Below are 114,433 nucleotides of genomic sequence, written 5' to 3'. Positions count from 1 at the left end.
CGCAGCGCCGACGGCGCGTACCGGGCGCTGCGCGAGATCCTGGCCCGGTGCGGCGAGGCCGGCGCCGAGCAGTGTGCGCTGGCTTCCACCGGCAACCCGCTGGCCGCGTACGACACGGTGGCGAAGCGGCTGCGCAAGAAGCCGGTGGTGATCGAGGACCCGGACTTCGGCTCGTTCACCGTCAGCTACGCCGACTTCGTCGGCGCCACGCTCGGTGCGCTCTACGACCCGTACGGCTGGCAGTCGGTCGTGGACCTGACCGTCCAGCTCCTGGCCCTGACCGACCCGGCCGCCGGCAAGGCCGCCACCGCCACGGCCCGCAAGGCACTCGCCGCCCGCGCCGCGCAGGCACGGCAACAGCGGGGGTACGACTTCCCGTACGACAACGGGCTGGAGACGTTCCTGACCGTCGACTGCACCGACGCGTACCACCCGAAGAGCGCCGACGCCTGGCCGGCGCTGTCGGCGAAGGAGGACAAGCGGGCGCCCTACTTCGGGCGGGCGTGGGCCTGGGGCACCTCGCCCTGTGCCCGCAACACCTGGACGGTGCGGGACGAGGACGCCTGGACCGGGCCGTTCAACCGGGTCACCGCCGCCCCGGTGCTGGTGGTCGGCAACTACTGGGATCCGGCGACCAACTACCAGGGCGCGGTCAGCTCGGCGAAGCTGCTGCCGAACAGCCGCCTGCTGAGCAGCGACAGCTGGGGCCACACCGCGTACGGCACCTCGGCGTGCGTGACCGGCCGGATCGACGCATACCTGCTCACCGGCAAGCTGCCGGCCAAGGGCACGCTCTGCGTCGGTGACGCGCAGCCGTTCCAGGAGGACGCGGCGGCCGGCCGGGCGGACGCGTCGAAGAGCGCGCTGGCCCGGGCGGGCGAGCCGAGCCGGGGCGAGCCGAAGCGGCTGCCGCCGGTGGCGACGCCGCGCCCGGCGGTCGGCACGCTGACCGTCCGCTGACGGACCCCCGGGGTACGGCGGGTGATCGGGCACCCGCCGTACCCCGGGCCCACCTCGGTCAGTAGGACTTGTCCTGGCCGAGGACGTGCTGGGCGACGAAGTTGAGGATCATCTCCCGGCTGACCGGGGCGATCCGGCCCGCCCGTACCGCGCCGAGCAGCGTCGCCACGCCGTACTCGGTGGTCATGCCGGCCCCGCCGAGCGCCTGGACGGCGGTGTCGACGGCGAGCGCGGCGGCCTCGCCGGCCGCGTACTTGGCCATGTTGCCGGAGATGCCGGCCTCCAGGTCGCGGCCCGCGTCGTAGAGCGTGGCCGCCTTGTGGATCATCAGCCGGGCCAGCTCGACCTGCACTGCGGCGTGCGCCAGCGGGTGCGAGACGCCCTGGTGGGAGCCGATCGAGCGTCCGCCCCACACCTTGCGGGTAGCTGTGTAGTCGCTTGCCCTCTCGATCGCGTACCGGCCGGTGCCGGCGCCCATCGCGGCAACAGTGATGCGCTCCGGGTTGAGCCCGGCGAACAGGGCGGGCAGCCCGGCGTCGAGCGATTCACCGACGAGCGCGTCGGCGGGGAGCCGGACGTCGTCGAGGAAGAGCAGGAACTGGTTCTCCGGCGACAGGATCTCCATGTCCAGCTTGGACTTCTCCAGGCCGGGCGCGTCGGTCGGCACGATGAACAGCGCCGGCTTCAACTTCCCGGTGGACGCGTCCTCGGTACGAGCGACCACGAGGACGTGCCCGGCCTCGTCCACCCCGGAGATGTAGATCTTCCGGCCGCTGAGCAGCCAGTCGTCGCCGTCGCGGCGGGCCACTGTGGCGAGGCGGTGGAAGTTCGATCCGGCGTCCGGCTCGGTGATCGCGAAGACGATCTTCTGGGAGCCGTCGGCGAGGCCGGGGAGGTGCTTCTTGCGCTGCTCCTCCGTACCGTGCTTGTTGATGATCGTGGCGGCGATGGCGGGGGAGACCACCAGGAGCAGCAGCGGGCAGCCGGTCGCGGCCAGCTCCTCGCACACCAGCGCCAGCTCGGTGATGCCGCCGCCCCCGCCGCCGTACTCGGTGGGGATGTTCACGCCCAGGTAGCCCAGCCGCCCGGCCTCGTGCCACAGCTCGGTGGTGTGCTCGCCGGACCTGGCCTTCTCGACGAAGTAGGAGTGGCCGTACTTGCGGCCCAACGCCCGTACGGCGTCGCGGAGCTGGTCCTGCTCGGGGGTCAGGTCGAAGTTCACTGCGGGTCCTCCTCGGGGTCCACCACGGCAAGTACGGCACCCGTCTCGACCTGGCCGCCGGCCGGCACCGGCAGCTCCGTCACCACGCCGTCGGCGGGGGCGAGCACGGGATGTTCGAGCTTCATCGCTTCCAGCGTCAGCAGCAGGTCACCGGCAGCAACCCGCTGACCGACCTCGACGTGTACCCGGGTCACCGCGCCGGGCAGCGGCGCGAGCAGCGACCCGGCCGCCAGCTCCGCGGTGGGCAGGGGCAGGCGGGGCAGTTCGGTGAGGCTCGCCGCCCCGTCCGGGCCGTCCACGAAGACCGACGACCCCGCCCGGTGTACACGGAAGGCCCGCCGCACCCCGTCCACGTCGAGCACCACCCGGCCCGGGGTGGCAGTCACCAGCTCGACCACCGGCAGCTCGGTGTTAACAAAGGACCCTTCCTCTACCGGATCCGTTAAGAGAGGGCCCTTCCTTCCCCACTCGGCGAGGCCGCCGGTGCGGTCGAGCCGGTAGCGCACCTCGATCTCCTCGCCGTCGCCGACGGTGAAGCGGGTGACCTGCGGGAAGGACGGCACGTTGCGCCAGCCCGACGGCAACCCGGCCAGCACCGGTGCGGCGGCCCGGCGCTCGGCGGCCCCGGACAGCGCCGCCGCCAGTGCCGCCACCGGAAGCTGCTCCGCCGGCAGCAGTGGCGCGAACACCTCCGGGTGCCGGTCCAGGAAGCCGGTGTCGAGGTCCACGGCGGTGAACTCCGCGCTGCGCAGCACACGGACCAGCAGGTCCCGGTTGGTGGCCACGCCGTGCAGTTCGGCGCGGGCCAGCGCGCCGGCCAGGGCACGGGCCGCCTCGGTGCGGGTGGGCGCCCAGGCGACGAGCTTCGCCAGCATCGAGTCGTAGTGCACGCTCACCGTCGAGCCGTCCACGACGCCGGAGTCCAGGCGCAGGCCACGGGCCGGACCGAACTCGGCTGCGACCCCGGGGATCGCGAACCGGTGCAGCGTGCCGGTGGCCGGGCGGAAGCCCTGAGCCGGGTCCTCGGCGCACAGCCGTACCTCGATGGCGTGGCCGTCGGCCGGTGGCGTGGTGGTGACCGGCAGCGGCTCGCCCTCGGCGACGAGCAGTTGCAGCCGGACCAGGTCCAGCCCGGTGGTCAGCTCGGTGACCGGATGTTCCACCTGGAGGCGGGTGTTCATCTCCAGGAAGTGCACCTGCCCGTTCGGCGCGAGCAGGAACTCCACGGTTCCCGCGCCGACGTAGTCGACAGCCCGCCCGGCCGCCACCGCCGCCTCGTGCAACTCCGCGCGCACGTCGTCGGGCAGCACACCCGGTGCCTCCTCGACGATCTTCTGGTGGCGGCGCTGGATCGAGCAGTCGCGTACCCCGAGGGCCACGACGGTGCCGTGGGTGTCGCCGAAGATCTGCACCTCGACGTGGCGTCCGCGTTCCACGTACCGCTCGATGAAGACGGTGCCGTCGCCGAACGCCGCCGCCGCCTCGCGGCGAGCGCCAGCGACGGCCTCGGCCAGCCCGGCCGCGTCGCGGACGATCCGCATGCCCCGGCCGCCGCCACCGGCGGCGGCCTTGACCAGCACCGGGAAGGCGGTGACCTCGGCCGGGTCGGTCCAGGTGGGCAGCATCGGCACGCCCGCGTCGGCGAGCATCGCCTTGGCGGCCATCTTGTCGCCCATCGCGGCGATCGCCTTGGCCGACGGCCCGACCCAGGTCAGGCCCGCGTCGGTCACCGCCGCGGCGAACTCGGCGTTCTCGGCCAGGAAGCCGTAGCCGGGGTGGACGGCGTCAGCGCCGGAGCGCCGGGCCGCGTCCAGGATGGCGTCGATGCGCAGGTACGTCTCGGCCGGCGTGTTACCCGGCAGCCGAACGGCCTGGTCGGCGTCGGCCACGAACGGCGCGTCGGCGTCCGCGTCGGAGTGCACGGCGACGGTGGCCACGCCGAGGGCGCGGCAGGTGGCGAAGACCCGGCGGGCGATCTCGCCCCGGTTCGCAACCAGAAGTTTGTTGATCATCCGCGCTGAGCCTGCCTTTCGTTCGCGACTGCGGGACTCCGCTTCGCTGCGTTCCTCGCGCTCACAGGTCACATCCGGAAGACGCCGAAACCGTCGGCGCCCTTCACCGGTCCGTTGTGGATCGCCGACAGGCACAGCCCGAGGACGGTACGGGTGTCCCGGGGGTCGATCACCCCGTCGTCGTAGAGCCGCCCGGACAGGAACAGCGCCCCGGACTGCGACTCGATCTGCTGCTCGACCATCATCCGCATGGCGGCGTCGGTGTCCTCGTCGTACTCGCGTCCCCGGGCGGCGGCCGCCTGCCGGGCCACGATGGACAGCACACCGGCGAGCTGCGCCGGACCCATCACCGCCGACTTCGCGTTCGGCCAGGTGAACAGGAACCGGGGCTCGTACGCCCGGCCGCACATGCCGTAGTTGCCGGCGCCGTAGGAGGCGCCCAGGTTGACCGTCAGGTGCGGCACCTTCGAGTTCGACACCGCGTTGATCATCAGGGCGCCGTGCTTGATGATGCCGCGCTGCTCGTACTCGGTGCCGACCATGTAGCCGGTGGTGTTCTGGAGGAAGACCAGCGGCGTGTCCGCCGCGTTGGCGAGCTGGATGAACTGGGCCGCCTTCTGCGCCTCCTGGCTGAACAGCACGCCCCGGGCGTTCGCGAGCACACCGACCGGGTAGCCGTGCAGCTCGCCCCAGCCGGTCACGAGCGCGGTGCCGTAGCCGGGCTTGAACTCGTCGAACGCGCTGTCGTCGAGCACCCGGGCCAGTACCTCGCGCGGGTCGAACGGCACCTTCAGGTCGGCGCTGGCGATGCCGAGCAACTCCTCCGGGTCGTACCGGGGCGGCAGCGGGTGGGGGTTGCGCGGCGGGGGGCCGTGCTTGCGCCAGTTGAGCCGGCGGACGCACTGCCGGGCCAGCCGGATGCCGTCGCGCTCGTCCTCGGCGAGGAAGTCGGCCAGGCCGGACGTGGTGGCGTGCATCGCCGCGCCGCCGAGCGACTCGTCGTCGGTGACCTCGCCGGTGGCCATCTTCACCAGCGGCGGTCCGGCCAGGTAGACCTGCGAACGGTCGCGGATCATGACGGTGTAGTCCGACATGCCCGGCACGTACGCGCCACCTGCTGTGGCGTTGCCGAAGACCACGCTCACGGTCGGGATCCGCTGCGCGGACAGCCGGGTCAGGTCGCGGAACACCCGGCCGCCGGGAATGAAGATCTCCGCCTGGGTGGGCAGGTCCGCGCCGGCCGACTCGACCAGGTTCACCATCGGCAGCCGGTTGGCCGCAGCGATCTCACCCGCCCGCCGGGTCTTCGCCAGCGACCACGGGTTGATCGCGCCGCCGCGTACCGTCGGGTCGTTCGCCACGATCAGGCACTCGACGCCCTCGACCACGCCGATGCCCGTCACGGTGCTGGCGCCGACCGGGAAGTCGGTGCCGAACGCGGCCACCGACGACAACTCCAGGAACGGGCTGTCCGGGTCGAGCAGCAGCTCGATCCGCTCCCGGGGGAGCAGCTTGCCGCGACCGTGGTGCCGGGTCACGTACTTCTCGCCGCCACCGCCCCGGGCCTGGTCGAGTGCCTCCTCCAGCTCCGCCAGGCGTTCCAGCAGCGCCTCCCGGTTGGCGGTGAAGGCGGGCGCGGACGGGTCGATGGTGCTCTGCAGGACAGTCGTGCTCATAGGCCCATGCCCTTCGCGATGATCTCGTTCATGATCTCGGTGGTGCCGCCGCCGATGCCGAGCAGACGGGCGTCCCGGTAGTGCCGCTCCACCTCGGCGTCACGCATGTAGCCGAAGCCGCCGTGCAGTTGCAGCGCCGCGTCGACCACCCAGTCGCAGGTGGCCACCGCCACGTTCTTCGCCATCGCCACCTCGGTCACCACCGGCTGCCCGGCGGCCACCCGCTCGGCGACGTCGTGCACGTACGCCCGCGCCGCGTCGGTGCGGCTGTGCATCTCGGCCAGCTTGTGCCGGACGACCTGGCGCCCGACGAGCGGCCGGCCGAACGTCTGGCGGTCCCGGCACCACTGCACGGCCAGGTCCACGCAGCGCTGCGCGGTCGCGTAGGCCTGGGTGGCGAGCGACAGCCGCTCGTTGGCGAACTGCTGCATGATGGCGAGGAAGCCGGTGTCCTCCGGGCCGACCCGGTTCGTCACCGGCACCCGCACGTCGACGAAGGACAGCTCGGCGGTGTCCGAGCAGTGCCAGCCCAGCTTCTCCAGCCGCCGCCCCACCGTGAACCCGGGCGTGCCCTTGTCGATGACCAGCAGGCTGACCGAGCCCGAACCGGGGAACTCGGTGCAGACAGCAGTGGTGACGAAGTCGGCGCGGACCCCGCTGGTGATGTACGTCTTGGACCCGTTGACGACGTAGTGGTCACCGTCGCGGACCGCGCAGGTGCGGATGCCCGCCACGTCCGAGCCGCCGTCCGGTTCGGTGATCGCCAGCGCGCCGATCATCGTCCCGGCGAGCGCGGGCCGCACGTACTTGTCGATCAGCCCTTCGTCCTGGGTCTCGACCATGTGCGGCAGCGCGATCCCGTGCGTGAACAACGCGGCGACCAGCCCGGACGACCCGCCCGAGCGGATGATCTCCTCGGTGACCACCATCGAGTCGAGCAGGTCGCCGCCGCTGCCGCCGACCGACTCCGGGAAGCCGATGCCGAGCAGGCCGATCTTGGCTGCGGTCTCGTGCAGCGACCGGGGTACCTCGCCCGCCCGCTCCCAGTCGGACAGGTGCGGCAGCACCTCCCGGGTCACGAACGAACGGGTCAGCTCGCGCAGTTGCCGGCGTTCCGGCGTGTCCACGATGGTCATGCGCGTGCCTCCGTCGGAAGATCGACCACTCGCGAGCGCAGCAGCTCGCCGAGCGCCTTGGCCTGGGGGTCGAACCGGGTGGACGCGGCCACGCCCTGCCCGAGCAGTCCCCGGATCACGAAGTTGACAGCGCGCAGGTTCGGCAGCTCGTACCGCTCGACTGTGAGCGACGCCGTCTCCGGCAGCAGCTCGGCCAGCCGCTCCACCGTCAGCCAGTCGCGCAGCCACGGCCAGGTCGCGTCGGTGCGGGCCCACACGCCCAGGTTGGCGTCGCCACCCTTGTCGCCGGACCGCGCGCCGACCAGCTCGCCGAGCGGCCTCCGCCGGGTGCCGGGCAAGGAAGGGCCCCCTCTTAACGCCTCGTGTTGTACAGGGGCCCCCTGCAAACCGCCCGTCACCGTCGGCGGCGCGATCGGCACCCGCTCGCCGGAGGGCAGCACCGCGACGTGCTCGACAGCGTCCTGCGCGATCGTGTCGGCGGTGAACACCCCGTACGGCGTCGCGTCACCGGGCAGCGTGGTCAGCGTGCAGCCCGGGTAGGAGGCCAGCGCCAGCTCCACCGCCGCCGCCGAGAACGCCCGCCCGGCCCGCGACTTGTCACCGTCCCGCAGGTGTACGTGCAGCAGCGCGCTCGCCGCCTCGGTGTCGCCGGTGTCCGGGTGGTCGGTACGGGCCAGCGTGAACTCCAGCCCCTCCGTGCCGACCGACTCCTCGATCTGGCCCCGGACCAGTGCCGCCTTGGCCGGGATGTCCAGCCCGCACAGCACGAACGTCATCGAGTTGCGGAAGCCGCCCAGGTTGTTGACGCCCACCTTGAGCGTGTCCGGCGGGGGCGTGCCGCGCACCCCGGAGACGCGTACCCGGTCCGGACCCTCCTGCTCCAGCCGCACCGTGTCCAGCCGGGTCACCACGTCCGGCCCGAGGTAGTCCGGCCCGCCCACCTCGTACAGCAGCTGGGCGGTGACCGTCTCGACCGTCACCGCGCCGCCGGTGCCGGCGTGCTTGGTGAGCACCGACGAGCCGTCCGCGTGCAGTTCAGCGATCGGGAAGCCGGGCCGGTGCCCGCCGTCCGGCAGCTCGGTGAAGAAGCTGAAGTTGCCGCCGGTGACCTGCGCGCCGCACTCGATCAGGTGCCCTGCGACAGTCGCGCCGGCCAGCGCGTCGAGGTCGTCGCGGGTCCACCCGAAGCGGGCGATTGCCGGGCCGACAGCCAGCGAGGCGTCGGTGACCCGCCCGGTGACCACCACGTCCGCGCCCGCGTCGAGGCAGGCCGCGATCCCGAACGCGCCCAGGTACGCGTTCGCGGTCAGCGCGTCCGGCCGCTGGATCGCGTCGCCCTCGACGTACCCGACCCGGACCTGGAGGCCGAGCCGGTCGCCGAGTGACCGGATCGCGTCGGCCAGCCCCGCCGGGTTGAGGCCGCCCGCGTTGGTGACCAGCGTGACGCCGCGCTCCAGCGCGGTGCCGAGCACGCCCTCCGCCTGACGCAGGAACGTCTTGGCGTAGCCGAGCGACGGGTCGCGCATCCGGTCCCGGCCGAGGATGAGCATGGTCAGCTCGGCCAGGTAGTCACCGGTCAGCACGTCCAACTCGCCGCCGTCGAGCATCTCCCGCCAGGCGGCGAAGCGGTCGCCGTAGAAGCCCGACGCGTTCCCGATCCGCAGCACGCTCATGAGGAGGTTCCGTTCGCCGGCTCGCGCTTGCCGCCGGGCGGCCCGGCGAACGCCTGGGCCACGTCCAGCCACTCGTCGGCCACCGGCCCGGTGGCGGTCAGGGCCAGGTCCGCGCGGTGCCGGCGCTGCGTGACGAGCAGGCAGAAGTCGAGCGCCGGGCCGGTCACCCGGTCGGTCGCGTCGGCCGGCCCGAACTCCCACACCTCGCCGTCCGCGGGCGCGGTCAGCTCGACCCGCACCGGCGCCGTGGGCACGTCGCGGCCGTGGGCCGAGAAACCGTGCCCGAGGGTACGGAAGCCGAGGTGCGCGATGTGCCGCAGGCGCGCGGTCGGGGTACGGCTGACGCCCAGCGCGTCTGCTACGTCCTCGCCGTGCGCCCACGTCTCCATCAGCCGTGCCGTGACCATCGACGTGGGCGACATGCTGGTGCCGTACCAGGGGATCTTCTGTCCGGCCGGGACGGCGGCGAGCGCCCCGGCGAGCGCCGACCGGCCGGCACGCCACCGGGCCAGCAGCGCGGGCGGCGGCGCCAGGAAGGACTCGGCACCGTCCTCGACCAGGCGCGACGGGTCCGGTGCGGCCATCACCGAGGCGAAGAACGCGGACTCGTCGGTGGCCGCCAGGTAGGCGACGTGGTCGGTCCATGCCAGGTGCGCGACCTGGTGCGCGACGGTCCAGCCCGGGGCCGGTGTCGGCCGCTCCCATCCTTCCGGCGGCAGGTCCGCGACGAGCGCGTCGAGCTGTTCGGACTCGGCGGCCAGATCCGCGAGCAGGGCTGTCAGGTCGACCATTGTGCCTCCGGGCGGGGGTGGGGCGTCAGGGGATCAGTGCCGCTCGCTCTCGGGGGTGAGCAGCGCGGCGAGCTGGCGTTTCCAGGTGTGCAGCAGGGCGGCGCGGCGGGGCGAGTCGTCGCTGAGCAGGTTGGCCACGCCGAGGCCGCGGAGCAGGTCGAGGGTGGCCTGCACCGACTCGCGTACGCCCGGCTTGCGCTCGTCCACACCGAGCAGCTCGACGGTGAGCCGGTGCATCTCGCGGCCGATCCGCGCCTCCAGCGGCACCAGCGCGGCGCGCAGCTCGGCGTCGGTACGCGCGGCCACCCACAGTTCCAGCGCGGCCACGAACAGCGGGCCGGTGAACGAGGCGGCGAGCAGGTCGACCACGCCGTCGAGCCGCTTCGGGCCGACCGGCAGGTGCGCCGCCTCGGCGCGCAGCTCGGCCGCCCGGCGCTCGGTCAGGTGCGTGACGGCGGCGGTCACCAGGGCGGCCTTGGTGGGGTAGTGGTGCAGCTGGGCGCCCCGGGAGACGCCGGCGTGGGCTGCCACCACTGTCGTCGTGGTGCCGGACCAGCCGTGCTCCACCAGGCACTCGACAGTCGCCTCCAGCAGCCGGGCCTGGGTGGCACGGCTGCGCTCCTGCTGCGGAACTCGGCTCGACACGCAGACAGCGTGCCCCGCCCAAAACAAACAGTCAAGCCTGACTTTTTCTGAAAGGAGGGGGCCCTTGTTAACGCCTGCGGTAGAGGAAGGGCCCCTTGTTAACGCCTCAGCGGCCGTCGCGCGGAGCGAAGACCGTGAGCGCGTCGGCGTCGGAGTGGCGGGAGCGGACGTACTCGTCGGCCCAGGCCGCCGCATCAGGGAACGTGGACTCGGCGGCGACCCGGGCGCAGGCGGCGTCCACGTCGAAGCGGGTCCGGCGCAACTGCACGCCCGGGCCGAGCAGCGCCCACCAGGCACCGGCGCCCCCGTACGGCATGCCGACGCTGCCCGGGTTCACCACCAGGCGGCGATCGGCCAGCCGGGTGAACGGCATGTGCGTGTGCCCGCAGACCACCGTGCCGATCTCGGCCGGCAGGCCGGCGAAGACCTCGGCCCAGCGGGCGAGCCGCGAGTCCACGAGCACGACCTCCTCGTCGTCGCGCGGGGTGGCGTGGCAGAACAGCACGTCGCCCAGACCGGTGACCGGCAGCGTGACGTACGGCGGCAGCGCGGCCAGCCGGGCCACCTGGTCGTCGCGGAGCTGCCCGGCGGCCCAGTTCGACACGGCGATGGGGGAGGACCTGCCGGCCCGCGCCTGCACCAGCTCCCGGTCGGCGTTCCCGCCGACCCAGCAGGCCCGGTCACCGAGCGCGGCCAGCCGGTCCAGCACCTCGACCGGCTGCGGACCGGCCGCCAGGTCACCGGTGAGGACGATCAGGTCGGCGGCTGCCACGTCCGGCTCGGCCAGCACTGCTTCCAGCGCGGGCAGCACACCGTGGATGTCGGAGAGGACGGCGACGCGATCAGGCATCGTCCCAGCCTGGCGACCCCGTTGCGGGAGCACCAAGCGATTCTGCGGCGGGCAGAGACGGCGCCGGCCATCCCGCGCCCTGACGGCACCGGCCCGCTCAGAGGCGGCAACGGCCCGGCTTGGGCAGAGACGGCATCGGCCCGGCCTGCGCAGAAGACGGCATCGGCCCGGCTCCGCGCGGTGGCGGGCCGGGCCGGGAAGCCGGTACGGAGGGGTCAGACCCGCGCGCGGCGGGCCAGGCGCTCCGGGTCGAGGATGATGATGCTCTTGCCGTCCAGCCGCAGCCAGCCGCGCGAGGCGAAGTCGGCCAGCGCCTTGTTGACGGTCTCCCGGGAGGCGCCGACGAGCTGGGCGATCTCCTCCTGGGTGAGGTCGTGCGTCACGCGCAGCACGCCGCCGTCGCGGGTGCCGAACCGGCCGGCCATCTGGAGCAGGTTCTTGGCGACCCGGCCCGGCACGTCGGTGAAGATCAGGTCGGCGAGCGAGTCGTTGGTCCGGCGCAGCCGGCGGGCGAGCACCCGCAGCAGCTGCTCGGCGATCTCGGGCCGGTTGTTCAGCCACGGCCGCAGCGCCTGCTTGCGCAGCCGGACCAGGCGGGTGTCGGTGACCGCCGTGGCGGTCGCCGTACGCGGACCGGGGTCGAAGAGCGACAGCTCACCGACCATGTCCGACGGGCCCATCACGGCGATCAGGTTCTGCCGGCCGTCCGCCGCGCGGCGACCCACCTTGATCTTGCCGGACAGGAGGATGTAGAGACTGTCGCCGGGCTCGCCCTCGTTGAACACGATCTCGCCCTTGCGGACCTCGATCGTCTCCATCTCCTTGGCGAGCGCCTCGGCAGCCTCCGGGTCGACACCCTGGAAGATCCCGCTGCGGGCCAGTACCTCGTCCATCGCGCACCTCCGCCTGCGCGTGCCGTCCGTCGGCCGGGTCTGCCGTCCGCTGATCCCTCGCGCGCCGCCAGTCTAGGCGCACATGAGCAGGAATCAGAGGTGCACCCCTGGAATCTTGATCGTTGGGCGTAACCCACCCGACCTGGGGAGCGGCTAAGATCCCGCCCCCGGCACGGGCCGGCGCCACCCGTTCCCACCTGTGATCGTAGGGTGACCGGCGTGCTGTGTGAGCCGTTCCTGACCAGCCGGTCCGAATCCGGGTGGGACATCCCGATGCTGGCCTGGCGGGCCGAGGCCCCGCTGCTGGCGGTCGGCTCCGCGCCGCTGGGCGGGGGGATCGGCGTCCGCCGGTGGGTGCTGAACGCGACGGTGCCCATGTCGTACGACCGGGACGACCCCGCCGCGCACCTGGCCGAGCTGGCGCACGGCCTCGACCTGGACGGCCCCGGGGTCGGGCTGCTGACCGGCGTGGACGTGAGCGAGGTGGTCCGCCGCACGGACGGCGGCGTCCGCGTCTGGGCGACTGTCGGCCTGGGCACGCCGGTCTGGGCCGCCGCCCCCGAGCCGGCCACCGTCGCACCCGAGCCGTCCGCCGTGCCCGAGCCGGCGCCGTCGGCCGCGAGCGAGCCGGCCCGGCCCGCGCAGCACGTCGGCACCGTCAACATCGTCGTGTACGTCCCGGTGCGGCTCGGCGACGCCGCACTGGTCAACGCCGTGGCCACCGCCACCGAGGCGAAGGCCCAGGCGATCTGGGAACTCGGACTGCCCGCGACGGGCACCCCCACCGACGCGGTGACGGTGCTCTGCCCGGCCGACGGCGATCCGGCCCCGTACGGCGGTCCCCGGTCGGCCTGGGGCGCACCGCTGGCCCGAGCCGTGCACGCCGCCGTCCGCTCGGGCGGCGCCGGGACCGCGGTGCCCTGGTCCGACCGGCGGGCGGGCTGACGTGGGCCCGGCACACGCGACACGCCGGGTTTTCCGACCGATCGGCCCTCGTCGCGGCGTTCCGGGGACGGTAGCGTCGCCGACGATGTACGCTTCCGCCCGCTCTGTGCCCCGTACCCTCCGCGCCGCCGTCGCCGGACCGCCAGCCGCCGTTCCCGGACCGCGCCGCGCGGTGCTCGGCCGGCGCCTGGCCGCGTTCGCCGCGCTCGTCGCCGTCCTGTTCGTCGCCGGCTGCGGCGGCGACGCCGGCGGGTCCGGCGGCGACCCCAGGTGGCAGACGGGACAGGGCGGCGGATCGACCGGCTCGGCCGGGCCGGCCACCGGTGACCAGCCGGCCGCGCCTGATGCGTCGAAGGAGCCGTCGATCTCGCTCACCGCGACCGGTGACGTGATCATGGGCAACGCGCCGGACCGGCTGCCCCCGAACGGCGGCAAGGGCTTCTTCGACGACGTGAAGTCGGCGCTCAAGGGCGACCTGGTGATGGGCAACCTGGAGGAGCCGCTCACCGACGACACCGGCGCCGGCAAGTGCGGCCCGGAGCCGAAGAACTGCTACCAGTTCCGCGCGCCGCCCGGCTATGCCGCACACCTGCGCTCGGCGGGGTTCCAGCTGCTCAACCAGGCCAACAACCACGGCTACGACTACGGCCGGCAGGGCTACGAGAACACCCAGTCGGCGCTGGAGGCGCACGGGCTCAAGCACACCGGCGCGCCGGGCGAGATCACCGTGGTGGACGTCAAGGGCATCAAGGTCGCCGTGGTGGGCTTCTCGTCGTACCCCTGGTCCAACAGCCTGGTCGACCTGAACGCCGCCAAGCAGGTGATCGAGATGGCCAAGGAGCAGGCCCAGATCGTGGTGGTGCAGGTGCACATGGGCGCCGAGGGGGCGGACAAGACCCGGGTCAAGCCGGGCACCGAGATGTTCTTCGGCGAGAACCGCGGCGACCCGATCCGCTTCTCCCGGACCGTCATCGACGCCGGCGCCGACCTGGTCATCGGGCACGGCCCGCACGTGCTGCGCGGGATGGAGTTCTACAAGGGGCGGCTGATCGCGTACAGCCTCGGCAACTTCGCCGGTGGCGGGAAGTCGCTGAACAGCTCCGGCCGGCTCGGCTGGGGCGGCGTGCTCAAGGTGTCGCTCACCGCCGAGGGGAAGTTCGCCGGTGGCACGTTCACCTCCACCGTGATGAACGGCGTGGGCCGTCCGTCGGTGGACCGGCAGAACCGCGGCCTCGGACTGGTCCGTGACCTGAACCGTTCCGACTTCCCGGACACCGGCGCGAAGCTCGACGGGACCGGCAAGATCACCGCACCGGCGGGTGGCTGAGCGCACGCCCGCCGCGCCGAGCCGCCGGAGCGTCGGCCCCGCGACGTAGGCTGGCCGACGTGACCACGCGCTCCCCCGAGACCGACCTCGGTCGTACGCGCCGCGCCCGGCGCATCGGCCGCGTGCTGACCGAGACGCACCCCGACGCGCACTGTGAACTCGACCACGCCAACGCGCTGGAGCTCGCAGTGGCGACGATCCTGTCCGCCCAGTGCACCGACAAGAAGGTCAACGAGGTCACGCCGAAGCTGTTCGCCCGCTACCGCACCGCCGCCGACTACGCCGCGGCGGACCGCGCCGAGCTGGAGGAGCTGATCCGGCCCACCGGGTTCTACCGCAACAAGACCAGCTCCCTGATCAACCTCGGGCGGGCGCTCTGCGAGCGGTACGACGGCGAGGTGCCCGGGCGGCTCGACGACCTGGTGACCCTGCCGGGGATCGGCCGCAAGACCGCCAACGTCATCCTCGGCAACGCCTTCGGCGTCCCCGGCATCACCGTCGACACCCACTTCCAGCGGCTGGTGCACCGGTGGCAGCTCACCACCGAGACCGATCCGGTGAAGATCGAGCACGCGATCGGCGCGCTCTACCCCAAGCGCGACTGGACGATGCTGTCGCACCGGGTCATCTTCCACGGCCGCCGGGTCTGCCACGCCCGCAAGCCCGCCTGCGGCGCGTGCACGCTGGCGAAGCTGTGTCCCGCGTACGGCACCGGGCCGACCGAGCCGGCCGCCGCGGCCAAGCTGCTCAAGGGCCCCCGCGCCCGTGACCTGGCGGTGGCCGTCGGCCTCGATCCCGACCTGGTGCCGCAGCAGGCGGCAGCGGCGGACGTGCCGTGATGCGCCGGCTCGCGTACCTTCTCGTCCCGCTGCTGCTGGCGACGGCGGGCTGCACCGCCACCGCCGAGGAGCCGGAACGTCCCGCGCCCGCCACCCGGGCCGAGCGCCCCTCGCCGTTCGCCGACTGCGCCCCGCTGACCGTCGCGCCCGCCGCCGCGTCCCCGACGTCCGCCGGGAAGGCCGCGTCCCCGACGCTTGCAGGGAAGGCCGGTGACCAGCTCCCCGACCTGACGCTCAACTGCTTCACCGGCGGCGCGCCGGTGAACCTGCGCGACGTCAAGGGCCCGGCGGTGATCAACGTGTGGGCGTCCTGGTGCCCGCCGTGCCGCAAGGAGCTGCCCGCGTTCCAGCGGCTCAGCGAGCGGGCCGACGGCCGGTTCCAGGTGATCGGCGTGAACAGCCGGGACAGCCGCGGCGGCGCGCAGTCCATCGGCGAGGACTACGGCGTCGACTTCCCGATGCTGCTCGACCAGGGCGACGCGTTCCAGCGCGCGCTGGAACGCAACGCGTTCCCGCTCACAGTGCTCGTCGACGCCGACGGGCGGATCCGGCACACCGACGCGACCGGCGCGCTCGACGACGCCCGCCTCGCCGCGCTGCTCGAACGTCACCTCGGGGTGCGGGTATGACCCGACGGCCGCCGCTGTGGTTCGACCCGCTGCTGGGCCGGCTCGGCACCGCGCGGGCGGAGGACTTCACCCGCATCGTCACGCCGTCCAGCGGCGGCCGGGAGAGCGCCGTACTGGTGCTGCTCGGCGAGGAGCCCGGCGCCGGGCCGGACGTGCTCGTCCTCCAGCGCGCCGCGACGCTGCGCAACCACGCCGGGCAGCCGGCCTTCCCGGGCGGGGCGGCCGACCCGGAGGACGCCGACGCCCGCGCCACCGCGCTGCGCGAGGCGAACGAGGAGGTCGGCCTCGACCCCGGCAGCGTCACAGTGCTCGCCGAGCTGCCCCGGCTCTGGATCCCGGTCAGCGACTTCGTGGTCACCCCGGTGCTCGCCTGGTGGCACGACCCGCACCCGGTGCACCCGCGCGAGCCGGCCGAGGTCGCGCACGTGGCTCGGCTGCCGGTCACCGAGCTGGTCGACCCGGACAACCGCATGCGGGTACGCCACCCGAGCGGCTGGATCGGTCCCGCCTTCTCCGCACGCGGCATGCTCGTCTGGGGCTTCACCGCAGGCGTGATCGACCGGCTGCTGGAGATGGGCGGCTGGTCCCGGCCATGGCCGCACTCGCGTGTGGTGGACCTGCCGCCTGTCGACGCCACACCCGCTCCGTCGGCGGGCACCGAGGCGGCCGACGAGAGCCCGGTGCGCTGATCACCCGTACGCATCCCCGGGTCACGTTCCGCGAGCGCTGAGCCGAGCACGGGCCCCGTGCCCGTACCCTTGGGGCGTGTCCGCCGTGGATCTCGTCCTTCTTCTGCTCATGCTCGTGTTCGCGATCAGCGGATACCGTCAGGGTTTCGTCATCGGGGCCCTGTCGTTCTCCGGCTTCTTCCTCGGAGCGCTGCTCGGCCTCCAGGTCGGGCCGCTGATCGCGCAGCAGTTCGCGGCGAGCGGCACACGTGTGCTGATCTCCCTGGTGGCGATCTTCGGGCTCGCGGTGCTGGGGCAGGCGCTGGCGGGCTGGCTCGGCTCGAACCTGCGGGCCGCCATCACCGGCCCGGCCGGCCGGAAGATCGACGACGTCGGCGGCGCGTTCATCTCGGTCATCGCGGTCATGCTCGTGGCGTGGCTGGTCGCCGTGCCGCTCGGCTCCTCCTCGGTGCCGTGGCTGGCCTCCTCGGTCCGCAACAGCGCGCTGCTCACCGTCGTCGACCAGGTGCTGCCGGACAAGGCGCAGGACCTGTCCACAGCGCTGCGCGACACGGTCGACACCAACGGCTTCCCGGACGTGTTCGGCGACCTCGCGCCGACCCGGGCCCGGCAGGTGGCACCGCCCGACCCGGCGCTCGCCAACTCCCAGGTGGTGCAGAACAGTAGGCGGTCGGTGGTGAAGGTGCTCGGCTCCGCGCCGAGCTGCTCGCGCCGCATCGAGGGCTCCGGTTTCGTGTACGCCGACGACCGGGTGATGACCAACGCGCACGTGGTGGCCGGCACCCGCTCGGTGGCTGTGGAACTGCGCGGCGAGCGGTACGACGGCGAGGTCGTCGTCTACGACCCGGACCGGGACCTGGCGGTGCTCTACGTACCGGGGCTGCCCGGGCCGTCGCTGCGCTTCGCCGCCGGCCCGGCCGCCACCGGCGCTGACGCGATCGTGCTCGGCTTCCCGCTCGACGGCCCGTACGACGCCCGCCCGGCCCGGATCCGGGACGTCGACCGGATCACCGGCCCGGACATCTACTCGGCCGGTGACGTCAACCGGGAGATCTACACGATCCGGGCGCTGGTGCGCAGCGGCAACTCCGGCGGCCCGCTGGTCTCCTCGAACGGTCTGGTGCTCGGCGTGATCTTCGCGGCGGCGGCGGACGACCCGAACACCGGTTTCGCGGTGACCGCCGCCGAGGCGCGACCGGTGGCGCTCGCGGGCGCGGAGCGTACCCGGGGAGTGGCGACCGGCGACTGCACCTGAGCCGGCCGGCGGCGCTCAGCCACCCGCCGGTGCTCCCGCCGGTGTCGCCTCGTGGCCCGAGCGGGACAGCGGCAGCCGGGCGCGGCCCCAGGTGAGCGTGCGGTCGAGTACCGCCCGCGCCATGATCGCCACGCACGCGCCGCCGTTGAGGAACGAGGCGACCACGTCGCTCGGGTGGTGCATGCCCCGGTACATCCGGGTGAGCGCCACGCCGATCGGCACCAGCACCAGCAGCGTCCACCAGCCGACCTTGGCCGGGGTGCTGCGCGCCCGCAGCGCCAGCAGCACCGCGAGACCGACGTAGAGCGCCGTGGCCGCCGAGGTGTGCCCGGACGGGAAGCTGGACGTGGGCGGGGAGGCGTCCATGTGCGCGACGGCCGGGCGGTTCCGGTCGATGGCCATGGTGGTGAACAGGAAGATCAGCGCCTGCGCGGTCACCGCCGCGCACAGGAACAGCGGCTCCCGCCAGCGGTGCAGCACCAGCCGCAGCACCAGCGCCGCCAGCACCGTCACCACGACGATCATCTGGGTGCTGGCCAGCGTGCTGAACACCAGCGAGACGTCGTTCCACCCCGGCGTCCGGTCGCCGGCCAGCTCACGGTTGACCGTGTCCTCCACGGTGAACGGCCAGGTACGGGCCAGCACCCGGGTCACCAGCAGGCCCAGGCCCACCATCAGCGCGAAGAGCAGGGCCAGCGGCAGCAGGACACGCCGGGTGACTCGGATCACGACATCGGACATGGGCACGCCTGTACCCCGGCGCGGGTCCGGCTACGCCCGGCCGCCCTCCGGCCGCTGGTCGGCCAGCTCCGGCTCGACCCCCTCACGGAGCGGACGGGCGGACGGCTGCCCGGATCCGCTGCGCCAGGTGGCGAAGCCGGCCGCTGTCGCGGCCACCACCGCCGCCCCGAGCACCCAGCCGCCCACCACGTCGCTGGTCCAGTGGACGCCCAGCGCGATCCGGCTGAGCCCGGTCACCACTGCGACCAGCACGGCGGCGGTCCACAGCGCGACCCGGCCCCGGCGGCTGTCCCGCACGAACGGTAGGAACACCAGCAGCAGCACACCCGCCGCCAGCGTGGCGTTGAGCGCGTGACCGGACGGAAACGAGTAACCGGCGGCCCGGGCCACCGGGTCGAGCAGATCCGGCCGGTCCCGGCCGACGAGCAGCTTGAGCAGCGCGCCGAGCAGCCCGCCGGCGACCATTGTGACGACCACCCAGATCGCGAGCCGGGGCGCGCCGCGCCGGACCAGCCAGACCACCACCACGACCGCGGCCACCCGCAGCGGCCCGGGCCCGAACACGTGCGTCCAGACCGTCATCACACCGACCCAGGCGGAATGGTCCTGCGCGTACCCGTGGAACGCGTCGGCGATCGAGGCGTCCAGCCGCAGCAGAGGCGGCCACGCGCCGAGCACCAGCAGCGCGATCAGGGCGAACGGCACCAGCACCAGGAACGCCGCGACCGCGGCCAGGGTGAGCCGCAGGCCCAGCGAGTGCTCGGGGTCGAGGCGGCGGCTCCGCCACGACCGCTGCCGCGTGACAGTGGCCCCGGTGGTGTCCATGGGGCTCTCCCTACCCATCCGAGGGCGGGATCAGACCGGTTCAGCGACGGGTCTGCCGGAACCGGCGAACCATCAACGCGGTGCCGGTGACGAGTGCGACGAACAGGGCCAGGCCGGTCCAGAGCCGTTCCGGGGCGGAGGCGTCCGTCTGGCCCGCCGGCCGGGCGTTCCAGCCCTCCGAGGAACGTCCCAGCGGGTCACCGCCCCGGCCCGCCGCAGCGGCCCGGGTGTCCCGCGTGTCGCCGGGCGCCGGCCCGAAGCCCACCACGCCGGGGGAGCCGTTGTCGTCGAGCGGGTTGTGGCCCACCGCCGGGACGTCGGCGGTGAGCGCGGCCACCGGATCGACAAGGCCGTAGCCGAACCGGTCGTCCCGGCCGGTCGGGCCGAGATCCCGGGCGGTGGTGATCAGCCGGTTCACCACGTCCCCGGCTGACATCTTCGGATACCGCGCGCGGACCAGGGCAGCCGTCGCGGCGACGAGCGGCGCGGCGAAGCTCGTACCCTGCACCCGCCAGTAGCCCTCCGGCCGGGCGCCGTAGAGCCCGGTGGCCGGGGCGCTGAGCACCGTCTCGTGACCCGTGATCGAGCCGGACCAGAGGTTCTCGCTGGTCCGCTCCAGCCCGGCGACCGCGAGCACACCCGGTTCCCGGGCCGGGTACCAGACCTCGGTGGTCGTCGAGGTGGCCAGATTGCCGGTGCAGGCCACCACCACCACGTCCCGGGCGAACGCGTAGTCGAGCGCCGCGGCCAGGGCCGGGTTGTCGCTGCCGCCGCCGAGCGACAGGTTGACCACCTGGGCGCCGTTGTCGACCGCCCAGCGCACCGCCTTGGCGATGATCAGCGCGTCGTCGTAGCGGTTCTCGGCGTCGAGGACCCGGACCGGAAGGATCTTGGCGTCCGGCGCGAGCCCCAGCACGCCCCGGTCGTCGTCGGCCCGCCCGGCGATAAGCCCGGCCACCGTGGTGCCGTGCCCCACCGGGTCCGGGCCGTCCGAGCCGTCCGGCGTAACCAGATCGAGGCCGGGCAGCACCTGGCCCGCCAGGTCGGGGTGGGTGCCGTCCACACCGGAGTCGATCACCGCGACCACCACGCCGCGCCCGGTCGAGGTGCGCCACGCGGTCTTCGCCCGCAACTCCTCCAGCTGCCACTGCTCGTCGCGTACCTGATCGGTGCGCAGCAGGCGGTCGGGGGACACCCAGGGACGCGCCACTGTGGCCGGGGCGGCGGGCGCGGCGTGGGCCGGCGGCGCCAGCGGACCGGCGACGGTGGCCAGCGCCGACACGGCGGCGAGCAGCGCGCGTCCGGCGCGACGCCGGGGCGGCCCACCGGGCGGTCCCTGCCGATCCCCTGTCACATTCCCCAGCCGTTCGGTCGCGTCAGACACATGCTGCACGGAGATTACCGGTTGTCCCGACCGTCACGGGGCAACTCCGCGAGGCGGATCACCCGGGCGGGAGATGCGCCAACTGCACCAGGCGCACCCCCTCCCGGCGCGTGACCAGACGCGCCCGCCCCGGGGGCAGCGGCCCGGCCTTGACCTGACCGACGAGCGCGCCCTCCTCCGGGCCACCCGACATCACCAGCCCGGCCGTGGACAGCTCGCGCAGCCGCTGCACGATCGGCTCGTACGCGGTCCGCCCGGCACCGCCGGTACGCCGCGCCAGCACCAGGTGCAGCCCGACGTCCCGCGCGTGTGGCAGATGCTCCTCCAACGCCCGCAACGGGTTCGTCGGCCCGCCTGCCACCAGGTCGTAGTCGTCGACGAGCACGAACAGTTCCGGTCCCTGCCACCACGACCGGCTGCGCAGCTGCGCCGGGGTCACCTCCGGCCCCGGCTGCCGCCCCTGGAGATAGCCGGCGGCCGACTCGATCAGCTCGGCGGTGTGCGGCGCCGCGGTCCCGTACCCGATCAGGTGCGGCGTCTCGATCACGCCCATCAGGCTGCGCCGGTAGTCCACGAGCATCACCCGGGCCTGCTCCGGGGTGAACCGGTTGACGATCGAGGTGGCGAGCGCCCGCAGGAACGACGACTTGCCGCACTCGGCGTCGCCGAAGACCAGGAAGTTCGGCTCGGTGGCGAAGTCCAGCACCACCTGGGACAGGTCCGCCTCGGCCACGCCGATCGGGAACGCCAGCCCGCTCGTCGCGCTCTGGTCCAGCTCGGCGTACGGCAGCACCGGCGGAAGCAGCCGCACCAGGGGCGCCGGCGGACCGGTCCACGCGCCGGCGAGCGCCTTGACCATGTCGGCGGTCTCCGCGCCCAGTGCCTCGACGCGGGGTTCGGCGGTGAGGAAGTGCAGTCCTCCCGCCGTGATGCCGCGTCCCGGACGCTCCTCCGGCACGGTTGCCGCCAGCGCGCGCTTGACCACCACCGAGTCGGCCGGGTCGCCGAGCCGCAACTCCAGCCGGGAGCCGAACAGGTCACGGATCGCCGGGCGGAAGTCCGACCAGCGCAGCGCGCTCGCCACCACGTGCACCCCGTACGCCAGGCCCCGGGTGGCGAGTTCGGTGACCAGCGGTTCCAGATCCTCGTACTCGCCGCGCAGCGTGTTCCAGCCGTCCACCACAAGGAACACGTCCCCGAACGGGTCCGGCGCGCCCGCCGCCCGCCGCCGTCGCCATGCGGCCATCGACTCCACACCGGCCTCGGCGAAACGCCGCTCCCGCTCGGCCAGCAGGCCGGCGACCTCGCCGACGGTACGGCGCACCGCGGTGCCGTCGGTCCGCCCGCTGACACCGCCCACGTGCGGCAGGTCGCGCAGCGTGCCCAGCGTCCCGCTGCCGAAGTCGAGGCAGTAGACCTGCACCTCGGCCGGGGTGTGGGTGAGCGCGAGCGCGCAGACCAGGGTGCGCAGCAGGCTGGACCGGCCGCTGCGGGTGGTGCCGACCACAGCGACGTGCCCGGCCGCGCCGTCCAGCGCCAGCCAGAGCAGGTCACGCCGCTGCTCGAACGGCTTGTCCACCACCGCCACCGGCACCTGGAGCGCCCCGTGCAGCTCCGGATTCGCCACCGTGAGCCCGCGTACCGGGTCGGTGCCGACCGGGCCGAGCAGCTCGTCCAGGGCGGGCGAGGCGTCCAGCGGTGGCAGCCACACCTGATGCGCCGGTGGGCCCTGCCCGGTCAGCCGGTCCACGAGCAGGTCCAGCAGCGTCTCGCCGCTGTCGTCCTCGGCGGGCGGGGCGACGGGCGCGGGCGGCTCGGGCACCGGGACCAGGTGGGTGGAGAACGCGAGCACACGCGCCTCACCGGCGCCGGACGCGCCCGCCCCGCCGCCGCGGCGGCGGACCGCGCCGGAGACGTACGCGGCCTTGAACCGGACCAGCGGATCGGTGCCCGAGCGCAGGTAACCGTGCCCCGGGCTGCGCGGCAGCTCGTGCGCGTCCGGCACGCCCAGCACCGTCCGGGACTCCAGCGCCGAGAACGTCCGCAACCCGATCCGGTACGACAGGTGCGTGTCCAGCCCGCGCAGCCGCCCCTCCTCCAGCCGCTGGCTCGCAAGCAGCAGGTGCACCCCGAGCGACCGGCCCAGCCGGCCGATCTGCACGAACAGGTCGATGAAGTCGGGCTTGGCGGACAGCAGCTCGGAGAACTCGTCGCAGATCAGCAGCAGCGACGGCAGCGGGGCCAGCGGCGAACCGGCCGCCCGGGCCCGCTCGTAGTCGCGCACGCTCGCGAAGTTGCCGGCCCGGCGCAGCAGCTCCTGCCGGCGCATCAGCTCCCCGTTGATCGCGTCCACCATCCGGTCCACCAGCGGCAGCGCGTCGGCCAGGTTGGTGATCACGGCGGCGGTGTGCGGCAGCCGCTCGAACGGCGCGAACGTGGCGCCGCCCTTGAAGTCGACGAGGACGAAGTTGAGCTGTTCCGAGCTGTGCGTGGCGGCCAGCCCGAGCACGAGCGTGCGCAGCAGCTCCGACTTGCCCGAGCCGGTCGCGCCGATCAGCAGGCCGTGCGGGCCCATGCCGTCCTGCGCCGACTCCTTCAGGTCGAGGTCGATCGCCCCGCCGTCGGCGCCCACGCCGATCGGCACCCGCAGCCGGTCCCGCGCGGCTCGGGGCGCCCAGCCCTGCTCGGCGGTGAAGCTCTCCGGGTCGCCGAGACCCAGCAGCTCGGGCAGACCCAGCTCGGCGCCGGGCGGCGCGTCCGGTCCGCGTACCGTGCCGGCCAGCCGCAGCGGCGCGAGCCGCCGGGCCACCGCCTCGGCGTCGGCGGGCGCCAGCGCGTCGGCGGCGCCCACTTCGGCGTGCCCCTCCGCGGAGTGCGAGTGCAGCCGGCCGTCGACCAGGTCGAGCAGGAGCGCGTACCGGTCGAGCAGCCGGGGCGGCGGAGTGTCCAGGTCGAGCACTGTGACCGCGTCGATGCCGCCGTCACCGGCCAGGTCGGTCGCGCCGGTCAGGTCACCGCCGTCGAGCACCACCACGACGTGCGGCCCGTCGGTGGCGGTGCCGTGCGGGCTGAACCGGGACCGGGCGCCGAGCACGTCGTCGAGCAGCCGTTCCAGGTCGGCGGCGGAGCTGGTGACCAGCCGCACCGGGCCCAGCGCGTCGGTGCGCGCCGGATGGTGGGCGTGCGGCAGCCACTTCACCCACTCCCAGGCGGTCCGGCGTTCCGGCCCGGCGCAGACCGCGATCAGCAGCTCGTCCGGCGCGTGGAAGACGGCGAGCTGGGTGAGCACCGCCCGGGCCAGCGCCTGCGCGGCGGGCGAGCCGGCGCCGCGTACCGGGCCGGCCGGGCCGCGCACGAAGACCCGGGCGAAACTGCGCAGCGACAGCGCCACCGGCAGGTCCGGCACCACCGAGTACGCGTCCAGGAAGCGCCGCAGCGCCCCGGCCGTCATCGGCTCCAGCTCCTCCAGCGGGCGGGTGATCGGCGGGACCAGCGGGGTGGCGAGCGTCTGCGGGCCCACACCGACCCGGACCACGGCGAAGTCCGGGTCGCCCGGCCGGCGCTCCCACACCCGGTGACTGTCGACTGTCGACCAGAGCCGCCCCGGTTCCGGATGGCGGTAGGACAGCCCGGCCCGCTGGGCGCCGGCGGTCTCCCGGACCCGGCGCCGGAGCGTGGCGAGGTGGCGCAGGTACTCCCGGCGGGCGGCCATCAGCTCGGACTTCTTCGGCCCGGCGCTGCCCCAGGTGGTGACCAGCATCGCCAGCGAGGAGAGGCCGAACATGCCGCCCACCACGTACGAGTAGGCCCCGCCGCCGCGGCCGAACATCATCGCCATGGCCACCGTCCCGCCGAGCATCGGCAGCACCATCAGCGCCTGCTGCCAGCGCCCACCGGTCGCGGCGGGGATCTCCGGCGGCGCCTCGACGGGCAGCTCACCGACCGGGATCTCCGGTGCCGGGCGGCGTGGCGGCCGCTTGATGACGACAGTGGACACTCACCCTCCCCGGAAGTGGCTCTGGGTAACCCGAACCTGGCTCATCGTAGGTAAAGTCCTCTCGTCCGTCAGCCCACTCCCTCCGCTCGATATGGAGATGCCTCGATGACAAGCGGGCTCGCCCGGGTCACGATCAGCGCGCCCAGGCGGCGGGTCGACGTGGCCCTCCCGGAGCAGGTGCCCCTGGCCGAGCTGTTGCCCGAGGTGCTCCGGCACGCCGGTGAGGGGCTGGCCGACGACGGGGAACGGCACGGCGGGTGGGTGCTGCGCCGGACCGACGGGGCGGTGCTCGCCACCGCCCAGGCGCTGCTGCCGCAAGGAGTGCGCGACGGCGAGGTGCTGCACCTGGTGCCGGCCCGCGCGCAGTGGCCCGAACTGGAGTACGACGACGTGGTCGAGGCGATCGTGGACGGCGCCCGGCGCCGGGGTGCCGCCTGGTCGGGCCGGGCCACCCGGGCCGCAGCGCTCGCCGGTGCCGCCGTACCCCTGGCCGTCGGCCTGGTCGCCGTGGTCGCGGGCGGGCCGGGCGCGCGCGGCTGGCCGGTCGCCGCGGCGGTCGCCCTGATCCTGGTGCTCACCGCCACCGCGGCGTCCCGGGCGTACGGGGACGGCCCGGTCGGCGCCACGCTCGGCGGGTACGCGCTGCCCTGGGCCGCGGCGGCCGGTGCGCTGGCGGTCACCTCCGGCGACCCGGTCGGCCCGATCCCCGGCCTGCGCTGGGTCGGCGCCCCCGAACTGCTGGTCGGCTCGGTGGCGCTGCTGCTGGTGGCGGTGCTCGGTCTGCTCGGCGTGGCCAGCCGGTCCCGAGTCTCCGTGGCCGGGGTGACTGTCGGCGTGGCAGGCGTGGCGGCAGCGCTCGGCGGGCTGCTGCTCGACCCGGACGGCACCGCCGCGGTCCTGCTCGCCGTGCTGGTGTTCGCGCTCGGCGGGCTGCCGTTGCTGGCCATCCGGGTCGGCAAGCTGCCGCTGCCGCCGCTCACCCTGCCCAGCCCGGCCGGCACCCGGGACCTGCCGGACCGGGGGCGGGTGCACGCGGCGGTGGCCCGCGCCGAGGAGGTGCTCACCGGGATGCTGCTCGGCCACGCGGTGCTCGCAGTCGGCGCGGTCGCGGTGCTCGTCTCCGTCGGCCGGACCGCCGGGCTGCTGCTCGCCGCCGTCGCCTGCGGGGTGCTGCTGCTGCGCTCCCGGCTGTTCGTGGCGGTACGGCACCGGGTGCCCGCTGTCGTCGCCGGGCTGGCCGGGTTCGCCCTGCTCGGCGTGGTGCTGGCCGAGCGGGCCGGTCCCGGTGGCCGCCTGGCGCTGACAGTGGGCGGGCTGGCCCTGGCACTCACGGCGGTCACCGCCGGCGCCACGTACGCCCGGCGCCCGGTCTCCCCGTACCTCGGCCGGCTGGCCGACCTGACCGACACCGCGCTCGTGGTCGCGGTCGTGCCGGTGGCCTGCGCGGTGCTCGACCTCTACGACCGGGCCCGCGACCTGCTCGCCTGAACACGCGCAAGGCCCGGGTCGCGAAGCGCGACCCGGGCCTCCGGTGAAAGCGTGAGCGTCAGTGCAGCGTCTCGCCGCGCTCCTCGGCCTCCTTGGCGCGCCGGTACGACGCGGCGATCTCCGCCTCGGCCTCGACCCGGCCCACCCAGGTCGCGCCCTCGACCGACTTGCCCGGCTCCAGGTCCTTGTAGACCTCGAAGAAGTGCTGGATCTCCAGCCGGTCGAACTCGCCCAGGTGGTGGATGTCGCGCAGGTGCTCCTGACGCGGGTCCTCGTAGGGCACGCAGAGGACCTTGTCGTCGCCGCCCTTCTCGTCCGTCATCCGGAACATGCCGATGGTGCGGCAGCGGATCAGGCAGCCCGGGAACGTCGGCTCCGGCACCAGCACCAGCGCGTCCAGCGGGTCGCCGTCCTCGCCCAGGGTGCCCTCGATGAACCCGTAGTCGGCCGGGTACTGCGTGGAGGTGAAGAGGGTGCGGTCCAGCCGGATGCGGCCGGTCGCGTGGTCTACCTCGTACTTGTTCCGGTGACCCTTGGGGATCTCAACCGTGACGTCGAAATCCATCTTCCACGCTCCCTCGTTTGCCCACGCTGGCTAACGGAAACCAGCGGCTCACCCCCGGCGCGGGGTGAACGCCCCCCGTCGGCTCCGGCCGCCGCATAGTGTTCGGACCGAAGTAGTGTCGCCCAAGGCGATTTCGAGCGGGGAGGAGGGGGCCGTGGGGAGGGAAGATTCACACTACCGCCCCGAGAGGGTTGACGGGCGCGGGTCCGCCGGTTCCGGTTCCGGCGGGGCCACCGGGCGGGTGTCCGTCCCTGGTGCGAACGTCCCCCATCGTCCGGCTCCGGCCACCGGGTCCGCCCGCGTCGGCCCGCCGCACCACGGCTCCGGCCCGGCGAGCGGCTCGGCCCGCGTCGGCCCGTCCCACGACCCGACGGCTCCGCTGAACTGGCCCGGCGCGCCGGACTCGATCCCGGTCAGCCCGCCGGTCCCGCCGGTCGGCGCCGCGCCGCCCGTACCCTCAGGGCCGCCCCCGGGCCGGCCGCGACGCGGCCGGCGGCTCGTCGCGGCGCTCGCCTGCGTGCTCGTGCTGGCCCTGGCGGTGGCCGGGCTCGCCGTGCTGCGCCCCGGCCCGGTCGCCGGGTGGCTGGGCGACGACGACAGCACGGGTACGGCGGTCGCCGCGCCGCCCGAGCCCTCCCCGCAGGCCGTGCTGGCCGGGCCGGACGGCAACGCCCCGCTGCCCACCGAGGCCGGCATCCGCACCGCCCTCGACCCGCTGGTCCGCGCCGCCGCGCTCGGCGACCGGGTGCACGTGTCGGTGGCCGACGTGAGCACCGGCCAGGCGCTCTACGGCAGCGGTCAGGACACGCCCACCGTGCCCGCCTCGGTGACCAAGCTGGCGACCGGCGTGGCGGTGCTCGCCGCGCGTGGCCCGGCCTACCGGATCCCGACCCGCGCGGTGGCCGGGGCGAACCCGGGCGAGGTGGTCCTGGTCGGCGGTGGTGACCCCACGCTCGCCGTGGACAAGAACGGCTTCTACCCGGGCGCGGCCCGGCTGGACGACCTCGCCGCCCAGGTGCGCGACGCGCTCGGCGGCACCGCGCCGACCAAGGTGATCGTCGACTCGTCGCTGTTCAGCGGCCCGGTCTTCGAGCCCGGCTGGGACGCCGACATCCCCACCGGCGGTTTCGGCGCGGCGATCACCGCGTTGATGACCGACGGCGCCCGGAAGAACGCGGCTGAGGCGCGGCGCACCGCCGAGCAGACCAATCACGCCGCCGAGCGGGTGCCGCAGCCCGACCTGACCGCCGGCCGGCAGTTCGCCAAGCTGCTCGGCCTGACCGGCGGCGCCGCCCAGGTGACCCGGGGCACCGCGCCGGGCGCGTCCGGCGCCACGGGTACGGCCCCCGGCGCCGAGCTCGGAAAGGTCGAATCACTGCCGATGATCCGGCTGGTCGACATCATGATCAGCGACAGCGACAACGTGATCGCCGAGGCGATGGCCCGCCAGGTGGCGCTCGCCAAGGGCAAGCCCGGCTCGTTCGCCGGCGGCGCGGCCGCCACCGACCAGGTGCTCGGCGAGCTGGGCCTGCCCGCCGGCGAGATCAGCCTGGCCGACGGCAGCGGGCTGTCCCGCACCAACCGGATCAGCCCCTCGCTGCTCACCGACCTGATCACGCTCGCCGGCAACGGCAGCCATCCCGAACTCGCCGCGATCTTCGGCGGTCTGCCGGTCGGTGGCTGGTCCGGCACGCTCGACGAGCGCTACCGCGCGGCGGCGACCCGCGCCGGAGCGGGTGTCGTCCGGGCCAAGACCGGCACGCTGAGCGGCGTAAACGCGATCGCCGGCACGGTGACCACAGCCGACGGCCGGCTGCTCACGTTCGCCGTGCTCACCGACCGGACCCAGGGCTCGCTGGACGACACCCGGGCGGCGCTGGACCGGATCAGTTCGGCGCTGGCCGGGTGCGGCTGCCGCTGACCGACGGGCGTCGATAGGCCGGCGCGAGCCCGGGTGGGGGTGTTCCGGCGCGGGTACGGTGGGTTCATGGCGCAGTTCGTGGACTGGGATCTGGCCGCCGCGACAGCGGGGGCGCTGAGCAAGTCGGGCCCCCGGGTGTCGTACGCCGAGGCCACCGACGTGGTCGGCGACCTGCGCCGGCTGACCGAGGAGGCGGCCGGTCACGTCGCCGACTACACCGGGCTGCGTGCGCAGGTCGCGCACCCGCCGGTACGCGTGGTCGACCGCCGGGACTGGGCGGCGGCGAACATCGCCGGGCTGCGTGAGGTGGTCTCCCCGCTGGTCGAGCGTCTCTCCGGGGACAAGCGGCCGGGCGCGCTCACCGAGGCGATCGGCTCCCGGGTCACGGGTGTGCAGGCCGGCACCGTGCTGGCGTACCTCTCCGGCCGCGTGCTCGGCCAGTACGAGGTCTTCGCCGGCGACCCCGGCCAGCTGCTGCTGGTGGCCCCGAACATCCTGGAGGTCGAGCGGAAGCTCGGCGCCGACTCGCGTGACTTCCGGCTCTGGGTGTGCCTGCACGAGGTGACCCACCGCACCCAGTTCACCGCCGTGCCGTGGATGCGCGCGTACTTCCTCGGCGAGGTGCAGGCGTTCGTGGACGCCTCCCAGGGCGGCGAGCACCTGCTGGAACGGCTCCGCCGCGGCGTGGCGACGCTCTCCGACGCGGTCAAGGACCCGGAGAGCCGGGCCAGCGTGCTCGACATCGTGCAGACCCCGGCGCAGCGCGCGGTGCTGGACCGGCTGACCGCGCTGATGACGCTGCTGGAGGGCCACGCCGAGTTCGTGATGGACGGCGTCGGCCCGCAGGTCATCCCCAGCGTCGAGTCGATCCGGGCGGCGTTCAACCGCCGCCGCGAGTCCGGCAACCCGCTGGAGAAGGCGATCCGGCGGCTGCTCGGCATCGAGGTCAAGATGCGCCAGTACGCCGAGGGCCGCAAGTTCGTGCACGGCGTCGTCGACCGGGTGGGCATGCAGGGCTTCAACAAGATCTTCTCGTCGCCGCTGACGCTGCCCCGCCTGGACGAGCTGGGCGACCCGGACGCCTGGGTGTCACGCGTACACGGGCCCGCCGGTGCCACCCCGCCAGTCGGCTGATCCGGCCGGTTCGGCTGGTCCGCTCGGTCCGGCTTCTTCCGCGGGCCGGGCGGATTCCGGCGCCCGGTCGCGCCGCTCGCCGTCGCCCGCTCCCGCCGTCGCCGCCGTGCGGCTCGCCGTCCGCCGGGTGCTGACCGGCCTGCCCGGCGGCGGCCCGGTGCTGGTGGCCTGCTCCGGCGGGGCCGACTCGCTCGCGCTCGCCGCCGCCACCGCGTTCGTGGCCCCCCGGCTCGGACGGCAGGCCGGCCTGGTGACGGTCGACCACGGCCTGCAAGCCGGGTCGGCGGAACGGGCCGAGGCGGTCGCCGACTGGGCCCGCGCCGAAGGGCTCGACCCGGTCGAGGTGCTTCCGGTACGCGTGGACGGCCGGCCCGGCGGTCCGGAGGCGGCCGCCCGCGAGGCCCGGTACGAGGCGCTGATCGCGGCCGCCCACCGGTTCGACGCAGTCGGTGTGCTGCTCGGGCACACGCGCGACGAGCAGGCCGAGACCGTCCTGCTGGCGCTGGCCCGGGGCGCCGGACCGCGCGGGCTGTCCGGGATGCCGGAGCGGCGCGACGTCGACGGGGTACCCCTGCTGCGCCCACTGCTCGACGTCCCGCGCGCCAACACCCGGGCCGCCTGCGAAGCGCTCGGGCTCGACCCGTGGGCGGACCCGCACAACGCCGATCCGGCGTACGCCCGGGCCCGGGTCCGGTCCGACGTGCTGCCGGGACTCGTCGACGCGCTCGGGCCGGGGGTGGTGGCCAACCTGGCCCGTACCGCCGGGCTGCTCGCGGCCGACAACGCCGCGCTCGACGCGCTCGCCGACGCCGCGCTCGCCGACGCCCGGACCAGGGAGGGCGGGCTGTCCGTAGCCGGGCTCGCCGAGTTGCCGGCCGCCGTCCGTACCCGGGTGCTGCACACCTGGGCCCGCGAGCTGGGCGCCGCGCCGGCCGCGCTGTCCCACAGGCACGTGGCCGCGCTGGACGCCCTGGTCACGGCGTGGCGCGGACAGGGCCCGGTGCACCTGCCCGGCAACCACCAGGTACGCCGCCACGCGGGTCACCTCCTGCCCTGACCCGAGCGGGCGGCCCCCCTACCCCCCCGTTGATCAAGGCCTTTTGGTCACGTTCCGGCCCTCCCCAGCCCGCAAACTCCTTGATCACCGCTCCAGAGGTGCCGGCGGTGTGGGGTGGGTCAGGTGGTCTGGCGGTCTCGGAAGGTGGTGCGGTAGGCAAGCGGGGTGGTGCCCACCCGGCGAGTGAAGTGGTGCCGCAGCGCTGCCGCGTCGCCGAAACCGGCCTGCTCGGCGACGCCCTCCACGCTCAGTGACGTGTCCTCCAGCAGGTGCCGGGCCAGCAGCACCCGCTGGTTGGTCACCCAGTCGTGCGGGGTGGTGCCGGTCTCGGCGCGGAACCTGCGGGCGAACGTACGTGGGGCCATCCCGGCGCGCGCCGCCAGCTCGTCCACTGTCACCTGTCGCGGCAGGTGTCCCATCAACCATTCCAGCACCGGTTCCAGCGTGGGTGCCTCCGGCGCCTTGGGGATCGGCGCCTCGACGTACTGCGACTGGCCGCCGTCGCGGTGCGGCGGCACCACCATCCGGCGGGCCAGCCGGGTCGCCACCGCGGAGCCGTGCTCCTGGCGTACCAGATGCAGGCAGGCGTCGATGCCGGCGGCGGTGCCTGCGCTGGTGAGCAGCCGGTCGTCCTGCACGTAGAGCGAGTCGCACTGGACCCGGGCGGCCGGGAAGCGCTGCTGGAGTTCGTCGGTGTACCGCCAGTGGGTGGTGCAGTCGCGCCCGTCTAGTACGCCCGCCTCGCCGAGGACGAACGCGCCGGCGCAGACGCTGAGCAGCCAGGCGCCCCGGTCGGCGGCGCGGCGCAGCGCGGCGAGCACCGGCTCGGGGACCGGGGTGCCGTCGGCGTGCGCGGGGACCGCCACCAGGTCGGCGTCCTCGACCGGGCCCAGGCCGGCGGTGGGGGTGAGCAGGAACCCGGAGCGGCTGCGGACCGCGCCGCCGTCGGCGGTGCAGACGTCGAACCGGTATCCGGGGAAGCCGTCGGCGGTGCGGTCGGTGCCGAAGACCTCGGCGAGCACGCCGAGTTCGAACGCGGCGACGTGGTCCATGGCGATGACGGCGACCGAGCGGAGCATGTGACGAGGGTAACCCGACAGGTGGCAGGAAATCGATTCCCGATGACATTCCTGCCACTGTCCGGATCGGTCGGCGGCCCGCAGAATCAATGGTGTCCGGTGCGCACCGGCGGCGAAAACAGTCTCAACCATGCGAAAGCGAGCGCCGCCATGACCGTTCTGCTGCTCCTGCTCTTCCTGCTCCTTCTCGTCGGCGCCAGCGCCTTCGGGTTCACCGCCGACACCCGCGACTCGGCCGACTGGAAGCCGAGCGACGACGGGCAGCGCTGGCGCTCCCGTACCTGCTGAGGTGATTTATTCAGTTCGCGCCGATAATCCCCGGCGGGACCGCGCCAAAAGGGGCGGCCCCGCCGACGGCGGCGCGGGGGCGTACGGCAGGCTAGGAGCATGGCTGACGGCTCCTGGTACGACGCCGACATCGACCACGTGATCATCTCGGAGGCGCAGATCCGCGACAAGACCGCGGAGCTGGCCAAGCAGGTCTCGGCGGACTACGCCCACGTCGAGGACGGCCTGCTGCTCGTGTGTGTGCTCAAGGGAGCGGTCATGTTCATGGCCGACTTCGCCCGTGCGCTGGGCCGCCAGGGCCCGCCCGCCGAGCTGGAGTTCATGGCCGTCTCGTCCTACGGCCAGGGCACCACCTCGTCCGGCGTGGTCCGCATCCTCAAGGACCTGGACCGGGACATCGCCGGCCGCCACGTGGTGGTCGTCGAGGACATCGTCGACTCCGGCCTGACGCTGTCCTGGCTGCTGCGCTACCTGGAGTCGCGCTCCGCGGCGAGCGTCGAGGTGGTCGCGCTGTTCCGCAAGCCGGACGCGGTCAAGGTGCAGGTCCCGGTCAAGTACGTCGGGTTCGACATCCCCACCGAGTTCGTCGTGGGCTACGGGCTCGACTTCGGCGAGCGGTACCGCGAGGTGCCCTACGTCGGGGTGCTCAAGCCCGAGGTGTACGCGCGGGCCTGAGGCTTTGCCGAGCCCTTCGTCAGCTGACATTCAGCGGGCTCTCAGTCTTCCGGTCTACGGTAGGGACCGGTGACGTGGAGGCACCCTCCACGCCCGGCCCCTCGAACCGCGTGACCGTGCGGTGTGGGCGGGCCGGGTGGGAGCTCCCCGCCACGCCGGCTCAAACCCGGGTTCGCCCTACGCGTAAGTGCCGGGCTCGCAAGCTCACTCGTCGCGCGTACGGTGTACCGTCGAATGACCGTGGTGCGGCAGTTTGCGTGCCCCGGGGGTCGGGCCGGCCCGCACGGCGGCCCCGGCCGCCGCTCAAGGCGGCGACACCATTCAGACGGTCAGGACGTCGATCAGGAGGATGCGGGCGCCTCGGCACCCGACTACAGCATGGAACGTACGCGTTTCTTCCGCCGACCGGTGGTCTGGATCATCCTGGTCATCCTCGGCGCCGTTGTGCTCAGTCAACTGTTCACCGCTGGTCCCAGCTACCACCGGGTGGACACGTCCGTCGCGCTCGACCAGCTCAACAAGGGTGGCATCGAGAAGGTCGTCTTCCAGGACAAGGAGCAGACGCTCCAGCTCGACCTGAAGGACAAGGCCAAGTTCGACGGCGACACCACCACTGACAAGATCGAGGCGCAGTTCCCGTACGAGGTCGGCGGCCAGGTCTGGAACCAGGTACGCGAGGCCGAGGCGGCGGACCGCATCACCGGCCCGGTCGACACCAAGGTGTCGTCGGACAGCATCTGGGTCAGCCTGCTGGTCAACCTGCTTCCCATCGCGTTGCTCGTGCTCCTGCTGCTGTTCTTCATGTCGCAGATGCAGGGCGGCGGCTCCCGGGTGCTCAACTTCGGCAAGTCCAAGGCGAAGATGATCACCAAGGACACGCCGAAGACCACCTTCGCTGATGTCGCGGGTGCGGACGAGGCCGTCGAGGAACTGCACGAGATCAAGGACTTCCTGCAGAACCCGGCGAAATACCAGGCCCTGGGCGCCAAGATCCCGAAGGGCGTGCTGCTGTTCGGCCCGCCCGGTACCGGTAAGACGCTGCTGGCCCGCGCGGTCGCCGGCGAGGCCGGGGTGCCCTTCTACTCCATCTCCGGCTCCGACTTCGTCGAGATGTTCGTCGGTGTCGGCGCCAGCCGCGTCCGCGACCTGTTCGAGCAGGCCAAGTCGAACGCCCCGGCGATCGTCTTCGTCGACGAGATCGACGCGGTCGGCCGCCACCGTGGCGCCGGCATGGGCGGCGGTCACGACGAGCGGGAGCAGACGCTCAACCAGCTGCTTGTCGAGATGGACGGCTTCGACACCAAGGGCGGCGTCATCCTGATCGCCGCCACCAACCGTCCGGACATCCTCGACCCGGCGCTGCTGCGCCCGGGCCGGTTCGACAGGCAGATCCCGGTCGACGCCCCCGACATGGAGGGCCGCAAGGCCATCCTGCGGGTGCACGCCAAGGGCAAGCCGTTCACGCCCGACGTCGACCTCGACGCGGTCGCCCGGCGTACCCCGGGCTTCAGCGGCGCCGACCTGGCCAACGTGATCAACGAGGCCGCGCTGCTCACCGCTCGTAAGGAGCAGCGGGCGATCACCAACGACTCCCTGGAGGAGTCGATCGACCGGGTGATCGCCGGCCCGCAGCGCCGGACCCGGGTGATGAGCGACCAGGAGAAGAAGATCACCGCGTACCACGAGGGTGGGCACGCGCTGGTCGCCTGGGCGCTGCCGCACGCCGCGCCGGTGCACAAGGTGACCATCCTGTCCCGGGGTCGCTCGCTGGGTCACACGCTCGTCCTCCCGACGGAGGACAAGTACACCCAGACCCGGGCCGAGATGATCGACACCCTGGCGTACGCGCTGGGTGGCCGGGCGGCCGAGGAACTGGTCTTCCACGAGCCGACCACCGGCGCCGGCAACGACATCGAGAAGGCCACGCAGCTGGCCCGCGCGATGATCACGCAGTACGGCATGAGCTCCAAGCTCGGTGCGATCAAGTACGGCACCAGCGGCGACGAGCCGTTCCTCGGCCGCAACATGGGCCACGAGCGGGACTACTCCGACGCGGTGGCCGCCGAGATCGACGGCGAGATGCGCGCGCTGATCGAGCTGGCCCACGACGAGGCCTGGGAGATCCTGGTGGAATACCGGGACGTCCTGGACAACATGGTCCTGGAGCTGATGGAGAAGGAGACGCTCTCCACCGCCGACATGGCCCGGATCTGCGCGCGGGTGGTCAAGCGCCCGCCGATGGCGCCGTACCACGGCTTCGGCAAGCGTCTGCCCTCCACCGAGCCGCCGGTGCTCACGCCGGCCGAGAAGGAGGCGCTGGCGGCGCAGTCCCGCGCCGACGCCGCCGCCTCGATCGGTGGTTCCAGCAACAACTCGGACGGTACGCACTGAACAGCGATCCGACGACGGCCGGCTCCCACCACAGGGAGTCGGCCGTCTCCGCGACCGAGCCCGACGGGGACGACGCGCTCGACTACGTGGCCGCGCGCCTGATCAGCGGCAAGCTCACCGGTGGCCCGGTGGAGGACAGCGTCGACCTCGCCCGGATCGAGAAGGCGGTCCGCGAGATCCTCATCGCTGTCGGCGAGGACCCGGACCGTGACGGCCTCCAGCAGACGCCCGCCCGGGTCGCCCGCGCGTACGCCGAACTCTTCGCCGGCCTGCGGGTCGACCCCGCGCAGGTGCTCCGCACCACGTTCGAGGCCAACCACGAGGAGCTGGTGCTCGTCCGGGACATCGACGTGATGAGCCTCTGCGAGCACCACCTGCTGCCGTTCCGGGGCAGCGCGCACATCGGCTACATCCCCGGCCCGGACGGCCGGATCACCGGCCTGTCCAAGCTGGCCCGGCTGGTCGAGGTGTTCGCCCGCCGGCCGCAGGTGCAGGAGCGGCTGACCTCGCAGATCGCCGACCTGCTGATGTCCAGCCTCGCCCCGCGCGGCGTGATCGTGGTGCTGGAGTGCGAGCACATGTGCATGGCGATGCGCGGCATCCAGAAGTCCGGCGCGAAGACCATCACGTCCGCCGTGCGCGGCGGCCTCCAGAACGACGCGAAGTCGCGGGCCGAGGCGATGGCGCTGATCATGGCCCGCTGACTCCCGACCGACATCGACGGCCGCGTACTCCCGCCCGGGAGGGCGCGGCCGTCGTCAGTCGGGCAGCATGGCGAGCAGCAGGCCGGCGGCGGTGAGCACCGCCGGGACCAGACAGACCAGGGCGCCGAAGCGGGGTGTCCGGTCCACCCGGTCGGTGGGCCGCGGGCGGAAGACACGCCCCACCGCGAGCCAGCCCAGCATGAACGCGACAGCCGGCAGCGGCAGCCCCACGAGCAGCGCCAGCACCGTCACCGGCCCCGGACCGGCGACCGCGTACAGCAGCAACTGGAGCAGCGGCACCACGAGCGCCAGCGGCCCGTACACCAGCAGGTTGCGCGGCCGGGCCGGCCACCGGGCCAGCCGCGGCAGGCCACGCGCGCTCAGCGTGTCGTCCGCCGCGTCCGCCCAGTCCCCGGCCGCGCGCAGCACCGCCAGCACCGCCGACGGCCCACCCGCCATCGACCGGGCCGCCTCGGTCACCTCCGGCGGCGTCGGGACCAGCGACATCGCCGGTACGCCCAGATCACGCAGCCGGGACTGCTGCGGCGCCAGTCGTTCGCGTACCGCTGTCAGCTCCTCGCGGGCCGCGGCCACCGACCGTGCCTGCTCCCCGGCAGCGGTGGCCGCCGCCCGGCGTACGCCGTCGAGCGCCCGCGCGGCAGCGACGTACTCCGCCCAGGCCGACTCGGCGGGGTCCGCCACGGTGGTCGGGCCACCCGAGCGGGGCCCCGGTACGGCCGTGCCGGTCTCGCTCATGCCGCCCCCTCCCCGGCGCGGTCAGTCGCCCGCGGGTCCGGCTCGACCCGCGCGGTCGCCACTTCGGCCGTGCCGAACGGCACGAAGACCGTGCCCTGCTCGTCCGGGCCGTCCCAGAGCACCGCGCGTCCCGGCCGGGGCCGCCACCAGACCGGGCGGTCGAAGAGCTGCTCCAGCCGGCCGCCCGGAACGTCGGTGACCGCCACGGCGGTGAGCTTGTCCACCTCGCCCTCCGGGCCGAGCAGTCCGGCCAGCGGAGCCGGTGTCCGCCACCAGCCGAGCAGGTGCCGGCCGGCGGGCGGACCTTCCAGCAGCAGCGTCCGCAGCAGGTCGGGCGGCAGCTCGGTGGCGTCCGGCACGTCCAGCCCGAACACCACCAGGTAGCCCGGCTCATCCGACTCCATGGCGGTCCGCAACCCGGCCGCGTCGACGGTCTCCACCCGGTGGCGTCCGGCCAGCTCGGCGGCGAGCACCCCGGCAGGCTCGGCCGAGCCGTTCGCCAGCGGCGCCAGCACGAACCGGGCCGCGCCCGGATGCGCTGCCGCCGCGCTGCGTACCGCCGTGACCAGCAGCCGCTCGGCCTCCTCGTCCCGCCCCAGGACAGCCAGGTTCCGCCCCGCGCCCGGCCCCAGCGGCACCGTCACAGTGGACCGCCGCACGTCCACCGCCCGGCCCAGCAACGCGGCGGGCGCGTGGGCCCGGCCGGCGAGCGCGGCCCGGTGCCGCGGATCGTTGGCGAGCAGCGGGCGGGCGTACCCGGCGAAGACCACAGGCGGCGTCGCCGACTCGCCCCGCGCCTCCCAGAGCCGTCGCCGCAGGTCGGTCAGGACCGCGGGATCCTCGTACGGATCCGGGAAACGGATCATCCGCTCGTGCCCCCGGGTCGCGCCGCGCGGACCGCCCAGGCCACCCGCCGTGTTCACCACCGCGCTGCCCACCGGCAGACCGGCCGCCGAGTCATTCGCCGGTTCCAGCACCGCCGAGCCGCCGGGCAGCGCCACCCGCACCGGGAACTGGCCGAGCAGCGGGTCACGCGGACCGCCGATACCCAGGTCACCCTCGCCGGCCAGCACCAGGTGTATCCCGTACGACCGGCCGGCGCGGGCGAGCGCGTCCAGCCGGGCCAGCAGGTCGGCGGCGAGCCGGTCCCGCTCGCGCAGCGCCAGCGGGAAGTTGTCGACCACGCAGACGATGCGTGGGAGCGGCTGGTGCTGGCGCAGCTCGGCGTAGCGCTGCCCACCGGCCCGCCGGGACGCCTCCTCGCGGCGGCGCAGCTCCGCCTCCAGCTCGCCGAACAGGTCGGCCACGTACTCCCGGTCGGCCGCCATCCCGGTGGCGCGCACCTGCGGCACCCAGGAACGGTCCCGCTCGGTCTGGAGGAACTCCACGAACGACTCGCCGTCGGCCAGGTCGGCGAGGTAGAGCGCCAGCTCGTCCGGGCCGTACCGGGCGGCGAGGCCGAACAGTGCGTCGGTCAGGAACGCCGACCGGCCCGCCTGACCTCGGCCGCTCACCAGCCAGTGCGGCGTCAGCTCGGTGAAGCCCAGGCTGACCGGGCGCCCGGCGGCGTCACCCACAGTGGTGCTCAGTCCGTCGGCCGAGCCGGCCGTCCAGAAGCCGTCGGCTGGCAGCAGGTCACGCAGCGAGAGGCGGGAGCCGTCCTCGATCTGCCGGGCCAACCGCGCGCACACGTCCGCGACCAGATCGGCGGGCGGATCCTCGTCGAGGAACACGGGCGAGTTCAAGCCGACCGGCGGCTCGGCGCCGGGACTGCTGAAGCCGGCGCCGGGCGGGTCGCCGACCAGCGCGTACGCGGTGCGGACCGTGACCGGGGTGGCGCGCGGCAGCGGACTGCCGTCCGGCCAGCCGGCGAGCACCAGATGCAGCCCGGCGCGCGGCCCGCCCTCGGCCAGTCCGGCGAGCCGGTCCAGGTCGGCGGTAGTCGTACCGTCGGGCAGCGCGGCCACCACGAGCAGCAGCGTCCGGTCGTGCCCGCGCTGCCGGGCCGTTCCGGCCGCCACCCACTGCTCCGCCTCGGCCAGCACCGCACGCATCCCGGCGAGGTCGGTGGCGGGCGGTGGCAGCAGGCCGGCGTCGGCGAGCGGCGCGTACCCGGCGAACGTCGCACCGGAACCGTCGTCGACCGCGCGGGCCAGCAGCGCGCCCGCCGGGGTCGCGGCGAACACGCGCAGCAGCAGCGCGCGGAGCAGCCCGGCCACCCGGGCGTCGGAGGCGTCGGCGTCGAGGCTCACATGGCCGCTGCCGAGCAACGGCACCAGCGCGGGGAAGCGGGCGTCGTCGAGCGGCGCCGCGGTGCCCACCCGGACCAGCGGCGGCAGGCCGTCACCGGGAGGCGTCGTCGCGCTCAGCGACTCCAGCGGCCCGCCGGCCCAACCCGGCGCAGCTACTTCTGCAGCCGCCCGCAGGCGCTCGGCCAGCTCGTACTGCCGGTGGTGGTCGGCCGGCGCGGGCCGGATCTCGTCGAGGATGCCCGCCGCCGCCGTCGCGGCGGCCTCGGCCCGGCGGTGCAGCGCGGCGGCCCGGCCGGCGCGCGCCTTCGGAGTCGCCACCGCGTCCACCTCTCTTTCCGAGGCCGACATGTCCTCCCCGAGGTGTGACGGTAACCCAGGCGGCGGCCGTCCACCGGGATGTCGGTCGGCGCGGTGAGCTGGTCGGCGGTGAGCAGCCTCACCCCGCCGCCGGTCGGCGTCCGCCCGGCGGTTCGCCACGATCCGCCGGTTCCAGGCATTGGGTACGCGCCGCGCAGCCGATAGCCTCAGGAGGTGGAATCAGTGCAGCCCCCCGCCGGTTCCCAGGTGTCCCGAGTACCGGCGCAGCGGACCCCGCCGGAGCAGTTGGCGCCCCTCGCGCCCGCTCCCGCCCCGGTACGCCCCAAGCGTCCGGTGCGCACAGTGCTCGCTGTCGTCGCGGGGGTGCTGGCGGTGCTGTGCACCGTGGGCGGTGTGGTCGGGTTCGTGCTGTACGACCGCGCGACCGCCCCGGACCGAAGCGCCCCCGACGTCGTGGTGGCCAACTACATCCGGGCCTACCTTATCGACCGGAACGACACGAAGGCCCAGGAATTCACTTGTAATGACAGTGACGGGATCGGTGGCATGCGTGATCTCAGGACCGAGCTTGAGCAGCGCGAGGCCAACTTCGGCGTCTCGATCAAAGTGAGCTGGGGCCCATTGCTTCAAGCCGACAATGGATCGGGCGAATCGGTTACCACGACACTTGCCATCTCCAGCTCAAGAGATGGCCAATCGGTAAGTAGTCGTCGGGAAATGTGGCGATTCGACTTGACGGACAACAAGGACGGCTGGCGCGTCTGCGGTGCGAGTAAGGTCGGCTGAGGCCTACTCAAGCCAGAGCAGGTGCACCGGCACCTCCAACGTGGTCGGCGCCTGGCCGCGCCAGGCCCATCGGTACCACTCCAGTTCCGGGGCCACCCGCACGCAGATGTCGCCGTCCGCGCCGGAGTAGGTCTCGGTGACGGCACGCAGGTCGCGTCGTTCCACGCCGTTGTCCACGTGCACCACGCGCCGCCCGGTCACCGCGTCGGCCTCGAACACCGGCGTGGGTGGCCGGCGTTCCGGCACGTCCAGCGAGACCAGCCGGAGACCCGGGGCGCTCGCCCCGGCAGCCGGCCGCCGCTCGCCGATGGTCTCCACCCAGACCCGTTCCACAGGTACCAGCGGCGCGAACACCTCCACCTGCTCGGCCTCGGCCCGGTACCACTCGTGTTCCGGGATCACCGGTACGTAGGTGCGGCTGCCCTGCACCACCCGCTCGTCGGCCCGCAGGTCGCCACGCCAGCCGAGGCCGGGCAGGCCGACGAGCACGCGGCGGCCGCGCAGCTCGGTGCCGCCGGTGGCGGGCACGGTCTCCACCGGCCGGGGCGGCAGCGGCGCCCAGTCGGGCCGGTCGGCGAACGGGTCGGGCAGGGGGTTGCTCATCCGCCCGGCCTCACCCGGTCTCGCCGAGGGGCGCGCCCCGCTTGCGCATGAAGGGCACCGGGTTCTCCGCTCCGTTGCTGGACCGGTCGCCGTTCTTGTGCACCTCGAAGTGGAGGTGCGGGCCGGACGAGTTGCCGCTGCTGCCGGAGATCCCGATGACCTCGCCCGCCTCGACCGCCTGACCCGGCACCACGCGAGGTCGTTCGACCATGTGGCAGTAGCGGGTGATGAATCCGCCGGCGTGCAGGATGTCCACGAACCATCCGCAGCCGCCCTTGTTCGGCCAGCCGTCCCGGTCGCAGTCCCGCCGCCCGGAGCGGTCGGGGTCGCAGCGGGCCACCAGCACCCGGCCCGCCGAGGCGGCGTGGATCGGCGTGCCCTTCGAGGCGGCCAGGTCCACGCCGTGGTGGCTGGGGCGGGCCGTGGTGCGGAAACCGGAGACCACACCGCCGGGCAGCGGCGCGGTCCAGCCGGAGGCGGCGATCCGGTCTCCGGCCGCGGCGTCGCACACCGCCTTGCCGGCGATCTCCACGGTCCGGGCGGCGCCGCCGGCCAGCGCGTCGACGATGGCTCCGGCCAGTTCCTCGTGCTTGGCGTAGGCGTCGGGGTAGGCGCTGACCTGGACTTTCTGGGCGACCACAGTGAGCGGGCGCTGCTGCCAGTCCGGCACCTTCTCCATCTTCTGGTAGAACTTGCGGGCCGCGTACGAGGGCGTCATCCGCTGCTCGACGCTGCCCCACCCGGGCCGCTGCTGGAACAGGCCCAGCGAGTCGTGGTCGGCGCCGACCCCCTCGTGCGGCAGCGCGAGCGACGCCGGCACCGTGCTGTTGGCGAGGTTGCGCAGCGCTGATTCCTGCATCGCGGTGGCCAGCGCGATCACCCAGCCGCGAGCGGGGAGCTTCATGTCCTGGCCGACCTTGATGATGACCGCGGCGTTGCGCAGCTGACGCTCGCCGTACTCGGCGAAGCGCGGCATGTCGCCGGTCAGGTTCACCTGGTAGGTGGGGTCGCAGTTCAGGGCCGCGAGCTTCGGGTCGTCCTCGTCGCCGCCGAGTTCGGTGAGGAGGAAGGCGCCGGCCCCGCCGACACAGCAGAGCAGGGCGAGCACGCTCGTGACGACGGTGGCGACCACGCCCAGGCGCAGCTTCCGGCGGACCTGTCCGGCGACGGCCGGGCCGGCGGTCACGACCGCTCCCAGTCGATCGCGTCCACCAGCCAGGGTCCGTCCGGTGCGACGAGTTCGAGCCGGAGCGTGCCGTTGTCCAGCGGAACCACCGCCTCCACGAAGGACTCGGTGCGGGGCCGGAGCGTCGGGGCACCAGTGGTCTTCCGTGCGGGCACTGTCTCCGGGTCGGCATCAGTCATCTTCTCGGCCAGCGCCGGGGTGGAGAGCGGCCGCAGGCGGGCCTGCCACGCGTCGCCGCTGCTGCCCGGGCCGCTCAGCCACGCGGTGGTGAACCGACCGGCGACCTGCTCCGGCGTGTCCTCGCCCGGCCGGGTCTTCGGGGCGACCGCAGTCGGCGGACTGGCGAGCACGCCGTCGTCACCGGCCTCCGGGTCCGCGGTGCTGATCGGCTGGGTGGGGCGGCTGGTCAGGCCGAGGCCCGGATCGCCGGGTCCGGCGACGAGGCGGGCCGCGCCGATCACCCCGAAGACCAGCACGGCGATCATGAGAGCGACCCCGATCCGGGACCGGAGGACCCGGGTGAAGAGGAATTCCAGCGCGCGTCGCACCGGACTCACCGGGCCTCGGAGCGGATGCGCGGCGCCGGCCGGGCCGGTGCGGTGCCGCGGCCCGCCGAGTCCGGCCGGTAGACAGCGTAGGAGGGCGCCTCCTCCGGCACGTCCGGCTCGGTCCAGGTCGACGGTGCGCGCCGGGGGCGGGGAGTGCCACCGGGACGCTCACCCGGCCGTCCGCTCGCGGGCGCCTCCTCCGGCCTTTCCCGCCCGTCCGGCCGTTCCCGCTCGGCGGGTGTGGCGCTGTGCGCCGGATCCTCGTGCCGGGCCTCCGGCCGGAGGCTGCGCTGGTCGGCCGTGACGGTGCGGCGCTTGCCGATCGCCGGTTCGTTGGTGCCGCCGGGCTCGGCCACGTCCAGCCGTGCGGCGATCCGCATGTCCCGGAAGAACCGGCGGTGCCAGGAGCCGGCCGAGCTGACTGCCTCGCTGCTGTCCTTGCCGCCGAGCTGGGTGATCCGGCGGTACGGCCGCAGCAGCAACCAGCCGACCACACCGCAGAGCCAGACCAGGACCACCTGGAGCCAGCCGGGCAGCGTGGCGGTGTTCATGATCAGGTCGACGGCGAAGAGGTAGATGGCCGCGCCGGTGCCGAAGATGGCGATGTTGAAGACGGCGGCGACCACCGCGTTCGCCAGCCGCCGAAGGCCGGCGCTGGCCGGGCGCATCAGGCCGACAGTGCCGAGGATCGGTGCGGCGATCACCGCCCAGCGGAAGATCAGGAAGCCGAGCAGCACCAGCAGCGACGCGGTGAGGTCGAACATGGCGAACAACACCGAGGCCAGCACCGCGATGAAACCGGCGCCGATCCGGTCCATGTCCCGGGTGCCCTGGAGGTACTCGTACGCCTCCGGGTCCTCGGTCTTGATCTGCTCGGCGACCTTGGCCCACTGCTGCTGCTTGGCCTTGATGACCACGTCGCGGGTGGCCGGGTTGGACCGGATCGACGCGGCCTCGTCCCAGGTGAGCGACTTCGCGTCGTAGAGCGCTTGGCCGTACTTCTTCGCGGTCTCGCTGTCCGCCGAACCGAGCACACCGCGCAGCCAGTTCCGGTAGAGCATCGTCTCGGTCGCCGTGTCGCTCGCGCGCACGGCGGGGGGACGGTGATCCTTGCACGCCTGCGGATTCGGGTCGTCACACTGGCCTGGCGGGGTGTCCTTGGTAGACGGGCCGACCGCGTCGTGCACCACGCCCAGAGTGCTGATCAGCGTGTTGTCGGCGATGTTCGCGGACTTGACCGGCCATGCGGCCAGCGCGGTCACCGCCACCATCACCAGCAGCGCCCAGCCCGCGGTGGTCATCGCGTTGCTCATGTCCGACTGGCGGGACCGCCAGAGCAGGTAGAGGCCGACCACGCAGACGGTGATGATGCCGAAGACGCTGAACACCTTCTGGTAGACGGCCTTGGTGGCCTGCTCCACCAGCGGGTCGGCCCAGCTCCACATCGTCCGCGGATCCCAGGCGCGCTCGCGCAGCGCGTTCGAGGCACCGATCACCGCGTTGGCGAACATGAACTCGCCGTTGGCGACCATCGTCGTGAAGCGGTAGTCCGGATGCAGCACGGAGGAAGCGCAGCCGCCGTCGATGTCGTACGTGTTGTAGCTGTACCCGGCGTACCCGTAGTCGCTGTAGAGGCCCTTCGGGCCGGGCTCCTTCGCCGAGTCGGGCCGGGACGCGAACCAGCCGGCCAGGCCCGAGTCCGGCGCGGCGGGCACCGGCGCGTTGCGGCACTCGACCTGGTCCTCGCTGACCGCCTTGAGCCTGCCGACGCAGGACCGGAAATCGGCCTGCCACTCCTTGGTGGTGCACAGCTCGGCCCGCGCCTGGGTGACCGGCGCGGCGGCGTACGCGGGTGTGGCCGCCCCGATCACCGGCCAGGAGATCGTGGCCCCGGCGAGTACGCCGAGCGCGAGGAGGAGCGCCGCGATCCGTGCCCGGGCCCTCGCCATGTCACGCCTCCAGATCAGCCAGGACGGTCGGCAGTATCCCGGCGGCCTGGGCGACCGCGGCGGGGGTGGTGTCCAGGTGCTCCAGCAGCCCGTCGACGTACGACACGTCGACCCGGACCTTCTGCACGCGCCCGTCGACGTCGCGCATGACGAACTCGCGGAAGCCGAGCCGGTTGGCCGATCCGCTGTCCGCCTGGGAGAGCGAGGCGAGTGTGGCCTCGTAACCGTCGTCGACAGGCACCCGCAGCAGGCGCAGCGCCTCGGAGGCGATCTCGCTGTCCTCGGCGATCCGGCCGACGAAGACGGTGGAGACGAGGTTCTGCACGTCGAGGCCGAGGATGTCCTTCGGGTTCTGCGACGCGACGAGCGCTGCCAGGTTCCACTTACGGGAGTCGCGGGCGAGCCGCACCAGGAACGAGCGCCCGGACCGCCAGCCCTCCATGAAGTGTGCCTCGTCGAGGCCGACCAGCTTCCGGGAGGACATCGACCCGCCGTAGCAGCGGCGTACGGCGAGCCGGTGCGCGGTGTGCAGCATCGGCAGCGCGAGCGCCTCCTCGGCCGACCAGTACTCCCGCTCGATCTTGAGGTCGGGGAGCCGCAGACCGGCCATGGTGATGACGGTGAGCGCGGCGTCGGCGCCGAGCAGCCCCTCCGGCGGCCGGCCGAAGAAGAGCATGGCCAGCGGCATCTCGGCGGTGTCGAGCAGCAGGTGCGCCAGTTCGCGGCCGGCGTCGTCGTCGAGCCCCTGGAGGCAGGTCACCACGTCGTCGAGCGTGGAGGTCTCCTCGGCCGGCACCTGGCGTACGGCGTGCCGGAACAGCGTGGCGGTGGACGCCTCCCGGGCCACCTGCGGCGGCACCAGCATCATGCAGATGTCCTGCACCAGCATCCGGCGCTCGGCGCGGGCGTTCGACACGGCGATCTCGAACTCGCGGTCGCCCGCCGGACCGGCGCCGAACTCGCTGCGCAACGGCGTCGGGATCAGCGCGTACGGCGCGAGCGTGCCCTGTTCCGAGCCGGTCAGGTTGAGCACCCGGGAGTACGGAGCCAGCTCGGGCATGGCGCAGAGGCGGGCCAGCGGGCCGGACGGGTCGAGCAGCGTCACCTGCACGCCGCGGCGCGCGGCCAGGTAGCCGAGCGCGCCGAGCAGCGTCGACTTGCCACCGCCGGGTTCGGCGACGAAGACGGCGAGGCCGGAGCGCTCGCGTACCTCCATCGGGAAGTGCAGGTCGAGGAAGACCGGCCGGCGGCAGGTGCCGGCGGTCCGCCCGATCAGGTCGCCGCGCCGGTCGCCGACTGTGGACGCGGCCTGGGGCAGCGCGGCGGCGAGCAGGTTGACCGGCATCCGCCGGACGTAGCCGGTGTTGGCGATCGGCTCGCCGGGGATGAACTCGCGGGCCAGCCAGTCCTGGTTCTTCGGGTGCTGGAGCGAGATCCGCAGCTCGCGGGAGTAGAGCTGGATGAGCCGCCGGGCCCGTTCCAGGCACTCCTCCCGGGTACGCCCGCCGACCGCGATCCGGTGCCAGCCGTGTGCCCGGGCCGAGTCGACGGGCAGACCGGTGGTCATCTCGTCGCCGATCACCAGCGCGCGCTTGGCCAGCCGTTCCAGCTCGGGCGGGGCGTCGATGCCGTGCTCGGCGTAGTCGAGCTGCTGGGAGCGGATCATCCGGAGCCGGTGTTCGAGGTTCCGGAAGGAGTCGTTGGGGCCGAGGATGTCGACGCGGGTGGACAGCTCCATCGGCCACGGCAGGCGCTCGTGGAAGTGCAGCCAGGGCTCGTGCCGCTCGGGGATCTCCAGCGGCTCCATCCGGCCGACCGCGAGCACGGCGACATGGCGTTCCTCGCCGGTCATCCGGTTGACCAGCTTCACCGTCGAGCCGTACGGGGTGCGGTAGCGCTCGACCTGCTCGGTGAGGGCCAGCAGGTCGCCGCGTTCCCACCGGCCGCTGGTGATCGGGGACAGGACGCCGGGCGGGGCCATGCACAGCGCCACCGAGCGGTAGAGCAGCCATTCCAGCTCGGGTGCGGTGACCCGGCGCCCGCGCATGCCGAACGCGCCGAGGACCTCGTCGAACTGCTCGACGGTACGGCTCAGCCGGCGCCGCTCGCCGTCGGCGGTGCCCCGGCCGAACGTGCGCAGGAGTCGTTCGGTGAGCGAGTCGCCGAGCGACCGGCGGGCGAACGTGACACCGAGGTAGGTCTGGCCCTCGGCGTGGTTGACCGCCATCAGGTGCCGCTGGGCGGCGACCAGGTGGTCGGCCCAGCCGGTGGTGCCCGGTACGTCGGGCAGCGGCGCGGCGGTGTGCGCGTCGATGGTGCGGGCCCACTCGTCGGCCGGGAAGGGCCGGGTGGTGCGGCGCAGGTGCAGCCGGAACCCGGCGAGTCCGGCGTACTGCTCGGAGATCGCCGAGAGCAGGGCCTCGCGTTCGGCGTCCGGCCGGAACGCCCACCGCACCTCGGGCAGCCAGTACCAGGCGGTGACGGTGTTGGGGGTGAAGGTGAGGTGCCCGGCGATCTCGGTGATGGCCAGCTCGACCGAGGGATCCCGGTCGCCGAACTTGATCTTCGGGGCGCGGACCCGGACCGGCTTGGTCGGCCGGTTGCGGCGTTCCGGCGTGCGCTGCCGGGGCGGCGTCACCTCGCGGTGCGCCGGACGGCCGACCTCCCGCGACGGCGCCGCGCCGGCCGCGAGCGGGTCCGCCGCAGCGAGATCCGGCTCCCGGTATTCGGCGGGCGCGGGGGCGGGGATCTGCGGGGGCGGCGGGAGCGCCGGCTCGGGCTCGGCCGGGGGGCGGAGAGCGGGCAGCCGGTCACCGGCCTGCTGCGGAACCCGGCTACGCGACGGCGGCGGCGGGGCGAGCGCGGCCGGCGGGTCGGGCAGGGGCGGCTCGACCGGCAGCGGCGCGGCGTGCACGGGCTCGGGCCGGGGTCGCCCGACCGCGCGTACCCCAGGGGTCTGCTCGCGGACCGGCGGTTCCGGCTCGGCCCGGGGCGCCGGCTCGACCGGCACGGCGGGCTGGTGCGGGATCGGCAGGGGCTCGCGGCCGACGCCGCGGCGGGGTGGCGCCACCACCGGCTCGACCGGTGCGGGCGGCGTGGACGCGGCGGGCCGCCGGCGGGGCTGCGCACCGCCGAACAGGTCGAGGAAGGGCGAGTCGATGTCGCCGTCGGGGCGTACCGGCTCGCGCGGGGTCATCGGTCGCGGCGGCTGGAACACGCCGACGCGGCTGTGCCCGGGGCTGGTGACGAGCGCGCTGTCGAGGACGACCTCGTCCAGATCCTCGTCCGGTGGGTAGTCGAACGATCGCGCACGGTTACCGTTGGGCCCGGCCGGGGAACCCGGCGTGGAAGAGCGACTCATGCGACCGCCTCACCCGCGTCGTTCGTCTGCACGGTTGTCGTACGCCCGGTCATGCCAGTTCCTCCCGGATCCTGATCCGGCTCGCGACGAGCCGCGGATCCCGCTGCTCGGTGGCCGGTTCCCGGGTGCGTCGCCAGTCGGTCAGCGCGGTCCGGATGACCATGCGCGCGGGCCGGTCCGGGTCGACGTACCGGAAGATGAACGAGGTCGTCACGATCGCCAGCGAGATCTCCCAGGCGGGGAACAGCTCGACCTGGAGCGTGAACAACCAGTGGATGAACATGTAGAGGGGTACGAGCAGCATGAACAGGCCGTACTGGGCGTACGGCAGGTGGACGGGAAGGGTGTACCCGGGCGGCCCCAGGTAGACGAGGCGTGCCCGGTAGATGTCGTCGTCGGTGCGCAGCCGCATCGTCGCCCAGCGCCCTACTCGAAGATCAGGTTGATCAGGTAGTCGCCGACGAAGAAGAGTGTTGCCGCTCCGGCGATGAAGGCCAGGCCGATGATGGCGATGGCCGAGCTGGTCAGCACCTTGGAGATCTCACCCCGGCTGGCCCGGCCGATGAAGATCACCCCGAGGACCGCGAGCAGGATCGGCGCGATCTTGCTGGCGAAGAAGGTGACGACGTTGTCGGTGTCGATGCCCTTCGGTGCCGGCTCGGCGAGTGGAGTCGACGCCAGGGTGTGGAGCGCGTGGTCCACGGCACTGGACGCCGTTGCCATGAGCTCGATGGCGATCACTGGAAACCTCCCCAAGGTCGCGGCCGGCGGCGCCGCGTTGGTGCAAGTAGGCAAGCCTGGCGGGATGGTGCTCGTCAGAGACAGCGCCGTCAACGCTGAGTCCGTCACCCACCACGCAGAGTGGTGAGTTTTGGGGGGATTCTTCCCGCTTCGGCCCTCCCTCCAGGCTTCGCCATCTCGATGCTGGGCAATTCCAAAGCGTACGGCCCGGCCACCTTTGCGACAAGCCGTGAAGAGTCGACCCCCGACGGCCCGGATGACCGATCGTACACCTGTTCCAATGCGCACGTCAGGGGTGCCGCGTCGGGCGCTCGCCCGGTGGCCGGAAGCCCTGCCGGCGAACGGTACTGTCGGGTCCGTGACCGATCTGGTACGGGCGGAGACCCCGGTGGTGATGGGCGTCCTCAACGTCACGCCCGACTCCTTCTCCGACGGCGGCAGATACGCCGATCTGGACGCGGCAGTCGCACACGGGGTGCGACTGCGCGGGGACGGTGCCGACCTGATCGACGTGGGTGGCGAGTCCACCCGGCCCGGCGCCGAGCGGGTCGACGCGGAGACGGAGACCGCCCGGGTGCTGCCCGTGGTCCGCGAGCTGAGCGCCGCCGGCATCCTCGTCAGCATCGACACCAGCCGCGCCCGGGTCGCCGAGGCGGTCCTCGCCGCCGGCGCGTACGTGGTCAACGACGTCTCCGGCGGCCTCGCCGACCCGGACATGGCCCGGGTGGTCCGCGACGCCGGCTGCCCCTGGGTGCTCATGCACTGGCGGGGGCACTCGCGGGGGATGCGGGAGCTGGCCACGTACACCGACGTGGTGGCCGAGGTCCGGGACGAGCTGAGCCGGCGCGTCGACGCCGCGCTCGCCGCCGGGGTGGCCGCCGACCGGATCATCGTGGACCCGGGCCTGGGCTTCGCGAAGACCGCCGCGCACAACTGGGCGCTGAGCGCCCGCCTGCCCGAGCTGGTCGACCTGGGCTTCCCGGTGCTGTTCGGGGCCAGCCGCAAGTCCTACCTGGGCCGGCTGCTCGCCGACCCGGCCGGCGAACCCCGCCCCACCGCCGGGCGGGAGGCCGCGACCGTCGCGACGAGCGTGCTCGCCGTCGCGGCCGGCGCCTGGGGGGTACGCGTGCACGACGTGCGCGGCACCGCCGACGCGCTCGCCGTCTGGCGTGCCACCGGCAGCCCCCGGCTCGCCACCGCGACCGGCCCACGGCAAGCGACAGCGCCGCGGACCGCAGCGGCCATGGGCGGTACCCGGCCGGCGGAAGCGGCCACCGGCACGAGCGGAGGCGACAGATGAGCGACCGGATCGAGCTGACCGGCCTGCGGGCGCACGGCCGCCACGGCGTCTACGACTTCGAGCGCGCCCAGGGGCAGGAGTTCGTGGTCGACGCGGTGCTCGAACTGGACCTGGGCCCGGCCGCGCGCTCGGACGAGGTGACCGACACCGTGCACTACGGCGAACTCGCCGAACGCCTCGTAGCGGTGATCACCGGCGAGCCGGTGAACCTCATCGAGACGCTCGCCGACCGGCTGCTCGCGGTCTGCCTGGCCGAGCCGCTGGTGGCCGCCGCCACGGTGACTGTGCACAAGCCGGAGGCCCCGATCCCGCACGCCTTCCGGGACGTCGCCGTCACGATGAGGCGTACCCGATGACCCGGGCCGTGCTGTCGATCGGCAGCAACCTGGGCGACCGCCTCGGCCACCTGCGCGGCGCGGTGGCCGCGCTCGGCGACCGGGTGCTCGTGGTCTCCGGCGTCTACGAGACTCCACCGTGGGGGGACGCCGACCAGCCCGCGTACCTGAACGCCGCGGTGATGGTCGCGGACCCGGCGGCGGCGCCGGAGGACTGGCTGGTCCGCGCCCGGGCCGCGGAGGCGGCGGCCGGGCGCGACCGCGACCCGCAGCGACGGTACGGGCCGCGCACGCTGGACGTGGACGTGATCGCGGTCTGGGACGACGCCGGCGAGCCGGTGCTCCGTGACGACCCCGAGCTGATCCTGCCGCACCCCCGGGCCCACCTGCGCGCCTTCGTGCTGCGCCCGTGGATCGACATCGAGCCGCACGGCCGGCTGCCCGGGCACGGCTGGCTGACCGATCTGCTCAACGCCGAGCCGCTCGCCGGGGACGCCCTGGAACTGAGCCCGCGACCCGATCTGGCGCTAGAGTCGGACACATGACCCGGTGGATCGTGGCCCGGCAGTGGCGAGCTGAGGAGGTGCGGTGAGCACCGACCGCTCCCCGCAGGGGCCCGACCGCTTCCGGATGGGGCCGACCCGGGCCTCCACGCTCGTGGTGGCCGGCCTGGCCGCCGCCGCGGTGGCCTGGCTGCTGATCAGTAGCTTCTACGGCGACCTCGGCTCTGACCTGCCCTGGCTGCCGGTGATCACGCTGGCCGGGCTGGCCGTGCTGGAGGGCTACGCGGCGGTGAACACCCGGGGCCGGATCGAGCGGCGGCCCGGCCGGGAGCCGGTCAACCCGCTGCTGGTCGCCCGGTTCGTCGTGCTGGCCAAGGCGTCGGCGCTGGCCGGGGCCATCTTCGCCGGCTTCTACGCCGGGCTGACCGGCTGGCTGTTCGTGGAACAGACCAACGCGGCCATGAACGATCGGCCGGCCGCGCTCGGCGGCCTCATCGCCGCGCTGGCGCTGGTCGCGGCCGCGCTCTGGCTGGAACGCTCCTGCCGGGTGCCGGAGCAGGAGGACGACGAGGACCGCGAGCCGGGTGACCGGGAGACGCCCCGCGGGCGTCTCTGAGGGTTCCCCCCACCCCGGCCCGGCGGTACCGTCCCTGGCGACCGGAGAGCGACGGCCGCCACCGGTCCGCCCGCCCGTGGGCCGGACGCGGCCACCTGGGGGAGGCGCGAGCCAATGGCGTACGACGATGCGGGCCGGACAGCGCCGCCGGAGACGTCGTCCGGGGTGCCCGCTGCCGTACTGGAGCACGTCTTCGACGACCCGGCCCACGGCGAACCCGGCCGGGACCGGATCGCGGTGCACGTGCTCTGGGAGTTCGTGCTGCTCGCCGGTCTGGTCGCGATGGCCTGGCTGCTCTGGCGGGAGGACTCGGACGCGCTACGCGGCGGCTCCCTGAAGACGCTGCTCGTCGACGTGGCGGCGCTCGGCCTGCTCACCCTCGCCGCCGGCCTGAGCCTGCGGGCCGGCGCGGTGAACCTGGCGATCGGCCCGGTCGCGCTGGCCGCCGCGCTGCACTTCGCCGAGCAGGGCGACCGGGGCACGCGGGAGGCGCTGCTGCCGGCGCTGGCGATCGCGGCCGCGGCAGGGCTGGCGCTCGCCCTGGCCGTGGTGGTGCTGCACGTGCCCGGATGGGCGGCGAGCCTGGCCGGGGCGGCCGGCGTGATCGTCTACCTGGAACGGCGGACCGCGCCGGTGACGGTGCAGGGCGACTACGACCCGCGCGGCAGCGCGCTGTACTTCTTCGTCGGCTTCGCCGCGGTCGCCGTCCTCGGTGGCCTGTTCGCCGCGATGAAACCGGTACGCCGGCTGATCGGCCGCTTCCGACCGGTCGCCGATCCGGCCCGGCGGCGCGGCGTGGCGGCCGCCACGGTGACCGCGCTGGCGCTCGTCGGATCCACCGTGCTGGCGACGCTCGGGGGCGTGCTGATCGCGGCGAACGGAGACGGCCAGGTCGCGTCCGGCACCGGACTGGACTGGACCGTGCTCGCGGTCGGCACGGTCATGCTCGCCGGCACCAGCGCGTACGGGCGGCGCGGCGGCATCTTCGGCACCCTGTTCGCGGTCTGCCTGGTGGTGGTGTTCCTGGCCTGGACCGTGCCGCACGGCTGGACGGTCAGCCGGTGGGCGCTCGGCGGCGCCGTGCTCGGCGTCGGCCTGCTCGTCACCCGGCTGGTCGAGACGTTCGGCCGTCCTCGCCCGGCACCGCCGGGTCCGCTCGGCCCGGTCCGCCCGGCCCGGGACGGCGCGCTGAGCGGCGGCTGGACGATGACCCCGCCGCCCGAACCGGCCGACGCCTGGCCCTCGGTGCTCCCGGTACGCCAGCACGACACCCCGGTGGAGGCATGGGAGGCCCCGCGCTGGGACAACGAACCCCGGCGCTGGGACGCCGACGACCGCTGACCCCGGCGGTGGCCGTGCGTCCGGCGCGCCCGGACTGATCTCTCCGGTTAGGCTCGGCGGCATGACCGAAACTCCTGCCCCCGGTGGCCGCACCTTCGACGAGCTCGACAAGCTCTCCACCGAGGAGCTGCGCGAGCAGGCGTTCAACCTGGCGCGCGACCGCCGCGACGTGGGCTTCTTCTGGTCGGTCCTGCGGCACCTGCCCAACGCCGACGAGGCCGCCGCGCTGGACGGCGCGCCGAACTCGATCGGCCCGACCATCGACGAGGCGAACGCGCTCTGGCGTGAGCTGACCGGGCACGGCTACGACGAGTCCGCGCCGCTGCTGCGCGCCGCCTTCATCGACTACCTGATGAAGCACTGAGGTCGATGACTGCCCGTCGGCCGACGGCTGCCGACCGGTTGCGCAGGTTTGCCCGGCGGGACCGGCCGGGAACTGACCGCCGCATGGCTCTGAGCAACCGCCCCCGCACCGTCCCCCGGTACGGCACGGCCGCCGGCACCGGCACGCTCGCCGCGTTCCTGCTCGTCGCCGTCGGCGGCAGTCCGATGTACGTGGACTGGGCGCAGCGGGGCACCGACCCGACCGGCGCGGGTGGCTGGTTCCTGCGGCTGCTCGCCTGGCCGTCCTGGCGGTGGCAGGCCGACGAGGGCGTGTTCGCCACCAACCTGCGGGCGATCCTGCTGCTCGTGCTTGCGGCGGCGCTGCTGTACCTGCTGCCCGGGCCGCAGGTAGACCGGGTGACGTCCTCGGGCAGCCAGTTCCTCTCCGGCTGGGGCGCGTACGCGCTCGCGGGCGGGCTCAGCGCCCTGTTCGCCACGCTCCTCGGCCCGCACGGCTCGCTGTTCGCCGCGTTCCAGGCGGCCAGCACCGGCGTCACGTACGGCTTCTTCGCCGGCTGGATCGTCGGGCTGGCCAGCCTCGGCGGCCGGGCCTGACCTCAGTCCACGGCGCCCAGCGCCAGCACCCGGGTGCGGGTGAGCAGCCCCACCGCCCGGCCCTCCTCGGTCACCACCGCGTGCTCCGCGCCGGAGGTGAGCAGCGCGCCGAGTGCGTCGTACGCCGAGTCGCCGAGCGCCACGGTGGGCAGGCCGGTGCCGCCGTCGGCCGGGAGCGGGTCGAGTACCGCGCGGGTCACCGGGGTCACGGCCAGCCGCCGGATGCCCCGGTCGGCGCCGACGAACTCGCGGACGAAGTCCGAGGCGGGCGAGCCGAGCAGCGCGGCGGGCGTGTCGTACTGCTCCAGCCGGCCGCCCTCGGACAGCACCGCGATCCGGTCGCCCAGCCGGACCGCCTCGTCGAGGTCGTGGGTGACCAGCACGATCGTCTTGCGTACCTCGGCCTGCAACCGCAGGAACTCCTCCTGCAGGCGGGTCCGGACGATCGGGTCCACCGCCGAGAACGGCTCGTCCATCAGCAGCACCACCGGATCGGCGGCCAGTGCCCGGGCCACGCCCACCCGCTGCCGCTGCCCGCCGGACAGTTCGTGCGGGTACCGCCGGCCGAACTGCGCCGGGTCCAGGCCGACGAGTTCCAGCAGCTCGCCGACCCGGTCCCGGGTCCGCTGCTTCGGCCAGCCCAGCAGCCCCGGCACGGTCGCCACGTTCGCGGCGACGGTCTGGTGCGGGAACAGGCCGACGTTCTGGATGACGTACCCGATGCGGCGGCGCAGCGCCACCGGGTCGACCCGGGTGACGTCGTCGTCGCCGAGCAGGATCCGCCCGTCGGTCGGCTCGATCAACCGGTTGATCATGCGCAGCACCGTCGACTTGCCGCAGCCGGACGGGCCGATCAGCACCACCAGTTCGCCGGCGGCGACCTCCAGGCTCAGCTCGCGTACCGCCTCGGTGCCGTCCGGGTAGCGCTTGCGGATGCCCTCCAGCGTGATCGACGCCGCGCCGCCTCCGGCGGTGCCTCCCGGGGTACCGTCCACGTGTGTCCCTCCACCTGAGCTACCGGGCCGACCCGGGTAATCCGTGGTTCTCCTGGCAGTACGTGCGGGACAACTCTGACACGATCCTCGCCGCGCTGCGGGAGCACACCTGGCTGACCGCCCGCGCCGTGGTGATCGCCGCGCTGGTGGCGTTGCCGCTCGCGGTGCTCGCGTACTGGTTCCGGTCGCTGTCGGCCCCGATCCTGGCGGTGACCGGGGTGCTCTACACCGTCCCGTCGCTGGCGTTGTTCGCGTTCCTCGCGCCGTACCTGGGCATCGGCGCGATCACAGTGCTCACCGTGGTCGCGCTGTACGCGCTGCTGGTCATCGTGCGCAACGCGCTGGCCGGGCTGAACCAGGTGCCCCCGGAGGTGCGCGAGGCCGCCGAGGGCATGGGGTACGGCAGGTGGGGCCGGCTGTTCCGGATCGAGCTGCCGCTGGCGCTACCCGGCATCCTCACCGGCGTACGGCTGGCGACCGTGTCCACTGTCGCGCTCGTCACGGTCGGAGTGGTGGTCGGCCGGGGCGGGCTCGGGCAGCTCATCTTCGCGGGCTTCCAGAACAACTTCTACAAAGCGCAGATCATGGCCGGCACGGTGCTGTGCGTGCTGCTGGCGCTGGTGCTCGACCTGGTGCTGGCGGGCGTGGGCCGCCTGCTCACCCCCTGGCTGCGCGGGAGGTCCGCCCGGTGAACCCCGTCGAGCAGGCAGTGGTCTGGCTGAACGACCCGCTGAACTGGACCAACCCCGGCGGCGTGCTGGACCGCCTCGGCGAGCACCTGAGCATGTCCGCGCTGGCGGTGCTGCTGGGCTGCCTGGTGGCCTGGCCGATCGGGCTCTGGCTCGGGCACAGCGGCCGGGGCGGCGGGCTGGTCCTGCTGGTCTCCAACGTCACACTGGCGATCCCGACGCTGGCGCTGCTGACCATCCTGCCGCTGACGTTCCTCGGCTTCGGCCGCCCGGCCGTGGTGGTGGCGCTCGCGGTCTTCGCGGTTCCGCCGCTGCTGGCGAACGCGTTCACCGGGGTGCGGCAGGCCGACCCGGAGGCCCGGGACGCGGCCCGGGGCATGGGTCTGTCCGGCGGGCAGGTGCTGCGGCGGGTGGAGCTGCCGCTCGCGGTGCCCTACCTGGCGGCCGGCTTCCGCACCGCGGCGGTGCAGGTGGTGGCCACCGCCGCGCTCGCCTCGTTCGTCAACGGCGGTGGGCTGGGCCAGATCATCCGGGCCGGGTTCGGGCTCGACATCGCCGCCGGCGGCGGCCAGATCATCGCCGGCGGGGTCCTGGTGGCCGGGTTGGCGCTGCTCGTCGAGGGGGTGCTCGCGCTGGTGGAGCGGGTGGTCACGCCCCGCCCGCTGCGCCGGGAACGCACGCGGGCGAACCGCCGCGCGACGGCGGCGACGACCGGCAACTGAGCCGTCGGTGACGATCGGATGACGAAAACCGCTCCGAGTTTGTCGGTCGGGTCCGGAGGATATTGGCTGGAGTCGCGGGTGGCCGTCCGGATCGCCCGTCGGACACGCGGCCGGCCCGAGGGGGTCGCGCCGGGACACGGAAGGCGGGCACTGATGCGCGCGCGTACGACACTGGCCGCGGGGGCGCTCGGCGCACTCACTGCGGCTGTTCTCCTCACCGGCTGCGGCGACGCCGGCTCGTCCGGCACCGACGCGCCCGAGCAGGGCGCCTCGGGGGCCGGCTGTGCACCGGTGGCCGGTGACCAGCTCGTCGTCCTGACCGATGACAAGAAGCTCCAGAACACCGACAACGTCATCCCGGCGATCAACGCGAAGGCGGCCACGCCGCAGCTCGTCGCCGCGCTGGACAAGGTCTCCGCGAAGCTCGACACCCCGAAGCTGATCCAGCTCAACCGGGCGGTCGACGTCGACCGCAAGACGCCCCAGGTCGCGGCGCAGGAGTTCGCCTCCGCCAACGGCGTGACCGACGGGATCGAGAAGGGCCCGGGCGGTCAGATCACCGTCGGCGCCGGCAACTTCAGCGAGAGCCAGACCATCGCCGAGCTCTACAAGATCGCGCTCACCGCGGCCGGCTACCAGGTCAAGGTGCAGACCATCGGCAACCGGGAGCTCTACGAGCCGGCCCTGGAGAAGGGCCAGATCCAGGTCGTCCCGGAGTACGCCGCCACCATGGCGGAGTTCCTCAACACCAAGGCCAACGGCAAGGACGCCCAGCCCGTCTCCTCGCCGGAGCTGGACAAGACGGTCGCGGCGCTGAAGACCGGGGGCGACAAGGCCGGCCTGGTCTTCGGCCAGCCGTCCCAGGCGCAGGACCAGAACGCGTTCGCGGTCACCAAGGCGTTCGCCGACAAGTACGGCGTGTCCACGCTCTCCGAGCTGGCCGCCAAGTGCTCCGGCCAGGCCACCGTGCTGGCCGGGCCGCCGGAGTGCCCGCAGCGGCCGAAGTGCCAGGCCGGGCTGGTCGAGGTCTACGACTTCAAGGCCGGCTCGTTCAGCTCGCTGGACGCGGGCGGCCCGCAGACCAAGAACGCGCTGAAGACCGGCTCGGCGAGCGTCGGCCTGGTCTTCTCCTCCGACGCCGCGCTGGCCACGAGCTGACGCACCACCGCCGGCCGGCGCCACGCGTGCCGGCCGGCGGCACCGCTGCCCTGTTCGACGGGCCGCTCATCGAGTGGCGCCGACCCGTTCCCCTCCGGTGGAACTCTCGGTACTCTGCTCAGCCATGCCCGCCTCGGTCGCGCCCGCCGACAAGAGCACGCCCACCCTGCTCACCGTCCTGTTCTGGGTCGGTGTGGGGCTGGCGCCCCTGGCCGCGCTCATCCTGCTGATCGCCGACGGCAACGGCTCGCTCCGGTTCGGCGCAGTCCTGGCGATCCTCGCCGTCGTGCTCATCGGTCTGTCCATCGCGCTGCGACCGGAGAGCGGTTCCGGTGGCGCGGTCGCCGAGGAGATGCGCGAGGAGCTGGCGCAGCTCCGGCGGGAGCTGCGGGCCGAGATCGTGGCCGCCGCCCAGCGCGGCAATCAGGCGCTCGACCAGGCACGACGGGCCGAGGAGGTGGCCGGCGCGGTACGGCACCGGCTCGACGCGGCCGCCGCCGGACTGGCCTCCGCGCCCGTGTCCGCCCTGGCGTCGGCGCCGGAGCGCCCGAGCGGTGCGGCCCGGGTGCCGGGCGCCGGCGTGCCCGACGTCGGCCGGTCGCAACCGGCCGGCCGGGACGACGACGAACCGGCCCGGCCGGCGTACCCCGGCGGCGGCTACGGAACCGACGCCGACGCGTCCCGGACGGGCCACTACGCCGCTGAGCCGTCCCGGACGGGCCACCACACCCCGGACCCGTCCCGGACGGGCCGATACGAGGCCGAGCCGTCCCGGACCGGCCACTACGACGCCGACTCGCCTGGGGTGGGCCACTACGACTCCGAACCGCTCCGGACCAGCCGCTACGGCACTGAGTCGCCCCGGGCGGACCACTACGAAACCGAACAGCCCCGGGCCGGTCGCTACGACTCCGAACCGGCACGGACCGGTCGGCACGACGCCGAACCGGCGGCGCGGGCCACCGTACGTCCGGACCGGCCCGCGAGCGGGGTGTACGGCGCGGCGCGGGTGTCCGAGCCGGTGGCCCGGCCGGAAACCCGCCCGGTCGGCGTGGTCCACCACACCGAGACGGTGCACGTCACCACCCGGCACACGATCGTCGGCGGTGAGCCGACCGGCACCCGGTACGGCGGATTCCCCGGCGGCTGGCCGGACGAGGACCGGTCCCGGGGCGCGGACGCGGCCGACCACCGGCACGCGGGACACCGCGACCCGGGCGACCGGTCGGGCCGCCGCGCCGGGTCGGACGACGGCGGCCGGGGTGCCGGCTCCGGCGACGACGGGCACTCGTGGACCGACCCCGGGCGTCCCGGTGCCGAGCATCCATGGGCAGGTGTCGGCCGGGCCGCTGCCGGGGAACAGGGCTGGTCCGGGCGTACCGCCGGGGGCGGCTGGTCGAGCGAGCAGGGCCGGACGGCGGCGGAGGAGCAGCGGCCCTGGTCCGGCGGCGGTGACGACCGGGCCGGCCGGGCGGCGGGCGCCTGGCCCGCGGCCGCAGCGGGCGTACCGGACGTGCCGCCCGGCCGGGCGGGCACCGACGGCGACCAGTGGTCCGAGATGCGTGCCGGCAACCGGTGGGCCGCGGTCCGTGACGACGGCGCGGGCCGGGAGATCCGCCTCGGGGAACGGCGGGCCGCAGTGCACGCCGACGGCGGCGGCACGGAGTACCGGGTCGAGGACCGGTGGGCCTCAGTGCGCGGCGGTGGAGCGGCCGCGAGCGGACCGGACGGACCGGACGCCCGCTGGTCCGGGGAGAGCCACCCGGCGCTGCCGGCCGGCGGTGTGCCGGTGCCGGACGAGTGGCGGCCACCGACGCAGCGCAGCGGCCAGGCGGAATGGCGCCAGCCACCCCCGGAATGGCGTCAGCCCGAACCGGAATGGCGTCAGCCGGAACCGGAATGGCGTCAGCCGGAACCGGAATGGCGTCAGCCGGAACCGGAGTGGCGTCAGGCCGAGCCGGAGTGGCGTCAGCCGGAGACGCGGCAGGGCGAGTCGCAGTGGCGTCGGCCCGAGCCGGAATGGCGGCCGGCGGAACCGGAGTGGCGCAGCCCGGAGCGCGGTGGACACGGCGAGCCGTATCGGGACACCGCCGACCGCTGGCGCTGACCCCGCCGGCTACTTGTCGATGTCGCCCACCACGAAGAACATCGAGCCGAGGATGGCGATCAGGTCCGGCACCAGGCAGCCGGGCAGCAGCGACGACAGCGCCTGCACGTTCGCGTACGAGGCGGTGCGCAGCTTCATCCGCCACGGCGTCTTCTCGCCCCGGGACACCAGGTAGTAGCCGTTGATGCCGAGCGGGTTCTCGGTCCAGGCGTACGTGTGCCCCTCGGGCGCCTTCAGCACCTTCGGCAGGCGGGTGTTCACCGGCCCGCTGATCCGGTCCACCCGGTCCAGGCACTGCTGGGCGAGGTCGAGCGAGACGTACACCTGGTCGAGCAGCACCTCGAAGCGGGCGTGACAGTCACCGGCGGTCTTCGTCACCACGGGCACGTCGAGCTGGTCGTAGGCCAGGTACGGCTCGTCGCGGCGCAGGTCGAGGTCGAGGCCGGAGGCGCGGGCGACCGGCCCGGACGCGCCGAACGCGGCGGCGTCGGCGGCGGAGAGCACACCGACGCCGACGGTACGGGCCAGGAAGATCTCGTTGCGCCGGATCAGGTTGTCCAGGTCGGGCATCCGGCGGCGTACCTCGGCGATGGCGGCGCGGGCGCGCCCGGTCCAGCCGGACGGCACCTCCTCCTTCAGGCCGCCGACCCGGTTGAACATGTAGTGGATCCGGCCGCCGGAGACCTCCTCCATCACGGCCTGGATGGTCTCCCGTTCCCGGAACGCGTAGAACATCGGCGTGATCGCGCCGATCTCCAGCGGGTACGAGCCGAGGAACATCAGGTGGTTGAGCACCCGGTTCAGCTCGGCCAGCGCCATCCGCAGCCAGGTGGCGCGTTCCGGCACCTCCATGCCCATCAGCCGCTCGACGGCGAGCACCACGCCCAGCTCGTTGGAGAACGCCGACAGCCAGTCGTGCCGGTTCGCCAGCACGATGATCTGCCGGTAGTCGCGTACCTCGAAGAGCTTCTCCGCCCCCCGGTGCATGTAGCCGACGATCGGCTCGGCGGCGACCACCCGCTCCCCGTCGAGCACCAGCTTCAGCCGCAGCACGCCGTGCGTCGAGGGGTGTTGCGGCCCGATGTTGAGCACCATGTCGGTGCCGAGCTGCTCACCGCCGGCGCCGGTACCGACTGTCAGCTCGCGGAGGTCGGCGGCGTCCGTGGTCATGCCCGTCATCGTGCCACGACCGCGTCGAGCGCGACGCCGACCGGCTGCCGCAGCCACAGGTGCCCGCCGAGCCCGGCCGGGTCGGTCAGTTCGGCCGCCGCCGACGCGGCGGCCAGCGCCCGCAGGTAGCCGGCCGGGTCGCGACCGGCCAGGCTCAGCGGTGGTCGCCCGCCGTCGGCCCCGAGCGCCCGCAGCGCCTCCCGCTGAGAGACCAGGGAGTACGCGCACCGCGCGACCCGCTCACCGGCGGAGGCGACCGAGTCCATGGCGACGTGCGCCGTCACGTCGCACGACCCGTCAGGGACCGGCGGCACCTGCCGCCCGCTCCGATACCCGGTGAGCGTCCCGTCGGCAGGACGCGAGTCCCGCAGATGCCCGTAGTCCACGGCGAGCGCCAGCCCTCGCGCCACCTTTCCCACAGCCTCAGCCCAGGCCAGATCCCGCGACCACCCGATCTCCCCCCTCCAACCGCCCCCGCCCTCGCCCTCACCCGCCCCGTTGATCAAGGAGTTTGTGTCCTGATCCGGGCCCTCCGAGGCCACAAACTCCTTGATCACCGGGGCGTTGGGCGGAACGGCCGAGGGCCACCAGTGGGTGAGCCAGGTGGTGTCGGTGGGGGACGGGGGCGGGCCGATCGTCTCCTCGCCGGTTTTCGGGTTCACCAGGAGGAGGCGCCAGCCCTCGGGGGTGTGGACCGCCACGTCCACTGGGACGTTGTCCAGCCATTCCGTCGCCAGGAGCAGGCCGGTGATGCCGTCGGGGATGTCGGGGCGCCAGGCGATCTCCGGCGGCAGGTCCGGTGGGCGGGTGGCCCGTTCCACGGCCACCGGGTGGAGCCGGGCGGCCAGCTCGGGTGCGGCCTGCGCCAGCAGCGCCCGGAGCAGTTCGCCCCGGCCCGCGCCCACGTCCACCACGTCCAGCCGGTCCGGGTGCCCCAGCGCCGCGTCCACCGTCTCGAGCTGCCGCAGCAGGCACGCGGTGAAGACGGGTGAGGCGTGCACGCTCGTGCGGAAGTGCGCGGCGGGCCCGGCACCGGAGACGAAGAAGCCGTCCGGCCCGTACAGCGCCCGCTCCATCGCGTCGCGCCAGCGCAGCGGGGAGGTCACCGGGCCGACCCTACGGGACGTACCCGAACGGGCGGTTTGCCCGCCACCGCAGCAGCGGCTTCCGGCGGTCGGTGAAGGTTTTCACACCTTCTTGTTTCGGGTCTGTCACCCGGGCGCATACTTGCCATCGACCGGTACCCCCTTCGAGGACTGGATCGCTGCCATGAGCGCACCGCTGCGCCCCCGGGCCACCGCTGCCCCGCTCGTCTTCCCGCGTACCCTCGCCGTCGGCGTCCTCGGCGCCGGCCGGGTCGGCGCCGTGCTGGGCGTGGCCCTCGCCGCAGCCGGTCACCGGGTGGTCGCCGCATCCGGCGCCTCGGGCGCGACACGGGCCCGGATGGCGCTGCTGCTGCCGCAGACCCCGCACCGCACCGCGTCCGAGGTGGCGCGTGCCGCCACCGACCTGCTGATCGTCGCGGTCCCGGACGACGCGCTGGCGGGCGTGGTAGCGGACCTGGCCGCGAGCGGCGCGCTGCACCCCGGCCAGGTGGTGGCGCACACGTCCGGCGCGCACGGGCTCGCCGCGCTGGCCCCGGCCGCCGAGGCGGGCGCCCGGCCGCTCGCGCTGCACCCGGCGATGACCTTCACCGGTACGCCGGACGACCTGTCCCGCCTGCCCGGCATCTCCTACGGGGTGACCGCCTCGGCCGAGCTGCGCCCGTTCGCGGCCCGGCTGGTGGCCGACCTGGGCGGCGTACCGGAGTGGGTCGGTGAGAACGACCGGCCGCTCTACCACGCGGCGCTCGCGCACGGCGCGAACCACCTGGTGACGCTCGTCAACGAGGCCGCCGACCGGCTGCGTGACGCCGGGGTGGAGCGGCCGGAGAAGGTGCTCGCCCCGCTGCTGCGGGCTGCCCTGGAGAACGCGCTGCGGCTGGGCGACGACGCGCTCACCGGCCCGGTGTCGCGCGGCGACGCGGGCACCGTGCGCCGGCATCTGGACCGGCTGGCGCGGACCGCGCCGGAATCCGTACCCGCGTATCTGGCGTTGGCACGACGGACGGCGGACCGTGCCGTCGCGGTCGGCCGCCTTCGCCCGGCGGACGCGGCCGCGCTGCGCAACGTGCTCGACGGAATCGAGGTGGCGGCCTGATGGCCGAGGTGCTGCACACGCGCAAGGAACTGGCGGCCGCCCGCGAGGCGATGGCCGGCCCGGTCGGTGTCGTCATGACCATGGGCGCGCTGCACGCCGGGCACGAGGCGCTGCTGCGGGCCGCCCGCGAGCGCGCCGGCCACGTCATCGTCACGATCTTCGTGAACCCGCTGCAGTTCGGCCCGAACGAGGACTTCGACCGCTACCCGCGCACGCTCGACACCGACCTGGAGATCTGCCGCCGGGCCGGGGTGGACGTGGTGTTCGCGCCCTCGGTGACCGAGATGTACCCGGAGGGCCGCCCGACGGTGCGGCTCGACCCGGGTCCGCTCGGCGAGGACCTGGAGGGCCTGAGCCGTCCCGGCTTCTTCCACGGCGTGCTCACCGTGGTGATGAAGCTGCTCCAGCTCACCCGCCCCGACCTGGCGTTCTTCGGCGAGAAGGACTACCAGCAGCTCACCCTGGTCCGCCGGATGGTCCGCGACCTCGACGTGCCGGCCGAGATCGTCGGCGTGCCGACCGTACGGGAACCGGACGGGCTGGCCATGTCCAGCCGCAACCGGTACCTGTCGGCGCCCGAGCGGGAGACCGCGCTGAGCCTGTCCGCCGCGTTGCGGGCCGGCGCGACGGCGGCCGAGCGGGGTGAGGACGCGGGCGCGGTGCTGGCCGCCGCGCACCGGGCCTTCGACGCGCCGGACGCGCGCCTGGACTACCTGGTGCTCACCGACACCGAGCTGGAACCCGGCCCGGTCGCCGGCCCGGCCCGGCTGCTGATCGCGGCCTGGGTCGGCGCCACCCGTCTGATCGACAACACGGCGATCCACCTCGCGCCGCGTCCCTGAACTCCACCACGAATGCGGAAAGGCACCCCGATGCTGCGGACCATGCTCAAGTCGAAGATCCATCGGGCCACCGTGACCCAGGCCGACCTGCACTACGTCGGCTCGGTGACTGTGGACGAGGACCTGCTCGACGCGGCGGACCTGATCCCCGGCGAGCAGGTCGCGATCGTGGACATCACCAACGGCGCCCGGCTGGAGACGTACGTGATCCCGGGGCAGCGGGGCAGCGGCGTGATCGGCATCAACGGCGCCGCCGCGCACCTGGTGCACCCCGGTGACCTGGTCATCCTGATCTCGTACGGGCAGATGGACGACGCCGAGGCCCGCGCGTACCGCCCCCGGGTGGTGCACGTCGACGCCGACAACAAGGTCGTCGACCTCTCGGCGGACCCGGCGACCGCGGCCCCCGGCACCGCAGGCGCCCCCGTCCCCAACCCCCTCGCCGCCGCGTCTCGCCGTTGATCTTGCAGTTGCGGCCCCCTCGTCGCCCCTTTTGTCAGGTCTGCGGGGGCGGCTAGTGCAAGATCGACGGGGCGGACGGGCGGGAAACGCGGTCTGTCACCGGAAGGTCATTTTCGGCTACCCTGGGCGGACCGTCGGGGATCGACGGTCGTCGGCTGGGGGAGGCCGCGATGCGCCGTGCGATGAGCTTCCTGGTCGCCGCGATGGTCGCGAGCGCCGCCCTGGCCGGCTGCGCCGGCGCCGGCGGTCTGGACGGCGACCTCACCGACGACTGGGCCGCGATGGCCGCACCCGGGCCGTTCACCCCGGCGGCCGGGGTCTGCCAGGTCGCCGACTTCACAGCGAGCGTCGGCCTCGCCGCGTACGCGCCGGTCGGCTGCGAACTGCCGCACCGGGTGGAGACGGTGCACGTCGGGGCGTTCACCACCGACCGGCCCACCCCGCCGCCGCTCGCCTCGCCCGAGCTGCGTACCGCGTTCGCCGACTGCGACAAGCGGGCCACCGGGTACGTGGGTGACGACTGGCGCGCCGGGCGGCTCCGGCTGGCAGTGGCGGTGCCGACGGGTGCCGGCTGGACGGCGGGCTCCCGCTGGTACCGGTGCGACCTGACCGAGCTGACCACCGTCGAGGCGGCGGCCACCGTGGTCACCCGGACGGGCAGCCTGCGCGACGCGCTCAAGACGCCCTCCCCGCTGCGGCTGGGCTGCCAGCGCTCGGTGCGGGACACGAACCGCGTGGAGCGGCTCAACCCGGTCGACTGTGCTGCCGCGCACGACGCCGAGTTCGTCGGCGTGTGGGCCGCGCCGGACCGCCCGTACCCGAAGAAGCCGGAGGACTGGGTGCCGCTCTACGACGGCTGCTTCGGCGTGATCGCCCGGTACGCCGGGGTGCCGGCCGACGGGCTCCTGCGCTACCGCAGCGACGTGGTGGTCCGTCCGCCCGCTGCCGGTCGCTGGGCGGTCGGCGACCGGGGCGTCCGCTGCTACCTGTGGCTCAGCGACCGTACGGTCACCACCTCGCTCAAGGGCGCCGGACCGGCCGGCCTCCCGCGCCGGACGAGGTAGCGGACCGCACTCGTCACGCCCCCCCGCGCCCGAGCCGAGTGCGCTTCGGGTTGACTGTGCTCATGGACCTACCGACCGTCGACCTGCCGGCGCTGCCCCGGCTGCTCGCCGCGCCCGCCCCCGGCTGGGTGGAGACGACAGACGTGATCGTGGTCGGCTCCGGCGTGGCCGGGCTGACCGCCGCGCTGCACCTGCGCGAAGCCGGCCTGCACGTCACGGTGGTCACCAAGGTCGACATGGACGAGGGCTCGACCCGCTGGGCGCAGGGCGGGATCGCCGCCGTGCTGGACCCGGCGGACACGCCGGACGCGCACGCGTACGACACGGAGGTCGCCGGCGTCGGCCTCTGCGACCCGGCGGCGGTCCGCGCACTGGTGGCCGAGGGGCCGACCCGGCTGCGTGAGCTGATGCGGATCGGGGCGGAGTTCGACCGCAACCCGGACGGCTCGCTGATGCTGACCCGGGAGGGCGGCCACCGGGCCGACCGGATCGTGCACGCGGGCGGCGACGCCACCGGGGCGGAGGTGCAGCGGGCGCTGCACGACGCGGTCCGCCGCGATCCGTGGATCCGGCTGGTCGAGCACGCGCTGGTGCTGGACCTGCTGCGCGCTCCCGGCGACGGGCCGGACGGGCTCGGCCCGGCCTGCGGCATCACGCTGCACGTGCTCGGCGAGGGCAGCGAGGACGGCGTCGGCGCGATCCTCGGCCGCGCGGTGGTGCTGGCCACCGGCGGGATGGGGCAGGTCTTCGCCGCCACCACCAACCCGGCGGTCTCCACCGGGGACGGGGTGGCGCTGGCGCTGCGCGCGGGCGCTGCAGTCACCGACGTGGAGTTCGTCCAGTTCCACCCGACCGCGCTCATCGTGCCGGCCGGTGGGCCGGGCGCGGGGCTGGCCCAGCAGCCGCTGGTCTCCGAGGCGCTGCGCGGCGAGGGCGCCCACCTGGTCGACGGCGACGGCAAGCGGTTCATGGTCGGCCAGCACGAACTGGCCGAGCTGGCCCCCCGGGACGTGGTCGCCAAGGGCATCCACCGGGTGCTGCTCGCCAGCGGTGCCGACCACGTCTTCCTGGACGCCCGGCACCTGGGCGGCGACTTCCTCGCCCGGCGGTTCCCCACCATCGTGGCGTCCTGCCTGGCCATCGGCGTGGACCCGGCGACCGACCTGATCCCGGTCGCGCCGGCCGCGCACTACGCCTCCGGCGGCGTCCGGACCGACCTGCACGGGCGCACCTCCATCCCCGGCCTGTACGCGTGCGGCGAGGTCGCCTGCACCGGCGTGCACGGCGCCAACCGGCTCGCCAGCAACTCACTGCTGGAGGGGCTGGTCTTCTCCCGCCGGATCGCCGAGGACATCGCCGCCGGGCTGCCCGAGCAGGCCCGCCCGGCGGAGACCGGCGCCTGGGTGGGCGGTCCGGGCGCGCTGGTGCCGGCTACGGGCACGGCGGAGCTGCAACGGGCGATGACGCGGGGCGCGGGAGTGCTCCGGTCGGCGCAGACGCTGGAGGCCACCGCCGCCACGCTCACCGGGCTGGGCGCGGGCCGGGGCGTGCCGCGTACCGCCGACTGGGAGGCGACGAACCTGCTGACTGTGGCGTCGACGCTGGTCGCCGCCGCGTACGCGCGCCAGGAGACGCGGGGCTGCCACTGGCGGGAGGACTTCCCGACGGCCGACGAGCGGTGGCTGGGCCACCTGGTGGCCGAGGTGGGTACGGACGGCCGGGTGGCCGAGCGCTGGGAGGAGAACCACTCATGAGGGAGTCGACGGAGCGGGCGCTGCGGGACGGCGGCCTGGACCCGGAGCGGGTCCGGCACGTCATCGTCGACACGCTGCACGAGGATCTGGGGCCCGGCTTCCTCGACGTGACGAGCGTGGCCACCATCCCTGACGACCAGCACGACACGGCCGATCTGGTGGCGCGCGCCGACGGCGTGGTGGCCGGGCTGCCCGTCGCCGCCGCCGTGTTCGAGCTCGTCGGCGAGGTGACCGGCGCGGGCCGTACGGTCGAGGTCTCGCTCGTGGCAGGCGACGGGCAGCGGGTGGCGCGCGGCGACGTGCTGGCTACCGTGACCGGGCCGACCCGGCTGCTGCTGACCGCCGAGCGGACGGCGCTGAACCTGCTGTCCCGCATGTCCGGGGTGGCGACGCACACCCGGGCCTGGGCCGACGCGCTGGCCGGCACGAAGGCGATGGTGCTGGACACCCGCAAGACCACGCCGGGCCTGCGGGCGCTGGAGAAGTACGCGGTCCGGGCCGGTGGCGGCACCAACAAGCGGATGGGCCTGTACGACGTCGCCATGATCAAGGACAACCACAAGGTCGCCGCGGGCGGGATCGCTGCCGCGTTCCGCCGGGTCCGGGAGGCGTTCCCCGACGTCGCGGTGCAGGTGGAGGTGGACACGCCGGCCGAGGCGGTGGAGGCGGTCGAGGCGGGGGCGCGGTTCCTGCTGCTGGACAACATGACCCCGGCGCAGCTGCGCGAGGTGGTGGCGTCGGTGGGCGACCGGGCGGAGCTGGAGGCCACCGGAGGGCTGACGCTGCCGATGGCCGCCGAGTACGGCGCGACGGGCGTCGACTTCCTCTCGGTCGGCGCGCTCACCCACTCGTCGCCGATCCTGGACATCGCCCTCGACCTGCGTGACGTCTAGGCTGCCGCTGTGCTGCTCTGCATCGACATCGGAAACACGAACACCGTGCTGGCGACCTTCGACGGCGACAAGCTGGTGCATTCGTGGCGGATCAAGACCGACGCCCGCTCCACGGCGGACGAGCTGGGTCTGATGTTCCGTGGACTGCTCGCCGGGGACGCCGTGGAGATCACCGGCGTGGCCGCCTGCTCGACCGTGCCGGCCGCGCTGCGCTCGCTGCGCACCATGCTCGACAGGTACTACGCCGACCTGCCCAGCGTGATCGTCGAGCCGGGTGTCCGGACGGGCGTGCAGCTCGCCATCGACAACCCGAAGGAGGTGGGCGCGGACCGGGTGGTGAACACGCTGGCCGCGTACACGCTCTACGGCGGGCCGTCGATCGTCGTCGACTTCGGCACCACCACCAACTTCGACCTGGTCAGCAGCCGGGGGGAGTTCCTCGGCGGGGCGTTCGCGCCCGGCATCGAGATCTCCTTCGACGCGCTGGCCGCCCGCGCGGCCCAGCTGCGCAAGGTGGAGGCGACCCGCCCGCGCTCGGTGATCGGCAAGAACACCGTCGAGTGCCTCCAGGCTGGGCTCTACTTCGGCTTCGCCGGCCAGGTGGACCGGATCGTCGAGCGGATGTCCGAGGAACTGGGCGGCGTGAAGGCGGTCATCGCCACCGGCGGCCTGGCCTCGCTGGTGCTCGGCGAGTGCCACACCATCACCCACCACGAGCCGATGATCACGCTGATCGGCCTGCGGATGGTCTACGACCGCAACGTCTGAGGTGCAAGGAAGGGCCCCCTGTTAACGCCTCCGGTAGAGGAGGGGCCCCTTCTTAACGCCGGCGTGCCCTGAGCACCATCGTGCGGTACGGCAGCTCCACGGCGTCCCGGCCGGCCAGGTCGGGGTGGCCGGCGAACAGCTCCGCCAGCTCCGCGTCGACCCGCCGCCGCTCGTCCGTGTCGGCGGTCAGCCAGAACGAGCGGGTGTGCAGCATGCCCACCACCTCGTCCGGCGTGAGCGTGGTGGCGTGCGGGAACTCGCCCACCTCGACAGCGGTGAAGGCGGCGCCGAAGTCCGCGTACCGCTGGGTCACGTCGCCGGCGTTGTCGCCGAGGTGGGCGATCCGGGTCAGCTCCGCCACCCAGCCGACCCGCTCGTCCCGGATGTTCCAGACCGGCGCGAACGTGCCGCCCGGGCGCAGCACGCGGGCCACCTCGGCGTGCGCCCGCTCCCTGTCGAACCAGTGGTAGGCCTGCCCGGCCAGCACCGCGTCCGCCGACCCGTCCGGCAGCGGCACCGCCTCGGCGCTGCCGGCGAGCGCCGTCGTGCCGGGCGTGGCGGCGGCCAGTTGCGCCCGCATCCCCGGATCCGGTTCCACGGGTACGACGTGCGCCACCGGCCCGGTCAGCGCCAGCAGTCCCCGGGTGAGGATGCCGGTGCCGGCGCCGAGGTCCACGACCTGCGCGTCGAGCAGTCCGTCCAGCGCCCAGCGCAGCGCCGCCTCCGGATAACGGGGACGGAAACGGTCGTACTCGGCCGCGGCCGCACCGAACGAGAGCGCCGCAGTGGGGTCGGTCATGGCGGGCAGGTTATCCCGTAACGGCCGCCACGGCGCTTGAGTACGCTCATGTGCTGACCCCGCCGATGTCCCCAAGGCCTGAGGAAGCGTGCCGTGACCGAGCAGAACGCCCTGCCAACAGACCCCGCCGACGACCTTCCCGAGCAGATGAAGGTCCGCCGGGAGAAGCGGGACCGGATGCTCGCCGAGGGCGTCGAGCCGTACCCGGTGGGTTTCCCGCGGACCACCACGCTCGCGCAGCTGCGGGAGCGCTACGGCGACCTGCCCACCGACACCGCCACCGGCGACCGGGCCTCGGTCACCGGCCGGGTGATCTTCATTCGCAACACCGGCAAGCTCTGCTTCGCGACGCTGCGGGACGGTGACGGCACCGAGGTCCAGGCGATGCTCTCGCTGGACCGGGTCGGCGCCGAGCGGCTGGGGGACTGGAAGCGTCTGGTCGACCTCGGCGACCACGTGGGCGTGACCGGCGAGGTGATCACCAGCCGGCGCGGCGAGCTGTCCGTTCTCGCCGAGGAGTGGGCGGTGACCGCCAAGGCGCTGCGCCCGCTGCCGGTGGCGCACAAGCCGCTCAGCGAGGAGTCCCGGGTCCGCCAGCGCTACGTGGACCTGGTGGTCCGCCCGCAGGCCCGGCAGATGGTCCGCACCCGGGCCACCGCCGTCCGCAGTCTGCGCGACACCCTGCACGGGCAGGACTTCATCGAGGTCGAGACGCCGATGCTGCAACTGCTGCACGGCGGCGCGGCGGCCCGCCCATTCGTGACCCACAGCAATGCGCTCGACACGGATCTGTATCTGCGAATCGCGCCGGAACTGTTTCTCAAGCGTGCGGTGGTCGGTGGCGTCGACCGCGTCTTCGAGATCAACCGCAACTTCCGTAATGAGGGCATCGACTCTTCGCACTCGCCCGAGTTCGCGATGCTGGAGGCGTACCAGGCGTACGGCGACTACCACACGATGGCCGAGCTGACCCGAAATCTCGTACAGCAGGCCGCAGTGGCGGTCGCCGGCTCCACGGTGGTGACCCACGCCGACGGGCGTGAGTTCGATCTGGGCGGCGAGTGGCGGTCGGTGTCGCTGTTCGGTGTTCTTTCCGAAGCGCTCGGTGAGGAGGTCACCGTCCGCACCGAAAGGGCACGCCTGGTCGAGTACGCGGACAAGGTCGGTCTCTCCGTCGACCCGAAGTGGGGACCGGGCAAGCTGGCCGAGGAGTTGTTCGAGGAACTGGTCGTGCCTTCCCTTCGGGCGCCGACGTTCGTCATGGACTACCCGGAGGAGACCAGCCCGTTGACCCGGGCCCACCGCAGCGAGCCGGGCCTGGCCGAGAAGTGGGACCTCTACGTGCTCGGATTCGAGCTGGGCACCGCGTACTCGGAGCTGGTCGACCCGGTCGTGCAGCGGGAACGGCTGGTGGCCCAGGCGCAGCTCGCGGCGCGCGGCGACGACGAGGCGATGCGACTGGACGAGGACTTTCTCCGGGCCATGGAGTACGGAATGCCGCCGTCCGGCGGCATGGGAATGGGAATCGACCGGCTGCTGATGGCACTGACGGGGCTCGGAATTCGGGAAACGATCCTGTTCCCGTTGGTCCGGCCCGAGTAGGTGCTCCCCGCAAGCCTTCTCCGGCTCGTTACCCCGTCCTATTGACGGAACAAGCGCCGGACGGGTTATTGTGCTCGGTGTATTGCAGGAGTACAACCCTGCTCGAAAGGAATGTGGGACGTGGCCAAGCAGATCATTCACAAGCTGGTCGATGACCTGGACGGCGGGGACGCTGACGAGACCGTCAAGTTCGCGCTCGACGGCGTGCAGTACGAGATCGACCTCTCCGCTTCCAACGCCGGGAAATTGCGCGACGTATTCGCGCCGTACATCGCGAACGGAACGAAGGTCGGTCGCGGGGGTGTGGTCGTCGGTGGCCGGGCCGCTCGGGGCCGGGGCGGCGCGACCGCCGACCGCGAGCAGAACCGGGCCATCCGCGAGTGGGCCAAGAAGGCCGGCAAGGACATCTCCGACCGGGGGCGGATCCCGCAGGAGATCGTGGACGAGTACCACGCGAAGGCGGGGCACTGACCCCACCCTCGTCACGGGCGACGCGACGCCGGACCGGAGTGCCACTCCGGGCCGGCGTCGCCGTTTCCGTACCGGGGTCACGGTTGCGCCCAGCCGTCCCGTTCCCGTCGCCCCTGTGCCGGATGTCCGGTCCGGCCCACCGGGCCGCCCTCGCTCGCGGCGGACGGGAAGAAACCCCCGCCGGGGATGGTTGTCCACAGGCGGTGGAGACTTCATCCACAGGCTGTGGACGACCCGGCGGACGCATCGGTTGCCGCCTCCGGTCCACTCGGCCGGCCGTTCGGGTGCCGGTCGAATTTCGCTCTGCGCGTACAGGCAGGGGCCCCGGAACACCTCCTGAGCGTGGACGGTTGTCAGAAACGACGTCGGAACGGGCATTCGCGGGGGCACACGACCTCAGCGAAGACGGTCCGCGGCGATAGAGTAAGGAGGCACGGACGCCCGTCCCGGACGTCCGCGCACCGGCCCCGCCGAGATCTGACCATCAAGGCGCACGGCACGTGAGGAGCACGAGGGCATGTTCGAGCGGTTCACCGACCGAGCGCGACGGGTTGTCGTCCTGGCCCAAGAAGAGGCCCGGATGCTCAACCACAACTACATCGGTACGGAACACATCCTGCTGGGCCTGATCCACGAGGGTGAGGGTGTCGCGGCCAAGGCCCTGGAGAGCCTCGGCATCTCCCTGGAGGGCGTGCGCCAGCAGGTCGAGGAGATCATCGGCCAGGGCCAGCAGGCGCCGAGCGGGCACATCCCGTTCACGCCGCGGGCCAAGAAGGTGCTGGAGCTGTCGCTGCGCGAGGCGCTGCAGCTCGGCCACAACTACATCGGCACCGAGCACATCCTGCTCGGCCTGATCCGCGAGGGCGAGGGCGTCGCCGCCCAGGTCCTGGTGAAGCTGGGCGCCGACCTGAACCGGGTGCGCCAGCAGGTCATCCAGCTGCTCTCCGGCTACCAGGGCAAGGAGCCGGCCGCTGCCGGTGCCGCCCCGGGTGAGGCCGCGCCGTCGACCAGCCTCGTGCTGGACCAGTTCGGCCGCAACCTGACCCAGGCCGCCCGCGAGGGCAAGCTCGACCCGGTCATCGGGCGCGAGAAGGAGATCGAGCGGGTCATGCAGGTGCTGTCCCGCCGCACCAAGAACAACCCGGTGCTGATCGGTGAGCCCGGCGTCGGCAAGACCGCCGTGGTGGAGGGCCTGTCCCAGAAGATCATCAAGGGCGAGGTGCCCGAGACGCTGAAGGACAAGCAGCTCTACACCCTCGACCTCGGTGCCCTGGTCGCCGGTTCCCGCTACCGCGGTGACTTCGAGGAGCGCCTGAAGAAGGTGCTCAAGGAGATCCGTACGCGCGGCGACATCATCCTGTTCATCGACGAGATCCACACCCTCGTCGGTGCGGGCGCGGCCGAGGGCGCGATCGACGCCGCCAGCATCCTCAAGCCGATGCTGGCCCGTGGTGAGCTGCAGACCATCGGCGCCACCACGCTCGACGAGTACCGCAAGCACCTGGAGAAGGACGCCGCTCTGGAGCGTCGTTTCCAGCCGATCCAGGTGGGTGAGCCGTCGCTGGCCCACACCATCGAGATCCTCAAGGGCCTGCGGGACCGCTACGAGGCGCACCACCGCGTCTCCATCACCGACGCCGCGCTGGTCGCCGCCGCCACGCTCGCCGACCGGTACATCTCCGACCGGTTCCTGCCGGACAAGGCGATCGACCTGATCGACGAGGCGGGCGCGCGGATGCGCATCCGCCGGATGACCGCGCCGCCGGACCTGCGCGACTTCGACGAGCGCATCGCCCAGGTGCGCCGCGACAAGGAGTCCGCGATCGATGCGCAGGACTTCGAGCGGGCCGCCCAGCTGCGCGACACCGAGAAGCAGCTGCTGGGGCAGAAGGCTCAGCGGGAGAAGGAGTGGAAGGCCGGTGACCTGGACGTCGTCAGCGAGGTCGACGACGAGCAGATCGCCGAGGTGCTCGGCAACTGGACCGGTATCCCGGTCTACAAGCTGACCGAGGAGGAGACCTCGCGCCTGCTGCGCATGGAGGACGAGCTGCACAAGCGCGTCATCGGCCAGGAGGACGCGGTCAAGGCCGTCTCGAAGGCGATCCGGCGTACCCGCGCCGGCCTGAAGGACCCGAAGCGCCCCTCCGGCTCGTTCATCTTCGCCGGCCCGTCCGGTGTCGGTAAGACCGAGCTGTCCAAGGCGCTGGCCGAGTTCCTGTTCGGCAGCGAGGACGCCCTCATCCAGCTGGACATGTCGGAGTTCCACGACCGGTACACGGTGTCCCGGCTCGTCGGTGCCCCTCCCGGCTACGTCGGCTACGACGAGGGTGGGCAGCTGACCGAGAAGGTGCGTCGCCGGCCGTTCTCGGTGGTCCTCTTCGACGAGATCGAGAAGGCCCACCCGGACGTGTTCAACACGCTCCTCCAGATCCTGGAGGACGGGCGCCTCACCGACGGCCAGGGCCGGATCGTGGACTTCAAGAACACGGTCATCATCCTGACCACCAACCTCGGTACGCGTGACGTCGCCAAGGCGGTCTCGCTGGGCTTCCAGGCCTCCGAGGACTCCGAGTCGAACTACGACCGGATGAAGCAGAAGGTCAACGACGAGCTCAAGCAGCACTTCCGGCCCGAGTTCCTGAACCGGATCGACGACACCATCGTCTTCCACCAGCTGCGTCAGCTGGAGATCCTGTCGATCGTCGACATCATGATCGCCCGGATCGAGACCCAGCTGCGGAACAAGGACATGGGTCTGGAGCTGACCGACAACGCGAAGAAGTACCTCGCGAAGAAGGGCTTCGACCCGGTGCTGGGTGCGCGGCCGCTGCGCCGCACGATCCAGCGCGACATCGAGGACAACCTGTCCGAGCGGATCCTCTTCAACGAGCTGACCCCGGGTCAGATCGTGGTCGTGGACTGCGAGGGCGACCCGGAGGACATCGACAAGTCCAAGCTCGTCTTCCGGGGCGCGGACCGGCCGGACGCCGTGCCGGACGCGGTCCCGGCGGACCTCGGCGGCACCGCCGCCACCGGCGCTGACGACGCCGCATAAGGTCCGGGCACAGATCAGGGCGACGGCCCCGGTAGGCGAAAGCCACCGGGGCCGTCGCCTTTCCCATGTCCACCCACCGCTCCCCAGGGTGCCGGCCGCCAGCCTTACCGCCGCCGCCGCCCGCACGCCCCAGCCCTGCCCGCCTTTGCCCTGGTCGATCATGAAGTTGACCGCACTTGGTGCCCTATTTGTCGCCGCTAACTTCATGATCAACGGGGCGAGCCGAGGGCGAGCCGAGGGTGGGGTGGGAGTGGGGCGGGGGCGGTCAGGGGAGGGGGACGGCGGGGCCGTCTCCGGCCAGGCGGAAGGACTCCTCGCCCACCGGTTCCACCAGGCCGTCGGTGACCAGGCCGGCCAGCGCTCGCGCCCGCTGGACGTCGTCGTGCCAGACCTGGTTCAGCCGCTGGTGCGGCACCGGGCCGGTGGACTCCCGCAGCACCGCGAGCAGCAGTCCGCGTACCTGGCGGTCGGTGCCGGCGTAACGCTGCGGCCGACGGGTCGGTCCCGTGGGGGCGGCCTGTCCAGAAGCCCGCCAGGCACAGCTCGACTCGACCGGGCAGATCGCGCAGCGCGGCGCGCGGGCGGTGCAGACGACAGCGCCGAGTTCCATGAAGGCGGCGCTGGCCAGCGCGGCGTCAGCCGGCTCGATCGGCAGCAGTTCCTCGGTGGCGACCAGGTCGGCCGGGCGGGTGGTGGGGCCGGCGTCGGGTTCTCCGGCGATCGCCCGGCACACCACGCGCCGGACGTTCGTGTCCACCACCGGGTGCCGCTGCCCGTACGCGAACGCCGCGACCGCGCGGGCCGTGTACGTGCCGACACCGGGTAGCGCCAGCAGTTGATCGAGCCGGTCGGGCACCACGCCGCCGTGGCGCTCCACGATCGCCGCCGCGCACTCGCGCAGGCGTACCGCCCGGCGGGGGTAGCCGAGCCGTCCCCACATCCGGATCGCCTCGGCCGGGGTGTCCTCGGCGAGGGCGCGCGGCTCGGGCCAGCGGGCCAGCCACGCCTCCCAGGCGGGTACCACCCGGACCACGGGGGTCTGCTGGAGCATGACCTCGCTGACCAGGATCGCCCAGGCGCCGATGCCGGGCTTGCGCCAGGGCAGGTCGCGGGCGTTGCGCTCGTACCACCGGCTGACCTGGGTGGCGAATGTGGGATCGGACATCGCGTCGCCGATCATGTCACGGCTGTCTTTCCCGCAGGTTGGGCGGGCCGGGTGGCCGGGCGCGATCGATCATGAGCGACGGGGCAGAATGTCCGAATGAACGAGCTCGCGATCACCGTCATCGGCCGGGACCGGCCGGGCATCGTGGCCGACGTCGCGGAGGTCCTCGCCCGGCTCGGCGCGAACCTCACCGACTCGACGATGACCCGGCTGCGTGGACACTTCGCGATGACGCTGATCTGCGTGGGCCCGGCCGCCGCCGACGTCGAGGCCGCGCTGGCCCCGCTCGCCGCCGACGGGCACCTGCTGGCGACCGTACGCGCGGTCACGCCCGACGGCGGCAGCGAGCCCACCGGGGAGCCGTACGTGCTGGCGGTGCACGGCGCCGACCGGATGGGCATCGTCGCGGCGATGACCCGGGTGCTCACCGACGCGGGCGGGAACGTGACCGACCTGAGCACCCGGCTCACCGGTTCGCTCTACGTGGTGGTGGCCGAGGTCGAGTTGCCGCCCGGTGTGTCGGACGAGGTGGCCGGCCGGCTCACCCGGGTCGCCGCGGAGCTGGGCGTGGGGGTCAGCCTCCGCCCGGCGGACACGGATCTGCTGTGACCGGGCCGGAGTACGCGGGCCTGGGCGGCTGGACCCCGGAGAAGCTCGGCATCCCCGGCGCGGTACGGGCGGTGGCCACCGCGCCGGAGCCGGTGCTGAGCCAACCGGGCCCGGAGGTCGACCCGACGTCTGCCGAGGTGGTGCGCCTCGCCGCCGACCTGGTGGCCACCATGCGCGTCTCGCCCGGTTGCGTGGGACTGGCGGCGCCGCAGGTCGGGGTGAGCGCGCAGGTGTTCGCGGTGGACGTGACGGGGCATCCGAAGGCGGTCACCGTGCACGGCACGTTCGTGCTCTGCAACGCGCGCGTGGTGGAGGCGTCCCGGTGGAAGGCCGGGCGGGAGGGCTGCATGTCGGTGCCGGACCTGACCGGCGACGTGAAGCGGGCCAGCCGCCTGGTCGTCGAGGGTGCGCTTCCCGGCAGCGGCGAGCCGGTCCGCCTGGTGACGGACGGCTTCGAGGCGCGGGCGCTCCAGCACGAGATCGACCACTGCGCGGGGCTGCTCTTCCTCGACCGGGTGGCCGGCGCGCACGCGATCTACCAGCGCAAGGTCTACCTCTGACGGTGTCGGTAGGAATCCAGTGTGGACGACCACGGCCGTACGGCGGCGGGTTCCCGGCGCGTCGGACCGGCGAGCCGTGCGCCGCGCGGCTACGGTAGGCGCATCATGCGTCTGACGGTCGGCCCCCTGCCCCCTGCCGTGTACTGGCGGCGTCGTGCCGTCGTGCTCGGAGCGGGGCTGCTCTTCCTGATTGTCCTGCTGTATTCCTGCACCGGTACGGATCGCAACACCGGCGCGCCGGGCACCGACCCGTCCCCGACCGGTTCCGCCGGGGCTCAGCCCGACCCGTCCGGCTCGGTGCTGACTCCGCAGTCGGGCAGCCCGTCGCCGGCACCGGGCGACACCGGGGGCGGCGGCGCGAACAACGGCGGCGGGAACACAGGCGGCGAGAACACCGGCGGCGGGAACGACGGCGGGGGCGCGAACAACGGGGGCGGCACCGGCAACGGTGGCGCGACCGGTCAGCCGGTCTCCGACGACGGCACCTGCACCGACTCCGAGCTGCTGGTGACGCCGGTCGCGGTGCCGCCCACCGCCCAGCGGGGCACCGTGGTCACGCTGCGCCTGAAGGTCAAGAACGTGTCGAACCGTACGTGCAGCCGCGACGTCGGCGCCGACCTCCAGGAGCTGTACGTCAAGTCGGGCGCGGAGAAGATCTGGTCGTCGGACACCTGCGGCACAGGCAAGGGCTCGGACGTCCAGTCGTTCACGCCGAACTTCGAGCGCTCCTACGAGCTGGGCTGGAACGGCCGGCTGGACAACAGGTGCGCGAGCGGGCTGGCCGGCGGCGACTTCGCCGCGATCGGCGCGTACCAGGTGTTCGCCCGCGTCGGCACCAAGATCAGCGAGCCGGTGAAGCTGACCATCACCGGCTGAGCCGTCGGTCAGACGTACCGTTCGAGGATGCTCGCTTCGGCGAGCCGGGACAGGCCCTCGCGGACACCGCGGGCGCGGGCGTCGCCCACGCCCTCGACCGCCTGGAGGTCTTCCACAGTCGCGCCGAGCAGCCGCTGGAGGCTGCCGAAGTGCACCACCAGCCGGTCGACGACGGCGACCGGCAGCCGGGGCACCTTGGCCAGCAGGCGGAACCCGCGCGGGCTGACCGCCGCGTCGAGCGCGTCCGAGGCGGACGGGTAGCCGATCGCCTTCGCCACCGCCACGAGGTCGATGAGCTCGGTGGCGCTGAGCAGGTCGAGCTCCACGAGCGCCTCGTCGAGCGTGCGCGACTTGCGGCCGGTCGGCAGGTAGTCGCGGATGACCAGGGTGCGGTCGGCGTCCACGCCGGCCATCAGCTCGTCGAGCTGAAGGGCCAGCAGGCGGCCGTCGGTGCCCAGCTCCACCACGTAGCCGGCGATCTCGTCGGCGATCCGCCGGACCATCTCCAGCCGCTGCACCACCGCCACCGCGTCGCGGACGGTGACCAGATCCTCGATCTCCAGCGCGGAGAGCGTGCCGGAGACCTCGTCCAGCCGCAGCTTGTAGCGCTCCAGCGTGGCGAGCGCCTGGTTGGCGCGGGACAGGATGGCCGCCGAGTCGTCGAGCACGTGCCGCTGACCGTTGACGTAGAGGCTGATGATCCGCATCGACTGGCTGACCGAGATGACCGGGTAGCCGGTCTGCCGGGCCACCCGCTCGGCGGTGCGGTGCCGGGTGCCGGACTCCTCGGTGGGGATGGACGGGTCCGGCATCAGGTGCGCGCCGGCCTGCACGATCCGGGTGCCGTCGCTGGACAGCACCACCGCGCCGTCCATCTTGCACAGCTCACGGACCCGGGTGGCGGAGAACTCCACGTCCATCGGGAAGCCACCGGTGCAGATCTGCTCGACCACCTTGTCGTAGCCGAGCACGATCAGCGCGCCGGTGCGGCCGCGCAGGATCCGCTCCAGGCCGTCCCGCAGGGCGGTGCCGGGAGCCATCAGGGCGAGGTTGGCGCGCAGCGGATCGGCGCCGGCCCCGCCGCCGACGCTTCCGTTGACGCTCACGCTGATGGCACGAGCGGGGTTGCCGCTCACGGCGCCGGTACGGGCGTGCGGCGTCGCCGTTGCGGGCTTGGTGGCATCGCGGTCGATCGGCACGGGCACAGTCTACGGACTGCCATGCGGTGGGTGCTCTCGTGGTTACTGTGATGTGTCACGATGCCCGGCTCGGGCGGGTCGGCGCGGCCTGCGTGGCCTGCCCGGAAACGCCCGGCGGATGCCACCGTGTCACTCCGCCGACGCGCGGGCGGCCGCCTGGAGTGCGGCACGCACGTCGGTGACCTCGATCACGCGCATGTTCTCCGGCCCGGCGCCGCTGCTCTCCGGCCCGCACCCGGGCGGCACGAGGGCCAGCCGGAAGCCGAGCCGGGCGGCCTCGGCCAGCCGCCGGGGCACCGCGCCGACGCGACGGACCTCGCCGGTGAGACCCACCTCGCCGATGGCCACCAGATGCGGGTTGAGCGCCAGGTTGAGCCCGCCGGAGGCGACAGCGAGCGCCACCGCCAGGTCGGCCGCCGGCTCCACCACCCGGATGCCGCCGACGGTGGCGGCGAAGACCTCCCGGTCGTGCAGCGTGAGCCGCTCGGTGCGGCGCTGGAGCACCGCGAGGACCATCGCCAGCCGGGCGCTGTCCAGGCCGGAGACGGTACGCCGCGGCGAGCCGGCCACGGTGGCGCCGATCAGCGCCTGCACCTCGGTCACCAGCGCCCGGCGCCCCTCCATCGCCACCGTCACGCAGGTGCCCGGCACCGGTTCGGAGTAGCGGGTCAGGAACAGGCCGGACGGGTCGGCCAGGCTGCTGATGCCGCCCTCGTGCATCTCGAAGCAGCCCACCTCGTCGGCCGCGCCGAAGCGGTTCTTCACGCCGCGCACCATGCGCAGCGAGGAGTGCTTGTCGCCCTCGAAGTGCAGCACCACGTCGACCAGGTGCTCCAGCACGCGAGGACCGGCCACCTGGCCGTCCTTGGTGACGTGCCCGACCAGCACGGTGGCGATGCCGCGCTCCTTGGCCACCGCGACCAGGGCGGCGGTGACCGCGCGGACCTGGGTGACGCCGCCCGGCACGCCCTCGGTGCCGGTGGTCGAGATGGTCTGCACCGAGTCGAGCACCAGCAGCCCCGGCTTGACCGCGTCGAGGTGGCCGAGCACCGCCGACAGGTCGCTCTCGGCGGCCAGATAGAGCTGGTCGTGCAGGGTGCCCATCCGCTCGGCGCGCAGCCGCACCTGGCTGACCGACTCCTCGCCGCTGACCACCAGCGACGGGCTGCCGGCACCGGCCGCCCACTGCTGGGCCACGTCGAGCAGCAGCGTCGACTTGCCCACCCCGGGCTCACCGGCGAGCAGCACCACAGCGCCGGGGACCAGGCCGCCGCCGAGCACCCGGTCGAGCTCGCTCACACCGGTGGGACGGGCCCGGGCGGGCGCGGCGCTGATCGTGGCGATCGGCCGGGCCGGCTCGGCCGGCATCCGTGAGCTGACCACCCGGCCGGAGACCATCGGGCCGGTGACCGTGCACTCGACCACCGAACCCCACTCGCCGCACTCGGGGCACCGGCCCACCCACTTCGGGGGCTGGTGGCCGCAGGCGTCGCACTCGTAGGCCGGGCGGGGTTCGCGGGTGGCGGCGCGACCGCGGCCGGCGCCGGCACGGGAGGGGGTCGATCGGGGCGTGGTCACCACCGGACGCTAACCGGCCCGTACGACGAAAGCCCACCCGGAACGGCGACACCGCCGGCGTGGCGCTGGCCACGGCGGCGGTGCCGACGGAAGGAGGGGAGAGGTCAGTGGCCGCCCTCGGCGCCGCCGTCCTCACCCGCGTGCTCACGCGGGTTCACGATCTTCGACGGCGTGGCCTCCGGGGTCAGCGGGATGCCGATCGGCGCCGGGGTCTTGACGACCTTGCCGTCGCCGAAGTCGAAGGTCAGGTTGACCTGCTGGCCGACGAGCAGCTTCTCGTTCAGGCCGACGAGCTGGAGGAACCGCGGGTTGCCGGCGTTGAGCTGGGCGTAGCTGAGGGCCGGGATCTCGATCCGGGCCGGCTGACCGGCGGGCGCGGACTCGCTCTCGCTCGGCGACGGGCTGGCCGACGGCGACCCGGTCACCTCCAGCGACTGGCTCGGCGACGCGCTCGGGTCGCTCGCGGTCGGGGAGGTGGTGACCGGCTCGGTGGGCGAACCGGTCGGGGTGGCCGCGCCGCTCTCACCCGCGCCGGAACCGGTGAGCACGATCTCCCGCGCGCTGTCGGTGGTGACCGTCACTGTCACCGGCTTCTCGCTGTCGTTGTAGATCACCACGTTGACCGGCGCGTTCGACCCGGCCTCGTAGCCCTTCGGGCCCGGGAACTGCACGTAGAGCCCGCGCACCTTGAAGAGGTTGTCGGAGGTCTGGACGTTGACGCCCTGTACCGACGGGATCTTGTTGGCGGTCTCGGAAATCTGCCCGGCGCCGCACCCGGACAGCAGCAGGCTCGCCGCCGCCGTGCCGGCCAGCAGCAGGGCCGGCCCCCGGGAACCCCTGATCGAGCGCGTCACGTCGGTCCTCCTCGTCACGATCCCCGCCCGGTCGACCACCGGGCACGGGGTGGCCATACCCGCGCAGACCGCGCTCCAGGGTAGTTGGAGCTGATCGAGGCCCGCACGCGGACCCGGCAATGCCACCTCGGAGTGGACTCCTCAGACCACCCGGCCGCTCGTCACCAGCAGCACCACATCGATGAGCGCCACCACCAGGACCGCCCGGAAGGCGGTCGCCGAGCGTCCGGCTGTCGCGCGTCCCGCGTACCAGCCGACCGCCGGCACGGCGACGGCGGCGGCGACCGCCGACAGGCCGGTCCACGACGGCGGCCCGGGCGGGCCGAGGACCAGCGCGACGGTGGCCGCGAGCAGCAGCCCGGCGGCGGCCAGCCGGCTGCCCACCGGTCCGAGCCGGTGCGGCAGGCCGCGCACCCCGGTCCGGGCGTCGTCGGCCAGGTCCGGCAGCACGTTCGCGAAGTGCGCGCCGGCGCCGAGCAGCGCGGCGGCGGCCACCAGCCAGGCCGGGGGGGCCGGCGAGCCGGGCAGCGCCAGCACCACGAACGCGGGCAGCGCGCCGAACGAGACCGCGTAGGGCAGCACCGACACCGGCGTCGACTTCAGCGGCCGGTTGTAGAGCAGCGCGGAGACGAGGCCCAGCGTGGCGCAGGCCGCCGCGGCCGGGCCGCCGGCCAGCGCGAGCACCGGCACGGCGACGGCGGCCACCGCCGTGGCCCGGGCCAGCGTCGGACGGGCGACCTCGCCGGTGGTCACCGGTTTGTCGGTACGCCCCACAGCGGCGTCCCGCTCGGCGTCGATCAGGTCGTTGCTCCACCCGACCGCGAGCTGGCTGGCCAGCACCGTCAGCGCCACGACCACGACACCCGCCGCCGAGTGCCCGACACCGGCGGCGAGCAGCGCGGCGACCACCGTGACCGCCGCCGCGGGCTCCGGATGGCTCGCCCTGACCAGCCCTAACACCCGTGTCGACATAAGGGAAGTCTGGTCGTTACCGGGCAGTCGTGCCACGCTCGACGCATGCCCGACGCGTCGCCGGTGTCCACTCCGTACCGGGTGCTGCCGCCGAACGACCCCCGGCAGTACGACGACCTGGCCGGCGAGTGGTGGCGGCCGGACGGCGCGTTCGCGATGCTGCACTGGCTGGCCCGGGCCCGGGCGGCGCTGGTACCAGCGGCGTCCACCCCGGACGACCTGCTCGTCGACCTGGGCTGTGGCGCCGGGCTGCTGGCGCCGCACCTGGCCGGCAAGGGTTACCGCCACGTCGGGGTCGACCTGACCCGCTCCGCGCTCGACCAGGCCGCCGCGCACGGCGTGACGGTGGTCCAGGCCGACGCGACGGCGGTGCCGCTGGCCGACGGCTGCGCGGCGGTGGTCTCCGCCGGTGAGCTGCTGGAGCACGTACCGGACTGGCGGCGGGCGGTCGCCGAGGCGTGCCGGCTGCTGCGCCCGGGCGGCCTGCTGGTGCTGGACACGCTCAACGACACGCTGCCGGCCCGGCTGATCGCTGTGGAGCTGGGCGAACGGCTGCCCACAGTGCCGCGCGGCATCCACGACCCGCGGTTGTTCGTCGACGCCCGCGCGCTGGTCGCCGAGTGCGCCCGGCACGGCGTGTCGTTGACGGTGCGCGGGGTCCGGCCGGAGCTGGGCGGCACGCTGGCCTGGCTGCTGCGCCGCATGCGCGGCGGCGCCGACCGTCCGGGCAGGACCGAACCGCGCATCGTGCCGACCCGGTCGACGGCGGTGCTGTACCAGGGCTGGGGGCGCCGGGGCGGGTAGCCGGGGCCGCCCGGGGTAAAGGACGCCGAGAAGGGGGCGACATGACTGTGCACGCGCTGGAGGCGGCCCGCCGGTTGGCGCCGCGACTGGCCGCCCGCGCGGCCGAGCACGACCGCGACGGCTCGTTCCCCGTGGACGACTTCGCGGACCTGCGGGCAGCAGGGCTGTTCGGCTTGATGGTGCCCCCCGAGCTGGGCGGCACGGGCGCGAGCTTCGCCGAGTACGCCGCTGTCGCCACCGAACTGGCCCGTGGCAACGGCGCGACCGCGCTGGTGTTCAACATGCACGCCTCGGTCACCGGGGCGCTCGGCGCGGTCACCGAGGAACTGGCCGAGGCGCTCGGCGTACCGGACGAGGCGCTGGCGGCGCGGGACCGGCTGCTGCGCGCGGCGGCCGGCGGCGCCTGGTACGCGGTCGCGATGAGCGAACGCGGCGCCGGCGCCCGGTTGTCCCAGCTCAGCACCGTCTACGAGCCGGTCGACGGCGGCTGGCACATCAAGGGCAGCAAGACGTTCTGCTCCGGCGCCGGCCACCCGGACGGCTACCTGGTGGCCGCCCGCAGCGCCGCCGACCAGTCCGTGGTGTCGCAGTTCCTGGTCCCGGCCGGAGAGGGCATCACCGTCGAGCCCACCTGGGACTCGCTCGGCATGCGGGCCACCTCCTCGCACGACGTGCACCTGGACGTGACGGTCCCGGCCGACCGGCTGCTCGGCGGCGTCGAAGGGCTGGCCCTGGTCGTCGCCCAGCTCATGCCGCACTGGCTGGTGGCGAGCTACGCGGCGGTCTACGTCGGCGTGGCCCGGGCCGCCATCGACGCCGCGGCCGAGCACCTCAACGCCCGCAACCTCGCCGGGCTGCCCGCGGTGCGGGCCCGCCTGGGCCGGGCCGACGCGGCCACCGCCGCCGCCGAACTGGTGGTCGCCGAGGCGGCCCGCCGGGTCGACGAGGCACCCGGCGACGCCGAGACGAACCGCTGGGTGTGGCGGGCCAAGCTGCTCGCCGGCACCACAGCCGCCGAGGTGGCGGCCTCCATGCTGGAGGCGGCCGGTACGTCGGCGACCCGCCGCGGGCATCCGCTGGAGCGGCTCTACCGGGACGCCCGCTGCGGCTCGCTGCATCCGGCCACGTCCGACGTGTGCGCCGACTGGCTCGGCATCGCCGCACTGGGCGGCGACCCGGACCGGGACAGCGCGCTCCCTCGTTGGTGACCAGGAGTCGGTGCGAGAGGTGAGGGAGGGCTCAGGGGTGGGGGACGTGGGCATACCGGTGATCGCGGGTCTGGGTACGGCACAACCGCCGGCCGCGATGCAGGACGAACTGTGGACGGGCTTCTTCGCGAAGCACTTCCAGGGGAACACCCGGGCGCTGGCCGAGCGGATCTTCGCGAACTCGGGCGTGACCCGGCGGCAGGCGGCGGTCAACCCGCTGCTGGAGGACGTCTCGGAGTGGCCGACCGAGCGCCGGATGCGCCGCTACCAGGTCGAGGCGCTGCCGCTGGGCAAGGAGGCGGTCAGCCGGGCTCTCACCGCCGCCGGCCTGGACGCCTCCGACATCGGGCTGTTCATCGTCTGCTCGTGCACCGGGTACGCCACCCCAGGGCTGGACATCCTGCTCGCCCGGGATCTGGGGATGTCCCCGAGCACCCAGCGCATGTTCGTCGGGCACATGGGCTGTTACGCGGCCCTGCCCGGGCTGGGCGCGGCGAGCGACTTCGTCACCGCCCGCGGGCGGCCCGCGCTGCTGCTCTGCGCGGAGCTGACCAGCCTGCACATCCAGCCGCCTGGTGCCCGGGTGGACACCCAGCAGATCGTCTCCCACGCGCTGTTCTCGGACGCCGCGGTCGCCGCCGTGGTCGTCCCCGGCGGCCGGGGGTACGCGCTGCGCGAGGTCACCTCGGTCACCGACACCTCCACCGCCGATCACATGACCTGGGACGTCACCGACACCGGTTTCCGGATGGGGCTGTCGCCGAAGGTGCCGCAGGTCCTGTCCCGGCACGTGCGGACGCTGATCGACGAACTGCTGGCGCGGCACGGGTGCGAGCGCTCCGACGTGGACGGCTGGGCGGTGCACCCGGGCGGTCCGCGGATCCTCAACGTGGTGGAGCGTGAGCTGGCGCTGCCATCGGACGGGCTCGCCGCCTCCCGGGGGACGCTCGCCGAGCACGGCAACTGCTCGTCCCCGACCGTGCTGCTGATCCTGGACCGGCTGTGGCGTACGGAGCCGTCGCCGCCGCGCTGGGTGGTGATGCTCGCGTTCGGACCGGGCCTGACGCTCTACGCGGTGCTGCTGGAACGGATGGGCTGACGGCTCGCCCCGCCCGGGCCGCACGGATACGCTGCCGTCATGGCCTCCGACGAGCGGGACGGACGGGTACCGCTGACCGTCCTGACCGTTCTGGCGCTGGCGGCCGGTGCGGCCTGGTGGCGGTCGGCGGCACCCGAGCCGGGTGCGGTCACGGCCGTGCCGGCGCCGCCCGCGAGCGCCGAACCCGTCGCCCGAACCTGGCGGGTCGACCCGTCGACCGGCGACGCCTGGCCGGCACGACCGGGGCGCGACCCGACGCCCCGGGCACTCCGTGCCCCGGCGACGGCGCCGGACCGGTCAGTGGTGATCCGGGTCGAGGACGACGGCACCTCGCGTGTGCTCCAGGTGTCGCACGTGGTGTGGCGGGAGACGTCCGACCTGACGCCGGACGGGCCGCCCGTCGTACGGCAGGTGAATCCCTCGCGGGGCGACGACTACCGGCTGACGGTGAGCTGCTCCGGGGACGGGTCGATCGCCGTGCAGCTGTCCGGCACCGGGACCGGCGACGCGCGGCGGTTCCTCCGCTGCGGCGGGCGACTGGAGCTGCCCTTCCTGGGCGGCACCGGCGCGCCGGTGCTGGTGCGGTTCACCGGTGTACGCGGCCGGGCCGAGCTGGACGCCCGGCTCGAAGCGCTCTACTGACAGCCGTCGCGCGCCGGGCACCGGCGGCTCCCGCCTCCTCGGGCCGGCAGCTCAGCCGCCCTGGCGGCGCTCCCGGACCGGCCTGTCAGCTGCCCAGCCGGGCCAGGTCGGCGCCGTAGTCCGACAGCGGACCCAGCTCCGGCACCACACGGACCAGCGAGCCCTGCCGGTCCACGAGCAGCGCGGCGGCGGTGCCGGGGTGGGCGGACAGGTGCAGGTAGGAGCGCAGGCCGCCGGCCGGGTCGCCGAGCGGGCGTACCCCGGGGACGCTCGCGGGTCCGGCGCTGCGGCCCTCGGTCACGGTGACCACAGTGACGCCGGGCGGCGCGGCGCGCGCCGCGGTGCCGACCTGTTCGGCGCAGGCGCAGGCGTCGACCAGGATGATCATGGCGGGCAGCAGGCTGCGCAGCGGTACCGGCGTGTCGTCCGCGCCGACCAGGTCCAGCGCGGGCAGCGGGCCGACCGGTTGCGGCGCGGTGGTGGAGCGGGGGAGCACCGTCGGCGCGCCGGACCGCGTGGTGGTGCGCGGCCAGGTGACGGCGGCCAGCCCGGCGAGCGTGACGAGCACCGACACGAGCAGGATCAGCACCGGCAGCCCGAGGCGGGCCGGAACGGCACGCCGGCCGGAGCCCTGCCGCGCGCGGCGCAGCTCCCGGCGGACCTGCCGGGCCTCGTCGACGAGCGCCGAGGCGTCGTCCGGGACGACCACCCGGCCCCACTCCGGAGGCAGGCCGGGCAGCCCGTCCGGCGGCCCCTGGCCGTCAGCGTCAGGCACGCCCATCGGACCCCCAGGAACGTCTCGGTGAGCGGACGTCACGTCCCTCACCAGCGTCCCGCACCGACCGCCGTAACGCCACACCTGGGCGCGGACGGACTTGCGGAGCTACCATGGAAGGAGCGCATTGCCCTAGATCTGGACGCTCCCGTCACCCCTTACCGGGTTGTCACGTGTTCCTCACGGAGCGTGTCGAAAGCATCGGTTTGACCGCCTGTCAAGCTGAAGAAATACCTCTCACAGGGCCCCTGAGCTGCGCCAACGATCAGGACAGCGGTGAGACATCGGTGCCTGAGCGTGTTACCCTAGACACAGCGAAAGGGGTTTCGAACCTATGGTTTTCAGTGTCGGCGAGACCGTTGTTTACCCCCACCACGGGGCCGCACTCATCGAGGCAATCGAGACTCGGGTCATCAAGGGCGAGCCCAGGGAATACCTCGTCCTGAGGGTCGCACAGGGTGACCTGACGGTCCGGGTGCCCGCCGAGAACGCCGAGATCGTGGGTGTGCGCGAAGTGGTTGGCGAAGAGGGCCTGGGCAAGGTCTTCGACGTGCTCCGTGCACCGCACACCGAGGAGCCGACCAACTGGTCGCGGCGTTACAAGGCGAATCTGGAGAAGCTGGCCTCCGGTAACCCGCTGAAGGTGGCCGAGGTCGTCCGCGACCTGTGGCGCCGGGAGCGGGAGCGGGGCCTGTCGGCGGGCGAGAAGCGGATGCTCGCCAAGGCCCGTGACATCCTCGTCGGCGAGGTCGCGCTGGCGGAGAAGAGCACCAAGGACGAGGCCGAGACGCTGCTCGACAAGGTGCTGACCGAGGCCTGATCCACGCCTCTGCCTCTACCCACCCCGCAGCGAACGAATCCGAGGACCGCGACGTGACCGCGCAGCTCAATCCGCGCGGTGACGTCGCGGTCCTCGTTCCTGCGGCAGGTGCCGGGGTGCGCCTCGGACCCGGCGCCCCGAAGGCGCTCCGGCTGCTCGCCGGTGAGCCGCTGCTCGTACACGCGGTCCGCCGGATCGCCGCCGCGCCCTCCGTGCACACGATCGTGGTGGCCGCGCCGGCGACCGAGGTCGAGGCGGTACGCGCGATGCTCGCCCCCGTGGCCCCGGTGACAGTGGTCCCCGGTGGTGCCGAACGCCAGGCGTCGGTGGCGGCGGCACTCGCCGCAGTTCCTGCCGGTCCGGAGATCGTCCTGGTGCACGACGCGGCCCGCGCGCTCACCCCGCCCCACCTGGTCGAGACGGTGGCTGCGGCGGTCCGCGACGGGCACGACGCGGTGATCCCGGTACTGCCGGTGGTCGACACGATCAAGGAGGTCGACGCGACCGAGCGGGTGCTCGGCACAGTCGACCGGTCCGCGCTGCGGGCGGTGCAGACGCCGCAGGGCTTCCGCCGGTCGGTGCTGGTCGCGGCCCACCGGTCCGCCGGTGACGCGCTGACCGACGACGCCGGGTTGATCGAGAAGCAGGGCGGCGCGGTCATGTGCGTGCCCGGCTCCGAGTTGGCCCTGAAGATCACCCGCCCGTTCGACCTCGCCTTGGCCGAACACCTCCTGACCACAGGCGCCTGACGCGCCGCCCGCGCGGCACGCGGGCTTCGAGATCTTGGTACGAAACGGCCCTCATGGGGGCCCTTTGCTACCAAGATCTCTCCCGAGGTGTGCGTACCCTCTGGTCATGATCGTTCCTCGGGTGGCTGTCGGCACCGACGTGCACGCGTTCGCGGCCGGGCGGCCCTGTTGGGTCGCGGGCCTGCACTGGCCGGACCAGGACGGCCTGGCCGGTCACTCCGACGCCGACGTTGCCGCGCACGCCGCCTGCAACGCCCTGCTCTCCGCTGCCGGTCTCGGCGACCTGGGCGCGAACTTCGGCGTGGACCAGCCGGAGTGGGCCGGTGCCTCCGGGGTGGCGCTGCTGACCGAGAGCGCACGCCGGGTACGGGCGGCGGGCTTCCAGATCGGCAACGTGTCGGTGCAGGTCGTCGGCAACCGCCCCAAGATCGGGCCGCGCCGGGAGGAGGCGCAGCGGGTGCTCTCCGAGGCGGTGGGCGCGCCGGTGACCGTCTCCGCGGCCACCACCGACGGCCTCGGCTTCACCGGGCGCGGGGAAGGGCTGGCCGGGATCGCGGTGGCCCTGATCTACAAGGCTCCGGCCGGCTGACGCGGTGACCGGGGACGCCGGCCACCGCGTCACCCGATCAGTCGACGTCGGTGCAGACGTTGTGGGTAGTGCCGTGGAGCATCGTGATCGTCTTGTCGTAGGTGGGGGAGAACTCCACCCGGAACCGGCCGTCGACGATCCACAGCCCCTTCGGCAGGGTGCCGGCGTTCTCCCGGAAGCCGAGCAGCACCGGCCCGGTCACGTACCAGGTCATCGAGCCGTCGGTGCCGTAGACGACGAGGGCGGTGCCGCTCGCGTCCGCCGTCGAGGTGGCGCCGGTCTCCAGGTTCGTGACCCGGTTGATCAGAGCGCCGGTGAACAACTCCCGCTTCGGCGCGCCGTCCGGGTAGGTCTCGATCGTCAGTTTCCGCACCTCGTCCACGATCGGCTCGACCCGTACCGCGAACTCGCATCGCGCGCCCGCTGGCATCTCGAACGGCGCCTGGGGCGCCGGTTCCCAGGCACCCGGGGCGGGATGCCGCTCCGGCGCGGCGGACGCCGAGCCTGGTAGGGCCGCGACCACCGCCGCCGCGACGCTCGCCACCGCCATGCTCATCCTGAACCGCATATTCCACTCCATCCCTCGCTGGTCCGGATCCCTCGCCGGTCCGGGCGGCGAGCATCACCGGGCCCGGTCACCACCGGATCACCGCGTCGAGCGGCAACAGTCGAGCGGGCGGACCCGGCCGGCCGGGTTCCTCACCACGCGATCACCGTCGGGCGACAACCCCGGGCTTGGGCCGACCCGTCCTGTTCGGTATGGAGTTCCGCCTGCTCGGGCCGTTCGAGGCCCGCTACGACGGCCGGCCGGTCGAGGTCGGCAGCCGGCGTCAGGAGCGTTGCCTGCTCGGGGTGCTGCTGCTCGACGTGGGCCGGGTGGTGCCGACCGACCGCCTCATCGACCTGCTCTGGAACGGCCGGCCGCCGGCCACGGCCCGGAGCGCGGTGCAGACGTACATCGGGCGGCTGCGGGGCTCGCTCAACCCGTACGGGGTGCGGATCAGCACCCGGGGCGAGGGCTACGCGGTGGAGGAGGACGGGCACCGGGTCGACGTCGACGAGTTCGCCGACCTGGTCCGGGCGGCCGGGCGGGCCGCCGATCCCGCCGAGCGGGTGCGGTCGCTCGACCGGGCGCTCGCCCTCTGGCGTGGGCCGTTGCTCGCCGACGCGGCGGACGACGAGCTGCGGGACCGGCTGCACGGCACGGTCGAGGAACTTCGCCTGGTCGCCGTGGAGCTTCGGGCCGAGGCGCAGCTCGCGCTGGGCCGGCACACGCGCGCGGTCGCCGACCTGATGCCGCTGGCCGCCCAGCACCCGACGCGGGAACACCTCGTGGCGGTCCTGATGACCGCCCTGTACCGGGGCGACCGGCGGGCCGACGCGCTGCGCCTCTACAACGCCACCCGGGACCTGCTCGCGGCCGACTTCGGCGTCGAGCCGGGGCCCCGCCTCCGGGAGGTGCAGCGCCGGGTGCTCGCGGGCGACGACCGGCTGGACCGGGCCGCCCGGCCGATGCACGAGATCCGGGTCGGCGACGAGAGCCTGCCGTGGAGCGTGGGCGGCCACCCGGCCCTGGACTTCTGCAACACCCTCGCCGGGTGGGGGCACGAGCCGCCGTTGCCCGGCGCCGAGTGGCTGCGCGGCTACCGGACCCTCGCCGTCTGGGCCGGCCACGTCGGGTTGGTGGACGAGGTCTCGACGAACCGCCTGCTGCACCTCGCACGCCGTGACCCGGTAGCGGCGGAGGCGGTGCTCGACGAGGCCCGTACGCTCCGCGCCGCGCTCTACGCCAGCCTGGTCGACCCGGACGACGGCGCTGCCTTCGAGACTGTCGCGCGGGCCGCCGAGGCCGCCGCCCGTACGCTCGTCTTCCGGCGCGAGACCGACGGACGCGGCAGGTGGTGGCCGGACCTGGCGGCCGGGCTGCGGCTGCCGGTGCACGCCGCCGCGTTCAGCGGCGCGCAGCTGCTCGCCGATCCGGCCCGGTTCACGGTGCGGGTCTGCCCGGACCGGCGGTGCGGGTGGTTGTTCCTGGACGAGAGCGGGCTGCGCCGGTGGTGCAGTCTGGGGACGTGCGGCGGCCGGGCCGGCGTGTCCTGCCGGAGTGCCTGACGCCGGGCACCCTCGGCGCGGTGGGTCCGGGCGGATACGCTCGCCGGGATGCCGAGTGACGCCGCCCCCGACCAGTCCGCCGCCGACGGTTACCTGCAACGCGCCCACCTGCTCGCCGAGCTGGGGCGCTACGACGAGGGGATCGGCGAACTCACCGCGCTGATCGCGACCGAGCCGGCGCACGTGCCCGCGTTGACCATGCTGGCCCGGATGCACCTGGCCGCCGACCGGCCGTCCGAGGCGCTCGCCGCCGCCGAGGCCGCTGTGGCCGCCGCCGGCGGCCCGCCCGCCACTGAACCGCCCGCCCTCGGGACGCCGGCCGCGGAGACGCCAGCCAGCGACACGCCTGGCACCGTGCCACCCGTCGCCGGGGAGGTCGTGCCGGCGCTCGTGGCGCGCGGGTTCGCGCTGCTCGACCTCGAACGCTGGAAGCCCGCCGCCGCCACCGCCGACGAGATCCTGGCGCGTGCGCCGGGTGACGCGTACGCGCAGCGCAGTGCCGCCGCCGTCCTCTCCGCGTCGCGCAACGGGCAGGCGGCGCTGGACGCAGCGTGGCGGGGTGTGGAGCTGTCGCCGGACGAGCCGGAGGCGCACCTCGTGCTGGGCCTGGTCGCGGTGCGGCTGCAACTGTTCGACCTGGCCGAGCGGGCCTACCGGGAGGCGCTGCGGCTGGACCCAGGGCTGGGCGAGGCGGGGCAGGACATGGGCGTGGCCGGGCTGGAACGACGCCGGTACGCCGAGACGCTGGAACACCTGACCGCGATGGCCGACCTGCCGGTGGCCCGTCCCGACCCGGTCCGGACCGTGGACGCCGGCATCCGGCGTCTCCTGCTGTCGGTGGCCGGGTTGTCCCTGATCGCGAGTGTGCTGGTCGCGGCGCTGGCCCCGGCCTCGCCGGGTGCGTCCCGGCTGTTCGCGGTGCTGGCGGTGGCCGGGGTGGCGGTGCTGCTGCGGCGCCCGGCGACGTGGCAGCCCGGCCTGCGGGAGGCGATGTCGCGCGGCCTGGTCGTCCCGGTCTACGCGGCCGCCGCCGCGGTGGTGCTGCTGCTCGTGTACGCGCTGGTCGGCGGCCCGTTGCCGCTGGTCGGGGCGATCACCGCGTCGGTGGTGGCCGGATTCACCGCGTTCGCTCGCCGGTGAGAGGGTAGGAGGACCGGAAACACCGGCTGAAGGAAGCGGGAATCAGTGCTCACCGTCAATGCCTACGCGGCGACGTCCGCGACCGAACCGCTCGCCCCGACCACCATCGAGCGGCGGGATCTCGGACCGGACGACGTTCTCATCGACATCAAGTTCTCCGGCATCTGCCACTCCGACATCCACACCGCGCGCAGCGAGTGGGGTCCGACCCGCTACCCGATCGTGGTGGGTCACGAGATCGCGGGCGTGGTGCGTGAGGTCGGCTCCGCGGTGACGAAGTTCGCCGTCGGCGACCGGGTCGGCGTCGGCTGCCTCGTCGACTCCTGCCGGGAGTGCGACAACTGCCGCAAGGGCCTGGAGCAGTACTGCCTGAAGGGCAGCACCGGTACGTACGGCGGGGTGGGCCGGGACGGCGAGCCGACCCAGGGCGGCTACTCGCAGGCCATCGTGGTCACCGAGGACTTCGTGCTGCGCATCCCGGACGGCATCGAGCTGGACGCCGCAGCCCCGCTGCTCTGCGCCGGCATCACCACGTACTCGCCGCTGCGGCACTGGAACGCCGGGCCGGGTCGCCGGGTTGCGGTAATCGGCATGGGCGGTCTCGGCCACATGGCCGTGAAGCTGGCCCACGCGATGGGCGCCGAGGTGACCGTGCTGTCGCAGTCGCTGAAGAAGCGGGAGGACGGGCTGCGGCTCGGCGCCGACCGCTACTACGCGACCTCCGACGAGGACACGTTCACCGAGCTGGCCGGCTCGTTCGACCTGATCATCAACACGGTGAGCGCGACCCTCGACATGGACGCGTACCTGCGGCTGCTCGCCGTGGACGGGACGCTGGTCAACGTGGGCGCCCCGGAGAAGCCGCTGTCGGTGCACGCGTTCTCGCTGATCCCGGCCCGGCGGTCGTTCGCCGGGTCGAACATCGGCGGCATCGCGGAGACCCAGGAGATGCTCGACTTCTGCGCCGAGCACGGGCTGGGCGCCGAGATCGAGGTGATTCCGGCCGAGAAGATCAACGAGGCGTACGAGCGGGTGCTCGCCTCCGACGTGCGCTACCGCTTCGTCATCGACGCGTCCACGTTCTGACGACCGCGTGCGAAGGGGCCGCGTCCGTGCCGGGCGCGGCCCCTTCTCGCGTACGTCAGGACCTGCGCGCCCAGGTCCAGGCGTAGCCGTCGTCCTCGCAGGCGGCGGCCGCGTCGCAGAGGTCGAGCGGGCGGAACGTGTCCACCATGACCGCCAGCTCGTCGAAGAACTCCGCACCGATCGAGCGCTCGGCCGCGCCCGGCTGGGGGCCGTGGGTGAAGCCGGACGGGTGCAGCGAGATCGAGCCCTGCTCGATGCCGGAGCCGCGCCGGGCCTCGTAGTTGCCGCCGGTGTAGAACAGCATCTCGTCGGAGTCGACGTTGTGATGGTTGTACGGCACCGGGATGGCGGCCGGGTGGTAGTCCACCTTGCGCGGCACGAACGAGCAGATCACGAAGTTCGGACCCTGGAACGTCTGGTGGACCGGCGGCGGCTGGTGGATCCGCCCGGTGATCGGCTCGAAGTCGTGGATGGAGAACGCCCACGGGTACATGTGCCCGTCCCAGCCGACCACGTCGAACGGGTGGTTGGCGTAGACGTACCTCGTCCATCCGCGGCGGTGCCTGACCAGCACCTCGACCTCTTCGCCGTCGACCAGCAGCGGGGTGTCCGGTCCCCGGACGTCGCGCTCGCAGTAGGGCGCGTGCTCCAGGAACTGGCCGCGTACGGAGAGGTAGCGCTTGGGTGGCCCGATGTGGCCGGACGCCTCGACGGCGAGCAGCCGGGTCGGCTCGTCGCCGGTGGGCACCAGGCGGTGGATGGTCGAGGTGGGGATGACGACGTAGTCGCCGGCCACCGCGTCGAGCACGCCGAACGGCGACTCGACCCGCATCGACCCGGCCTCCAGGTAGAGGCAGTGGTCGCCGGTGGCGTCGCGGAACAGCGGCGACGGCCGGTCGGCGAGCACGTACGCGATGCGTACGTCGTCGTTGGCGAGCAGGTACTGCCGGCCGAGCACCGGGTCCGCGCCGGTGCCGTCGAGCTTGTGCGTGCGCAGGTGGCGCGGCTTGAGCGGCAGGTTGGGCACGCGGGTGACTGTGGGCGGGGCGTACTCCTCGGCGGCGAGGATCGCGGTCGGCGCGTGCCGGTGGTAGAGCAGCGACGAGTCGGAGGAGAAACCCTCCTGGCCGACCAGTTCCTCCGCGTAGAGAGTGCCGTCGGGCTGGCGGAACTGGGTGTGGCGCTTGCGCGGCACGTCGCCGACGCTGCGGTAGTACGGCATCTCGCCTCCCGATATGTCCCGTTCTCCGGCCGGTGGCGTCCGATAATCGGACGCTGTTGTCCGTTCCTCGTAGCGTCCCGTACATTCTTGTCTCGTGTCAACGCAGGTGCCCCGCCTCCTCTCCGGCCTGGTGGACGACGCCGCGGTCTTCCCGCCCGGCAACGCCGCGCTGCCCGACGCGGTGACCGCGCACCGCACCCACCGAACCGCGTGGTACGCGGACATGGTCGGCCCGCTGCTGCTGCCGGCCTCGGAGATCCAGCGCGGGTCGCTGAGCGGCCTGGTGGACCCGGCCGAGGGCCTGGTGATCGGGCTGATCGGCGACACCGGCCTGGACCAGCTCCCGCAGGCGCTGGACGCGCTCGCGCCCGACGGGGTGACCGCCCGGCAGGTCGAGGCGCCGGTCGCCAAGCGCGGCGAGGACCCGCAACCCGGGCTGTCCGAGCTGATGACGCTCGCCGGCCGGCTCGACGGCGCCGCCGTGTACGCGGAGATCCCGCTGACCTTCGGGCTGATGGGCGCGCTCGACACGCTCGCCGAGGCGCGCGCCGGCGGGCTGCCGGTGGCGGCCAAGTTCCGCACCGGCGGGCTCGCCGCCGAACTGTTCCCCACCCCGGTCGAGCTGGCCGCGGTGATCTGCGCGTGCCGGGACCGTAAGCTGCCGTTCAAGCTCACCGCCGGGCTGCACCACGCGATCCGGCACCGCGACCCGGAGACCGGCTTCAACCACCACGGTTTCGTCAACGTGCTTGGTGCCACGCTCGCCGCCGTCGGGGGCGCCGAGGTGGACGGCGTGGCCGAGCTGCTCGCCGCCACCGACCCGGTACGCGTGGTCGAGCCGGCCCGGGCGCACCGCGACGCCGAGCGTCCGCTCTGGGTCGGGTACGGCTCGTGCAGCATCTCCGAACCACTTACCGATCTGATCCGGCTGGGGCTGGTGAACGGAGGCTTTGAGGCATGAGCTGGGTTCCGGGTGTGGCAGGGTCGCCGTACGGGGTCACGAACCTGCCGTACGGCGTGTTCCGGCACGGCGAGGGCAAGCCGCGCGTCGGCGTCCGCATCGGTGACTTCGCGCTGGACCTGGCCGGCGCGGAGGCCGCCGGTCTGGTGCTGGCCGGCGGCGCGCTGGGCCGGCCGACGCTCAACGCCTTCATGGCGCTCGGCCGCCCGCAGTGGACGGCGGTCCGGCAGCGGGTCGTCGAGCTGCTCACCGAGCCGGAGCACCGGGCGGCGGTCGAGCCGCTGCTGGTGCCGCTGCGCGAGGTCGAGATGGCGCTGCCGTTCGAGGTGGCCGACTACGTCGACTTCTACTCCTCCGAGCACCACGCCTCGAACGTCGGGCAGATCTTCCGGCCCGGCCAGCCGCCGCTGCTGCCGAACTGGAAGCACGTGCCGATCGGCTACCACGGCCGGGCCGGCACCGTGGTCGTCTCCGGCACCCCGGTGACCCGCCCGACCGGCCAGCGGGCCAGCGCGCAGGGCCCGACCACCGGCGCCTCGGTCCGGCTGGACATCGAGGCCGAGGTGGGCTTCGTGGTGGGCGTGCCGAGCCGGCTCGGCGAGCGGGTGCCGGTTGCCGACTTCGCCGACCACGTCTTCGGCGTGGTGCTCGTCAACGACTGGTCGGCCCGGGACATCCAGGCGTGGGAGTACCAGCCGCTCGGGCCGTTCCTCGGCAAGTCGTTCGCCACCTCCGTCTCGGCCTGGGTGACGCCGCTGGAGGCGCTGTCCGACGCGTTCGTGCCCGCGCCGGACCAGGACCCGCCGGTGCAGGACTACCTGCGCGACACCCCGCGCCTCGGGCTGGACCTGACGCTGTCGGTCGAGTGGAACGGCGAGCGGGTCGCCGAGCCGCCGTTCGCCGGCATGTACTGGACCCCGGCCCAGCAGCTCGCGCACCTCACCGTCAACGGCGCGTCGCTGCGTACCGGCGACCTCTACGCCTCCGGCACCGTCTCCGGTCCGGAGCGCGGCCAGGTCGGTTCGTTCCTGGAGCTGACCTGGGGCGGATCCGAGCCGGTCAAGTTCGCCGACGGCAGCGAGCGGACGTTCCTGGAGGACGGCGACACGGTGACGATCACCGCCACCGCGCCCGGCCCGGACGGCACCACAGTCGCGTTGGGCGAGGTCACCGGGACGATCCTCCCGGCTCGCTGAGATCCGACCTTCCGAACCGGCCCCGGTCGCACCCGATGTGCGACCGGGGCCGTTTCCTTCGGCGTTGATCGCTCCGGATCACCTACGCCCCGGCCGGCGGCTCCCGGTCGAGCCGGGAGCCGCCCGCGGTGCCGGGCCGGGGCGTACCCGCGGAAGCCGAAACAGGAAGGACCGAGCATGACCGAGTTGACCGGTGCCGTCTGGCGCACCAGCAGCCGCTCGAACGATCAGGGCCTCTGCGTCGAGGTGGCGACGAACGTGGTCGCCGAGCACGGCGTGGTGGGCGTACGCGACTCGAAGGACCCGGACGGTCCGGCGCTCGCGGTGAGCCCGCCGGGCTGGGCCGCGTTCGTCACCGCGCTGCGGGGCGGCGCGCTCCGCGGTTGACCGCTCCTGCGCCACACACCGGTGCCCCGGCCGGGGGCACCGGTGGTGGAAATGTCACCGGGAGGCTCCCCGTTTCCGGTCACGGCCCGTACCGTGTACGACACGGGAGGTGCCATGTCGACGGTGACGGTTTCCGCATTCATCGAAGCGCAGGACGCCGATCTGTGGCGGCTGCTCACCGACCTCCCGGCCCGCGCCGACTGGCTCTCGGCGGTGGACGCGGTCGAGGTCCTCGGCACCGGCGGGTTCGGGCCGGGCACCGTGTGGCGGGAGACCCGCGTCCGGCCGGACGGCGGCACCGAACCGGAGGAGTTCGAGGTGATCGAGGCGGTCGCGCCCGGCCGCCTGGTGCTCGGGTCGCGCGGTGCCGGCGCCGACTACCGGATCACCTGGACGCTGCGCACCGTCGAGCGGCGGCGGCGCGGCTGCACCGAGGTCACCGTCGAGCAGGAGGCGGTGCCGACCCGGGCGTACGGGCGGGTGCTGGCCCTGATCCTCGGTGGCCTGGCCGCCCGCGCGGTCGAGGGCGCGCTCCGGCGCGACCTGGCCGACCTGGCGCTGGCCGCCGGTTCCGCCCGATCCACCGAGGCCGCCTGAGCCGACCCGGCCGCTCCCCGTACCCGGCCCGCACGCGGCCGGTAGGGTGCCGGGGCGGAGGTGACGGATGGCGAAGGCCGCGAGGCGGCGGGCCGTGGTGGCGCTGGTGGCGGTGCTCGCCGTCGCGGCGTCGGTCGCCGTGGTCGTCCGGGTACTGGCGCCCGCCGAGGTCGACACCCCGGCCCGGAAGCCCTACCCGGCGGTGCCCGCGCCGACCGCCGGGGTGCTCGCGCGGCTGCCGGTGGCGCCCCTCGTCGTGGACGGCCGGCTCCGCGTCTACGCGGGCACCCGTCAGGTGTACGCGGACCAGCCGGTCACCGGACGGCACCGGGTCACCCCGTTCTGGTCCTTCCGCCGCTGGCCGGCGACGCTGGTCGGAGTGCTCGCCGAGGGCACTACGGTGGTCAGCCGCTGGTCCGACGGGAAGCTGGTGGCGCTCGACGCGCGTACCGGACGGGTGGCCTGGCGGGCGGACGGCCCGCAGCCGGGGTCGGTGCCGGAGCCGCGACGCACCTTTGCCGCCACGGTCTGGGATCCGGCCGGACTACACGTGGCGCGCACGTCCGAGGGGCGGGCCGTGCTGCTCGCGACCGGTCCGGGCGGCATCGGCGGGTACGACCTCACCGACGGCCGCCGGCTCTGGCGCGCGGACGTGAGCAGGGGTTGCCGGTCCGACGTGGGCACGACCGCCAGCGGTGAGCTGGTCGGCGTGGACAGCTGCGACGGCCCGGCCGCGGTCGAGCTGCGGGACGCGGCGACCGGTGCGGTGCGGACCCGCTGGCGGCCGCCGGGCGCGCCGGAACAGCTCGTCGTCACGCCGGTGGGCTGCCGCGACGGGCACTCCGGTTGCCGCGGGCTGCGTACCGCCGGGCCGGACGGCGCGGGCAGCCGGGGCTGGCTGGTGACCGACCCGGGTGAGCCTGCCGCCGCGCCGGGCCTGGACCACCCGGACACGGTGCTCGACGGTGAGCGGGCGGTGGACACGTCCGGCCCGGTGGTGGTCGGGCGCTCGGCGCGTACCGGCGAGGAGCTGTGGCGCCGGGCGGACATCCATCCGGCCCGGGTGCTCGCGACCGAGCCGGGGCGGGTGCACCTGCTGACCGACCGGCGGGAACTGGTCACCGTCGACCCGCTCACCGGTACGACCCGGTCGGGTTTCGTGCTCGACCTGGGCCGGGACGGGATCGGCTGGCGGCCGGGCCGGGCGTACGCGGTGGACGGCTACGTCGCTGTGGAGCGGCTGCGGGAGCAGGCCGCTCCGGAGGACGACGACCAGGGCTACTTCCTGATGGCCGAGCCGGTGTTGCTGGCAGTGACCTGATCTGGCGAGTCAAGCCTAAAAACGGACAAAAGCACCTATAGTGCTCTTGTCTGATCGGTCGGACGAAGACGCCCGGCGCCGGTCCGTAGGGGGTTGACGGACCGGCGCCGGGCGCGCCCGGTCAGGCCAGCGCGGCCTCGGCGGCGGCCAGGAACGCGTCGTTCTCGGCCGGGGTGCCGATGGTGACCCGGACGCCGTCGCCCGGGAACGGGCGCACGATCACGCCACGCGCCTCGCACGCCCGGCCGAACTCCACCGCCCGGTCGCCCAGCGGCAGCCAGACGAAGTTGGCCTGGCTGTCCGGCACGTCCGGGACGAACTTGCGCAGCGCCTCGGTGACCCGGTCCCGCTCGGCCACGACCAGCGCGCAGCGCCGCTCCACCTCGTCGGCCTGCGCGAGCGCGGCCAGCGCGCCGGCCTGGGCGGCCATGCTGGTGGAGAACGGGGTGACCACCTTGCGCACTGCGGCGGCCACCTCCGGCGCCGCGACCAGCCAGCCGATCCGCAGACCGGCCAGGCCCCACGCCTTGGACAGCGTGCGCAGCACCGCCACGTTCGGCCGGTCCAGGTAGGTCAGGCCGTCCGGCACCTCCGGGTCGGTGACGAACTCCCGGTACGCCTCGTCGATCACCACGAGCACGTCGTCCGGCATCGCGTCGAGGAAGCGGTCCAGCTCGGCCCGGCGCACCGCCGTACCGGTGGGGTTGTTCGGGTTGCAGACCAGGACCATCCGGGTCCGGTCGGTCACCGCCGCCGCCATCGCGTCCAGGTCGTGGCCGTGGCCGGCGTCGTTCGGCACCCGCACGCTTGTCGCGCCGCTGGTCGCCGCGATGATCGGGTACGCCTCGAAGGAGCGCCACGAGTAGAGCAGCTCGTCACCGGGCAGGCAGGTGGCGCGGACCAGGTGCTCGGCCAGCGCCACCGAACCGCAGCCGGTGGCGATCCGGTCGGCGTCCACGCCGTACCGCTCGGCGAGCGCCTGGCGCAGCGCCACCACGCCCATGTCCGGGTAGCGGTGCGAACCGGCGACCGCCTCGGCGACCGCCTCCACCACACCCGGCAGCGGGCCGTACGGCACCTCGTTGCTGGCCAGCTTGATCGCCTCGGCCAGGCCCAGCTCCCGGGCCAGGTCGGCGGGGCTGCGGCCGGGCACGTAGTTGGGCAGCGCGTCCAGGTCGGCGCGGGTGAGCCGCGGCGCAGGCTGGTGGCGTCCGGTCTCGGTCATGGGGTGTCTCCCGGGGTGTCGGCGCTCTCGGGCGGGGCGGTACCGGTGTCACGTTTGCGGGGGAGCTGGACCACCACCGTCTGCGCCCGCTTGTCGTGCAGGGCCTGGCGCAGCGGGTGGTCGAACAGGGGCGAGATCGCGTCGATGAGCTGGAGCAGCAGACCCAGCCCGCAGCAGTACCAGAGCAGCGTCGGCAGGCCGAGCGTGCTCCAGCGCCGGGTGGCCCGGCCGAAGCCGAGCGGCTGGTCCGCCTCGACCGGCAGCGCGCGAATGCCCATCAGCCGCTTGCCGAAGGTCTGACCGCGCGCCGCCATCGACGGCACCTCGTACGCGTACCAGAGCGCGGTGGCGATCACGAGAATGGCGATCTGGAGGCCGCCGGCCTGGTCGTCGATCTGAGGCAGCCCTTCGGTGGACGTGTCGCCGTTGAGCGCCCGGCGCACCGATTCACGCAGGTACGGGGAGACGGCCTCGACGTAGCGCCAGACGAACCAGCCGTTGACAACGGCGTTGAGCAGGAACACCACGCCGAAGTCGATCAGGCGCGCGACCAGCCGGGCGCCGTACGACGCCAGCGGCAGTCCGTGTGGGCGGGGGATCGGCTGTGCGCCCGGCCAGTGCGGGTACGGCCAGCCCGGTGGCGGTCCCTGCATGCCCGGCCCGGCCTGTCCCGGCTGCCCGGGCTGACCCGGCTGAACCGGCTGACCTGGCCACGGGTTCGGTTGACCCGGCTGTCCCGGCCACGGGCCGGCCTGGCCGGGCTGACCCGGTTGACCCGGCTGTCCCGGCCACGGGCCCGGCCGGCCGGGCGCGCCGGACGTCGAAGCCGCGTCGGGGCGGCCGCCGGGACCGGCGGCCTGCTGTTCGGCGGCCGGCGTCGGGGTGGCCGGCGCGGGCTCCGGTTCGGGGGGCGGCGGGCCGTCGGGCGGGGTGACGTCGACCGGGATCGGCGCGCCGATCCAGCCCTCGCCGTCCCACCACCTGCGGGTCTCCGTGTCGGCGGGGTCGACGTACCAGCCGGGTTCCAAACTCACGATGCCGTCCTAGTTCCCGACTGCGGGGCTCGCAGACCCGGCTCACTCCTCGCGCTCACGGGCCAACCTTAACGACGACCGTACCGGCGAACTTGTCGTGGAGGCACTGCTGCCAGGGCTTGTCCCACAGTTGCCAGAAACCGTCGAGGTAGCTGAGGAACGGCACGAACATCCCGCCGGCGAACTCGACGGCCCAGCGCTTGCCGAGCATGCCCCGGGTCAGCGCGGCGTCCGGCTGCACCGGCACGATCCGCAGCTTCATCACCTTCTTGCCGAGCGTCTGCCCGGTCCGGCGGGCGTACTCGACGTGGTAGACCCAGTAGAAGGCGAGCATCAGCAGCAGGACCCCGAGCTCGGCGGCGAGCAGCGGCAGGAACACGCTCGTCCAGACCTCGACCGCGTCGGGACCGTTCGGCCCGGCCTGCTCGATCTCGTCGATCATCCGGAAGAAGACGAGGAAGAACACCGGCACGAACAGCGCCATCGTCACCGCCATGGCGACGGCGGTGTCGATCAGGTAGGCGAGCAACCGGTCGCCGAAGCCCGCCAGCGGCTGCCCGTTCGGCGCCACCGGGGGCGGGACGGGCGCCGGGGCGTACCCGGGTGGGGGGTAACCGGGCGGCGGGTAGCCGGGCGGGCCGGCGTACCCCGGGGGAACGTGCTGCGCGGGCACCGCCGGTCCGCCGGGCGGCGCGAAGCCGCCGCCCGCGGCTGGATGTCCGGCGGGCGGCGGCATCGGGTTCGGAGGAGGCTGGGTCACGCGGACAGTGTTACAGGTTCCCGCGCTTCTCCTGCTCGCGCTCGATCGCCTCGAACAGGGCCTTGAAGTTGCCCTTGCCGAAGCCGAGCGAGCCGTGCCGCTCGATCAGCTCGAAGAAGACGGTGGGGCGGTCCTGCACCGGCTTGGTGAAGATCTGGAGCAGGTAGCCGTCCTCGTCCCGGTCGACCAGGATCTTGCGGGACTGAAGCTCCTCGATCGGCACCCGGACGTTGCCGATGCGGGCGCGCAGCTCCGGGTCCTCGTAGTACGAGTCCGGGGTGTCCAGGAACTCGACACCCGCGGCGCGCATGGCGTCCACGCTGGCCAGGATGTCGTTGGTGGCCACGGCGATGTGCTGGGCGCCGGGGCCCTGGTAGAACTCCAGGTACTCGTCGATCTGCGACTTCTTGCGGGCCACGGCCGGCTCGTTGAGCGGGAACTTCACCTTGCGGGTGCCGTTGGCGACGACCTTGCTCATCAGCGCCGAGTAGTCGGTGGCGATGTCGTCGCCGATGAACTCCGCCATGTTCGAGAAGCCCATGACGCGCTTGTAGAACTCGACCCACTCGTCCATCCGGCCCAGCTCCACGTTGCCGACCACGTGGTCGACCGCCTGGAAGAACCGCTTCGGCTGGAGGCCGGCGTCGATCATCGGCTGCCGGTCCACGATCGGGCCGCGAGCGACGAAGCCGGGCAGGAACGGGCCGGTGTAGCGGGACCTGTCGACCAGGCTGTGCCGGGTGTCGCCGTACGCGGCGATGGACGCCATCCGGACGGTGCCGTGCTCGTCGCTGACGTCGTGCGGCTCGACCAGGCCGGTCGCGCCCTGCGCCACGGCGTGCGCGTACGCGGCGTCCACGTCCGGCACCTCCAGCGCGATGTCGGAGACGCCGTCGCTGTGCTTCGCCACGTGCTCGGCGCCGTCGGCGTCCGGGCGGACCGCGCCGGTCAGCACGAAGCGGGCCGAACCGCTGGTCAGCACGTACTGCGCGTGGTCGCGGTAGCCCTGCTCCGGCCCCCGGTACGCCACGCACGTCATGCCGAACGCGGTGGAGTAGTAGTGCGCGGCCTGCTTGGCGTTGCCCACCAGGAAGTGGACGTGGTCCATGCCCTTGACCGGGAACGGGTCGCGGGTGATGTCGTGGTCGACTGCGCCGACGAGAGCGTCGACGTCGACCTCCTCGGTCGACTGGGGTCGGTCGATCGCCTGGGTCATGGTGGCCTCCCTCGCGTACCGGCCGGCCTCGTGGGCCGCCGTGGATGTGCTCTTCCGGCGAGGATCTACGGACCGCAGTGAGTTGGGCAACAGTTGACGTTATTCCTGGTCAGGTTGTGCATTCGGTACGGTGAGACACCATGAACACTGGTCAGGATGTACAGCTCGACGAGCTGGACGCTCGCTTGATCGAACTGCTCGCGGAGGAGCCCCGGATCGGCGTGCTGGAGTGCTCCCGCCGCCTCGGCGTGGCCCGCGGCACGGTCCAGGCCCGGCTCGACAAGCTCGTCGGCCGGGGCGTGGTGACCGGGTTCGGGCCGGACATCACCCCCGCCGCGATCGGCTTCGGGGTGACCAGCTTCGTCACCCTGGAGATCAGCCAGCGGCACGGCCACGACCAGGTCACCGCGCACCTGGCCGCGATCCCCGAGGTGCTGGAGGCGCACACCATCACCGGCTCCAGCGACCTGCTCTGCCGGATCGTCGCCCGGTCGAACACCGACCTCCAGCGGGTCATCGACCAGATCGTCGCCTCGGAGGGCATCCGGCGCGCATCCACCATCATCGCGCTGGCCGAGCAGATCCCGTACCGGACGTTGCCGCTGGTCCGCTCCGCCGCCCGCGGGTAAGGAAGGGCCCCCTGTTAACGCCTCCGGAGGTGGAAGGGCCCCTTATTAACACCCCGGACCGCCCAAGAAGCGCCGCGACACGCACCGCACGCGGCCCGGGGGACCGGTGATCGTCGCTACCGTGTGCGGTGTGAAGGGCCTAGGGGTACGCGGCTGGTTGCTGCTCGGGCTCGTCACCGTGGTCGTACTCGCCGCGACAGGCGTCTGGAACCCGTTCCCGGCCCTGTGGGACTGGGTCGACCGCAGCAAGCCGATCTCCGAGCCGGACGTGGTCTGGCAGCAGCGCGTCGGCGGCACGCCGCGCAGCGTCACCATCGCCGGCGACACAGTGATCGTCGAGCAGCGCACCCGCATCGAGGCGCGCAACCTCGCCGACGGCGGCCAGTTGTGGGAGCGCAAGGCCGACTGGTCGGCGGTCGCGGGCAGCGGCCGGGAGTCGGTCGTCGCCGTGGGCCGGCTGCTCGACAAGGGGTACGAGGTGCTCGACCCGGTCAGCGGCGTGACCCGCCGCCGCGACGACCGCGCGATCGCCGTCTGGACCTACCGGAACCTGCTGCTGGACGCGTACTGCGTGCAGGCCACCGACTGCACGCTGCGCGCCTGGGAGCCGCGCGGCACCGCTCCGCTGTGGAGCGCATTCCTGCCCGGCGTGCACAGCGGCGTGCTCGCCGACAACCCGGAACTACTGGGCACCCGGCGGCTCGGCGCCACCCGGATCGACGGCGGGGTGGCCGGGCCGGAGTCCGTCCCGCCGCTGCTCGGCTTCCCGGTCGACGGGCGGGTGCACGTGGTGGACACCGCCACCGGCCGGGTGCTCCAGAACGTCCAGCCCGGCCGCGAGGAGCGGCTCGCGGTGGTCGGCGGCCGGCTGCTGCGGATCGCGGCCACCTCCCGCGACGGGAGCTGCTACTACGCCGTGACCGCCGTGGACCCGGCCACCGGTCAGCAGGTGTGGCGGCGTACCGGGATCAACCTGCGCACCGCCGACTACGCCGGCTGCGTGCAGCGGGAGGATCCGCAGGGCGGGCGCAACGTGATCATCGGGGTCGCCCCGGACGGGCGTGAGGCGGTGCTCGACGGGTACGACGGCCGGCTGCTTCAGGTCGGCGCGGACGGCGAGAAGCTGCTCGCCGTGGACGACCGGTACGCCGTGGTGCGCAGCGCCGACAAGGGCTCGCTGCTCGGGCGGGAACTGTCGGCCGACCGGACCCGCTGGACCCGGCCGGCGGGCGGCAAGAGCGGTGCGGCGCTCACCCCGTACGCGGCGGTGATCAGCGAGGAGAAGCCGTCGCGGCTGATCGCGGTCGAGCCGCGGGAGGGCCGGGTGCTGGTCGAGCTGCGTACCTCGGCGAACGCGCTGGCGGTCGGCCCGAACGGCATGATCATCGGCGAGGGGCGGGAGATCGGGTACGTCCGCTGGGGCGCCGGCACGTCCGAGGCGCCGGGGCCGGGCCAGGACGGCGCGCCGGTGGCGCCGGACCCCGGAGGCAGCTGGCGGTCACCCAGCGACCAGGGAAGTTGCGGACCGAAACGGGAACTCTGCGCCGACGGCAAGTGACAGCGGGTGAGAGCGTCGTCCCAGGACCGACCTGCGGGTGCCACCGATCGACAGCTCTGCCCTAGGCTTTTCGGTCATGAGCAGTGCCGCCGCCTTCTCGTACGCACCCCTGCTGCCGACCGGTCCCGACCAGACCGAATACCGCCTGGTCACCGACGAGGGCGTGGACGTCGTCAACGGCCCCGGGGGCCGCCGGTTCCTCACAGTGGATCCGGGCGCGCTGACCGCGCTGACGGCCGAGGCGATGCACGACATCGCCCACTTCCTGCGCCCGGCCCACCTGGCTCAGCTCCGCGCGATCATCGATGATCCGGCGGCCTCGCCGAACGACCGCTTCGTCGCGCTCGACCTGCTGCGCAACGCCAACATCGCGGCCGGCGGCGTGTTGCCGATGTGCCAGGACACCGGCACCGCGATCGTGACGGGCAAGCGCGGCCGGCACGTGCTCACCGACGGCACCGACGCGGAGGCGATCTCGCGCGGCGTCTACCAGGCGTACACCCGGCTGAACCTGCGCTACTCGCAGCTCGCCCCGCTGACCATGTGGGACGAGCGGAACACCGGCAGCAACCTGCCCGCCCAGGTGGAGCTGTACGCCGAGGACCCGGACGGCCACGCTGACGCGTACAAGTTCCTCTTCATGGCCAAGGGTGGCGGCTCGGCCAACAAGTCCTACCTCTACCAGGAGACCAAGGCGCTGCTGAACCCCACGCGGATGATGCAGTTCCTGGAGGAGAAGCTGCGGCTCATCGGCACCGCGGCCTGCCCGCCCTACCACCTGGCGATCGTCATCGGCGGCACCTCCGCCGAGTACGCGCTGAAGACCGCGAAGTACGCCTCCGCGAAGTACCTCGACGCGCTGCCCACCGAGGGCTCGATGAGCGCGCACGGCTTCCGTGACCTGGAGCTGGAGGCCGAGGTGCTGGAGCTGACCCGCAACTTCGGCATCGGCGCTCAGTTCGGCGGGCGCTACTTCTGCCACGACGTACGGGTGGTCCGGCTGCCCCGGCACGGCGCCTCCTGCCCGGTGGCGATCGCGGTCTCCTGCTCGGCCGACCGGCAGGCGGTGGCGAAGATCACCCCGTCGGGCGTCTGGCTGGAGCGCCTCGAAACCGACCCGGCGCGCTACCTGCCCGACGTCACCGACGAGACGCTGGAGACCGAGGAGGTCGTCCGCGTCGACCTGAACCGGCCGATGGACGAGATCCGGGCCGAGCTGTCGAAGTACCCGGTGAAGACCCGGCTGTCGCTGACCGGCCCGCTCGTCGTGGCCCGGGACATCGCGCACGCGAAGATCGCCGAGCGGCTGGACGCGGGCGAGCCGATGCCGCAATACCTCCGCGACCACGCGGTCTACTACGCCGGCCCGGCGAAGACCCCCGAGGGCTACGCCTCCGGCTCGTTCGGTCCCACCACGGCGGGCCGGATGGACGCGTACGTGGAGAAGTTCCAGGCGGCCGGCGGCTCGATGGTGATGCTCGCGAAGGGCAACCGGTCCGCCCAGGTCACCCGCTCCTGCCAGGCCCACGGCGGCTTCTACCTCGGCTCGATCGGCGGCCCGGCCGCCCGCCTGGCGCAGGACTGCATCAAGCACGTCGAGGTGCTCGAGTACGCCGAGCTGGGCATGGAAGCGGTCTGGAAGATCGAGGTGGAGGACTTCCCCGCCTTCATCGTCGTCGACGACAAGGGCAACGACTTCTTCGCCGAGGTCACCAAGCCGGTCCTCACCGTCGGCCGGCGCTGACGGCAGACGTACACGAGGGGCGCCCGGGATGGTCCGGGCGCCCCTCGGCGTGTTCGTCATGCATCGACATCGGTGCGCCTGCCCGGCAGGGTGGCCGGACAGGCGCACCGCCCCCGTCGGATGTCGTCACCGACAACCGGTGACGAGTCTGTGCGCCGTCGCTATCGGATCGCTATCGCCTCGCCGCGCCGCTCGGTGACCGCCGGGCTACGCTGCTGGAAGTTGCATGGCGGCAGGCGGGGGCGCGGATGCGATTCGGGATCTTGGGGCCCTTGCGGGTCGGCGGCGGCGAAGCCACCGTCACCGCGGGCCGGGATCGCACCGTGCTCGCCATGCTGTTGCTGCGCCCCGGCCGGGTGGTGCCGGTGGAGGATCTGGTCGACGCCGTCTGGGAGGAGCGTCCCCCGGCGACCGCGCGGACCCAGCTCCAGATCTGTGTGTCGCGACTGCGGCAGCGGTTCGCGGCGCTCGGGCTGCCGGCCGGGACCATCGTCACCGACCCGGCGGGCTACGGCATCCGGATCGAGCCGGACGACCTCGACGCCGACATGTTCGCCCGGGCCGTGGAGACGGCCCGCGCCGAGGCCGCCGCCGGCCGGTTTGCCGAGGCCCGCCGTCACTATCGGGCGGCGCTGGCGCTGTGGCGCGGTCCGGCGCTCGCCGGTATCCCGGCCCGGCTGGTGCGACTGCGGGCCCAGGCGCTCGACGAGCAGCGGCTCGCCGTGCTGGAGGACTGCGTCGACGTCGAGTTGCGGCTGCGCCGGGGGACCGAACTGGTCGACGAGCTGACCGAGGCGGTCGAGCACAACCCGCTGCGGGAACGGCTGCGAGGGCAGCTGATGCTGGCTCTCTCGGCGGTCGGCCGGCAGGCGGACGCGCTCGCCGTCTACCGGGAGGGCCGCCGGATCTACGCCGAGGAGCTGGGCATCGAGCCCGGCGCGGCGTTGCAGGAGTTGCACCAGCGGGTGCTCGGCGGCGACCTGGTGCTGGGCGTGCCGGAGAGCCGGGTCACCGCGCCGGTCCGGGCGCTGCCCCGGGCGATCAGCGACTTCACCGGGCGCCAGCAGACCGTGGCCCGGCTGGTCAAGGAGGTCGCCGAGGAGGGAAGCCGGGTCCAGCTCCTGGACGGTATGGCCGGCAGCGGCAAGACCACACTGGCCGTTCAGGTGGCGAGCGCGCTCGTCGACCGGTTCCCCGACGCGCAGCTCTTCGTCGACCTGCACGGGCACAGCGACCGCAGCCCGCTGAGCACTGCCGCTGCGGCGGCCATCCTGCTCCAGCAGCTCGGTGTGCCGGCCGAGCGGGTTCCGGCCGACCTGGCGGGCCGGCTGGCGATGTGGCGTTCCGAACTGGCCGACCGGCGGGCCGTGGTGGTGCTCGACAACGCCGCGGACGCCGCGCAGGTCGTCCCGCTGCTGCCCAACGGGCGGGACTGCACCGTGCTGATCACCAGCCGCCGCAGGCTGGTCGGCGTGGACGCGGGGCGGCCCACCTCCCTGCCGGTACTCGATGCCGACGAGGCGGTCGAGCTGCTGGCCCGGGTGGCCGGCGCGGAACGGGTCGACGCCGAGCCGGAGGCGGCGGCGGAGGTGGCGCGCCGTTGCGGACACCTTCCGCTCGCGCTGCGGCTGGCCGGGGCGCGGCTCGCGCACCGGCCGCGGTGGCGGATGGCCGACCTGGCCGAACGCCTGGCCGGGGCGGCCGATCCCCTGGCGGAGCTGACCGTCGGGGAGCGCTCGGTCGCGCGTGCCTTCGCGCTGTCGTACGAGCAGGTGCCGCCGGTGGTGCAGCGGGTGTTCCGGCTGCTCGGACTCCACCCGGGCAGCCGCATCGACAACCGGGTGGCGGCCGTGCTCGCGGAGCTGCCGCTGTCGGAGGCGCAGGACGCACTCGACGAACTGGTCGACGCGCACCTCGTCGAGGAGGTGGAACCCGGCCGGTACCGGTTGCACGACCTCATCCGGGAGTACGCCCACACGCTCGGGGCGGAGCGCGAGACCGGCGACGAGCGGCGGGCGGCGATCGCCCGGCTGCTCGATCATCACCTGCACGTCGCCGCCGCCATCGCGCTGACTCTGGAGCAGACCGCTCCGCACGGCATTTTCGCCCGATCGGAGCCGGTACGGCCCGACCTGGTGGCGGCCACCGTCGTTCTCGGCCGGCCGTGGCTGGAGGAGAACCGGTCGACGCTGACCGCGTTGGTCCGGTTGGCGGAGGCCGAGGGTTTCCTCCGGCAGAGCTGGCAGCTGGCCCGGGTGGGCTGGACCGTCAACTTCTACGGCGGTCACCTCGACGACCTGATCGAGACGCACCAGATCGGCCTGCGGGCCGCCGAGCGTCTGGGCGACGACGAGGCCGTGGCGACGATGCACAACTATCTCGCGTCGGCCGACTACCGCCGGGCGCGCTTCGCCGAGGTGATCCGGCGGATGGAGGTGGTGGTCGGCATCTACCGGCGGCTCGACCGGCCGGTCGAGCTGCGGAAGGCGCTCGACAACCTCGGCACGGCCTACGCGGTGGACGGGCACCACAGGCAGGCCATCGAGATGTACGACGCGTCTGCCGCGCTCGCCCGCCGGCTGGACGATCCGTTCGCGCTGACCAACATGCTGAACAACCTCTCGCTCTGCCTGATGTGGTCCGGGCGGTACGACGAGGCCCTGCGGAAGTGCCGCCACCATCTGGCGCTCGCCCGGCAGGTCGGCGACCCGCGTCAGCTCGGCAACGCCGTCGGCCACCTGGGCATGGTCCGGCACCGGCGCGGCGAGCGTGGACCGGCCCGGCGGCTCCTGCGTACCGGTCTGACGTTGAAGCGCAAGATCGGCAACCGCTACGGCGAGGGCGAGCTGCTCAACGAGCTGGGCATGATGGAGCGCGAGGAGGGCCGGCCGGAGCAGGCCGCCGCGCTGCATCGGGAGGCCTTGATGGCGATGAACGACGCCGGGGATCTGGGCGGGCAGTGTGCGTCCCGGAACCTGCTGGCCCGGGCGATGCTGGACCAGGGGGACGTCGCCAGCGCGCTGGACCTGCACCGCCGGGTGCTCACCGACGCCACCCGGCTCAGCGCCCGTTACGAGCAGGCCTGCGCGCTCGACGGCATGGCCCGCTGCCTGCGTCACACCGACCCCGACCAGGCCCGCCGGTACGCCGGGCGGGCGCTGGCGCTGTTCCGCCAGGTCGAGTCGCCGGACCGGCGGGAGACCGAGAGGCTGCTCGCCGAGCTGGGCTGAGGGCCGCGCCACTTTCCCTGCACACCGACCGGTGGCGCGGCAGGATGGAACGCGTGACGACTCCAGAGGCGACCGGCTACCGGACCGAACGCGACTCGATGGGCGAGGTGGAGGTGCCCGCCGAGGCGCTGTGGCGGGCGCAGACCCAGCGCGCGGTGCAGAACTTCCCGATCTCGGGGCGCGGGCTGGAACCGGCCCAGATCAAGGCCCTGGCGCAGATCAAGGGGGCGGCGGCCCTGGTGAACGGTGAGCTGGGGGTGATCGACGCGGACGTGGCGCAGGCGATCGCCACCGCCGCCGCGCACGTCGCCGAGGGCGGCTACGACGACCAGTTCCCGGTGGACGTGTTCCAGACCGGTTCCGGCACGTCGTCCAACATGAACACCAACGAGGTGATCGCCACCCTGGCGAGCCGCGAGCTGGGCCGTGACGTGCACCCGAACGACCACGTCAACGCGTCGCAGTCCAGCAACGACGTCTTCCCCACCTCGATCCACCTGGCCGCCACCCAGTTCGTGGTGGAGGATCTGATCCCGTCGCTGAAGCAGCTCGCGGGCGCGCTGGTGGAGAAGGCGGCCGAGTTCGAGACGGTGGTCAAGGCGGGGCGTACCCACCTGATGGACGCCACGCCGGTCACGCTCGGGCAGGAGTTCGGCGGGTATGCCGCGCAGGTGCGCTACGGCGTCGAGCGGCTGGAGTCGGCGCTGCCCCGGCTGGCCGAGCTGCCGCTGGGTGGCACCGCTGTGGGCACCGGCATCAACACGCCGCTGGGCTTCGCCGACCGGGTGATCGGCAAGCTGCGGGAGTCGACCGGGCTGCCGCTGACCGAGGCGCGCAACCACTTCGAGGCGCAGGGCGCCCGGGACGCGCTGGTGGAGACGTCCGGCCAGCTCCGTACCATCGCGGTCGGCCTCTACAAGATCGCCAACGACGTGCGCTGGATGGGCTCCGGCCCTCGCGCCGGGCTGCGTGAGCTGCGCATCCCCGACCTCCAGCCGGGGTCGTCGATCATGCCGGGCAAGGTGAACCCGGTGGTGGCCGAGGCGATGCGGCAGGTCTGCGCCCAGGTGATCGGCAACGACGCCGCGGTGGCCTTCGCCGGGTCGCAGGGCGACTTCGAGCTGAACGTGATGCTCCCGGTGATGGGCCGCAACCTGCTGGAGTCGATCAAGCTGATCGCCGCGTCCAGCCGCCTGTTCGCCGAGCGGCTGGTGGCCGGCCTGGTCGCTGACGCCGAGGTCTGCCTGGCGTACGCGGAGGGCTCACCGTCGATCGTCACCCCGCTCAACCGCCACCTCGGGTACGACGAGGCCGCCTCGATCGCCAAGGAGGCGCTGGCCAAGCAGGTGTCCATCCGCGAGGTGGTGATCGCCCGGGGGCACGTCGACTCGGGCAAGCTCACCGAGACCCAGCTGGACGAGGCCCTGGACCTGCTCCGGATGACCCACCCCTGAGCCGCCGCCGGTAATTGCCTCGACCCGTCACAGTGGGCGCGGCATGATCCGACCGTGCGTGACGACGGCGGTGTGTTGCTGGAGACCGCGCGGCTGACGCTGCGCCGGTTCACGATGGACGACGTGGATCGGCTGGTGGCGCTGGACGCCGATCCGGAGGTCATGCGCTTCCTGACCGGCGGCGCGCCGACCCCGGCCGGGACGTACCGGGACGAGGTGCTGCCCCGGGTGCTCGCGCAGTACGCCCGGCATCCCGGGCTCGGCCGCTGGGCGACGCTCGACCGGTTCACCGGAGAGTTCCTCGGCTGGCACTCGCTCGACCCGTCCGACGACGGCGGCGAGGCGGAGCTGGGCTACCGGCTGCGCCGCGCGACGTGGGGACACGGGCTGGCCACCGAGGGCGCGCGGGCGCTGGTGCGGCACGCGTTCGACACGGTCGGCGTCTGCCGGGTGTGGGCCCAGACGATGGCCGTCAACGACCGCTCCCGCGCGGTCATGGCCCGCGCCGGGTTGCGCTACGTCCGCACCTTCCATCTGGCCTTCGACGACCCGATCCCGGGTACGGAGCACGGCGAGGTGGAGTACGAGCTGCGCCGCGACGCCTGGCCCGCGACGCGTCAGGAGTGGGACGCGGCGGCCCTGCGGGCCCGGTAGGCGCTCACCGCGGCCCGGTTGCCGCACCCGGCGTCGCAGAACCGGCGGGACCGGTTCCGGGACAGGTCGACGAGCACGTTGTCGCAGTCCGGGTGGTCGCAGTGCCGCAGCCGGCTCAGCTCGCCCATCCGGACCAGGTCGGCCATCGCCATCGCGGCCTCGACCGCCATCCGGGTCGCCAGCGGCGCGTCCCGCGGCACGGCGTGCAGATGGTACGGCTCGTCGTCGTGCCGGACGAGCTGCGGCAGCGCGTGCGACTCGCGCAGCAGCGTGTTGACGATCGTCACCACCTCGTCGGTGTCGGCGTACCAGATGCGGCGCAGCCGGGGCCGCAGCGCGCGGACCTGGCGCAGTTCGGCGTCGGTGTGCTCGTGCCGGCCGCTCCACCCGTGGGCGGTGAAGAAGGCGTCCAGGGCGGCCACGTCGGGCAGCCCTTCCCGGTCGTCGCCGGCGGTGTTCACCAGTGCGGCGACGCTGACCAGCGCGCATTCGGTGTCATGGGCGAAAAGCAACTTGACTCCTGTCGGAGGCTACGCCTAGCGTCATCAGCATAACCTCCCTTGACTCATGACCAGGAGATGCCGATGCGTGAACGGTCAAGCGTCGGGCTCGGCCTGGCACTGCTCTCCGCGATCACGTTCGCCACCTCGGGCACCTTCGCCCGCCCGCTGATCACCGGCGAGTGGTCGGCGGTCGCCGTGGTGATCGCCCGGGTCGGCATCGCCGCGCTGGTGCTCGCCGTGCCCGCCGTGCTGGCGCTGCGCGGCAGGTGGACAGTGCTGCGCCGCAACGCGGGAAGCGTGGTGCTGTTCGGGCTGCTCGGCGTGGCCACGGCGCAGGCGTGCTTCTTCAACGCGGTCCGCTACCTCCCGGTCGGCGTGGCGCTCCTGCTCGAATACCTCGGCATCGTGCTCGTGGTCGGATGGATGTGGCTGGTCCACGGTCAGCGCCCCCGGCTGCTCACGGTGGCCGGTTCGGTCACCGCCCTGTGCGGGCTGGGGCTCGTCCTCGACCTCACCGGCGCCGGACGACTCGACCCGGTGGGCGTGCTCTGGGGCCTCGGCGCGGGCGTCGGGCTGGCCGGATACTTCGTCATCGCCGGGCGGATCGACGCGGGCCTGCCCTCGGTGGTGATGGCCAGCGGCGGCATGGCCGTCGGCGCGGTGGCGCTGCTGCTGCTCGGCGGCATCGGAGCGCTGCCGCTCGCGGCCGGCACCGCCGACGTCACCTTCGGCGGGCACCGGGTGAGCTGGCTGGTGCCGATCGCCGGGCTGTCGCTGATCGCCGCCGTGGTCGCGTACCTCGCCGGTGTCGCCGGCACCCGGCTGCTCGGGGCACGGCTGTCCTCCTTCGTGGGGCTGACCGAGGTGATGTTCGCGGTGCTGATCGCCTGGCTGGTGCTCGACGAACTGCCCAGCCTGATCCAGTTGGCCGGCGGGGCGCTCATCCTGGGCGGCGTCGCACTGGTCCGGGCGGACGAACTGCGGGGCACACCGTCCACCTCGGCGACTGCGCCGGCCGAGCCGGTGCTGACCGGCGAGCGATGAGCGGGCCGCGCGGCGCCGTCGTCTTCGACGCCGACGAGACACTCGTCGACCTGCGCCCGGCGGTCACCGGCGCGCTCGTCGCCGTACTCGACGAGATGCGGCGGCGGACCCCGGCGGCGGCCGCCGTGGCGCTCGCGGACCTGGAGGGGGACTGGGGTGCGGTCTTCGGCGCGCTCAGCGCCGCCCCGGTGCAGGAGATCCGGCGTGCCGCCCTGGCCCGTTCGCTGGCCCGGGCCGGGCTGGAGGCGGACCTGGACGAGTTCGCGGCGTTGTTCTTCGCCCGCCGGTACGCGCTGAGCCGCCCCTTCCCCGACGTGCTGCCCGCGCTGGCGGCGCTGCGCCCGCACCACGTGCTGGGCTTCGCCACGAACGGCAACAGCCGCGCCGAACGCTGCGGCCTCGCCGGGCAGTTCGCCTTCGAGGTGTACGCGCACGAGGGCGGCGTGCCCAAGAAACCGGCGCCGGAGTTCTTCACGGCGGTGGTGGCGGCGTCCGGGCTGCCCGCCGCGCGCATCGTCCACGTGGGCGACTCGCCGGAGCACGACGTGGCCGCCGCCCAGCGGGCCGGACTGCGTGCCGTCTGGCTCAACCGGGCCGGACTGCCCCGCCCGCGGGGCCTCGAACCGGACGCCGAAGTGTCCACGCTCGCCGGACTGTCCACGGTGCTCACCACCGTGGCGAACGCGAATGCCTAGGCCGTGTTTCGTAGGGCGTCGGTGTTGGGGCGTGGCGGTGGTCGCTAATTGAAGAGGTCTCCGGTAGTTGGTTCAGCGACCAAGCTAGAAC

At 73.6% G+C, this 114,433-nt stretch carries 104 protein-coding genes (1 of these 104 cut by a window edge); 63 read left to right on the top strand and 41 right to left on the bottom strand.

The annotated features are described in order from the left end of the window. A protein-coding gene (locus FB454_RS23785; protein WP_145823503.1) for an alpha/beta hydrolase crosses the window boundary here: on the top strand, positions 1-960 show its 3' portion. Its footprint begins 819 nt before the window's first position; 960 of the gene's 1,779 nt are visible here — the last part of the coding sequence; its start codon lies off the left edge, out of view; its stop codon occupies positions 958-960. 58 nt (positions 961-1,018) lie between these two features. On the opposite strand, the gene FB454_RS23780 is transcribed toward FB454_RS23785, so the two are convergent. The 9 genes from FB454_RS23780 to FB454_RS23740 all read right to left on the bottom strand — a co-directional run bounded on the left by FB454_RS23780 (position 1,019) and on the right by FB454_RS23740 (position 11,858). Next, positions 1,019-2,182 carry an acyl-CoA dehydrogenase family protein gene (locus tag FB454_RS23780; RefSeq protein ID WP_013289013.1) on the bottom strand — a complete coding sequence of 388 codons (1,164 nt, stop codon included), beginning with the start codon at positions 2,180-2,182 and terminating at the stop codon, positions 1,019-1,021. Beyond that, positions 2,179-4,194, bottom strand: coding sequence for an ATP-binding protein (locus FB454_RS23775; protein ID WP_145823502.1), 2,016 nt, complete (start codon positions 4,192-4,194; stop codon positions 2,179-2,181). Before FB454_RS23775 ends, FB454_RS23780 begins: the two co-directional genes overlap by 4 nt. 68 nt (positions 4,195-4,262) lie before the next feature. After that, positions 4,263-5,870 (bottom strand): acyl-CoA carboxylase subunit beta, encoded by a 1,608-nt coding sequence (locus FB454_RS23770; RefSeq protein WP_071097504.1) that lies wholly within the window; start codon positions 5,868-5,870, stop codon positions 4,263-4,265. Then, positions 5,867-7,006: an acyl-CoA dehydrogenase family protein gene (locus tag FB454_RS23765; RefSeq protein WP_013289010.1), complete on the bottom strand. Its 1,140-nt coding sequence runs from the start codon at positions 7,004-7,006 to the stop codon at positions 5,867-5,869. Before FB454_RS23765 ends, FB454_RS23770 begins: the two co-directional genes overlap by 4 nt. Then, the gene (locus tag FB454_RS23760) at positions 7,003-8,679 is read right to left on the bottom strand and encodes an acyclic terpene utilization AtuA family protein (protein WP_145823501.1); all 1,677 of its coding nucleotides are present in this window, start codon (positions 8,677-8,679) and stop codon (positions 7,003-7,005) included. Before FB454_RS23760 ends, FB454_RS23765 begins: the two co-directional genes overlap by 4 nt. Beyond that, positions 8,676-9,470, bottom strand: coding sequence for a TIGR03084 family metal-binding protein (locus FB454_RS23755; RefSeq protein ID WP_145753601.1), 795 nt, complete (start codon positions 9,468-9,470; stop codon positions 8,676-8,678). The genes FB454_RS23760 and FB454_RS23755 overlap by 4 nt, the downstream gene beginning before the upstream one ends. Before the next feature lie 33 nt (positions 9,471-9,503). Beyond that, on the bottom strand, positions 9,504-10,115 hold the full coding sequence (locus FB454_RS23750) for a TetR/AcrR family transcriptional regulator (RefSeq protein WP_013289007.1): 612 nt from the start codon (positions 10,113-10,115) through the stop codon (positions 9,504-9,506). A gap of 106 nt (positions 10,116-10,221) precedes the next feature. Next, positions 10,222-10,965, bottom strand: a complete 744-nt coding sequence (locus FB454_RS23745; protein WP_145753603.1) for a metallophosphoesterase family protein — start codon at positions 10,963-10,965, stop codon at positions 10,222-10,224. Positions 10,966-11,180: 215 nt separating this feature from the next. Further along, positions 11,181-11,858 (bottom strand): Crp/Fnr family transcriptional regulator, encoded by a 678-nt coding sequence (locus FB454_RS23740; protein WP_007466162.1) that lies wholly within the window; start codon positions 11,856-11,858, stop codon positions 11,181-11,183. Positions 11,859-12,077: 219 nt separating this feature from the next. Between FB454_RS23740 and FB454_RS23735 the strand changes: the two genes are divergently transcribed. From FB454_RS23735 to FB454_RS23710, 6 genes are all read left to right on the top strand, one after another. Continuing rightward, the gene (locus FB454_RS23735) at positions 12,078-12,803 is read left to right on the top strand and encodes an adenosylcobinamide amidohydrolase (protein WP_145753605.1); all 726 of its coding nucleotides are present in this window, start codon (positions 12,078-12,080) and stop codon (positions 12,801-12,803) included. A gap of 106 nt (positions 12,804-12,909) precedes the next feature. Continuing rightward, on the top strand, positions 12,910-14,130 hold the full coding sequence (locus FB454_RS23730) for a CapA family protein (protein WP_486481536.1): 1,221 nt from the start codon (positions 12,910-12,912) through the stop codon (positions 14,128-14,130). 59 nt (positions 14,131-14,189) lie between these two features. Next, positions 14,190-14,969: an endonuclease III gene (nth, locus tag FB454_RS23725; protein WP_013289003.1), complete on the top strand. Its 780-nt coding sequence runs from the start codon at positions 14,190-14,192 to the stop codon at positions 14,967-14,969. Continuing rightward, on the top strand, positions 14,969-15,598 hold the full coding sequence (locus FB454_RS23720; RefSeq protein WP_047892074.1) for a TlpA family protein disulfide reductase: 630 nt from the start codon (positions 14,969-14,971) through the stop codon (positions 15,596-15,598). Before nth ends, FB454_RS23720 begins: the two co-directional genes overlap by 1 nt. After that, positions 15,595-16,287 (top strand): NUDIX hydrolase, encoded by a 693-nt coding sequence (locus FB454_RS23715; protein ID WP_013474985.1) that lies wholly within the window; start codon positions 15,595-15,597, stop codon positions 16,285-16,287. Before FB454_RS23720 ends, FB454_RS23715 begins: the two co-directional genes overlap by 4 nt. 76 nt (positions 16,288-16,363) lie before the next feature. Next, entirely contained in the window at positions 16,364-17,542 is a 1,179-nt protein-coding gene (locus FB454_RS23710) for a MarP family serine protease (protein WP_013289000.1), read from the top strand. Positions 17,543-17,557: 15 nt separating this feature from the next. Here FB454_RS23710 and FB454_RS23705 read toward each other — a convergent pair whose 3' ends face one another. From FB454_RS23705 to eccCa, 4 genes are all read right to left on the bottom strand, one after another. Further along, complete coding sequence (locus tag FB454_RS23705) at positions 17,558-18,283, bottom strand: phosphatase PAP2 family protein (protein ID WP_145823500.1); 726 nt, start codon at positions 18,281-18,283, stop codon at positions 17,558-17,560. 30 nt (positions 18,284-18,313) lie between these two features. Then, positions 18,314-19,108, bottom strand: a complete 795-nt coding sequence (locus FB454_RS23700; RefSeq protein ID WP_071097515.1) for a phosphatase PAP2 family protein — start codon at positions 19,106-19,108, stop codon at positions 18,314-18,316. A gap of 40 nt (positions 19,109-19,148) precedes the next feature. Continuing rightward, positions 19,149-20,462: a type VII secretion-associated serine protease mycosin gene (gene mycP / locus FB454_RS23695; protein WP_186461645.1), complete on the bottom strand. Its 1,314-nt coding sequence runs from the start codon at positions 20,460-20,462 to the stop codon at positions 19,149-19,151. Between the two features lie 88 nt (positions 20,463-20,550). Next, positions 20,551-24,489, bottom strand: coding sequence for a type VII secretion protein EccCa (gene eccCa, locus FB454_RS23690; RefSeq protein WP_071097519.1), 3,939 nt, complete (start codon positions 24,487-24,489; stop codon positions 20,551-20,553). Between the two features lie 105 nt (positions 24,490-24,594). Between eccCa and eccD the strand changes: the two genes are divergently transcribed. Next, positions 24,595-25,977: a type VII secretion integral membrane protein EccD gene (eccD, locus tag FB454_RS23685; RefSeq protein ID WP_013474990.1), complete on the top strand. Its 1,383-nt coding sequence runs from the start codon at positions 24,595-24,597 to the stop codon at positions 25,975-25,977. Between the two features lie 58 nt (positions 25,978-26,035). Here eccD and FB454_RS23680 read toward each other — a convergent pair whose 3' ends face one another. Beyond that, entirely contained in the window at positions 26,036-26,542 is a 507-nt protein-coding gene (locus FB454_RS23680; protein WP_013288994.1) for an inorganic diphosphatase, read from the bottom strand. Between the two features lie 517 nt (positions 26,543-27,059). Here FB454_RS23680 and dacB point away from each other — a divergent pair. The 3 genes from dacB (at position 27,060) to tilS (ending at position 30,654) form a co-directional block, all read left to right on the top strand. Beyond that, positions 27,060-28,463 (top strand): D-alanyl-D-alanine carboxypeptidase/D-alanyl-D-alanine endopeptidase, encoded by a 1,404-nt coding sequence (dacB, locus tag FB454_RS23675; protein ID WP_174361825.1) that lies wholly within the window; start codon positions 27,060-27,062, stop codon positions 28,461-28,463. A 66-nt stretch (positions 28,464-28,529) separates the two neighbouring features. Beyond that, positions 28,530-29,597: a zinc-dependent metalloprotease gene (locus FB454_RS23670; RefSeq protein ID WP_013288992.1), complete on the top strand. Its 1,068-nt coding sequence runs from the start codon at positions 28,530-28,532 to the stop codon at positions 29,595-29,597. 106 nt (positions 29,598-29,703) lie between these two features. Continuing rightward, positions 29,704-30,654: a tRNA lysidine(34) synthetase TilS gene (gene tilS, locus FB454_RS23665; protein ID WP_013288991.1), complete on the top strand. Its 951-nt coding sequence runs from the start codon at positions 29,704-29,706 to the stop codon at positions 30,652-30,654. A 119-nt stretch (positions 30,655-30,773) separates the two neighbouring features. On the opposite strand, the gene FB454_RS23660 is transcribed toward tilS, so the two are convergent. Further along, complete coding sequence (locus FB454_RS23660) at positions 30,774-31,733, bottom strand: GlxA family transcriptional regulator (protein ID WP_013288990.1); 960 nt, start codon at positions 31,731-31,733, stop codon at positions 30,774-30,776. 150 nt (positions 31,734-31,883) lie between these two features. Here FB454_RS23660 and FB454_RS34990 point away from each other — a divergent pair, with 150 nt between their 5' ends. The 4 genes from FB454_RS34990 to folE all read left to right on the top strand — a co-directional run bounded on the left by FB454_RS34990 (position 31,884) and on the right by folE (position 35,791). Beyond that, positions 31,884-32,021 carry a hypothetical protein gene (locus tag FB454_RS34990; protein ID WP_018786602.1) on the top strand — a complete coding sequence of 46 codons (138 nt, stop codon included), beginning with the start codon at positions 31,884-31,886 and terminating at the stop codon, positions 32,019-32,021. 99 nt (positions 32,022-32,120) lie between these two features. Beyond that, the gene (gene hpt, locus FB454_RS23655) at positions 32,121-32,696 is read left to right on the top strand and encodes a hypoxanthine phosphoribosyltransferase (protein WP_013288988.1); all 576 of its coding nucleotides are present in this window, start codon (positions 32,121-32,123) and stop codon (positions 32,694-32,696) included. Between the two features lie 378 nt (positions 32,697-33,074). After that, a complete protein-coding gene (ftsH, locus tag FB454_RS23650) occupies positions 33,075-35,087 on the top strand; it encodes an ATP-dependent zinc metalloprotease FtsH (protein WP_013288987.1) in 2,013 nt (670 codons plus the stop codon). 86 nt (positions 35,088-35,173) lie between these two features. Beyond that, positions 35,174-35,791, top strand: a complete 618-nt coding sequence (gene folE / locus FB454_RS23645) for a GTP cyclohydrolase I FolE (RefSeq protein WP_013288986.1) — start codon at positions 35,174-35,176, stop codon at positions 35,789-35,791. A gap of 54 nt (positions 35,792-35,845) precedes the next feature. On the opposite strand, the gene FB454_RS23640 is transcribed toward folE, so the two are convergent. Next, positions 35,846-36,547, bottom strand: a complete 702-nt coding sequence (locus FB454_RS23640; protein WP_030273742.1) for a hypothetical protein — start codon at positions 36,545-36,547, stop codon at positions 35,846-35,848. Further along, positions 36,544-39,126 (bottom strand): FtsK/SpoIIIE domain-containing protein, encoded by a 2,583-nt coding sequence (locus tag FB454_RS23635; RefSeq protein WP_176739872.1) that lies wholly within the window; start codon positions 39,124-39,126, stop codon positions 36,544-36,546. Before FB454_RS23635 ends, FB454_RS23640 begins: the two co-directional genes overlap by 4 nt. Before the next feature lie 213 nt (positions 39,127-39,339). Between FB454_RS23635 and FB454_RS23630 the strand changes: the two genes are divergently transcribed. After that, positions 39,340-39,903, top strand: coding sequence for a hypothetical protein (locus FB454_RS23630; protein WP_145823517.1), 564 nt, complete (start codon positions 39,340-39,342; stop codon positions 39,901-39,903). Between the two features lie 3 nt (positions 39,904-39,906). Here the strand turns inward: FB454_RS23630 and FB454_RS23625 are convergent, their stop codons facing one another. The 7 genes from FB454_RS23625 to FB454_RS23595 are packed head-to-tail and all read right to left on the bottom strand — an operon-like array spanning position 39,907 to position 48,291. Next, entirely contained in the window at positions 39,907-40,506 is a 600-nt protein-coding gene (locus FB454_RS23625) for a hypothetical protein (RefSeq protein WP_047892064.1), read from the bottom strand. 10 nt (positions 40,507-40,516) lie between these two features. Continuing rightward, positions 40,517-41,692: a M23 family metallopeptidase gene (locus FB454_RS23620; protein WP_123110627.1), complete on the bottom strand. Its 1,176-nt coding sequence runs from the start codon at positions 41,690-41,692 to the stop codon at positions 40,517-40,519. Beyond that, entirely contained in the window at positions 41,689-42,249 is a 561-nt protein-coding gene (locus tag FB454_RS23615; protein ID WP_145753609.1) for a hypothetical protein, read from the bottom strand. The genes FB454_RS23620 and FB454_RS23615 overlap by 4 nt, the downstream gene beginning before the upstream one ends. Then, positions 42,246-44,189: an MraY family glycosyltransferase gene (locus tag FB454_RS23610; RefSeq protein ID WP_071097534.1), complete on the bottom strand. Its 1,944-nt coding sequence runs from the start codon at positions 44,187-44,189 to the stop codon at positions 42,246-42,248. The genes FB454_RS23615 and FB454_RS23610 overlap by 4 nt, the downstream gene beginning before the upstream one ends. Before the next feature lies 1 nt (position 44,190). After that, a complete protein-coding gene (locus FB454_RS23605; RefSeq protein WP_145823499.1) occupies positions 44,191-47,550 on the bottom strand; it encodes an ATP-binding protein in 3,360 nt (1,119 codons plus the stop codon). Between the two features lie 49 nt (positions 47,551-47,599). Then, positions 47,600-47,962, bottom strand: a complete 363-nt coding sequence (locus tag FB454_RS23600; RefSeq protein ID WP_013288977.1) for a hypothetical protein — start codon at positions 47,960-47,962, stop codon at positions 47,600-47,602. Positions 47,963-47,976: 14 nt separating this feature from the next. Beyond that, positions 47,977-48,291 carry a hypothetical protein gene (locus FB454_RS23595; RefSeq protein ID WP_013288976.1) on the bottom strand — a complete coding sequence of 105 codons (315 nt, stop codon included), beginning with the start codon at positions 48,289-48,291 and terminating at the stop codon, positions 47,977-47,979. 358 nt (positions 48,292-48,649) lie between these two features. On the opposite strand from FB454_RS23595, the gene folP reads away from it, so the two are divergent. The 7 genes from folP (at position 48,650) to FB454_RS23560 (ending at position 53,325) form a co-directional block, all read left to right on the top strand. Further along, positions 48,650-49,591 carry a dihydropteroate synthase gene (gene folP, locus FB454_RS23590; RefSeq protein WP_186461644.1) on the top strand — a complete coding sequence of 314 codons (942 nt, stop codon included), beginning with the start codon at positions 48,650-48,652 and terminating at the stop codon, positions 49,589-49,591. Further along, positions 49,588-49,947, top strand: a complete 360-nt coding sequence (gene folB, locus FB454_RS23585) for a dihydroneopterin aldolase (RefSeq protein ID WP_013288974.1) — start codon at positions 49,588-49,590, stop codon at positions 49,945-49,947. The genes folP and folB overlap by 4 nt, the downstream gene beginning before the upstream one ends. Continuing rightward, positions 49,944-50,471 (top strand): 2-amino-4-hydroxy-6-hydroxymethyldihydropteridine diphosphokinase, encoded by a 528-nt coding sequence (gene folK / locus FB454_RS23580; RefSeq protein WP_123110629.1) that lies wholly within the window; start codon positions 49,944-49,946, stop codon positions 50,469-50,471. Before folB ends, folK begins: the two co-directional genes overlap by 4 nt. A gap of 85 nt (positions 50,472-50,556) precedes the next feature. Beyond that, the gene (locus FB454_RS23575) at positions 50,557-51,045 is read left to right on the top strand and encodes a DUF3180 domain-containing protein (protein ID WP_085983675.1); all 489 of its coding nucleotides are present in this window, start codon (positions 50,557-50,559) and stop codon (positions 51,043-51,045) included. 114 nt (positions 51,046-51,159) lie between these two features. After that, complete coding sequence (locus FB454_RS23570) at positions 51,160-52,386, top strand: ABC transporter permease (RefSeq protein ID WP_145823497.1); 1,227 nt, start codon at positions 51,160-51,162, stop codon at positions 52,384-52,386. A gap of 61 nt (positions 52,387-52,447) precedes the next feature. After that, on the top strand, positions 52,448-52,750 hold the full coding sequence (locus FB454_RS23565) for a hypothetical protein (RefSeq protein ID WP_013288970.1): 303 nt from the start codon (positions 52,448-52,450) through the stop codon (positions 52,748-52,750). 83 nt (positions 52,751-52,833) lie between these two features. Continuing rightward, complete coding sequence (locus FB454_RS23560) at positions 52,834-53,325, top strand: hypothetical protein (RefSeq protein ID WP_145753615.1); 492 nt, start codon at positions 52,834-52,836, stop codon at positions 53,323-53,325. 2 nt (positions 53,326-53,327) lie between these two features. Here FB454_RS23560 and FB454_RS23555 read toward each other — a convergent pair whose 3' ends face one another. Then, on the bottom strand, positions 53,328-54,320 hold the full coding sequence (locus tag FB454_RS23555; protein WP_091330642.1) for an ABC transporter ATP-binding protein: 993 nt from the start codon (positions 54,318-54,320) through the stop codon (positions 53,328-53,330). A 2-nt stretch (positions 54,321-54,322) separates the two neighbouring features. Here FB454_RS23555 and FB454_RS23550 point away from each other — a divergent pair, with 2 nt between their 5' ends. The 4 genes from FB454_RS23550 (at position 54,323) to FB454_RS23535 (ending at position 58,996) form a co-directional block, all read left to right on the top strand. Then, positions 54,323-55,012, top strand: coding sequence for an ABC transporter permease (locus tag FB454_RS23550; protein ID WP_013288967.1), 690 nt, complete (start codon positions 54,323-54,325; stop codon positions 55,010-55,012). Then, entirely contained in the window at positions 55,009-55,731 is a 723-nt protein-coding gene (locus tag FB454_RS23545) for an ABC transporter permease (protein WP_013475008.1), read from the top strand. Before FB454_RS23550 ends, FB454_RS23545 begins: the two co-directional genes overlap by 4 nt. A gap of 153 nt (positions 55,732-55,884) precedes the next feature. Beyond that, on the top strand, positions 55,885-56,889 hold the full coding sequence (locus FB454_RS23540; protein ID WP_145753618.1) for a glycine betaine ABC transporter substrate-binding protein: 1,005 nt from the start codon (positions 55,885-55,887) through the stop codon (positions 56,887-56,889). A 124-nt stretch (positions 56,890-57,013) separates the two neighbouring features. After that, positions 57,014-58,996, top strand: coding sequence for a hypothetical protein (locus tag FB454_RS23535; RefSeq protein ID WP_145753620.1), 1,983 nt, complete (start codon positions 57,014-57,016; stop codon positions 58,994-58,996). Between the two features lie 9 nt (positions 58,997-59,005). Here the strand turns inward: FB454_RS23535 and FB454_RS23530 are convergent, their stop codons facing one another. Then, the gene (locus FB454_RS23530) at positions 59,006-60,175 is read right to left on the bottom strand and encodes an NADH-quinone oxidoreductase subunit D-related protein (RefSeq protein ID WP_186461643.1); all 1,170 of its coding nucleotides are present in this window, start codon (positions 60,173-60,175) and stop codon (positions 59,006-59,008) included. After that, complete coding sequence (locus tag FB454_RS23525; RefSeq protein ID WP_186461646.1) at positions 60,172-61,242, bottom strand: SAM-dependent methyltransferase; 1,071 nt, start codon at positions 61,240-61,242, stop codon at positions 60,172-60,174. The genes FB454_RS23530 and FB454_RS23525 overlap by 4 nt, the downstream gene beginning before the upstream one ends. A 193-nt stretch (positions 61,243-61,435) precedes the next feature. Here FB454_RS23525 and FB454_RS23520 point away from each other — a divergent pair, with 193 nt between their 5' ends. The 7 genes from FB454_RS23520 to FB454_RS23490 all read left to right on the top strand — a co-directional run bounded on the left by FB454_RS23520 (position 61,436) and on the right by FB454_RS23490 (position 68,148). Beyond that, a complete protein-coding gene (locus FB454_RS23520; RefSeq protein WP_145753628.1) occupies positions 61,436-62,365 on the top strand; it encodes a Rossmann-like and DUF2520 domain-containing protein in 930 nt (309 codons plus the stop codon). Beyond that, on the top strand, positions 62,365-63,207 hold the full coding sequence (gene panC, locus FB454_RS23515; protein WP_013288960.1) for a pantoate--beta-alanine ligase: 843 nt from the start codon (positions 62,365-62,367) through the stop codon (positions 63,205-63,207). Before FB454_RS23520 ends, panC begins: the two co-directional genes overlap by 1 nt. Positions 63,208-63,237: 30 nt before the next feature. Next, positions 63,238-63,669, top strand: coding sequence for an aspartate 1-decarboxylase (panD, locus tag FB454_RS23510; protein WP_013288959.1), 432 nt, complete (start codon positions 63,238-63,240; stop codon positions 63,667-63,669). A gap of 170 nt (positions 63,670-63,839) precedes the next feature. Further along, the gene (locus FB454_RS23505) at positions 63,840-64,733 is read left to right on the top strand and encodes a septum formation family protein (protein ID WP_145753630.1); all 894 of its coding nucleotides are present in this window, start codon (positions 63,840-63,842) and stop codon (positions 64,731-64,733) included. Positions 64,734-64,795: 62 nt separating this feature from the next. Further along, positions 64,796-66,487, top strand: a complete 1,692-nt coding sequence (locus FB454_RS23500) for an L-aspartate oxidase (protein ID WP_145823496.1) — start codon at positions 64,796-64,798, stop codon at positions 66,485-66,487. Then, positions 66,484-67,380 (top strand): carboxylating nicotinate-nucleotide diphosphorylase, encoded by an 897-nt coding sequence (nadC, locus tag FB454_RS23495; RefSeq protein WP_047894238.1) that lies wholly within the window; start codon positions 66,484-66,486, stop codon positions 67,378-67,380. Before FB454_RS23500 ends, nadC begins: the two co-directional genes overlap by 4 nt. 9 nt (positions 67,381-67,389) lie before the next feature. Further along, the gene (locus tag FB454_RS23490; RefSeq protein ID WP_013288955.1) at positions 67,390-68,148 is read left to right on the top strand and encodes a type III pantothenate kinase; all 759 of its coding nucleotides are present in this window, start codon (positions 67,390-67,392) and stop codon (positions 68,146-68,148) included. 52 nt (positions 68,149-68,200) lie between these two features. Here the strand turns inward: FB454_RS23490 and FB454_RS23485 are convergent, their stop codons facing one another. Beyond that, complete coding sequence (locus tag FB454_RS23485; protein ID WP_030273704.1) at positions 68,201-68,947, bottom strand: class I SAM-dependent methyltransferase; 747 nt, start codon at positions 68,945-68,947, stop codon at positions 68,201-68,203. A 93-nt stretch (positions 68,948-69,040) separates the two neighbouring features. On the opposite strand from FB454_RS23485, the gene lysS reads away from it, so the two are divergent. The 3 genes from lysS (at position 69,041) to FB454_RS23470 (ending at position 74,075) form a co-directional block, all read left to right on the top strand. Continuing rightward, complete coding sequence (lysS, locus tag FB454_RS23480) at positions 69,041-70,549, top strand: lysine--tRNA ligase (protein ID WP_030273703.1); 1,509 nt, start codon at positions 69,041-69,043, stop codon at positions 70,547-70,549. 120 nt (positions 70,550-70,669) lie between these two features. Beyond that, positions 70,670-71,020, top strand: a complete 351-nt coding sequence (locus FB454_RS23475; protein ID WP_013288952.1) for a histone-like nucleoid-structuring protein Lsr2 — start codon at positions 70,670-70,672, stop codon at positions 71,018-71,020. 517 nt (positions 71,021-71,537) lie between these two features. Then, positions 71,538-74,075, top strand: coding sequence for an ATP-dependent Clp protease ATP-binding subunit (locus FB454_RS23470; RefSeq protein ID WP_013288951.1), 2,538 nt, complete (start codon positions 71,538-71,540; stop codon positions 74,073-74,075). Positions 74,076-74,340: 265 nt separating this feature from the next. On the opposite strand, the gene FB454_RS23465 is transcribed toward FB454_RS23470, so the two are convergent. Continuing rightward, on the bottom strand, positions 74,341-75,240 hold the full coding sequence (locus tag FB454_RS23465; protein WP_145823495.1) for an HhH-GPD family protein: 900 nt from the start codon (positions 75,238-75,240) through the stop codon (positions 74,341-74,343). Positions 75,241-75,336: 96 nt separating this feature from the next. Between FB454_RS23465 and FB454_RS23460 the strand changes: the two genes are divergently transcribed. The 3 genes from FB454_RS23460 (at position 75,337) to FB454_RS23450 (ending at position 77,285) form a co-directional block, all read left to right on the top strand. Next, positions 75,337-75,849 (top strand): glycine cleavage system transcriptional repressor, encoded by a 513-nt coding sequence (locus FB454_RS23460; RefSeq protein WP_013288949.1) that lies wholly within the window; start codon positions 75,337-75,339, stop codon positions 75,847-75,849. Continuing rightward, positions 75,846-76,409, top strand: a complete 564-nt coding sequence (locus FB454_RS23455) for a peptide deformylase (protein ID WP_145823494.1) — start codon at positions 75,846-75,848, stop codon at positions 76,407-76,409. Before FB454_RS23460 ends, FB454_RS23455 begins: the two co-directional genes overlap by 4 nt. A gap of 105 nt (positions 76,410-76,514) precedes the next feature. Next, positions 76,515-77,285, top strand: coding sequence for a hypothetical protein (locus FB454_RS23450; RefSeq protein ID WP_013475019.1), 771 nt, complete (start codon positions 76,515-76,517; stop codon positions 77,283-77,285). Positions 77,286-77,293: 8 nt separating this feature from the next. Here FB454_RS23450 and disA read toward each other — a convergent pair whose 3' ends face one another. The 4 genes from disA to FB454_RS23430 form a co-directional block, all read right to left on the bottom strand. Beyond that, complete coding sequence (gene disA / locus FB454_RS23445; RefSeq protein ID WP_013288946.1) at positions 77,294-78,484, bottom strand: DNA integrity scanning diadenylate cyclase DisA; 1,191 nt, start codon at positions 78,482-78,484, stop codon at positions 77,294-77,296. Between the two features lie 129 nt (positions 78,485-78,613). After that, on the bottom strand, positions 78,614-80,062 hold the full coding sequence (radA, locus tag FB454_RS23440) for a DNA repair protein RadA (RefSeq protein ID WP_030272015.1): 1,449 nt from the start codon (positions 80,060-80,062) through the stop codon (positions 78,614-78,616). A gap of 104 nt (positions 80,063-80,166) precedes the next feature. Further along, positions 80,167-80,916 (bottom strand): hypothetical protein, encoded by a 750-nt coding sequence (locus FB454_RS23435; RefSeq protein ID WP_013288944.1) that lies wholly within the window; start codon positions 80,914-80,916, stop codon positions 80,167-80,169. 141 nt (positions 80,917-81,057) lie between these two features. Continuing rightward, complete coding sequence (locus FB454_RS23430; protein WP_145823493.1) at positions 81,058-81,888, bottom strand: UbiA family prenyltransferase; 831 nt, start codon at positions 81,886-81,888, stop codon at positions 81,058-81,060. Positions 81,889-81,933: 45 nt separating this feature from the next. Between FB454_RS23430 and FB454_RS23425 the strand changes: the two genes are divergently transcribed. The 4 genes from FB454_RS23425 to FB454_RS23410 are packed head-to-tail and all read left to right on the top strand — an operon-like array spanning position 81,934 to position 85,641. Beyond that, a complete protein-coding gene (locus FB454_RS23425) occupies positions 81,934-82,692 on the top strand; it encodes a methyltransferase domain-containing protein (RefSeq protein ID WP_013475022.1) in 759 nt (252 codons plus the stop codon). Between the two features lie 41 nt (positions 82,693-82,733). Then, positions 82,734-83,900, top strand: coding sequence for an acyl-CoA dehydrogenase family protein (locus FB454_RS23420; protein ID WP_145823492.1), 1,167 nt, complete (start codon positions 82,734-82,736; stop codon positions 83,898-83,900). Between the two features lie 37 nt (positions 83,901-83,937). Then, a complete protein-coding gene (locus tag FB454_RS23415) occupies positions 83,938-84,999 on the top strand; it encodes a type III polyketide synthase (protein ID WP_084588819.1) in 1,062 nt (353 codons plus the stop codon). Positions 85,000-85,038: 39 nt separating this feature from the next. Next, the gene (locus FB454_RS23410) at positions 85,039-85,641 is read left to right on the top strand and encodes a hypothetical protein (protein ID WP_114919051.1); all 603 of its coding nucleotides are present in this window, start codon (positions 85,039-85,041) and stop codon (positions 85,639-85,641) included. An 85-nt stretch (positions 85,642-85,726) separates the two neighbouring features. On the opposite strand, the gene FB454_RS23405 is transcribed toward FB454_RS23410, so the two are convergent. Further along, a complete protein-coding gene (locus tag FB454_RS23405) occupies positions 85,727-86,422 on the bottom strand; it encodes a hypothetical protein (RefSeq protein ID WP_145823491.1) in 696 nt (231 codons plus the stop codon). Between the two features lie 328 nt (positions 86,423-86,750). On the opposite strand from FB454_RS23405, the gene FB454_RS23400 reads away from it, so the two are divergent. From FB454_RS23400 to ispF, 3 genes are all read left to right on the top strand, one after another. Next, positions 86,751-87,236, top strand: coding sequence for a CarD family transcriptional regulator (locus tag FB454_RS23400; protein ID WP_013288937.1), 486 nt, complete (start codon positions 86,751-86,753; stop codon positions 87,234-87,236). A gap of 53 nt (positions 87,237-87,289) precedes the next feature. Beyond that, a complete protein-coding gene (gene ispD, locus FB454_RS23395; RefSeq protein WP_030272024.1) occupies positions 87,290-87,985 on the top strand; it encodes a 2-C-methyl-D-erythritol 4-phosphate cytidylyltransferase in 696 nt (231 codons plus the stop codon). Positions 87,986-88,091: 106 nt separating this feature from the next. Next, positions 88,092-88,574 (top strand): 2-C-methyl-D-erythritol 2,4-cyclodiphosphate synthase, encoded by a 483-nt coding sequence (ispF, locus tag FB454_RS23390; RefSeq protein ID WP_030272026.1) that lies wholly within the window; start codon positions 88,092-88,094, stop codon positions 88,572-88,574. Between the two features lie 37 nt (positions 88,575-88,611). Here ispF and FB454_RS23385 read toward each other — a convergent pair whose 3' ends face one another. Beyond that, positions 88,612-89,142, bottom strand: coding sequence for a hypothetical protein (locus FB454_RS23385; protein WP_145823490.1), 531 nt, complete (start codon positions 89,140-89,142; stop codon positions 88,612-88,614). 167 nt (positions 89,143-89,309) lie between these two features. Here FB454_RS23385 and FB454_RS23380 point away from each other — a divergent pair, with 167 nt between their 5' ends. The 3 genes from FB454_RS23380 to FB454_RS23370 are packed head-to-tail and all read left to right on the top strand — an operon-like array spanning position 89,310 to position 92,912. Further along, entirely contained in the window at positions 89,310-90,686 is a 1,377-nt protein-coding gene (locus FB454_RS23380; RefSeq protein ID WP_232236696.1) for a BTAD domain-containing putative transcriptional regulator, read from the top strand. A 48-nt stretch (positions 90,687-90,734) separates the two neighbouring features. After that, positions 90,735-91,826 (top strand): tetratricopeptide repeat protein, encoded by a 1,092-nt coding sequence (locus tag FB454_RS23375; RefSeq protein WP_145823489.1) that lies wholly within the window; start codon positions 90,735-90,737, stop codon positions 91,824-91,826. Between the two features lie 45 nt (positions 91,827-91,871). Beyond that, a complete protein-coding gene (locus tag FB454_RS23370) occupies positions 91,872-92,912 on the top strand; it encodes an NAD(P)-dependent alcohol dehydrogenase (RefSeq protein ID WP_030272033.1) in 1,041 nt (346 codons plus the stop codon). Between the two features lie 55 nt (positions 92,913-92,967). On the opposite strand, the gene FB454_RS23365 is transcribed toward FB454_RS23370, so the two are convergent. After that, positions 92,968-94,134, bottom strand: a complete 1,167-nt coding sequence (locus tag FB454_RS23365; RefSeq protein ID WP_145823488.1) for a homogentisate 1,2-dioxygenase domain-containing protein — start codon at positions 94,132-94,134, stop codon at positions 92,968-92,970. A 94-nt stretch (positions 94,135-94,228) separates the two neighbouring features. On the opposite strand from FB454_RS23365, the gene FB454_RS23360 reads away from it, so the two are divergent. The 5 genes from FB454_RS23360 (at position 94,229) to FB454_RS23340 (ending at position 98,596) form a co-directional block, all read left to right on the top strand. Further along, the gene (locus FB454_RS23360) at positions 94,229-95,095 is read left to right on the top strand and encodes a hypothetical protein (protein ID WP_186461641.1); all 867 of its coding nucleotides are present in this window, start codon (positions 94,229-94,231) and stop codon (positions 95,093-95,095) included. Then, complete coding sequence (gene fahA, locus FB454_RS23355; protein WP_145823487.1) at positions 95,092-96,291, top strand: fumarylacetoacetase; 1,200 nt, start codon at positions 95,092-95,094, stop codon at positions 96,289-96,291. The genes FB454_RS23360 and fahA overlap by 4 nt, the downstream gene beginning before the upstream one ends. Positions 96,292-96,468: 177 nt before the next feature. Beyond that, a complete protein-coding gene (locus FB454_RS23350) occupies positions 96,469-96,678 on the top strand; it encodes a DUF397 domain-containing protein (RefSeq protein WP_013288927.1) in 210 nt (69 codons plus the stop codon). 114 nt (positions 96,679-96,792) lie between these two features. Next, positions 96,793-97,275 carry an SRPBCC family protein gene (locus tag FB454_RS23345; protein WP_013288926.1) on the top strand — a complete coding sequence of 161 codons (483 nt, stop codon included), beginning with the start codon at positions 96,793-96,795 and terminating at the stop codon, positions 97,273-97,275. Positions 97,276-97,342: 67 nt separating this feature from the next. Further along, entirely contained in the window at positions 97,343-98,596 is a 1,254-nt protein-coding gene (locus FB454_RS23340) for an outer membrane protein assembly factor BamB family protein (protein WP_145823486.1), read from the top strand. Positions 98,597-98,717: 121 nt separating this feature from the next. Here FB454_RS23340 and hisC read toward each other — a convergent pair whose 3' ends face one another. Genes hisC through hppD form a run of 4 tightly spaced genes read right to left on the bottom strand, consistent with a single transcriptional unit; the run spans position 98,718 to position 102,831 of the window. Beyond that, entirely contained in the window at positions 98,718-99,821 is a 1,104-nt protein-coding gene (gene hisC, locus FB454_RS23335; protein ID WP_013475036.1) for a histidinol-phosphate transaminase, read from the bottom strand. Continuing rightward, on the bottom strand, positions 99,818-100,855 hold the full coding sequence (locus tag FB454_RS23330) for an RDD family protein (protein ID WP_145823485.1): 1,038 nt from the start codon (positions 100,853-100,855) through the stop codon (positions 99,818-99,820). The genes hisC and FB454_RS23330 overlap by 4 nt, the downstream gene beginning before the upstream one ends. 55 nt (positions 100,856-100,910) lie before the next feature. Further along, on the bottom strand, positions 100,911-101,615 hold the full coding sequence (locus tag FB454_RS23325) for an RDD family protein (RefSeq protein WP_225319507.1): 705 nt from the start codon (positions 101,613-101,615) through the stop codon (positions 100,911-100,913). A gap of 10 nt (positions 101,616-101,625) precedes the next feature. Continuing rightward, positions 101,626-102,831 carry a 4-hydroxyphenylpyruvate dioxygenase gene (hppD, locus tag FB454_RS23320; protein ID WP_013288921.1) on the bottom strand — a complete coding sequence of 402 codons (1,206 nt, stop codon included), beginning with the start codon at positions 102,829-102,831 and terminating at the stop codon, positions 101,626-101,628. A 140-nt stretch (positions 102,832-102,971) separates the two neighbouring features. Here hppD and FB454_RS23315 point away from each other — a divergent pair, with 140 nt between their 5' ends. From FB454_RS23315 to FB454_RS23290, 6 genes are all read left to right on the top strand, one after another. Further along, the gene (locus FB454_RS23315; RefSeq protein ID WP_013288920.1) at positions 102,972-103,460 is read left to right on the top strand and encodes an Lrp/AsnC family transcriptional regulator; all 489 of its coding nucleotides are present in this window, start codon (positions 102,972-102,974) and stop codon (positions 103,458-103,460) included. 121 nt (positions 103,461-103,581) lie between these two features. After that, positions 103,582-105,018: an outer membrane protein assembly factor BamB family protein gene (locus FB454_RS23310; protein WP_145823484.1), complete on the top strand. Its 1,437-nt coding sequence runs from the start codon at positions 103,582-103,584 to the stop codon at positions 105,016-105,018. Positions 105,019-105,094: 76 nt separating this feature from the next. Further along, a complete protein-coding gene (locus FB454_RS23305) occupies positions 105,095-106,762 on the top strand; it encodes a fumarate hydratase (RefSeq protein WP_145823483.1) in 1,668 nt (555 codons plus the stop codon). Positions 106,763-107,010: 248 nt separating this feature from the next. Continuing rightward, a complete protein-coding gene (locus tag FB454_RS23300) occupies positions 107,011-109,992 on the top strand; it encodes an AfsR/SARP family transcriptional regulator (protein WP_091330663.1) in 2,982 nt (993 codons plus the stop codon). A gap of 53 nt (positions 109,993-110,045) precedes the next feature. Further along, entirely contained in the window at positions 110,046-111,446 is a 1,401-nt protein-coding gene (locus FB454_RS23295) for a class II fumarate hydratase (RefSeq protein ID WP_145823482.1), read from the top strand. Positions 111,447-111,500: 54 nt separating this feature from the next. Continuing rightward, a complete protein-coding gene (locus FB454_RS23290) occupies positions 111,501-112,100 on the top strand; it encodes a GNAT family N-acetyltransferase (protein WP_145823481.1) in 600 nt (199 codons plus the stop codon). Here FB454_RS23290 and FB454_RS23285 read toward each other — a convergent pair. Further along, entirely contained in the window at positions 112,064-112,612 is a 549-nt protein-coding gene (locus tag FB454_RS23285) for a CGNR zinc finger domain-containing protein (protein ID WP_013288914.1), read from the bottom strand. The two genes, FB454_RS23290 and FB454_RS23285, sit on opposite strands and share 37 nt — an antisense overlap. Before the next feature lie 72 nt (positions 112,613-112,684). On the opposite strand from FB454_RS23285, the gene FB454_RS23280 reads away from it, so the two are divergent. Together FB454_RS23280 and FB454_RS23275 are read left to right on the top strand one after the other, a co-directional pair. Next, complete coding sequence (locus FB454_RS23280; RefSeq protein ID WP_091332117.1) at positions 112,685-113,647, top strand: EamA family transporter; 963 nt, start codon at positions 112,685-112,687, stop codon at positions 113,645-113,647. Beyond that, a complete protein-coding gene (locus FB454_RS23275) occupies positions 113,644-114,342 on the top strand; it encodes an HAD family hydrolase (protein WP_013288912.1) in 699 nt (232 codons plus the stop codon). Before FB454_RS23280 ends, FB454_RS23275 begins: the two co-directional genes overlap by 4 nt. Positions 114,343-114,433 lie beyond the last annotated feature (91 nt).

Source organism: Micromonospora sp. CNZ297, from assembly GCF_007827625.1.
Note: the sequence above shows the minus strand (reverse complement) of the source record. Positions and strands in the feature narration are given on the sequence as shown.

Coding starts and splice junctions, on each gene's coding strand:
- FB454_RS23775 (WP_145823502.1), bottom strand. CDS start 4,194: ATGATCAACAAACTTCTGGTTGCGAACCGGGGCGAGATCGCCCGCCGG.
- FB454_RS23770 (WP_071097504.1), bottom strand. CDS start 5,870: ATGAGCACGACTGTCCTGCAGAGCACCATCGACCCGTCCGCGCCCGCC.
- FB454_RS23765 (WP_013289010.1), bottom strand. CDS start 7,006: ATGACCATCGTGGACACGCCGGAACGCCGGCAACTGCGCGAGCTGACC.
- FB454_RS23760 (WP_145823501.1), bottom strand. CDS start 8,679: ATGAGCGTGCTGCGGATCGGGAACGCGTCGGGCTTCTACGGCGACCGC.
- FB454_RS23755 (WP_145753601.1), bottom strand. CDS start 9,470: ATGGTCGACCTGACAGCCCTGCTCGCGGATCTGGCCGCCGAGTCCGAA.
- FB454_RS23745 (WP_145753603.1), bottom strand. CDS start 10,965: ATGCCTGATCGCGTCGCCGTCCTCTCCGACATCCACGGTGTGCTGCCC.
- FB454_RS23740 (WP_007466162.1), bottom strand. CDS start 11,858: ATGGACGAGGTACTGGCCCGCAGCGGGATCTTCCAGGGTGTCGACCCG.
- FB454_RS23720 (WP_047892074.1), top strand. CDS start 14,969: ATGCGCCGGCTCGCGTACCTTCTCGTCCCGCTGCTGCTGGCGACGGCG.
- FB454_RS23715 (WP_013474985.1), top strand. CDS start 15,595: ATGACCCGACGGCCGCCGCTGTGGTTCGACCCGCTGCTGGGCCGGCTC.
- FB454_RS23705 (WP_145823500.1), bottom strand. CDS start 18,283: ATGTCCGATGTCGTGATCCGAGTCACCCGGCGTGTCCTGCTGCCGCTG.
- FB454_RS23700 (WP_071097515.1), bottom strand. CDS start 19,108: ATGGACACCACCGGGGCCACTGTCACGCGGCAGCGGTCGTGGCGGAGC.
- eccD (WP_013474990.1), top strand. CDS start 24,595: ATGACAAGCGGGCTCGCCCGGGTCACGATCAGCGCGCCCAGGCGGCGG.
- FB454_RS23680 (WP_013288994.1), bottom strand. CDS start 26,542: ATGGATTTCGACGTCACGGTTGAGATCCCCAAGGGTCACCGGAACAAG.
- FB454_RS23670 (WP_013288992.1), top strand. CDS start 28,530: ATGGCGCAGTTCGTGGACTGGGATCTGGCCGCCGCGACAGCGGGGGCG.
- FB454_RS23660 (WP_013288990.1), bottom strand. CDS start 31,733: ATGCTCCGCTCGGTCGCCGTCATCGCCATGGACCACGTCGCCGCGTTC.
- FB454_RS34990 (WP_018786602.1), top strand. CDS start 31,884: ATGACCGTTCTGCTGCTCCTGCTCTTCCTGCTCCTTCTCGTCGGCGCC.
- hpt (WP_013288988.1), top strand. CDS start 32,121: ATGGCTGACGGCTCCTGGTACGACGCCGACATCGACCACGTGATCATC.
- ftsH (WP_013288987.1), top strand. CDS start 33,075: ATGGAACGTACGCGTTTCTTCCGCCGACCGGTGGTCTGGATCATCCTG.
- FB454_RS23640 (WP_030273742.1), bottom strand. CDS start 36,547: ATGAGCGAGACCGGCACGGCCGTACCGGGGCCCCGCTCGGGTGGCCCG.
- FB454_RS23625 (WP_047892064.1), bottom strand. CDS start 40,506: ATGAGCAACCCCCTGCCCGACCCGTTCGCCGACCGGCCCGACTGGGCG.
- FB454_RS23610 (WP_071097534.1), bottom strand. CDS start 44,189: ATGGCGAGGGCCCGGGCACGGATCGCGGCGCTCCTCCTCGCGCTCGGC.
- FB454_RS23605 (WP_145823499.1), bottom strand. CDS start 47,550: ATGAGTCGCTCTTCCACGCCGGGTTCCCCGGCCGGGCCCAACGGTAAC.
- FB454_RS23600 (WP_013288977.1), bottom strand. CDS start 47,962: ATGCGGCTGCGCACCGACGACGACATCTACCGGGCACGCCTCGTCTAC.
- folB (WP_013288974.1), top strand. CDS start 49,588: ATGAGCGACCGGATCGAGCTGACCGGCCTGCGGGCGCACGGCCGCCAC.
- folK (WP_123110629.1), top strand. CDS start 49,944: ATGACCCGGGCCGTGCTGTCGATCGGCAGCAACCTGGGCGACCGCCTC.
- FB454_RS23575 (WP_085983675.1), top strand. CDS start 50,557: ATGGGGCCGACCCGGGCCTCCACGCTCGTGGTGGCCGGCCTGGCCGCC.
- FB454_RS23570 (WP_145823497.1), top strand. CDS start 51,160: ATGGCGTACGACGATGCGGGCCGGACAGCGCCGCCGGAGACGTCGTCC.
- FB454_RS23565 (WP_013288970.1), top strand. CDS start 52,448: ATGACCGAAACTCCTGCCCCCGGTGGCCGCACCTTCGACGAGCTCGAC.
- FB454_RS23560 (WP_145753615.1), top strand. CDS start 52,834: ATGGCTCTGAGCAACCGCCCCCGCACCGTCCCCCGGTACGGCACGGCC.
- FB454_RS23540 (WP_145753618.1), top strand. CDS start 55,885: ATGCGCGCGCGTACGACACTGGCCGCGGGGGCGCTCGGCGCACTCACT.
- FB454_RS23535 (WP_145753620.1), top strand. CDS start 57,014: ATGCCCGCCTCGGTCGCGCCCGCCGACAAGAGCACGCCCACCCTGCTC.
- FB454_RS23530 (WP_186461643.1), bottom strand. CDS start 60,175: ATGACGGGCATGACCACGGACGCCGCCGACCTCCGCGAGCTGACAGTC.
- FB454_RS23525 (WP_186461646.1), bottom strand. CDS start 61,242: ATGGAGCGGGCGCTGTACGGGCCGGACGGCTTCTTCGTCTCCGGTGCC.
- FB454_RS23520 (WP_145753628.1), top strand. CDS start 61,436: ATGAGCGCACCGCTGCGCCCCCGGGCCACCGCTGCCCCGCTCGTCTTC.
- panC (WP_013288960.1), top strand. CDS start 62,365: ATGGCCGAGGTGCTGCACACGCGCAAGGAACTGGCGGCCGCCCGCGAG.
- panD (WP_013288959.1), top strand. CDS start 63,238: ATGCTGCGGACCATGCTCAAGTCGAAGATCCATCGGGCCACCGTGACC.
- FB454_RS23505 (WP_145753630.1), top strand. CDS start 63,840: ATGCGCCGTGCGATGAGCTTCCTGGTCGCCGCGATGGTCGCGAGCGCC.
- FB454_RS23500 (WP_145823496.1), top strand. CDS start 64,796: ATGGACCTACCGACCGTCGACCTGCCGGCGCTGCCCCGGCTGCTCGCC.
- nadC (WP_047894238.1), top strand. CDS start 66,484: ATGAGGGAGTCGACGGAGCGGGCGCTGCGGGACGGCGGCCTGGACCCG.
- FB454_RS23485 (WP_030273704.1), bottom strand. CDS start 68,947: ATGACCGACCCCACTGCGGCGCTCTCGTTCGGTGCGGCCGCGGCCGAG.
- FB454_RS23470 (WP_013288951.1), top strand. CDS start 71,538: ATGTTCGAGCGGTTCACCGACCGAGCGCGACGGGTTGTCGTCCTGGCC.
- FB454_RS23465 (WP_145823495.1), bottom strand. CDS start 75,240: ATGTCCGATCCCACATTCGCCACCCAGGTCAGCCGGTGGTACGAGCGC.
- FB454_RS23460 (WP_013288949.1), top strand. CDS start 75,337: ATGAACGAGCTCGCGATCACCGTCATCGGCCGGGACCGGCCGGGCATC.
- FB454_RS23450 (WP_013475019.1), top strand. CDS start 76,515: ATGCGTCTGACGGTCGGCCCCCTGCCCCCTGCCGTGTACTGGCGGCGT.
- FB454_RS23430 (WP_145823493.1), bottom strand. CDS start 81,888: ATGTCGACACGGGTGTTAGGGCTGGTCAGGGCGAGCCATCCGGAGCCC.
- FB454_RS23425 (WP_013475022.1), top strand. CDS start 81,934: ATGCCCGACGCGTCGCCGGTGTCCACTCCGTACCGGGTGCTGCCGCCG.
- FB454_RS23420 (WP_145823492.1), top strand. CDS start 82,734: ATGACTGTGCACGCGCTGGAGGCGGCCCGCCGGTTGGCGCCGCGACTG.
- FB454_RS23410 (WP_114919051.1), top strand. CDS start 85,039: ATGGCCTCCGACGAGCGGGACGGACGGGTACCGCTGACCGTCCTGACC.
- FB454_RS23405 (WP_145823491.1), bottom strand. CDS start 86,422: ATGGGCGTGCCTGACGCTGACGGCCAGGGGCCGCCGGACGGGCTGCCC.
- FB454_RS23400 (WP_013288937.1), top strand. CDS start 86,751: ATGGTTTTCAGTGTCGGCGAGACCGTTGTTTACCCCCACCACGGGGCC.
- ispF (WP_030272026.1), top strand. CDS start 88,092: ATGATCGTTCCTCGGGTGGCTGTCGGCACCGACGTGCACGCGTTCGCG.
- FB454_RS23385 (WP_145823490.1), bottom strand. CDS start 89,142: ATGCGGTTCAGGATGAGCATGGCGGTGGCGAGCGTCGCGGCGGCGGTG.
- FB454_RS23375 (WP_145823489.1), top strand. CDS start 90,735: ATGCCGAGTGACGCCGCCCCCGACCAGTCCGCCGCCGACGGTTACCTG.
- FB454_RS23365 (WP_145823488.1), bottom strand. CDS start 94,134: ATGCCGTACTACCGCAGCGTCGGCGACGTGCCGCGCAAGCGCCACACC.
- fahA (WP_145823487.1), top strand. CDS start 95,092: ATGAGCTGGGTTCCGGGTGTGGCAGGGTCGCCGTACGGGGTCACGAAC.
- FB454_RS23350 (WP_013288927.1), top strand. CDS start 96,469: ATGACCGAGTTGACCGGTGCCGTCTGGCGCACCAGCAGCCGCTCGAAC.
- FB454_RS23345 (WP_013288926.1), top strand. CDS start 96,793: ATGTCGACGGTGACGGTTTCCGCATTCATCGAAGCGCAGGACGCCGAT.
- FB454_RS23340 (WP_145823486.1), top strand. CDS start 97,343: ATGGCGAAGGCCGCGAGGCGGCGGGCCGTGGTGGCGCTGGTGGCGGTG.
- hisC (WP_013475036.1), bottom strand. CDS start 99,821: ATGACCGAGACCGGACGCCACCAGCCTGCGCCGCGGCTCACCCGCGCC.
- hppD (WP_013288921.1), bottom strand. CDS start 102,831: ATGACCCAGGCGATCGACCGACCCCAGTCGACCGAGGAGGTCGACGTC.
- FB454_RS23315 (WP_013288920.1), top strand. CDS start 102,972: ATGAACACTGGTCAGGATGTACAGCTCGACGAGCTGGACGCTCGCTTG.
- FB454_RS23305 (WP_145823483.1), top strand. CDS start 105,095: ATGAGCAGTGCCGCCGCCTTCTCGTACGCACCCCTGCTGCCGACCGGT.
- FB454_RS23300 (WP_091330663.1), top strand. CDS start 107,011: ATGCGATTCGGGATCTTGGGGCCCTTGCGGGTCGGCGGCGGCGAAGCC.
- FB454_RS23280 (WP_091332117.1), top strand. CDS start 112,685: ATGCGTGAACGGTCAAGCGTCGGGCTCGGCCTGGCACTGCTCTCCGCG.
- FB454_RS23275 (WP_013288912.1), top strand. CDS start 113,644: ATGAGCGGGCCGCGCGGCGCCGTCGTCTTCGACGCCGACGAGACACTC.